Origin of the sequence: Ensifer sp. ENS11 (genome assembly GCF_014851895.1) — a bacterium.
GTDB lineage: Bacteria > Pseudomonadota > Alphaproteobacteria > Rhizobiales > Rhizobiaceae > Ensifer > Ensifer canadensis.
Genome location: NZ_JACVAN010000001.1, coordinates 337,011 through 449,516 on the forward strand (window position 1 = coordinate 337,011; position 112,506 = coordinate 449,516).

Genomic DNA, 112,506 nt, shown 5'->3' on the forward strand with positions numbered 1-112,506 from the left:
CCATTCGGCCATCGAAGAGGATCGCGACATCGCCATCCTGGTTCTGGCCGCAGGCTCGGCAAAGGAGGGCCCCGGTCCGCTGGTGTCGTCGATCGCCGGCAAGGCGGCCGCCTTCCCGATCCCGGTGACGGTCATCCCGGATCTGCTCACCGACGAGGAAATCGACGCGCTCAGCTGAGCTGCGTCTCTTTGCGCTCTTGCGAGGGCGGAACGAAGATCTTATATTCTTTTGAATTATTCTAAAGAGCCGGTTGAGGGAACCGATCCCGGCGAGACGGAGAGAGACATGTTCATCCAGACCGAAGCCACGCCGAACCCGGCCACGCTCAAGTTCCTGCCGGGCAAGGTCGTTCTGGAAAGCGGCACTGCCGAATTCCGCGACGAGGAAGAAGCACGCGCCGGTTCGCCGCTTGCTGCCCGCCTGTTCTCGATCCCTGGCGTCAGCGGTGTCTACTTCGGCTACGACTTCATCACCGTCAGCAAGGACGGGCAGGAGTGGCAGCACCTGAAGCCCGCCATCCTCGGCTCGATCATGGAGCACTTCATGTCCGGTGCGCCGATCATGGCCGGAGCGGGCCGCGCCGAGCAGCTGGACGAAGAAGACGAATTCTTCGAGCCCGGCGACGAGACCATTGTCGCAACCATCAAGGAACTGCTCGAAACCCGGGTTCGCCCGGCGGTGGCTCAGGACGGTGGCGACATCACCTTCCGCGGCTTCAAGGACGGTACCGTGTTCCTGAACATGAAGGGTGCCTGCTCTGGCTGCCCGTCGTCGACGGCGACCCTGAAGCATGGCGTGCAGAATCTGCTGCGGCATTTCGTTCCCGAGGTGGAAGCGGTCGAAGCCGTCTGATATCGCGATGGCGAACGGCTGCGCCTTTCGAGGCTGCAGCTGATCACTAGTGTGAGTAAGCGTAACCGCGATGCCGATCGGGCTTCGCGGCATGATGCGTCTGGAAATCGCTGCAACTGAAATGATCGTACTTGCCATCGACACATCAGGGTCCGGCTGTTCCGCTGCCATCTATGACAGTGGTTCGTCGGCAGTTCTCGGGCAATCCGGTGCCGACATCGGCCGTGGCCATGCCGAAAGGCTGATGGAGTTCGTCGACGAGGCGCTCGTCGCAGCCGATCGCCCGATCGGCGATATCGACCGCATCGCCGTCACCATCGGCCCGGGATCGTTCACCGGTATCCGTGTCGGGGTCGCGACGGCGCGCGGACTGGCGCTTGCGCTTGGCAAGCCCGCGGTCGGCATTTCCTCCCTTCACGTTATCGCAGAAGAAGCCCGTTCCGCGGCGCCGGGCAAATCGGTGCTGGTCGCGATCGACGCCAAGCGCGACGAGGTCTATGTCCAGGCCTACGATGCCGCAGGCCATGCCGTCACGGAGCCGGAAGCGCTGTCGGTCACGGTTGCCCGCGACCGCTTTGCCGGTTTCGAGGGATGCGTGGCCGGTTCGGGCGCCGAACTGCTCGCCTCTCTGACGCCGGTCAAGACCCCGGATCTCGTCGATATCGCAGTCGTTGCGCGGCTCGGTGTTATTGCTGATCCAGCCTCGGCCAAGCCGAAGCCGCTATATCTTCGTGGGCCCGACGCCAAGCCGCAAGCGGGCTTTGCCGTTGCCCGAGCCTAGACACAGATGAACTTCACCGATTACTTCACGCGCCGTGCCGAATTCGACATCTTCCCGCTGGAAGAGCCGGATCTCATCGCCGCCGCCGGCCTGCATCGCCAGCGCTTCGCGGCGCCTTGGAGCGATGGCGAAATCCACGCCTTGCTGGTCCAGGACACGGTGTTCGGCTTTGTCGCTCGCCAGACCAACGGCTCGCTCCGGCCTGCCTTCGGCGGCTTCGTTCTGTCGCGTGCGGTGGCCGGCGAGGCCGAAATCCTGACCATCGGCGTCGATCCGCGCTATGCCCGTTCCGGCCTCGGCTGGCGGCTGATGCAGGCGGCGATGCGCGAAGCTTCGGTCAAGGGATCGGACACGCTGTTCCTCGAAGTGGACGAGACCAATCAGGCCGCGATCGGGCTTTACCGTAAGCTCGGCTTCCTCAAGGTCGGCGAACGCCGCGCCTATTACCAGGACAAGACAGGACAGCGCACCGCTGCGCTTGTCATGCGGCTCGATCTTCGCTAGTGCGAACCGGATTGGTTCGGCACGCCCCGGATGAACCGGGGCTTCGCGCAACCATGCGGAGTGGCGCGTGAACGGCGCAGGAAATCCTTTTCGATGATCAATTGGCTGCGGATCATTTTGTTCGCGCTGGTGCTGGCGTTGGCCTCGCTCGTGCTGATGCCGATCCAGATCGTCTGCCTTTGGCTCGATCTGAAGCCGCGCCGCCTGTTGCCGCGCTACTGGCACCGCATGGCCTGTTATCTGCTCGGCATCAAGGTGCGCGTCCATGGCATGCCCGAACGCCGCCGGCCGCTGCTTCTGTGCGCCAACCACGCCTCGTGGAAAGATATCCTGGTGTTGTCTTCGGTTGCCGACGTCGTCTTCGTCGCCAAGTCCGAGGTCAAGCAATGGCCGGTCTTCGGCATTCTCGCGCGGTTGCAGGCATCGATCTTCGTCGTGCGCGAGCAAAAGCGGTCGACCGGAAAGCAGGTCAGCGAGATCGGCCAGCGGCTCGCTTGCGGCGAGATCGTCGTGCTTTTCCCGGAAGGCACGACCTCCGACGGCAACCGCCTGCTCGAAATCAAGACGTCGCTGTTCGGCGCAGCCGCTTCTGCTGTGCCGCATTCACCGACCGGCATGGTCCACGTTCAGCCGGTCGCCATATCCTATACGGGCATTCACGGAATGCCGATGGGGCGCTTCAACAGGCCGATCGCCGCCTGGCCCGGTGATACCGGCTTGGTGCCGCATCTGCTCGGTATCCTGCGCGAAGGGGCGATCGAGGTGGATGTCGATTTCGGCGAGGCCGTCGACTACGACCACCACACCAACCGCAAGGAAGTCAGCCGCGTGATCGAGCAGCGCATCCGCTCGATGCTGTCGGACCGCCTGCGCGGACGGGCCTGACGCTGGTGGCCACGTGAATGCCGGCAGGCAAAAATACTTCAATTCTGACCCGCTTTGCACTAAAGAACCGGCATGACCCAGGAAACAGCTCTTCTGACGACGCCCGCAACGGGCGACGAACGCACGCCGGCCCGCAAGGTTTTCGTCAAGACCTACGGCTGTCAGATGAATGTCTACGATTCCGACCGCATGTCGGATGCGTTGACGCGTGACGGCTATGTCTCGACGGATGTGCTTGAGGATGCCGACTTCGTCCTGCTCAACACCTGTCACATCCGCGAGAAGGCGGCAGAGAAGGTCTATTCCGAACTCGGTCGCCTGCGCGATCTGAAGAAGGCGAAGGCGCTCGAGGGCCGGGAGATGGTGATCGGCGTTGCTGGCTGCGTTGCCCAGGCCGAAGGCAACGAGATCCTGCGCCGCGCGCCGGCGGTCGACCTCGTCATCGGGCCGACCACCTATCACCGTCTGCCGGAAGCGCTGAAGCGTGCGCGCAACGGCGAGCGCGTCGTCCAGACCGACTACGCCGTCGAGGACAAGTTCGAGCATCTGCCGGCACCCGACAAGGCCAGGACCCGCGCGCGCGGCGTCACAGCGTTCCTGACGGTGCAGGAAGGCTGCGACAAGTTCTGCACTTTCTGCGTCGTTCCCTATACCCGCGGATCGGAGGTCTCCCGTCCCGTCGCCCAGATCGTCTCGGAAGCGGAAAAGCTGGTCGAAGCCGGTGTGCGCGAGATCACCTTGCTCGGCCAGAACGTCAACGCCTGGCATGGGCTCGGCCCCGACGGCCGCGAATGGGGCCTCGGCGATCTGCTGCAATGTCTTGGCGACATCGAGGGGCTGGCGCGGCTGCGTTACACCACCAGCCACCCCCGCGACATGGACGACAGCCTGATCGAGGCGCATCGATCGATGCCGAAGCTGATGCCCTATCTGCACCTGCCGGTCCAGGCAGGCTCCGACCGCATCCTCAAGGCGATGAACAGGCGGCATACGGCGGCCGAGTATCTGGCGCTGATCGCGCGCATCCGCGCGGTGCAGCCGGACCTCGCCTTGTCGGGTGATTTCATCGTCGGCTTCCCCGGCGAGACCGACGAAGACTTCGAAGCGACCATAAGGCTGGTCGAGGCCGTGGGTTATGCACAGGCATTTTCGTTCAAATATTCGACCCGTCCCGGCACGCCCGGCGCCGACCTCGAGGATCAGGTTCCGGAGGACGTAAAAGCCAAGCGTCTGGAAAGATTGCAGGCTTTGCTGATTTCGCAGCAGCGCGCCTTTGCCGAATCCTGTGTCGGACGCGAAATCGACCTGCTTTTGGAGAAGCCGGGCCGCATGCCCGGGCAACTCGTCGGCCGGTCCCCCTGGCTGCAGCCCGTGAATGTTGATGCAAAAGCATCGCAAATCGGTGACATTATCAAGGTGCGAATCATCAAGGCGGGACCGAACAGTCTGTTTGCCGAGATGATCGGGTAAGGACCAAACACAGGAGCCTGAACCGCTTGAACGGACACGAACTGATCTCTTCATCATCGCGCCAGTCGAAAACAACTGCGACAGACGCCAATCACTTCGTGCTCACATTCGAGAACAACCGGTTCGCCAGCGAACTCTTCGGGCAGTTCGATCAGAATCTGAAGCTCCTCGAGGAGCGCCTCCGGATCGAAGCGCACCCGCGCGGCAATTCCGTTGCGATCTCAGGTGATGTCGTTGCCACCAATCAGGCGCGCCGCGCACTCGATTTTCTCTATGGACGGTTGCAGAGTGGCGGATCGATCGATACGTCGGATGTGGAAGGCGCGATCCGCATGGCGGTCGCTGCCGACGACCAGCTGCAATTGCCGACCATGGAGAAAAAAGCCAAATTGACGATGGCGCAGATTTCAACGCGCAAGAAGACGATCGTCGCCCGCACGCCGACGCAGGATGCCTATATCCGCGCGCTGGAGCGTTCCGAGCTCGTCTTCGGCGTCGGTCCGGCCGGTACCGGCAAGACCTACCTCGCGGTTGCCCATGCGGCGCAGCTTCTTGAGCGTGGTGCCGTCGACCGCATCGTGCTTTCCCGTCCGGCCGTCGAAGCCGGCGAACGCCTCGGCTTTCTGCCGGGCGACATGAAGGAGAAGGTCGACCCCTATCTCAGGCCGCTCTACGATGCGCTCTATGACATGATGCCGGGCGACAAGGTGGAGCGTGCCATCACGGCAGGCGTCATCGAAATCGCACCCCTGGCCTTCATGCGCGGTCGCACGCTTGCCAATGCCGCCGTCATTCTCGACGAGGCCCAGAACACCACATCGATGCAGATGAAGATGTTCCTGACCCGTCTCGGCGAAAACGGCCGGATGATCGTGACCGGTGACCCGAGCCAGGTCGACCTGCCGCGCGGCGTCAAATCGGGTCTGGTCGAGGCCTTGCAGATCCTGCGCGGCGTCGAGGGTGTCTCGGTCGTCCGGTTCAAGGACGTCGACGTCGTGCGCCATCCGATGGTGGCACGCATCGTCCGGGCCTACGAGGCCCAGACCGCCGTGCACGATGAAAGCGAGCAGAGCGACCGCTGATCGGCGGTCGTTGCGATCATGACTGCATTGGATATCCAGATCAGCGTCGAGGAGGGCAATTGGCCCGACGAAGAGACGCTTCTCGCCTTTTCGTCGCCGGTGCTCGAGGCGGCCGCAGCCTTCCTGACTGCGGAAGAGGGCCAGCCGTTCCCGAAGATGCAGCCCGAGCTGTCGCTGGTTTTCACCGACGACGCTTCCATTCGCATGATCAATGCCGAATGGCGCAGCCAGGACAAGCCGACCAACGTGCTTTCCTTCCCGGCGTTTCCGCTGACGCCCGGCAAGATGCCGGGGCCGATGCTCGGCGACATCATCGTTGCGCGCGAAACCCTCGAGCGCGAAGCTGAGGGTCTGGAGAAGACGTTCGATGCGCATCTGACGCATCTTCTCGTGCATGGATTCCTGCATCTTTTCGGTTATGATCATATGGTAGATGATGAAGCCGAAAGAATGGAAAGCCTGGAGACTCGCATTTTGGCGCGTCTTGGCTTATCTGATCCTTACGGGGACCGATCCCCGGATTAACAGTTTGGACCAATGAGCGACTTTAAAACACAGCCCGTCGCAATGGCGACCGAGGAGGCCGATGCCTCCGGAGAGGCGGAGGCGGGCAGTAGTAGCACCGCCACTCGACAAGAGGGCACCAAATCCACATCGTCCTTCTGGAGCCGGGCCGCGCGCATTTTGCGTGGTGCCAATCCTTCGAGCCTCCGCGAGGACCTTGCCGACGCACTGCTGACGGACGCCGACAGCAACACGGCATTTTCGCCCGAAGAGCGGGCGATGCTCAACAACATCCTGCGCTTCCGCGAAGTCCGCGTCGAAGACGTGATGGTCCCGCGCGCCGATATCGAAGCCGTCGACCAGAGCATCACCATTGGCGAATTGATGGTGATCTTCGAGGAATCGGGGCGCTCGCGCATGCCGGTCTACAACGAAGGTCTGGATGATCCGCGCGGCATGATCCACATTCGCGACCTGCTCGCCTATGTGACCAAGCAGGCCCGCAACCGCCGTCGCAACGGCAAGGCTCAGACTACCGCCGCGTCGTCGTCTTCGGCTGAAAAGACACCAAGATCGCCGAAAGCGACCTTCGATCTGTCGCGTGTCGATCTCGGCAAGTCGCTGGAGGAGGTGGGCATAATCCGCCAGCTCCTGTTCGTGCCGCCGTCGATGCTTGCTTCGGACCTGATGCAGCGCATGCAGGCCGCTCGTATCCAGATGGCGCTCGTCATCGACGAATATGGCGGCACCGATGGTCTCGTTTCGCTGGAAGACATCGTCGAGATGGTCGTCGGCGACATCGAGGATGAGCATGACGACGACGAGGTCATGTTCGCCAAGACCTCGGAGGACGTCTTCGTCGCCGATGCCCGCGTCGAGCTGGAGGAGATCGCCGAAGCGATCGGTTCCGATTTCGACGTTCGCGAACAGCTTGAGGATGTCGATACGCTCGGTGGCCTGATCTTCGCGTCGCTGGGGCGGATTCCGGTGCGGGGCGAGGTGGTGCAGGCACTGCCAGGCTTTGAGTTCCAAATCCTCGACGCCGATCCTCGCCGCGTCAAGCGGGTGCGGATCATGCGCAAGCGTCCGCCGGCCCGTCGTCGCATCGTGCGATCCGAAGGCGAGTTGGCACAGGAACAGGCGCCCGCCAATCGCGGCAACGGTACCGAGCCGCAACAGGCCGCCGCCGGAGAGCAATAGGCTTTTCCCCACATTGTTTTCTCAGCGAAGCTCGGTCTCGACCTTCGCTGAGAACGGCCACCGATCCTCGATCGGTGGCGTCCCTTTTGCGCGTCAAATTCGACGCGTGGTGCTGCAAAGGGGACAAGCAGCCACTTTTTTGGAACACTGCCGGCAACTGATTCGGTTGTTCTTCCCGCGCAGCGTCGTGTTTCGCGGCCTGCGCCAACAGGAGGCTGCATGGAAAGACTGGCTGGCAGGATCATGCTTCTGTCGGGCGCCCCCCGGCTATTGCTCGCGTTTGCCGCGGGCCTCCTGGCTGTTCTGACACAGCCGCCGTTCGGCATCTTTGCGGCTGCCTTCCTCTCCTTTCCTGTTCTCGTTTGGCTGCTCGACGGCGCGACCGGCCATCCGGACGGCGGCGTAATCCGGCGGCTCTGGCCGGCAGTCTGCATCGGCTGGGCGTTCGGTTTCGGCTATTTCCTCGGCGGGCTCTGGTGGCTTGGTAACGCACTGTTGGTGGAGGCGGACAGCTTCGCCTGGGCATTGCCGCTGGCAGTCGTAGGGCTTCCGGCGTGCCTTGCCCTGTTCTACGCGCTCGCGGCCCTGATTGCCCGCATCCTCTGGTCGGATGGCGTGGGCCGGATCGCAGCACTGGCGCTGGGTTTTGGCTTGGCTGAATGGTTGCGCTCGTTCATCTTTACCGGCTTTCCCTGGAATGCGATCGGCTATGCGGCGATGCCGATGCCGTTGATGATGCAGTCGGCAAGTGTCCTGAACCTCGCAACCATCAACATGCTGGCGGTTTTCGTCTTTGCGGCGCCGGCCCTTATCGCGACCGGCAAGGGCAGCCGTATTGGTCTCAGCCTTGCTGTGGCGCTTTTCGCGGCCCATACCGGCTTCGGCTTTTATCGGCTTGCGCTGCCGGCGCCCGGCGGACCGGATCAGCCGCTTGCCGTTCGCCTCGTTCAGCCGGTGATCGATCAGGCAAAGAAACTCGATGATAGCGAGCGCGGCGCCATCTTCGAGGAGCATTTGGCTTTGACCACGGCACCAGCCGAAGGTGAAACCAAGAAGCCCGATATCGTCGTCTGGCCGGAAACCTCGATCCCGTTCATCCTCACCGACAGTCCCGATGCGCTTGCGCGCATTGCCGAAGTGCTCGATGACGGGCAGATCCTCATTGCCGGCGCGGTGCGAGCGGAAGATGCCGGCGCCGGCCTGCCGCCGCGCTATTACAACTCGATCTACGTCATCGACGAACGCGGGCAGATCATGAGTGCTGCCGACAAGGTGCACCTCGTTCCCTTTGGTGAATATCTGCCGTTCGAGGACATGCTCTCGTCCTGGGGCCTAAGCTCGGTCGCGGCCGCCCTGCCGGGTGGTTTCTCGGCCGCCAAGACCCGGTCGCTACTGACCTTGCCCGGCGGGCGCACGTTCTACCCGCTCATCTGTTATGAGGCGATTTTCCCCGACGAGATCGGCACTGATGCGCGCGGCGCCGACGCGCTGCTCAACATCACCAATGATGCCTGGTTCGGCGACACGCCGGGCCCCCGTCAGCACTTCCATCAGGCGCAGTTGCGTGCAGTGGAAACGGGATTACCCCTTATCCGTGCAGCCAATAATGGTATATCAGCGATTGTTGATGCACGTGGGGTTTTAGTGGTAGGATTGGCCTACAATTATAGGGGAGTGATCGACACAATTCTGCCGGGAAGGCTTCCTACGCCCACGAATGAGGTCATTCGTAGCCGCATTTTCGGGTTGTGCGCAATCTTCCTCCTGCTGGTTGCAGCCTTCTCGCGTGTTAGTTTTAATATTAGGAAGAATTGACCTAAAACCCCTAAAATTGCATAGTGGACCGGACCATCGGTATCTGCTGTGGCGACTCGTTTGTCTTCACCGTTGCGGTTGCAGCGGTGTGCGGTGTCCCCACGCCAGTCCGTGGATGATCGAAACAGCGTGTTTAGGAACGCAGATATGATGGAAAATAAAAAGAAGCCGAACCCGATCGACATTCACGTCGGTAGCCGGATTCGCCTTCGCCGCACGATGCTTGGCATGAGCCAGGAAAAACTGGGCGAAAGCCTGGGGATCACCTTTCAGCAGATCCAGAAGTACGAAAAAGGCACGAACCGCGTTGGTGCCAGCCGGTTGCAGAACATTTCCAGCATCCTGAACGTCCCCGTTTCCTTCTTCTTCGAAGACGCTCCCGGTGAAAACACCAGCGCTTCCGGCTTGGCCGAAGCCTCCAGCTCGAACTACGTTGTCGACTTCCTCTCTTCCTCGGAAGGCCTTCAGCTCAATCGCGCGTTCGTCAAGATCAACGATCCCAAGGTGCGTCGCAAGCTTGTCGACCTCGTCAAGGCTCTGGCTGCGGAAGCAGAAAGCGAATAGTCCCGAAACCCATCGGGATTGGAAAACAAAGCGGCCATTTGTGCCGCTTTTTTCTTGTCCGCCGTTTCCCTCTGATATCGGAAGTGATTGGCTCCGATGTCGATATAAAGATATATTTATGTCGTTGTTCGCTTGTTTTTCGGTCGCAAAACCACTAACACGATGCCAGCGCTTATCTTCTTGAGGGGAATTCCCGCATGCGTGCAAACTACCTGTTCACGAGTGAATCCGTAGCCGAAGGCCACCCGGACAAAGTATGTGACCGTATCTCCGACGAGATCGTCGATCTGGTCTACCGCGAAGCTGCCAAGACCGGTGTCGATCCCTGGGGCGTACGCATTGCCTGCGAAACGCTGGCAACGACGAACCGCGTTGTGATCGCCGGCGAAGTCCGCCTGCCGCCGAGCCTTCTGAAGAAGGACAAGAACGGCAACGACGTCATCAACCCCTCGAAGTTCAAGTCTGCCGCACGTAAGGCGATCCGCGACATCGGCTACGAGCAGGACGGCTTCCACTGGAAAACGGCCAAGATCGACGTGCTCCTGCACTTCCAGTCCGCACACATTGCCCAGGGCGTCGACAGCGCGTCCGACAAGCAGGGTGAAGAGGGTGCTGGCGACCAGGGCATCATGTTCGGTTACGCCTGCCGCGAGACCTCGGAACTGATGCCGGCGCCGCTCTATTATTCGCACCGCATCCTGCATCTGCTCGCAGCCGCCCGCAAGAAGGGCGACGGCGAAGTCGCCAAGCTCGGCCCGGATGCCAAGAGCCAGGTCACCGTTCGCTACATCGACGGCAAGCCGGCGGAAGTCGTCTCGATCGTTCTGTCCACCCAGCATCTCGATGAGAGCTGGGATTCGACCAAGGTTCGTGCGGTCGTCGAACCCTATATCCGCGAAGCGCTTGACGATCTGAAGATCGCCAGCGATTGCACCTGGTACATCAACCCGACCGGAAAGTTCGTCATCGGCGGCCCGGATGGGGATGCCGGCCTGACGGGTCGCAAAATCATCGTCGATACCTATGGCGGCGCAGCTCCGCATGGCGGCGGCGCCTTCTCGGGCAAGGACACGACCAAGGTCGACCGTTCGGCTGCCTATGCAGCCCGCTACCTCGCCAAGAACGTCGTTGCTGCCGGCCTCTCCGATCGTTGCACGATCCAACTTTCCTACGCCATCGGCGTTGCCCAGCCGCTCTCGGTCTATGTCGACCTGCACGGCACTGGCAAGGTCTCCGAGGACCAGGTGGAAAGCGCGATCCGCAAGACGATGGACTTGTCGCCGACCGGCATTCGCCGTCATCTCGACCTCAACAAGCCGATCTACGCCAAGACCGCTGCCTATGGCCACTTTGGTCGCAAGGCCGGCCGTGACGGCTCGTTCTCCTGGGAGAAGCTTGATCTGGTCAAGCCGCTCAAGGAAGCCATCGGGGCTTGACGCTTCGACATTTGCCGGACACAGAACGTCCGGCCGCTAAAGATAAAGGCGGATGCCCCCGAAAGGGGTGTCCGCCTTGCTCGTTGAAGGAAGATTGTCATGACTGAACCGCGCCGCAGCCGCGCCACGGAAGCCTTCTTCGGACGCCGCAAGGGCAAGCCCTTGCGCGAGCGCCAGGCGGCACACCTCGAAACCATTCTACCGAAGCTGAAGCTCGATCTCGGCACTGCCGCGCCGCAGGACATGAAGTCGCTCTTTCCCGAGCCGGTCGATCGCGTCCGTATGGAAATTGGTTTTGGCGGCGGCGAGCATCTGATCCACCGCGCGGCCGAGACCCCCTCGACCGGTTTCATCGGCGTCGAACCCTTCGTCAATTCGATGGCGAAGCTGATCGGGCAGATCGAGGAGAAGGGTGTCTCCAACATTCGTCTCTACAATGACGACGCCACGCAGGTGCTCGATTGGATGCCGGACGCCTGCGTCGACCAGGTTGACCTGCTCTATCCTGACCCCTGGCCGAAGCGCAAGCATTGGAAGCGTCGTTTCGTCTCCAGCGTCAATCTCGACCGCTTCGCACGGGTGCTGAAGCCCGGCGGCCTCTTCTGCTTCGCATCCGATATCGACACCTACGTCAACTGGACGCTGCTGCATTGCCGCGACCATGCCGCCTTCGAATGGACGGCCGAACAGGCATCGGATTGGTTGACGCCGTTTGAGGGCTGGCCGAGCACGCGCTACGAGGCCAAGGCGCGCAGGGAAGGGCGGAGTTCCGCCTATCTTACCTTCCGTCGCGTTTAAGCGGCGGTCTACGCACAGCATATTAAGGACACTCGAAGCGTTGCAGCAGCTTCTGTTGCGCGCCAGATTTGACGCGCAGCGCCTTGACGTTCCAGCGGCGAGCTTCGCCGCAGCTGACGATCAATGCAGGCTGACGGTCTTCAGATCGTCTTCTGCAGCCTTGTAGAAGGTGCTGGAGCGGTTGTCGGTCAAAAGGATCGGCGTGCCGTCCGCACCGAACAGGGCCCACAGATCGATGCCCGGTCCCATTTCAGGCGCTTCCGGGAAGCAGCGGGAAACCTCTTCCGAACGCATCTTTCTGATATAGCCGACTTCGCCCTCTCCCAGATGTGCGAGGTCGTTTTTTGACAATGACGAGGTGATGGCTTTCAGTCCCATGGTGGTACTCCGTGGTCGCCGGCCAGGGGAAAATCCCGCCGGTTATCCTACTCTGGGACTGAAATGTTAATTTTCTTTACCATACGCACCGGTTCCGGACGAACGAGATCGACCGAGAGCAGGCCGTTGCGCAATTCCGCGCCAAGCACCTTCATGCCGTCGGCAAGCACGAATGTGCGTTGGAACTGCCGGGCGGCAATGCCGCGGTGCAGGTAATCGCGATCGCCGGTGTCGATCTGACGGCCGCGAATGACGAGCTGGTTTTCCTCGGTCGTGACGTCGAGATCTTCTTCGGAAAAGCCGGCGACGGCGAGCGTGATGCGCAATCGCTCTGGCGCATCGACCGAATCGTCGCCGCGGATGCGCTCGATATTGTAGGGCGGGTAGCCGTCATTTCCCTTGGCGATACGCTCAAGGGTCTTTTCCATTGTGTCGAAACCCAGCAGGAGTGGGCTCGTGAAAGGCGTAATTCTGCTCATTCCCAAGTCCTTGTAAGATCAAGCGACCATTCTGCGGACCTGCCAAGCAGCATCCCCTTCCAATATGGTAGCTGTGCGCAATGAGCGCAAGCCGCTTGCCTCCGGCGTGCACGCAAATCATAGTCCGCAGCGCGAGAATCCGAAGGAGGAACACAAGCGTGCCTGTGCCGAGAAAAATAATCATAGACACTGATCCCGGGCAGGACGATGCCGCCGCCATCATGCTCGCTTTCGGCAGTCCGGAAGAAATCGATATCCTGGGGATCACGACGGTCGCCGGCAACGTTCCTCTGGCCATGACCGCGCGCAATGCCCGCATCATCTGCGAACTGTGCGACAGGACCAAAGTCAAGGTCTTCGCCGGCGCCGACCGGCCGATCGCCCGTCCGCTCGTCACTGCCGAGCATGTGCACGGCAAGACCGGTCTCGACGGACCTGTTCTCGACGAGCCGAAGATGGCGCTTCAGGCCCAGCATGGCGTCGACTTCATCATCGACACGTTGCGCGCTGAAGCACCTGGCACGGTCACGCTCTGCACGCTCGGTCCGCTGACCAACGTCGCGCTTGCCCTTCAGAAGGCGCCGGACATTGCACCGCGGGTGCGCGAACTGGTGATGATGGGCGGCGGCTTCTTTGAGGGTGGCAACATCACGCCGGCGGCCGAATTCAACATCTATGTCGATCCGGAAGCGGCCGACATCGTCTTCCGTTCGGGTATTCCGATCGTGATGATGCCGCTCGACGTCACCCACCGGGTGCTGACGCACAAGGCGCGCGTGGCGAAGATCCGTGAGATCGGCAGCGCACCGGCGATCGCCATGGCGGAAATGCTGGAATTCTTCGAGCGGTTCGACATCGAAAAGTACGGCACCGACGGCGGCCCGCTGCATGATCCGACCGTCATCGCCTACCTCCTGCGGCCGGAGCTTTTCACCGGTCGTGACTGCAATGTCGAGATCGAAGTTCAGTCGCCGCTGACATCAGGCATGACCGTGGTCGACTGGTGGCAGGTCACGGGCCGCACGCACAATGCCAAGGTCATGCGTCATATCGACGATCAGGGTTTCTTCGACCTGTTGACAGAGCGGCTGGCGCGCATCTGATCGCCGCGAGCCAAAACCACAAAAGAAAACGCCGCCCCGAGAGGCGCCGTTTTTTTGCTTTATCGATTACTGGATCAGAACTCTTCCCAATTGTCCTGTGCCAACGCGTTGGCGCCGGACGTCTGTGTCAGGACGCGTTGGGTCGATGGCGTATAGCCGGCGCGCGCGGCACTCGGTGCCGGACGGGTGTCGCGGGCATAGGTAGGAGCCGGTGCGGGTGCCGGGCGTTCGGCCGAGCGCATGCGCTCGGCCGTACCGCGCAACATCTCCGTCGAGTTCGGCTGGGCTGCCGTCGTTCCCGAGCGCTGAGCGACGCGGAAGCGGGCGACCAGCGTGCTCAGCGAGCGTGCTTCCTCGTTGAGCGCCATGCCGGCGGCAGTGGTTTCTTCGACCATCGCGGCGTTCTGCTGGGTCACCTGGTCCATCTGGTTGACGGCCGAGTTGATCTCCTTGAGGCCGACGGCCTGTTCGGAAGCCGAACTCGAGATCTGGCGGATGAGGCCGTTGATCTGCACCACCTGTTCGGCGATCTTTTCGAGCGCGCCGCCGGCGCGACCGACGAGGTCGACGCCTTCGCGCACCTGGCCCGCCGAGGTGTTGATCAGCGTCTTGATCTCCTTGGCAGCGTTTGCCGAGCGTTGGGCAAGCTCGCGGACTTCCTGGGCGACGACGGCGAAGCCCTTGCCGGCGTCACCGGCGCGCGCGGCTTCGACGCCGGCGTTGAGCGCCAGCAGGTTGGTCTGGAAGGCGATCTCGTCGATGACGCCGATGATGCGGCTGACCTCGTGCGACGACTGCTCGATGCCCTTCATCGCGGCAATCGCCTTCTGCACCACTTCGCCGGACTGTCCGGCATCGCTGCTGGCCACGTCCACCGACTTGGCGGCGACCTTGGCGTTCTCGGCGCTGGCGTTGACCTGCGAGGTCAGCTCGTCGAGAGCTGCCGCCGTCTCTTCCAGGCTTGCCGCCTGCTGTTCGGTGCGGTGCGACAGATCGTTGGCGGCGCTGCTGATCTCGCTGGTGCCGTTGCCGATGTTGACGATGGAGTGGTTGACGGTGCGGATCGTCTCTTCGAGGCTGTCCATTGTCGCGTTGAAGTCGCGCTTCAGCTGGGCATATTCACCGGGGAATTCGTCGGTGATGCGGAAGGCGAGATCGCCGGAGGAGAGGTGCGAAAGACCCTTGCCGAGGCGGGCGACGATGTCGCGCTGGAGGGCGCTGGATTCGGCCCGCTCGGTCTCGGAACGGCTACGCTCGTGTTCCGCCTGCTCGCGCTCGTGGCGGGCTTCGCCTTCGAGCCGCTTGGTGTCGGCCAGCTGGTGGCGGAAGCCTTCGAGCGCCTTTGCCACCTGGCCCGTCTCGTCGGAGCGGTCCTGGCCGGTGATCGAATTGCCGTAGTCGCCGTTGCTGAGGTTGCGGACGTCCCTGACGAGGCCTGCAAGCGGCTGCTGGACAAAACCACGGACTGCGAAGTAAAGGCCGAGCAGCACCGCGCCGAGAACGACCAGGCCCCCGATGATCATCATGTAGGTCTGGTCGCGGACCGGCGCGTTGATCGCCGTGCGCGGCACGTCGACGAGCACGATCCAGCTGGTGTTCACACCCGAAACGGCGAAGGGGTAGACAACGCGGTCGAAGGGCTCGTTGCCGTCGTAGGACAGGTTCTTGACGACGCCCGAAGTTCCCGAAGCCAGTGCCTTCTTGACGACCTCGTTGCCTTCGCCGTCATAATCCTTGAGCAAAAGCTCCGGGATCGGCGCGACCAGCCACTTGCCGGTCTGGGACAGCAGGTAGACGCGGCCGGTTTCGAACGGCTTCAGCTTGGAGAGGCCGTCCGCCAGCGAAGCGAGCGAGATGTCGACGCCAGAAACGCCGATCAGCTTGCCGTTGGACGTGACCGGATAGGCGATCGAGCTCATCGCAGTCGGGACATCGGTGTCCTGCGCGGTATAGGGCGGGGTGATTGCGCCCTTGCCGCTCTTTGCCGCAAGGCTGTACCATTCCGCCGCGTAGTCCGCGCGGAAGGTCGAGAACTGGATCTCGTTTTCGCGGTTTTTCGACCAGTAGGGCGCAAAGATGCCTTCCTCGTTGGCACCCAGCTCCTTGTTGTTGGCCACGTCCTCCTTGCGGCCGTCAAAGGCCTTGGGCTCTTCGGCAAACCAGCTGCCGAAGGCGAATGGGTTCTGTTCGAGATTGGCCCTGAGGATGTTGATTACACCGGCGCGTTCCATCGATTTTTCCGCGTGGCTGCGGCCAAGGATGCCGGCCATCGAGCGCGAAGCGCTTGCCAGTTCGCCGATGCCGCCGGCGATATCAGAAGCGATGGCTTTCGCTTCGCCGGTTGCCTGGTCGAGCACCAGCGTTTCGACGCGCTCCTGTGTCTGGGAGATGAGAACGAAGTTCGAGGCGAGCAACACGAGCGCGATCGTGCCGCCTGTCACCGCGATCAGCTTGGTCGCCAGCGATTTGGCTTGGAACTTGAACATGAAATCCTCACGTGCTGGGAGGTCCGCAGGAGACAACCTGCGGCGAACGCATTTCACAATGTGGGTGAAACTCCATCATGGAGCGCCAGATGCCGACCGGCATTAAGGAGGCTGCCCATTCCTTGGGGAACCGGCTTTCTCATGGTCTTGAATAGCCGAGCAAATCTTAAGATTGGGCCAACGCAACGGCCAATTCATGCGCCGCTCATGGAGAATTTCCGCGCAAAGTTTTACCTCCGCGACAAAGACTGTCCGGATTGCGCAAAGGCTGTCGAAGAGTGATTTTCAGGGTCGTTGCCCGCTGAAAGGGCGCTTTCGGCACAGCAGGAACGGAAAGCCTCGCCGTTCAAACCAGGTCGCGCGACGGGCGTCAAAGTCTGCCCGGAAAAGTGTGCAGCTATTTGCGATAACGACATCGGCAAAAGCGAGAGCTTTGAAGTGCGGCAATCGAACGATCGCAACGCACTTCAAGATCGGATCAGGCCCTTAGATGCGCGGCTCGACTTCCGAGGCAAGCGGGATCGAGGGCTGGGCGCCGCGCTTCAGGCAGGCGAGTGAACCCGCCACCGCGGCGCGTCGGAGCGCGTCGGGAAATGCGAGCTTCTCGTCGAGGCTTGCAGCCAGGTAACCGCAGAACGTATCGCCGGCACCGACGGTATCGACCGGGTCGATCTTTAGGCCGCGGGCGCGATGGACCTCGCCTTCGTGCACGGCGATGACGCCTTCCGCGCCCAGCGTGACGATGACTGTGTGGCCGGTTTCGGCGTGCAGCTTTCTCATTGCCTCTTCGCGTTCGTGACCTTCGATCCCGGTCTTGCCGGCCAAAAGTTCGAACTCCGTCTCGTTGGCGATGACGATATCGGCCAGCCGGCCGAGGCGGGCCGCTTCCGGGGTCAGGGGCGCGATATTGATGACGGAGCGAATGCCCTTGCGCCGGGCTTCCGAGAGCGCCTTTTCCACCGACGCTGCCGGTATCTCCAGCTGCAGCATCAGGGTGTCGCCGGCGTTCAGGCCACCAACGGCGGCAACTGCATCGGCTTCGTTGACCGTTGCGTTGGCGCTGGCAACGACGACAATGACATTCTCGCCTTCACCGCCGACGAGGATATGGGCCGTGCCCGTCGGCTCCTCGACGGTTTTGGTCAAGGACAGGTCGGCGCCGGCCTCCCGCAGCAATTCGAGCGCGCCGTCGGCAAAGCTGTCCGAGCCGACGGCGCCGGCCATGTGAACGATGGCGCCGGCACGCCGTGCGGCCAGCGCCTGATTGGCGCCCTTGCCACCGGCGGCAGTCGAAAAGCCCGAGCCGGCAACGGTTTCGCCCGGCTTCGGCAGACGCGCGGTCGTGGCGATCAGGTCCATATTGATGGACCCAAAAACAGTGATCATGTGAAGATGTCCCGTCGAATTGCTGATTTTGGCCGGAGAGTGCCCGAGACCGTCAGTCCTCGTCAACCACCCTGAGGCGCAATTGCCCGACGCGATTGTCGACGGCATGGCGCGGTTCTTCCGGTCGTGCCGCACCTTCCGCCTCAAGTTCCAGCGCTTCGATCTTGGCGCCGCGGCGGGAAAGCTTGCCCGAGGAGATGAGGATCTCTTCGACATCCTTCTGGCTCATGGCGAAGTGACCCTGCAGCTTGCGGACCCGTTCGTCGAGGCGCGTCAAGTCCTCCATCAGCCGCCCCACTTCCCCCTGGATGAGATGCGCCTGCTCGCGCATGCGGGCGTCACGGAGGATCGACTGGATCACCTGGATCGACAGGAGCAGCAGCGACGGCGAGACGATGACGATCCGCTGGCGATGCGCCTTCTGGACGATCGCTTCGAAATGCTCGTGGATTTCAGCGAAGATCGATTCCGAGGGAACGAAGAGGAAAGCCGTCTCCTGCGTCTCGCCGGGGATCAGGTACTTGCTGGCGATATCGCGGACATGCACCTCCATGTCGCGGCGGAACAGTTGCACCATCTGTTGCCGGCGCTCAGGCGTTGCAGCGTCCCGCATGCCGTTCCAGGCCTCCAGCGGAAACTTCGCGTCAATCACCAGCGGCGGTTGGTCGTTCGGCATGCGGATGGTGCAGTCCGGCCGGGCGCCGTTGGAAAGCGTCGTCTGGAAGGCAAAGGCGCCCATCGGCAGGCCGTCGGCGACGATCGTTTCCATACGCGACTGGCCGAAGGCGCCGCGTGTCTGCTTGTTCGAAAGGATGGCCTGCAGCCCGGCCATGTCCTTGGCCAGCGACTGGATGTTGTTCTGGGCGGTGTCGATCACTGCCAGGCGCTCCTGCAATCGCCGCAGGTTTTCGTGCGTCGCCTTGGTCTGCTCGCTGATCGAGGCGCCGATCCGGTGCGTCATGCCATCGATCCGCTGGCTCAGCGTCTGGTTCAGTTCCGCCTGGCGGCTGCCGAACACGTCGGCCATTGCCGCGATGCGGCCCTGCATTTCCGTCTGCGCTGCCAGCAGCATGGCCATCTGCTCGTGACGCTCGTCGTCGCCCGCCCGCCGCCGCCGCGAAACGGTCATCAGCACGAAGCCAATCGCCAGCACGGCCAGAACCATGCAGAGATGGGCGACAGTGACCGGCACGGTGCCGATGAGAAAAACAGGCTGGTCAAACGAAATTGGCGCAGGTTCCATGCGGCAAGCCTAACAGATTCTTTTTTGAAGACCAGATCAAAACGAGAACATTTACCCGGCGCGGTTAACGGGAGACGACATTGCCGCGATGCCCGTAGCGTGCGCGCCAATTTTCTTGCACCCGGATGGAAAGATCGGTTATGGGAGCGATATGACGATCAAGCCGCTTATCATCCTTCCCGATCCTGTTCTGCGTCAGGTCTCGACCCCGATCGAAACCATCGATGCCGACATCCGTCGCCTGGCCGACGATATGCTCGAGACGATGTATGACGCCCCGGGTATCGGGCTCGCCGCCATCCAGATCGGCGTGGCGAAACGCATGCTGGTTCTCGACGTCTCCAAGGAAGGCGACGAGAAGACCCCGCACGTTTTCATCAATCCCGAAATCGTCGCTTCGTCCGACGCGTTCTCGGTCTATGAAGAAGGCTGCCTCTCCATTCCGGATTATTATGCCGAGGTGGAGCGTCCGGCGGAGGTCACCGTCAAGCACCTCGACCGTGACGGCAAGGAACAGATCGTCAAGGCCGACGGCCTGCTGGCGACCTGCCTGCAGCATGAGATCGATCACTTGAACGGCGTGCTGTTCATTGACCACATCTCCAAGCTCAAGCGGGACATGGTGATCCGCAGGTTCACCAAGGCTGCAAAGACCCGCGGCGCCAAGGCGATCTGATCCCGAGGAAAGCGCCCGCAGGGCGCTTTGTCGTTGAGGGGCTTGATTTGAGGCGCGTAAACCCGTTTGAAGGGGCCTGATTTCAAACGGTCGGAGTATCCGCCTTGTCGCTTCGCATCATCTTCATGGGAACGCCGGAATTTTCCGTACCGACGCTTGCCGCACTCGCAGGGGCAGGTCACGAGATCGTTGCCGTCTATACCCAGCCGCCGCGGCCCGGCGGACGGCGCGGGCTCGACCTGCAGAAGTCGCCGGTGCACCAGGCGGCCGAGCTGCTCGGCGTTCCCGTGCTCACGCCCGTCAACTTCAAGGACGAAGCCGATCGCCAGACCTTCCGTGATTTCAATGCTGACGTTGCCGTTGTCGTCGCCTATGGCCTGCTGTTGCCGGAAGCGATCCTGACCGGAACGCGGCTCGGCTGCTATAATGGCCATGCCTCGCTCTTGCCGCGCTGGCGTGGTGCGGCTCCCATCCAGCGTGCCATCATGGCCGGCGACCATGAGACCGGCATGATGGTGATGAAGATGGACAAGGGGTTGGACACAGGCCCGGTCGCGCTCACCAAGGCGGTGCAGATCGGCGAGACGATGACGGCGGGCGAGCTGCATGACCGGCTGATGCAGGTCGGCGCTAACCTGATGAAGGAAGCGATCGGCAAGCTTGAGGCCGATGACCTGCCACTGACCGAGCAGGCGGGCGAGGGCGTCGTCTACGCCGCCAAGATCAGCAAGGCCGAGACTCGCATCGATTTTGCGAGGACCGCGCGCGAAGTGCACGACCATATTCGCGGCCTGTCGCCTTTTCCCGGCGCCTGGTTTGAGCTCGAGATCGCCGGCAAGCCGGAGCGCATCAAGGTTTTGAACTCCGAGCGCGTGACGGCGGCAGGAACCGCCGGAACGGTGCTCGACGACACTCTCACCATTGCCTGCAGCGACGGTGCCGTGCGGCCGACGCGGCTGCAGCGGGCAGGCGGCAAGGCTCTCAGTGTTGCCGATTTCCTGCGCGGTACGCCCATCGCCGCCGGCACGAGGGTCGGCTGATGCCGCGCTTTCGACTGATCGTCGAATATGACGGCTCCAACTATGTCGGCTGGCAGCGCCAGGACAACGGCGCTTCCGTCCAGGGCGCGATCGAAAAAGCGATCCTGTCCTTGACCGGCGAAACCGTCTCGATCCGCGGTGCCGGGCGGACCGATTCCGGCGTTCATGCCGTCGGGCAGGTGGCGCATGCGGACCTGACGCGCGAGTGGAAACCTCACACGCTGCGCAATGCGCTGAACGCGCATCTGGGCATGGCCGGCGAGGGCGTCTCGATCCTCGACGCCCAGGAAGTCACAGACGCCTTCGACGCACGGTTTTCGGCGCTGCGCCGGCATTATCTCTACCGCATCATCTGCCGTCCGTCGCGGCTGGCGCTGGAGGCGAAGCGTGCCTGGTGGGTGACGAAGCCGCTCGATCACGAGGCGATGCATGAAGGCGCGCAACGGCTCGTCGGCCACCACGACTTCACCACCTTCCGCTCCGTCCATTGCCAGGCGACAAGCCCGATGCGCACGCTCGACCGGCTGGATGTCTCTCGCACCGGCAATCTGATCGAAATTCGCGCCACGGCGCAGAGCTTCCTGCACAATCAGATCCGTTCCTTCGCCGGCTCGCTGAAGCTGGTTGGCGAAGGCAAATGGACGCCGGACGAGCTGCAGGCGGCACTCGAAGCGCGCGACCGCAAGGCCTGCGGTCCGGTGGCGCCGCCCGACGGGCTTTATTTCATGCAGGTCGATTACTGAGGAAGGTAACGTCGCGCGCAGATGGCGCGTGACGTCTGTCAGGTCGGGATAAGGCCGAAGAACTGCTGCAGCAATTCGCCCATCATCATCGACGGCAGCAGGAAAAGCGCCGTCAGCGCCGTGGCCAGCAAGGTCTGGTTTCCGGTAATGATGCGCAGCAGCCGGAAGAGTATGCCGATGCTGACGAAGAGCAGCACCAGCCAGATCAGGCTCGTCAGCCCTTCGCTGCCGGGAATGACGAGGCGGATCGCCGCCGGCACCGCCATCGCATAGGACAGCGGCACGGAAAGCCAGTTGGTGGTGACGACGATCGGCACCACGGCGGCGGCAAAGCCGAGTGGGCGCGCCAGGACGAAGACCAGCACCAGCGGCAGCAGCCAGCTGGCGAGATCGACAACCAGAAGCTTGAAGACGAAGCCGAAGCCGACAGTGGTTCCTGTTGGCATTGCAGAGAGATAATAAAGCCGCCAGGATGCCCAGGTGACGGCAATGGCCGGCAGGCACCAGAGCATCGCTGTAAACGAACGCCACAATCCGCTCTCGCTGAAATCGAGCCAGCGGAAGCCTTCGCCATTGCCCTGGATCAGCAGCCAGAGGCCCTTGATATAGGAAAGAACCTCCTCAAGCAGCGGCATGGCCGAACCAGCTGAAGATGAAGGTTTCGTAGATTTCCGTCAGCGTTTCGAGATCGGCGACGGCGACACGCTCGTCCACCATATGCATGGTCTGGCCGACAAGCCCGAATTCGACGACGGGGCAATAGTCCTTGATGAACCGCGCATCCGAGGTGCCGCCGGTGGTCGAAAGTTTCGGCTGCTGGCCGGTGACCGCTTCGATAGCGCCTGACAGCGAATCGATCAGCGCATTGTTGCGCGTCAGGAAAACGTGGCTCGGCCGTTCGTTCCAGGTGATCTCGTAACGGACCGGGTCGCGGCCTGCCCGCAGAGCGCCGTCCGTTGCCGCGCGGTCGAGGCGGGCGATGATCTCCGCCATCAGGCTCTCGGCGGTCCAGGTGTCGTTGAAGCGGATATTGAAGGCAGCAGCCGCCTTCGCAGGGATGACGTTGACGGCGCCATTGCCGACGTCGATGGTCGTCACTTCCAGGTTCGACGGCTGGAAGTTTTCCGTGCCGTTGTCGAAGGGCGGGTCCATCAGTGCCTGGGTCAGTTGCAGGATGCCGCGCACCGGATTGTCCGCCAGGTGCGGATAGGCCGCGTGGCCCTGGACGCCGTTGACGGTGATCCGGCCGGAAAGCGAGCCACGGCGGCCGATCTTGATCATGTCGCCGAGACGGTCTGGATTGGTCGGTTCGCCGACAAGGCAGGCGTCCCAACGCTCGCCCTTGGCGGCAGCCCAGCCGAGAAGTTTCGTCGTGCCGTTGATCGCAGGGCCTTCCTCGTCGCCGGTGATGAGGAACGAAACCGAGCCCTTGGGGACCCCATGCTTTTCGATGTGGCGGGCGACGGCTGCGACGAAGCAGGCAATGCCGCCCTTCATGTCGACCGCGCCGCGGCCATACATTTCGCCGCCGGCGATATCGGCGGAAAACGGACCGTGGGTCCACGCGCCGTCGTCGCCGACCGGCACCACGTCGGTATGGCCGGCAAACATCAGATGCGGGCCGTCGCTGCCGAGCCGGGCATAGAGGTTCTCGATATCGGGCGTACCCGCGTCTTTGGCCGTGACCCGGTCGACGGCAAAGCCGAGCGGCTTGAGCATGGCTTCAAGCGCTGAGTGCGCGCCGCCTTCGGCAGGGGTAACGGAGGGGCAACGGATGAGGGTGGCGAGATTGGCGATCGGATCGGTCGAGGTCATGTAGCGATATGCCGTCTGCGTGGCGCTGGGGCCAATGGGATTGAGGATGCTGGTTTATCCGATCGTTGCGCGGCTGTCACGCAGGATGGGTGTGCAGCCGACGGCTGAGGCTATCCGTCTGTCTTCAACGTAAACGGGCCGGATCAGATCCGGCCCGCTCAAAGCGCATATGCGGCAAGATTACCTCATTCTCCGGGCGCGAGATGAGGTGCTTCGATATGCGCTCCGGCGTGCTTCAGAGGCCGCTCGCCCGAGAGCTTGCGGATCAGCACGTAGAACACCGGCGTCATGAAGATGCCGAAGGCGGTGACGCCGATCATGCCGGAAAAGACCGCGACCCCCATGGCCGAGCGCATTTCGGCGCCGGCGCCGGTGGAGATCACCAGGGGCACGACACCCATGATGAAGGCCATCGAGGTCATCAGGATCGGCCGCAGGCGCAGCCGGCTCGCTTCGATCGCCGCCTGGACGGCGGTGCTGCCTGATAGTTCCAGTTCGCGGGCGAACTCGACGATCAGGATCGCGTTCTTGGCGGAAAGCCCGACAAGCACGATCAGGCCGATCTGCGTGAAGACGTTGTTGTCGCCTCCGGTCAGCCAGACGCCGGCAAGGGCGGCCATGATGCCCATCGGCACGATCAGGATAATCGCGATCGGCAGGGTCAGGCTTTCATACTGGGCGGCCAGCACGAGATAGACCAAGAGCAGCGCCAGCGGGAAGACGAGCATGCCCGAATTGCCGGCAAGAATCTGCTGATAGGTCAAATCCGTCCACTCGAATGCGATACCGGGCGGCAGCGTTTCCGCGGCGATCTTCTCGATCGCGGCCTGAGCCTGGCCCGAGGAGAAGCCCGGCGCCGGGCCGCCGTTGATGTCGGCCGACAGGAAGCCGTTGTAGCGGATCGCCCGCTCGGCGCCGACCGTCTGCTCGACCTTCAACAGTGCCGACAGCGGGATCATCTCGCCCGATTGCGAACGCACCTTCAGCTTGCCGATGTCGTCGGCGTGGCTGCGGTAGTTTGCATCGGCCTGGACGCGCACGCTGTAGGTGCGGCCGAAGGCGTTGAAGTCGTTGACGTAGAGCGAGCCCAGATAGATCTGCAGCGTCTCGAACACATCGGTCACTTCGACGCCGAGCTGGCGCGCCTTGACGCGGTCGAGGTCGGCGTAGAGCTGCGGCACGTTGATCTGGAAGCTCGAGTAGATGCCAGCCAGCTCCGGCGTCTGGTAGGCCTTGGCAATGAAGGCCTTGGTCGCCTCGTCGAGTGCCTGGTAGCCGAGGCCGTTCTTGTCCTCGATCTGCAGCTTGAAGCCGCCGGTGGTGCCCAGCCCCTGGACGGGCGGCGGCGGGAACATGGCGATGAAGGCATCCTGGATCGCGCCGAATTCCTGGTTCAGCTGCATGGCGATCGCCCCGCCCGAAAGCTCGGGCGTCGTGCGCTCCTCGAACGGCTTCAGCGCCACGAAGACGATGCCGGAGTTCGACGAGTTGGTGAAGCCGTTGATCGACAGGCCGGGGAAGGCGATGGCATTTTCGACGCCGGGATGCTTGAGCGCGATATCACTCATGCGGCGGATGACGTCTTCCGAGCGGTCGAGCGTCGCTGCGTCAGGCAACTGTGCAAAGCCGATCAGATACTGCTTGTCCTGGGCGGGCACGAAGCCGCCGGGAACGGCGCGGAACAGCACGAAGGTGACGCCGAGCAGCAGGACATAGACGCCCATGATCAGCGACTTGCGCGACAGGATCCTGCCGACGCCGCGGCCATAGGCTTCCGAGCTGCGACCGAAGAAGCGGTTGAAGCCGCGGAAGAACCAGCCGAACACCTTGTCCATGGCACGGGTCAGCCAATCCTTCGGCGCATGGTGATTGCGCAGGAGGAGGGCGGCGAGCGCCGGGGAAAGCGTCAGCGAGTTGATGGCGGAGATCACCGTCGAGATGGCGATCGTCAGTGCGAACTGGCGGTAGAACTGCCCGGTCAGGCCGGTGATGAACGCAAGCGGCACGAACACGGCGACGAGCACCAGCGCAATGGCGATGATCGGTCCGGAAACCTCCTGCATCGCACGGTAGGTCGCCTGTACCGGCGACAGACCCTGCTCTATGTTACGTTCGACGTTTTCGACCACGACGATGGCGTCGTCGACGACGATGCCGATCGCCAGCACCAGGCCGAACAGGCTGAGCGCGTTGATCGAGAAGCCGAAGACGTACATCACCGCGAAGGTGCCGACGATCGAGACGGGCACCGCCACGAGCGGGATGATCGAGGCGCGCCAGGTCTGCAGGAAGACGATGACGACGATGACGACCAGCGCGATCGCTTCAAGCAGGGTGTGGATGACCGACTCGATCGAGGCACGCACGAACTGGGTGGTGTCGTAGACGATCTCGTAGTCGACGCCGTCGGGCATGGTCAGCTTCAGCTCGGCCATGGCCTTGTGAACGTTTTCCGAGATCTGGATCGCGTTTGAGCCCGGCGCCTGGAAGACGCCCATGCCGACGGCGGCCTTGTTGTCGAGCAGCGAGCGCAGCGAATAGTCGGCAGCGCCCATTTCGACGCGTGCGACGTCGCCAAGCCGCGTGACCTCGCCGCCGGCGCCCGACTTGACGACGATGTCGGCAAAGTCCTCAGGCGTCTGCAGGCGGCCTTGCGCGTTGACGGAAAGCTGCAGGTCGAGGCCGGGAACCGACGGCGAGGCGCCGATGACGCCGGCGGCGGCCTGAACGTTCTGCGCGCGGATGGCGTTGGCCACGTCGCTTGCCGCAAGACCGCGTTCGGCAGCCTTCTGCGGGTCGATCCAGATGCGCATCGAATAGTCGCCGCCGCCGAAGATCTGTACCTGGCCGACGCCGTCGATGCGGGCGAGCCGATCCTTGACGTTGAGCACGCCGTAATTGCGCAGATAGTTGATGTCGTACTGGCCGTTGGGCGACAACAGGTGCACGACGAGCGTCAGGTCCGGCGAGCTCTTGACGGTCGTGACGCCGAGACGGCGCACTTCCTCGGGCAGGCGCGGCTCGGCCTGCGCGACGCGGTTCTGTATCAGCTGCTGGGCCTGGTCCGGGTCGGTGCCGAGTTCGAAGGTGACGGTCAGCGTCATCAGACCGTCCGCCGTCGCCTGGCTCTGCATGTAGAGCATGCCCTCGACGCCGTTGATCTGTTCTTCGAGCGGCGTTGCCACCGTCTCGGCGATAACAGCCGGGTTGGCGCCGGGATACTGCGCCCGCACGACGATCTGCGGCGGCACGACTTCGGGATATTCGGAGATCGGCAGGCCGGTCATGCCGAGCAGGCCGCCCACGAAGATCAGGACCGAAAGAACGCCCGCGAAGACCGGGCGGTCGACGAAGAAGCGTGAGAAGTTCATTGACGTATCCCCCTTGGGACGAGTTCAGGCAAATCTCCGGCTGTCGCGGCAAGAACACTCGCCACGCGCCGGGATCTGCTAAGTGATGTCTGGGCGGCCAATCCCGCCTCGGCGACAGCCGAAGTGGGTGCCGTCATGTCCTACTTGGTTGCGATCGACGCCGTCGTTTCTTCGACCTGCTGCGGTGCCACGAGCACACCCGGGCGTACCCGCTGCAGGCCGTTGACGACGATGTTCTCGCCGGTCTTCAGGCCGCTTTCGACGATGCGCAGCCCGTCGGAACTCGGGCCAAGCTTCACCTGGCGGTACTCGACCTTGTTGTCGGAGCCGACGACGAACACGAATTTCTTGTCCTGGTCGGAGCCGATGGCGCGATCGCTGATCACGAGCTTTTCTTCGGGCTCCGGTTCGCCGATGCGGATGCGCACGAACTGGCCGGGGATCAGCCGCCCGTCGGCATTTTCAAGCGCGGCGCGGACGCGGATCGTGCCGGTCGCCGCATCCACCTCGTTGTTGATGAGCTGGATATGGCCGGAGATCGGCGTGCCTTCGTCGGCAGCGGTGCCGATCTGCACCGGGATGCGCTCGATGGCGTTGCCGCCGGCCGAGGCCTGGAGCCGGGCGAGTGCAGTGGTGACCACTTCTTCGCTGGCGCTGAAGCTTGCGTAGATCGGGTCGACCGAGACCAGCGTCGTCAGCACCGGCGAAGCGGAGCCGGCGGCGACGAGGTTGCCGGCGGTCACTTCCAGCCGGCCGACGCGGCCGGAGATCGGTGCCTTGACTTCGGTGTATTCCAGGTCGAGTTCGGCCGTGCGCAACGCGGCCTTGGCGGAGCGCACGCTCGCCTGCGCCTCGTCGAAGGCGCTGAGGCGCTGGTCGACGCCGCTCTGTGGGATGGCGCTCGTGGTCACGAGCTTGCGTCCGCGGTCGAGTTCCGTCCTGGCGAGCGCCACCCGCGCCTCGGCTGCTGCGACCTCGGCTGCAGCCCGGTCGACGGCTGCCGCATAGGGCTCGGGATCGATGGTGAGCAAAAGGTCGCCCTTTTTCACCAGTGCACCCTCGCGGAAGTGGGCTTGGAGAATGGCGCCGCCGACACGGGGGCGAATCTCGACGCGTTCGATCGCTTCCAGCCGCCCGGAAAAATCTTCCCAGGTGGTGATGCGGCGCGACTGCGCCTTGGCCACCGAAACCGGCACGGCCGGTGGAAGCGCGGCTGCCGTTTCGGTTGCGGCATCCGCCTCGAAGTGCTGCGGCAGGCCAAGAAGAACCGCGGCACCGCCGGCGGCGGACAATAGGATGCTCAGGCCGGCGCCCCAGAGGGCCCGGCGGGTCACTGTCGATTTCATTTTTCTCTCCTTGCCGGTTGGGAGCCGGCGTTTTTGCTGCTGTCGTCAGCGAAAGGGAAAGGCCGGCGGCCCTGTCGTCCTTGGCTAACGCATCGTCATTTCAGCCGGCTTCGCCCCCGCCTGCTGGAAGAAGCGGGAAAAGATGCCGGTAATCGTTTCTTCCTGGGATGCCCAGGTTTCAGCGTTCACGGTATTTTCCGGTATCCACCCGGCGCGGCCGGGAAGAATATGGGACTGAACGCTCACGCCCGCCTGGCGAAGACGGTCTGCATAGGCAGCAGTCTCGTCGCGCATCGGGCATTCCTCGCTGGTCAGGATGAGCGAGGGAACAAGGCCGGCGAGCCGCGTACAGTGCGCCGGAGCGGCATAGGGATGCGTGAATCCACCGCATTCGCCCAGATACCGTTGCCAGCCTTCGGCGATCGATTGCACCGAACCCTCGGGACAGTATTTGCGAAACGATGCGGTCGCCAGGCACGGATCCAGCATCGGCGACAGGAGGATCTGCCCCTTGAGGTCGGTGAGGAACTGGTCGCGAGCCATCAGCGCCACGCCGGCTGCCACGTTGCCGCCCGCCTCCTCGCCGGCGATGAACAGCAACGATTTTTTATGCGCGAACTGCGGGCAACGCGCACGCATCGAAGAAAGCATGGAATAGGTGACGTCGAGTGCGGCCGGGAACGGATTGAGGCAGGCCGACGCATATTCCGGCGAGATGACGATGGCACCGGCCGCCGCAAGCGCCTTGGCGACGCGTTCGCCGGCTGCGATCGAGCTGCCGACGAAGGAGCCGCCATGCAGGTGCAGCACCACGGGCGGCGGGTTGAGCAGCGTTTCGCCACTATAGACACGTGCCGGGCACGAACCTTTGCCCGTCTGCATCGTCTCTACCGTAAAGCGTTCACCCATCTCTCTTGCCTTTGCCACGGGGTCATCCCACATGAGGCGACAACCCGCCATGATGGGAGAATAACATTGTCTTCTGTCTGGAATAGTCCGTCTAATCCGACTACACTATTCAGTATCTCGAACAATAATGGCTATTGAAAATGGACCAGCTCACGGCCATGCGCGCGTTTCTCCGCGTTGTCGAAACCGGCAATTTCACACGTGCTTCCGCTTCGCTCAATATGCCCAAGGCGACCGTCACCAATCTCATCCAGGGATTGGAAGCGCATCTGCGCACCAAGCTGCTCAATCGCACGACGCGGCGGGTTCTGGTGACCCCGGATGGCGCGCTCTATTACGAGCGGGCCGCGCGCCTCGTGACCGACCTCGATGAGCTCGACGGCAGCCTGTCGAGCGCCCAGACGCTGCCGAAGGGGCGGCTGCGCGTGGAGATGGCAAGCGCCATGGCCAATCTCATCGTTATCCCGGCTCTGTCCGAATTCCACAAGCGCTACCCTGACATCCAGATCGATCTCGGCGTCTCGGACCGCACCGTCGACTATGTTGCCGAGAATGTCGACTGCGCCATTCGTGTCGGCACCCTGACCGACCAGTCGCTGATTGCCCGGCGCATCACCGACATGAGCTTCGTCGCCTGCGCGGCACCCGACTATCTCGACCGTTGCTCGACGCCGCAACATCCCTCCGATCTTTCGAAGAATTGTTATGTCGTCGGCTATTTCCGCCCGCAGACCGGCCAGCAGATGCCGTTCTATTTCAAGCGCGGCGCGGAAGAGATCGAGGTTCATGGTCGTTATGCGGTGGCCGCCAACGAATCGACCACCTATCTCGCCGCCGCCCGTGCCGGCCTCGGTGTCATCCAGGCGCCCCGCTTCATGGTGCGGGAGGATCTTGAGACCGGCGCGATGCGGAGGGTGCTGCAGGACTGGCAAATCGAATCGATGCCGATCTATCTCGTCTATCCGCCGAACCGACACCTGAGCAGCCGTCTGCGCGTCTTTGCCGACTGGGTGGTGAAAGTGATCGCCCAGTCGCAACTCGACGGCGAATAGGCCTATTTGCCCCGCTCGGCGTCGTAGCGCGCGCGCGCCGCGTCGAGAGTGCCGAAATGCGTCTCGGCCCAACGGTCGAGCACCAGCAGGGTTTCGCTGAGCGAACGGCCGACAGCGCTGAGGCTGTATTCCACATGCGGCGGCACGGTCTTCTTGTCCTCGCGAATGACAAGGCCGTTCCGCTCCAGTTCCTTCAGCGTCTGCGTCAGCATCTTCTGCGAGACGTCGCCAAGCCGGCGCATCAGCGCGGCGTTGCGCATCGGCCCTTCTTCGAGCGCCGAGATGATCAGCATCGCCCATTTGCTGGCGATCAGCTCCAGCGCATGCCGCGAGGAGCAGGTCGGGTCGAAGACATCCGGAATGGAGGTGATGGGTGCTTCGAGCGGGTCTGTCGAGATTTTCATAGTTACCAAAAGGTGCGTAATTGCTATCCAGTGCCTACCCTACCAGATTGTTCTCCAGATGGAAATTTCGATGGAGACGGTAATGGCATGGATCATCCTGATAGCGGCGAGCCTGATTGAAATCATCATGGGCCTGGCGCTCAAATATGCCGAAGGCTGGACGAAACTGGTGCCGAGCGCGATCGGCATCGCAGCGGCGCTCGGCAGCGTCTACCTCCTGACGATCGCCATGCGCGACCTGCCGGCCGGCACTGCCTACGCCGCCTGGACCGGCATCGGCTCAGTCGGCATCACGGTGCTCGGCATCGTGCTTTTCGGGGATCCCGTCTCCTGGATGCGGATCACCTGCATCGCGATGATCATCGTCGCCGTCGCCGGCCTGCGCTTCCTCGAAGCCTGATACGGCCAGCCGCCGCAACTGCAGACAAAAAAAAGCGCCGCGATTTGATCGCGGCGCTTTTTGATTTGGGCTGACGCCGTTGCTGCGGCAAGCTTAGCTCTGGCGGTTCTTGGCGTTGTTGCCCTTGGGCTTCGGCTTGAAGCCGCCGTCCTTGCCGGCGTTCGGCTTGGCCTTCTTTTTAGTCCAGGCGTCGCGGTTTTCCGGCGGCTTGTCGTCGGTGTGGGCCGGGGCGGCGGCGTAAGCCGGCTTCTTGTCGAACTTGCGCTTCGGCTTGAAGTCGCCGTCACTGCGTGCCGCATCGTCCGAATAGGGGCGCTTCTTGGCAAAGGCCGGTTTGTCCTTGGAGAAACCTGGCTTGTCCTTGGAGAAGTTCGGCTTGTCCTTGGAAAAACTCGGCTTCTCCTGGCGCTGCTGCGACAGATCGGGAGCGCCCGGCAGCGTCTTCACCCGGATGCCCTTCTCCAGCATGCCCTCCTTGCCGATCGACGACAGGAAGCGCTCGGCTCCATCGGAGGTCATTTCGACGAAGGTCTCTTCCTGCTGCATGCGGATCGCGCCGATGTCGCGCTTGGTCAGCTTGCCGTGGCGGCAGAGCATCGGGATCAGCCAGCGCGGCTCGGCATTCTGCTTGCGGCCGACCGAGAGCGAGAACCAGCTGCCATCGCTGAAATCGGCGCGCGGCGCGTCATAGTCTTCGCGCGGTGCAGACTTCTCATCGCGGCGCGGCTTTGCGCGGCTGTCGCCGACGGCAACCTCGATCAGGTCTTCCGGGGCCGAGCGGCCAGAGCGGAACTGGCGCACGAAGGCGGCAGCCATCTGCTCGGCACCATGAAGCTCGATGAGCGCGCGCACGATCGCCTCTTCGTCTTCGCGGATCGGTTCGGCAAAGCTCGTGTCGGCAAGCAGGCGCTCGTCGTCGCGGCGGCTGACCTCGTCGGCCGACGGCGGGCGGGCCCAGTTGGCGGTGATCCGGGCGTTTTCGAGCAGGCGCTCCGCCTTGCGGCGCTGGCTCACCGGCACGATCAGGGCGCTGACGCCCTTCTGGCCGGCGCGTCCGGTGCGGCCGCTGCGGTGCAGCAGTGTATCCGGGTTGGTCGGCAGGTCGGCGTGGATGACCAGTTCGAGGCCCGGCAAGTCGATGCCGCGGGCGGCAACGTCGGTGGCGATGCAGACGCGGGCGCGTCCGTCGCGCATGGCCTGCAGCGCGTGGGTGCGTTCGTTCTGGCTGAGTTCGCCCGACAGAGCCACCACCGAGAAGCCGCGGTTGTTGAAGCGGGCAGTCAGATGGTTGACGGCTGCACGGGTCGAGCAGAAGACGATCGCATTCTTCGCTTCGTAGAAGCGCAGGACGTTGATGATCGCGTTTTCGCGATCGTTCGACGCAACGGTCAGGGCGCGGTATTCGATGTCGACGTGCTGCTTCTGCTCGGACGCGGTGCTGATGCGCACGGCGTCGCGCTGGTAGTTCTTGGCAAGCGTCGCGATCGAGCGCGGTACGGTCGCCGAAAACATCAGCGTGCGGCGGTCGTCGGGAGACTCCTCGAGGATGAATTCGAGGTCCTCGCGGAAACCGAGATCGAGCATCTCGTCGGCCTCGTCGAGCACGACGGCACGCAACGAAGAAATATCGAGCGAGTTGCGGCGGATATGGTCGCATAGGCGTCCGGGCGTGCCGACGACGATGTGGGCGCCGCGCTCCAGCGCGCGCTTCTCGGTGCGCATGTCCATGCCGCCGACGCAGGACGCGATCGTCGCGCCAGTCTGCTCATAGAGCCATTCGAGCTCGCGCTTGACCTGCAGCGCCAGTTCGCGCGTTGGTGCGATCACAAGCGCCAGCGGCGCGCCGGGCGCGCTGAAGCGGCGCTGGTCGCCAAGCAGGGTCGGTGCCAGCGCCAGGCCGAAGGCGACGGTCTTGCCGGAGCCGGTCTGGGCCGATACCAGCGCATCCTTGCCCGCCAGATCAGGATCGCGCATCGCCTGTTGAACCGGCGTCAACTCGTTGTAACCGCGTTTTGCCAACGCCTCGGCGATCGCAGGCGCGATCCCTTCGAATTCTGTCATCTCTCGTCTTTCGGATTTCGGTTTTCGCGCCGGTAAACGAACAAGACCTTGGATCAGGTCGTCATCAGGCGCCGATTGCCGCGGCCAGCATCTTATCGCCGGCCTGTTCATGGCGCGCTACATACGCGTTCGGGCCCGAAATGTACAGTGCGCCGCTCAAGCGCCGGGTTCATCGCTGGTTTGGCCGAATTCGTTCGGCCCCTCGGTGCCCGGCCAGAGACAGAGCGCGATGAAGACGATGGGGCTCAGGACAGGGATGAACAGGCAGATCGCCAGCGGTCCGGGATAGCCGATATCGTGCAGCCGCTTGATCGCCAGCATGGCGATCGAGAGCGTGGAAACGATGCCGGACACGATCAGCGCCAGCGTCCAGAGCGCCAGCGCGGTCCTGTGGTTCTCGTTGGCGAGCATCTGCGCGACGACGAAACCGCCTATCAGCAGCCAGAAAAGCCAGGACAGGAAAAAGGGCAGGCGGGTGATGCGGCCGGAGGGGCTGAAGAACAGCCAGATCATGCTCGGCCGTCGCCCCTCCGGTGTCATCGGATCAGTCTCGAAGCAGTTCGTTGATGCCGGTCTTGGAGCGGGTCTTCTCGTCGACGCGCTTGACGATGACGGCGCAGTAGAGGTTCGGTGCCGGCTGGCCGTTGCCCATGGTCGAGCCCGACGGCATCGAGCCGGCGACGACGACGGAGTAGGGCGGGACTTCACCATAGGTCACTTCGCCGGTGGCGCGGTCGACGATCTTGGTCGACTTGCCGATGAACACGCCCATGCCGAGAACCGAGCCCTCGCGCACGATGCAGCCTTCAACGACCTCGGAGCGGGCGCCGATGAAGCAATTGTCCTCAATGATCGTCGGGCCGGCCTGCATCGGCTCCAGCACGCCGCCGATGCCGACGCCGCCGGAGAGATGCACGTTCTTGCCGATCTGGGCGCAGGAGCCGACCGTGGCCCAGGTGTCGACCATCGTGCCTTCGCCGACATAGGCGCCGAGGTTGACGAAGGACGGCATCAGGATGGCGTTCGGCGCGATATAGGCCGAGCGGCGCACGACGCAGTTCGGCACGGCGCGGAAGCCGGCCTTCTCGAACTCGTTGACGCTCCAGCCGTCGAACTTGGAGGCGACCTTGTCCCACCAGACGGATTCCCCCGGGCCGCCCCGGACGATTTCCATCGGGTTGAGGCGGAAGGAGAGCAGAACGGCCTTCTTCAGCCATTGATTGACGGTCCAGTTGCCGTCGGCGCCACGCTCTGCCACCCGCACCTTGCCGCTGTCGAGCAGGTTCAGTGCCGTTTCCACGGCGTCGCGCACCGCGCCGCGCGTTCCGGTGTTTACGGAATCGCGGTCATCAAAGGCGGCGTCGATCGTCTGCGACAGGGAGGCGAGGTTGTGGTTCGTCATCGGAATTCCTTAAAGTTCGGCGGTTATCCTGCGAAAGCTCTACTGCATAATTCCGAAAATCGGAATCGATTTAAGGACAAAATTAGGCAGCGACGCGATGTGCGCCCGTGGGTGTTCTGTATCGGCTGGAATGCGCGGCGCCCGAGGCCCGTTCCGGAAAAGTTGGACCGCTTTTCGGCTCGACGCTGCCGGCAGGGCTTGGCAAGCGCGGTCGACTGCGGCATCAGGGGCATTCATGACCGATGAAACAGGATAGGACGCGTCCGCCCGAGATGCCGATTGTCCGGAACGCGACGGGAAAGACGATAGCATGGCACGCATGAAGAAGCGCAATCTGCGCCGTAAGGATGGGGTTTGGGATCCGCTGGCCGATAGCTCGCAGAGCCGGCAACGGGCGCAGACGGTGCCGGTGACGCCGCAGTCGGCCTCTCCTTCCTATCGCCTTGCCTATATCGACGACGATTTTCTCTGCCGCGAGGAACTGCGCCCGGTGCGGCTGCAGCTCGAACTCTTGAAGACCGAAATGATGCTGGAGGAGTACGGCATCAACTCGACCGTGGTGATGTTCGGTGGCGCGCGCATTCCCGAGCCGGGCGGCGACGCCTGGGCCGCCAGGAACGATATCCAGCGCAAGAACCTGGAAGCAGCCTCGGTCTATTACGACGAAGCGCGCAAGTTCGCGCAGATCGTCTCGGAACATTCCGCCAAGCTGCACTACAAGGAATATGTCGTCGTCACCGGCGGCGGGCCGGGTGTGATGGAGGCGGGCAACCGTGGCGCTGACGATGTCGGCGCGCCGTCGATCGGCCTCAACATCGTGTTGCCGCACGAGCAGGCGCCGAACCGCTTCGTGACGCCGGAGCTGTCGTTCAACTTCCACTATTTCGCCATCCGCAAGATGCATTTCCTGCTGCGCGCCAAGGCCGTCACGGTGTTTCCAGGCGGCTTCGGCACGTTGGACGAGCTGTTCGAAACGATGACGCTGATGCAGACCGGTCGCCTGGCGCTGGTCCCGCTCATTCTCTTCGGGGAAAAGTTCTGGCGCTCGATCATCAATTTCGAGGCGCTTGCCGAGTTCGGCACGATCGCGCCGAACGATATCGATCTGGTGCAGTTCGTCGAAACCGCCGATGAGGCCTGGGATATCATCTCCCGCTTCTACGAGACCGTCGATCCGCGGTCGGTGCCGATGGCGAACGGCAGGCGATAGCGCCTCTCCGGTAAACTTGCGAAGCGGTTTCGCTCAGGGGAGGCCATCTTCATTTCCTCCGGTTCTCGTGTATTTTGTGCCCATGCAGAACGACAATCGATCATCAGTCAGAAAAACAATCTCCCTCGCCCTGGGTGCCGCGATGACGCTTGCCGGAGCGATCGGGTTCCTGATCGAGAGCCTTCTTCGTCATTCGGTTTGATGCCGCCCTAAGCCCTGCATCCAAAACCGGAACCAGCGCCAGCAATCAATGCCGGCGAGCCAGTCGTTGAGCCAGCAGCCGCGCCTAGTGCTTCGGTAACGGCAATGCGTCAAAACAAGGATTGTGCATTTCCGCCGCCCTGTTTGACACGGAGCTTTCGACACCGCCGCGTGCCAATCCAGGCGCGCGGCGGTGTCGTCGGATACTCCTTTCACCGGGCGGCGGGAAAGGGCACCGATGGATCAAATTTTCTTGGTGAAGTCGGCGGCGTCGATGACACCGTCGCCGTTCTTGTCACGACGCTTGAACATTTTTTCTGAAGCACTTGCGACCTCGGCAGCGCTCAAAGAGCCGTTGCCGTCGGCGTCGACGCGCTTGAAGGCCTTTGGCCGCATGCCGGGCACCATGGCCGGCCGCGCGTCCTTCAGTTGGGCAAGGGCTGCGTCGCGCTCCTTGCCGTCCTTGCTCTTGGCTTCCTGCCAGGCCTTGCGGGCGTCGCGGAACGCCTGGCGCTTCGCCTGCATCTCGTCGGCACTGATCTGGCCGTCGCCATTGGTGTCGAATGCCTTGAAGTTCGCGGTCATGTGCGCCTGTAACTCGTCGAGTGACACCTTGGAATCGCTGTTGGTGTCCAGTCGCTTGATCATCCGTTCGGCCCGCTGTTCGGGCGTCATCTTGTCTCTGGCGGCAAATGATGGCGCAGCCAATCCGGTAACGGCGACGGCAAGGGCGGTTACGCCAAGGATCAGGGTTCTGTTCCGCATCATGCTTCCTTTCGATCGGGTTATGCCCGAACGAATGATAGGCAGCGGGACGGCGAGCACCAGTTAAACTTTGGTAATTTAAGTCTTTGGCGGGAAAGGGGTTTTTCCCGGGCCAAAATGTGTCGGGGTCAGAGGTCGGCGACCACGCGCCTGAGGAAGCTGGCGAGATCCTCGGTGACGTAATCGATCTGCTCGTCCTCGTCTCCGGACTGCTCCCAGGATTCGGCGAACTCGTATTCGAAGTTGCGCGGCACCAGTAGAACCGTCTTCATCCCGAGCGTTTTCGGAACCAGAAGGTTGCGCGGCAGGTCCTCGAACATGACCGCATTGCGGGTATCGACCCGGTGCAGGCTCATGAACTTGTCATAGGTTTCGCCGGCCGGCTTCGGCACGAAATCGGCAGCGACGATATCGAAGATGTCGTTGAAGTGATCGAGGATGCCGAGTGCGCGAGCGGTCATTTCCGCATGTGCAACGCTGCCGTTGGTGAAGATGAACTTGCGCCCCGGTAGCGCCTTGATCGCTTCGCCCAGCGTCGGATCCGGCGGCACGATGCTGTAGTCGATCGCATGCGCCTTTTCGAGGAAGTCGCTCGGGTCGATGCCGTGATGGATCATCAGGCCTTTGAGCGTCGTGCCGTGATCGCGGTAGTAGTCTTTCTGCAGCTTCTTCGCGTCCGCCGGCTCGAGCGACAGCAGCGCCGAAACGTAAGCCGTCATGTTACGGTCGATCTGCGAGAACAGATTGACGTGGTGCGGGTAGAGCGTGTTGTCCAGATCGAAGACCCAGTCGGTGACATGGGCGAATTCGTCGTGGGTCGGCAGGCGATCGAGCTTTTTCATGACCGCCTTATGACACGGGTATGGGCGGCCACCAAACGAGAAAATTCACCCCGCCGCACGGGCTACCCTACCGGCGCAGACGTTTCCACTTTGAATTGCCAAAACAACATGGCATCGTTCGGCCGGCGCGGCTTTGACGTAGGGGTTCCGGATGCCGATGTCGGACGAACTGTTTTACCTGCTGTTTCTGTTCGGATTCTACGCGACGACAGTCGTTACCTATTTCGCCCTGGGTTATGGCCTGACCTGGGTCAACGACCGCAATCCCGAGCGAAAGATTCAGAAGGGACGCGGTTCCGACAAGCGCCGCAGGGCGGAAGTCCGCCAGAGCCTGGTGTCGATGTTCAGCGCCTGCCTGCCGCTGACGATCGGCCTCTATGTCCAGCAAAAGGGCTGGGCGCCCGGGCCCTGGACCTTCAATTGGTGGGCGGCGGTGCCGCTCTTTGTCCTGTGCATGTTCCTCTACGATACCTGGTTCTATTTCATGCACCGGCTGCTGCACACCAAGTGGCTGTTTCCACTGCACGCCCTTCATCACAGAAGCGTCGCACCAACGATCTGGAGCACCTATTCTGAGGATTTCTTCGACAACTTCCTCTTGCAGAGTTTTTCAGCCGTCGTCGTTTTCGCCGTCCCGTTTCCGCCGGCGATCCTGATCGGGCACCGGTTGTTCGAACATTTCAACGGCATGTTCGGGCACTGCGGGTTCGAGTATTTCGCCTCATCGACGGCGCGATATCCGTCCCCTCTCTTGTGCACGACGTTCCACGACCAGCATCATTCCGGCTTCAAGTACAACTACGGCAACTACTTTTCGTTCTGGGATCGCGTGCTCGGCACGATCTCGCCGAACTACGATCAGCGCGTGAAGGCCTTCGAAGACGAAGGTCAGCCGCTCACGTTCAGTCGGGCGGTCGACCTGGCGGAAGTTCAGGAAAAGCCGGACTGATATCAGCGCAGGTTGGTATATATCGGCGAGACTGTACGGAGTTCTTGGCAATATCAGGACCCGCGTGCTAGCTCGCAGCCATGGAAACCTGGGTAATCATCACCGTCGCTGCGGCCTTCCTTCAGAATGTCCGCTCCGCCATGCAGAAACACCTGAAGGGCGTCATGGGCACGACCGGCGCGACCTTCGTGCGTTTCGGTTTCGGCCTGCCTTTTGCGTTGCTCTATCTCATCGTGCTCTGGCGCGTGGCGGGCCATCCGCTGCCGGTGCCGAACGGCACATTCTTCCTGTGGGCGGTCATCGGCGGGCTGGCGCAGATCGCGGCGACCTTCCTGCTGGTGCACCTCTTCTCCTTCCGCAACTTTGCGGTTGGCACCGCCTATTCGCGCACCGAGCCGGCCCAGGCAGCGCTCTTCGGCCTCATCTTCCTGGGCGAGCGGGCGAGCGAGGGCACGCTGGTGGCGATCGCCATCTCCGTCGTCGGCGTCATGCTGATTTCGGTTGCGCGTACGACGCTGAGCCCGCGCTCGCTGGTCACTTCGGTTTTCAGCCGCACGGCCGGGATAGGCCTTCTCTCGGGCACGTTCTTCGGGCTTTCGGCCGTGGCCTATCGTTCGGCCTCGCTGGTGCTCGCGCCCAGCCTGCCGGCACCGGATTACATGATGCAGGCGAGCTTCACGCTCGGCTTCGTCATCCTGCTGCAGACGGTGGTGATGCTGATCTGGATCGTGCTGCGCGAGCCGGCCGAGCTGAAGCGCATTGCCGCTGCGTGGAAGCCTGCCTTCGTCGTCGGCTTCGTCGGCGCCTCCGCTTCCTTCGGCTGGTTCATGGCAATGACGCTGCAGCAGGCGGCGATCGTGAAAGTAGTGGCGCAGGTCGAGATGCTCTTCACATTCGCCTCGTCCTTCTTCATCTTCCGCGAGTGGATCAATCGTCTCGAACTCCTCGGCTGCCTCCTGATCGTGCTCGGCGTGGTGACGCTCGTGCTTATCTGAACTGTCGCCAAACCATCGCCGGAAAAATAGACGCCCGAAAACCGGCGCCCGTCCCTTCGCACACATGGTAGAAGGGCCGCATGTTGTTCGATCTTCCTTCCGACGAAACGCTTTACGATGCCCTGATTGCGCGCAGCACCGAATACGAGGGCGCTGCCTATGTCTGCGTCAAGACGACGGGCATTTTCTGCCGCCTCTCCTGTCCCGCTCGCAAGCCGAAGCGCGAGAACACCATCTTCGTCGGCTCGATCGGCACCTGCCTCGAAGCCGGCTTTCGCCCGTGCCAGCGCTGCAAGCCGCTTGCAACCGTCGGTGCCAAGGATCCGCTGGTCGATGACCTGCTGCAGGCACTGGAGGCAGCACCCGAACGGCGCTGGACCGAGGACGACCTGGTTCGCCGCGGCCATGATCCGTCGACCGTTCGCCGCGCCTTCAAGCGCAATCTCGGCATCACCTTTCTCGATCTTGCCCGACATCGGCGACTGGGCCTTGCCGCCCGCCAACTCGCCGAGGGCGGCCGGGTCATTGATGCGCAGATCGACGCCGGATACGAATCGCCGAGCGGCTTTCGCGCCGCCTTTGCCAAATTGCTCGGCGAAGCGCCGGCTATGTCGCAGGGCCGTGTGCTGCTGTTTGCCGACCGCATCGACACGCCGCTTGGCCCGATGGTGGCGGTCGCCGACAAGACCCATCTGCACATTCTCGAGTTTCACGATCGCAAGGCGTTGCCGACCGAGCTCGAAAACCTGAAGCGCAAGACCCGCTCGGCGATCGTCCCAGGCCGCACGGCGCCGATCGACCAGATGGAGGCGGAGCTGAAAGCCTATTTCTCGGGCGATATCGCAGAGTTTCGCACGCCCCTGGCGCCTGGCGGCACTGCCTTCGAGCGTGAGGTCTGGGCAAGGCTCGTGAAAATTCCGCTCGGAGAGACACGTTCCTATGGTGACATCGCGCGCGAGGTCGATACGATCCAGGCCGTGCGTGCCGTGGCGAAGGCCAACGGGTCCAACCAGATCGCCATCGTCATTCCCTGCCACCGCTGCATCGGCTCCGATGGTTCGCTGACGGGATATGGCGGCGGGTTGTGGCGCAAGCAATGGCTGCTGCGGCACGAAGGCAAAATGAAACCTGTGGGATTGTTTGCGGAGGAAATGCAATGAACCAGACTGAAAAGGCCACCGAATTCGCCGCTCTGCATCGCAAGGGCGATCCGGTGGTGCTCTACAATATCTGGGATGCGGGCAGCGCCAAGGCCGTGGCCGAGGCTGGAGCCAAGGCGCTTGCGACCGGCAGCTGGTCGATTGCCGCCGCGCATGGGTTTGGCGATGGCGAGAAGGTTCCGCTGGCGCTGCTTACCGATATCGCCCGGCTGATCGTCGCCTCGACCGAACTGCCGGTCACGGTCGATTTCGAGGGCGCCTATTCCGACGACCCGGCAACGGGGGCTGCCAATGTCTCGCGTCTGATCGACGTCGGCGCCATCGGCATCAACTTCGAAGATCAGGTTGTCGGCAAATCCGGCGTGCATGCGGTCGAAAAGCAGGCCGCCCGCATCCGCGCGATCCGCGAAATGGCGGACCGCCGCAGTGTGCCGTTCTTCATCAATGCCCGCACCGACCTGTTCCTGCAGGAAAGCGATGCTGGCCGCCATGCCGGTCTTGTCGATGAGGCGATTGCGCGCGGAAAGGCCTTTGCCGAAGCCGGCGCCAGCGGCTTCTTCGTGCCGTGGCTGGTCGATGCCGCGCTGATTGCCAAGGTCTGCGCCGCTTCGAGCCTGCCGGTCAACGTGATGATGCGGCCGGGTGCGCCGGACCTGCAGACGCTCGCCGGCGCCGGCGTCGCACGTGTCAGTTACGGACCTTTCCCCTACCGGGCGATGATGGAAAAGCTGAAGCAGGAGGCCCAGGCCGTTTATCAGGCCTGATCAATCAGCCCAAAACAAAAGCGGGATGCGGCCTGAAAACCGCATCCCGCTTTTTCGTGTTTTCGGTTTGCTGTCGATCAGGGAACGATCAGCGTGCCGGCACCGCGCTCGGTGAAGATTTCGAGCAGCACGGAATGCGCCGTCTTGCCGTTGAGGATGACGACGCCCTGGACGCCGGCCTTGATCGCATCAATGCAGGTTTCGACCTTCGGGATCATGCCGCCGGAAATCGTGCCGTCGGCGATCAGCGCCCGTGCCTGCGCTACGGACAGTTCCTTGATCAGCTTGCCTTCCTTGTCGAGCACGCCGGGAACGTCGGTGAGGAACAGGAGCCGCGTGGCGTTCAGCGCACCGGCAATTGCACCGGCAAAGGTGTCGGCGTTGATGTTGTAGGTGTGCCCGTCGCGGCCAGGTGCCACCGGCGCGATCACCGGGATCATCTCCGAGCGGGCGAGCAGGTCAATCAGGGTACGGTCGACCTCGACGACCTCACCGACGAAACCGAGATCGAGCACGCGTTCGATGTTGGAATCCGGATCCTTGATGGTCTTGCGTGCCTTTTCGGCAAAGACCATGTTGCCGTCCTTGCCGCAAAGGCCGATCGCCCATTCGCCGGTCTGGTTGATGAGGGCGACGATTTCCTTGTTGATCGAGCCGGCCAGAACCATCTCGACGATCTCGACGGTCTTTTCGTCGGTGACGCGCAGGCCGCCTTCGAACTTCGATTCGATGCCCATCTTCGTCAGCATCGCGCCGATTTGCGGGCCACCGCCGTGCACGACGATCGGGTTGACGCCTGACTGCTTCAACAGAGCGATGTCGCTTGCAAAGGCTCGGCCCAATTCGGCGTTGCCCATGGCGTGGCCGCCATATTTGACGACGATCGTCTTGTTCTCGTAGCGCTGCATGTAGGGCAGGGCCTGGGTGAGCAGGCGTGCCTGGATTTCACTTTCATTAGCGGACATGGCGGACCCTCGAAAAATACCGGCTGCTGTTTAACGCAAGTTTCCCGTCGATGGAATGATCGGCGAGCAACATAAAACAGCAATGACGATGCGCGCTGGCGGATAGCGATTTGTGCTCTATGTCCTATCTCAAGAATGCATCGGGTCGGGTTGGCAATGATCGACGAGGAAATTTCCGGACTGCTCGGCCGTGTTGCGCTCAGGGATCGTGCGGCCTTTGCCGAACTTTACCGGCTGACCAGCCCGAAACTTTTCGCCATTTGCCTGCGTATCCTGAGAGACCGAAGTGAAGCGGAAGAAACGCTCCAGGAAATCTACGTCAGAATCTGGCAGCACGCCGACCGTTTTTCGCCCGGCCAGTCAACGCCGATGTCCTGGTTGGCGGCGATTGCGCGCAACCGTGCCATCGATCTGATCCGGGCGCGAAAACCCGTAGCCAACGCGATTGACGAAGCCTACGATTTGGCTGATCCTGCTGCCGATCCGGAAAAATCGGCAGTGGTCAGAGCAGAGGGCAGGCGGATCGATGCGTGCATGGAGGAGCTCGAAACCGATCGGGCGGACGCCGTGCGGCGTGCCTATGTCGAAGGTCTGAGCTACCAGGAACTGGCTGAAATGTACGCTGTGCCGCTGAACACGATGAGGACTTGGTTGAGGCGCAGCCTGTTGAAGTTGAGAGAGTGCATGGAGCGATGACAGCGTCCACCCCAGACAAAGGAGATTTCCGCCGCGACGAGGTGATCGCCGGGGAATATGTGCTGGGTGTGCTATCCGCCGACGACCGCCGCAAAGTCGAGGCCCGCCTTGCATCCGACCGCAATTTCGCCGCCATGGTGACGCGCTGGCAAAACAATCTCTCCTCCTTCGACGAAGCCTATGATCCCGTCGTGCCGCCGGCGCGGATTTTCGCGGCGATCGAGCGCCGGCTCTTCGAAACGGCCCCGCCTGCCGCGGCCCCGGTGCGGGCAGGCATATGGCAATCGCTTGCGCTCTGGCGTGGTCTCGCACTCGCCTCGCTTGCTGCCGTCGCCGTCATGGGCGCGTCCATGGCAGGGCTGTTTGCACCGCCGTCCGGCGGCCGGCCGCTTGTCGCCGAAATGACCGGCAAGGGCATTTCGGTCGATCTCGTCGCCCGTTTCGATCGCGAGACCGGCCATCTCCGGGTGACGCCGGTTGCCGCACAGCAGGCCGAGCAAAAATCGCTGGAGCTGTGGCTCATCAACGGCGACAACCCGGCCGTTTCCCTCGGCGTGCTGCCCCAGACCGGCGAAGGCGAGATCATCATCGCCCCGGCCATGCGCGGGAAATTCTCGCGCGGTTCGGTTCTGGCCGTCAGTATCGAGCCGCTTGGCGGTTCGCCGACCGGATCGGCCACCGGCCCGATCATCGCGCTCGGCAAGGCCCGCGATCTCTAACTCAGCGCACGCGGGCCTTCCCGGTCCTGCAGCGTCGGTCGCTTCTCACGTCGTTTTTCGCCCAACCGACCGGCAATCCGAAAATTCCTGAAACTCTTTTTCCAAGGCTTCCGTTGCTTGTCATGTTCCCGGGGAGGGAACGGCAATTTCAACGAGGCGGCTGGGTGTCGCCTCCCTGACAGGTTCAACAGGAAGGAAGACCAAGATGTTCACCTATGGAATCCGTTCGTTCGCTGCCATCACCATACTGACCGCAAGTGCGGCAATCGCCCATGCCGAGAACCCGATGGTCGGTGGCGCGGCGATGTATGCGGACAAGAATATCGTCGAAAACGCCGTCAACTCGAAGGATCACACCACGCTGGTGGCGGCGGTCAAGGCGGCCGGGCTGGTCGAGACCCTCCAGGGCAAGGGGCCGTTCACCGTCTTCGCGCCGACGAACGAGGCTTTCGAGGCCTTGCCGACCGGCACGGTCGACACGCTCCTGAAGCCGGAAAACAAGGACAAGCTGACCAAGGTTCTGACCTGCCATGTCGTCTCCGCCGACGCGATGTCCTCGGCGATCGCCAAGATGGTCAAAGGCGATGGTGGCGAACACGACGTCAAGACGGTTGGCGGCTGCGTTCTCCAGGCCAAGGATGACGGCGGCAAGATCACACTCACGGACGAGACCGGCGGCACGGCCACGGTCACCATCGCCGACGTCAAGCAGTCAAACGGCGTGATCCACGTTATCGACAAGGTGCTGCTGCCGAAGGGCTGAGCTCTCGCTTCCTCCGGATCGCCGCGGCAGACATTCGCAGGCGATCCGCCGCCGGGGTCTCATCCGTGGCGCGCCGGCGCTTCTGCCACCGATCGCTTGCGATCGGTGGCCTTTCAACCCGGCTTCTTCACGGCGCTTTGATCGGTCTTGTTTTGCCGCGTGACAGGCCGGCCGCTATCTTCGACCTCGGCAGCGTCAAGGGGCATGACAAGGAGGGTTCGATCGTGAACCGGCGGAATTTTCTGATTTTTGGCGGGACACTAAGCGTGATCGCGATCGCGGCGGCAAAGGGGTTTCCGCTGGCGGCGCGCCCAGCCTCGGCCGAAACGTTCGAGGTCACGAAGACCGATGCCGAATGGCGGGCGATCCTGACCGACGAACAGTATCGGATACTGCGCCAGGAGGACACCGAGCGTCCGTTTACCAGCGCGCTCAACAATGAAAAGCGCAAGGGCACGTTTCAATGCGCCGGTTGCGCGCTCCCTGTCTATTCCTCCGAAGCCAAATATGACAGCGGCACCGGTTGGCCGAGTTTCTGGCAGTCCCTGCCGGGCGGCGTGGCAACGCGCGAGGACAACGCACTGTTCATGACGCGAACGGAATGCCACTGCCATCGCTGCGGCGGACATCTCGGCCACGTCTTCGACGATGGCCCGCCGCCAACCGGCAAACGCCATTGCATCAATGGTTTCGCGCTGACATTCGTTGCGGCGAGCGCCTAGGAGCACTTCCAGGAGAAGTGCGAAGCGGTTTTCCGGCAGGAAATGCGCGAAAACAAAAAGATGGTAGTTCTGCGACTCCGTTTAAGCCGAACGCACTAGCGCCCGTTCCTGCGGTCGACGATGCGCCCGCAGGAAGATCGCGCTGATGCGGCTCAGAACGTTCCGGCTTGCGGCGAAGGCGTCTGGGCGTCGGAGAGCGCCGCCTGGAGCTTCTGCTCCTGCTCGGGCGACAGCGATGTTTTCAGCACGCGGCCGCGCAGGCCTGAGAATTCGGCCAGGACCTTTTCCGGCTGCACCTTGCGCACCAGGACGAACAGCGCCGACGAGTTGTTCGGGATGGTGTTGCCGAGCGACTTGATGAATTCGTCGTCGATGCCGTAGTCGGTCAGCGAGCCGGAGAGCGCACCGGCGCCGGCGCCGAGCGCGCCGCCGATGGCAAAGCCAGCGAGTGGATTGAGGAACAGCAACCCGACGAGCCCGCCCCAGATGGAGCCGGACAAGAGACCGGAGGTCGCCCCGATCGCGGTCAGGTTGAGGCTCTGCTTGAGGTGGACCTTGCCTTCTGCGTCGCGCACGACGACGACGGCGTCCTCGAGATCGATCAAATATTCCTTCTTGAGGCCGGCGAGCTTGACGAGAACCTTGTCGGCCTCTTCAGGCGTGTCGAATCCCACAACGATCAAATCGGACATGTGTCTCTCCTATCCTTGACGCTATCGCGCAAGGAAACGCGCGACCGCACGGCAGAGATAGAGCGGTTTGCATGTCAGAGTAGTGACGGAGATCAAAGACTTTCGGGCGATCGTCGCTCTCAGCGCGAAAGCGCAAGCTCGATCGTCGCGCGAAGCTCATCGATGCCCTCTCCCTTTTCCGAGGAGGTGGAGAGGATTTCGGGAAATGCGGCGGGGTGCTTCTTGATCTTCTCGAGCGTCTCGGCGATCAGCCGCGGCACGCCGGCGGCCTTGATCTTGTCCGTCTTGGTCAGGATGATCTGGTAAGAGACGGCCGCCTTGTCGAGCAGCGACAGCACGTCCTCGTCGTTCTTCTTGATGCCGTGGCGGGAGTCGATCAGCACGTAGACGCGCTTCAGCGTCGCGCGGCCGCGCAGATAGTCGAACACCAGTTTGGTCCAGGCATCCACCTGTTCCTTCGGCGCCTGGGCATAGCCGTAGCCGGGCATGTCGACCAGCGCCATCGGCGGCAGATCGCCCGCTTCACCGGAATAGCCGTCGGGCACGAAGTAGTTGAGTTCCTGGGTGCGTCCGGGCGTGTTGGATGTGCGCGCCAAGCCCTTCTGGCCGACCAGCGCATTGATCAGCGACGACTTGCCGACATTCGATCTGCCGGCAAAGGCAATTTCGGTCGGTCCTTCCGGCGGCAGGAACTTCATCGCCGGGACGCCGCGAATGAAAATCCACGGCCGGCCGAACAGCGGCTTGTCGTCTTTTGTCTTTGTGTCGGCCATCGATGTTCATTCCTTCGTCAAGATTGGCTTTGGCTTCACGGTTTTGGCCGGCGATGTCAAGCTTTCGGCTCGGCGCAGCTATCGAACCGGCGGGATTTGCTGGCGCAGCCCCTCGACGGTGAGCTTAGAGCGGCCGAACGAAAAAGCCCCGGACCGAGGTCCGGGGCCTTGTGAAGGCTCTGTCTGCCGGCGTCACTCCGCCGGCTTGGGTTTCTTCGAGAACAGGTTCTTCAGATTGTCGAACAGCTCGATCTTCACGCCCTGGCGCTTCATGATGATCGACTGCTGCAGCACCGAAAGCGTGTTGTTCCAGGCCCAATAGATCACCAGACCGGCCGGGAACGAGGCCAGCATGAAGGTGAAGACAACGGGCATCCAGGTGAACAGCATCGCCTGGGTCGGATCGGGCGGCGTCGGGTTCATGCGCATCTGCACGAACATGGTGATGCCCATGATGATCGGCCAGACGCCGAGGTGCAGGAAGGACGGCGCGTCGAACGGCAAGAGGCCGAAGAGGTTGAAGATCGTCGTCGGATCCGGCGCGGACAGGTCGTGGATCCAGCCGAAGAACGGTGCGTGGCGCATCTCGATGGTGATGTAGATCACCTTGTAGAGCGCGAAGAACACCGGGATCTGGATGAGGATCGGCCAGCAGCCCGCGAGCGGATTGATCTTCTCGTCCTTGTAGAGCTGCATCATTGCCTGCTGCAGGCCCATGCGGTCGTCGCCGAACTTCTTCTTCAGCTCTTCCATCTTCGGCTGAACCTTCTTCATGTTCGCCATCGAAGAGTACTGCTTGTTGGCAAGCGGGAAGAACAGCAGCTTGACGACGATTGTCGTCGTCAGGATGGCGATGCCGAAGTTGCCGAACAGACGGAAGAAGAAATCCATCATTTTGAACATCGGCTTGGTGATGAAGTAGAACCATCCCCAATCGATCAGCTTGTCGAAGTTAGGGATAGAATAGGCGGCCTCATAGTTGTCGACGACGGGCACTTCCTTGGCGCCGGCAAATACGAGGTTCTTGAGTTCCGAGGACTGACCGGCGGCAATGGTGATTGCGTCGCTCTTGTAGTCGCTCTGATAGCGGGCGCGGCCATCTGTGAAGTGCGAGAAGCGGGTCTCGTAAGGCGTCGCCTGCGGCGGAACGATCGTTGCGGCCCAATACTTGTCGGTGATGCCGAGCCAGCCGCCCGTCGCCTTGCCGGGTTCGATCGCCTTGTCGTCCTCGATCTTCGAATAGCCGACTTCCTGCAGGCCATGATCGCCGATGACCCCGATGAAGCCTTCATGCAGAACATAGACGCTCGGTGTCGTCGGCTTGTTGAAGCGCGTCACACGACCGTAGGAGGAGAGCGACACCGGTTCTGCGGCACCGTTCTTGATGCTGTCGACCACCTGGAACATGTAGCGTTCGTCGATCGAGATCGTCCGGTTGAAGGTGATGCCCTTCTCGTTGGTGAAGCTCAGCGTCACCGGCGTTGCGGGCGTCAGCTTGTCGCCGCCCGAAAGCGTCCACACGGTCTGCGGGCCGGGCACGCTGCCGCTTGCCGCATCGCCGACATAACCGATTTCGGTGAAGTAACCGTCGGTGGTCTCAGCCGGGCTGAACAGGGTGATGATCGGGCTCTGCTTGCTGACGGTCTCGTGATAGGCCTTGAGCTTGAGATCGTCGAAGCGCGCGCCGGTCAGGTTGATGGAGCCGGAAACCGCAGGCGTGTCGATGGCAACGCGCGCCGACTTGGCAAGCGCCTTGTCGCGGTTTTCGCCCGTCCCGGGAACTGTGCCGCCAGGCAGGGCCTGACCGGTCGCCGGCTGTTGAGCCGTGGTGCCCGGCTGCGATTGGGTCTGCTGAGCCTGCTGGGCCTGCAGCGCTTCCGCAGCGATGCGTTCCTTTTCCATCTTCGGATTGACGTAAAGGAACTGCCAGGCGACGAGGATCAGCACGGACAGGCCAATCGCCACGAAATAGTTGCGGTTTTTTTCCATCATTGTTTCCTGGAACCGGCCGGCGGCCGCTTCTGTTTCGGCTTGTTTTCGATGCGCTCGCCAAGCCCCCGGGTCAAGGCGTCGAAGGGGGCATTCAGGAGATCGCGTCGGGCGACAATCACATAGTCGTGTCCGGGTTTCATTGCAAACCCGGCGGAAAGCCGCACCGCCTCTTTCAGGCGTCGGCGCATCCGGTTTCGCTCGACGGCATTGCCGTGTTTCTTGGTAACGGTGAAGCCGACGCGGGCCTCTCCCTCCGGATCGTTGCGGTCGAGCACTTCGAGGAGAAACAGCGGGCCTCTACGGCTTTCTCCTGCCCGAACGGCCAAAAACTGCGGACGGCTTTTCAGCCGCCCGACAGTCGTTTTGTCTTTATCTGACGTCATGTGCCCGGACACTGGTTTCGGGCAACTTCGGCTTAAGCCGAAAGACGCTTGCGGCCACGAGCCCGGCGGGCTGCGAGGACCTTCTGGCCACCCGAGGTGGACATGCGTGCACGGAAGCCGTGACGGCGCTTGCGAACAAGCTTGGACGGTTGGTAAGTACGCTTCATTTATTTTAATACCGCGGTGTGCGGCCCTTCTTGGGTTTGCATGTAGCAAGGAGCGTTTACGTTCCGGACATAGCTCCGCCTGTCGGGCAGGCAGGCTTGGCCGGACGTGGGCGGCTTATAAAGGCAAATTTCCCGGAAAGTCAATCACGCGAGGCCTTCGATGGGCAAAAGTGATCGCATCCCGATATCCGGGCGACCTCGATTTCGCAGGCACAAGCCGCGTCGCACTATCTCAGACTGGTAAACAGGGAGCTAACCGGCACTCCCCAGAATGCCGGCCGGCCACCGCGATCTTTATTAACCATGAATGTTTTAGCGTGACTGCGGTGCAATGAGGCCGCGACCCTTCCGATAACCGGGCAAGTCTTGCGGTGTCGTGGAGGCAGGGATGAAAATACGTGGTAAGATCAATCTGATCGTCGGGGTAATGAGCCTCCTGGCGATCGCGGTGACCGGCATGTCGCTGCTGGTGGTTTCTCAATACAACAGCCGGTTCCATCAGTACCAGAACGCTTCTGAGCGTGCCTTCAACGGCGAGCATCTCAATCGACTGGTGACCGGCGTCGTCATGGAAGCGCGCGGAATCTACGCAGCGCCCACCATCGAAAAGGCAAAGCCCTTCGCCGAAGGCATTCTGAAGAACCTCGAAAAAATCGATGCGCTGTTTGCCGAGTGGCGACCCCTGGTGCCGGCCGACAAGCTCGGCTCGTTCGATGCGCTGGTCAAGCGCGCTGAGGAGTTCAAGACGTTCCGCGTCGAAACCGCGCGTCTTGGCCAGGAGGTATCGCCGCAGGCGGCCAACGAGCAGGGCAACACCGACGCCAACCGCGCCAACCGCAAGGCCTTCCAGGGCGAGATCGACGCCGTCGTCGAAGCCAACCTGGCAACGCTCGAGACCGTCAAGGCTGACATCGCTTCGTTCGAACGTTCGGTCATCGTCATCATTCTCGGCATCGCCGGGCTCGGGCTCGCCGTCGGTATCGGCACCGCCTTCTATATCGGCACCAATCATCTGAGCCGTCCGATCCTCGATCTCACCGGCAAGATGAAGCTGCTCGCCGGCGGCGATCTTTCCGCCAACGTACCCTTTGCCGACCGCAAGGACGAAATCGGCGAGATGGCTGCGGCCGTGCAGATCTTCAAGCAGAATGGCCTTGCCGTTCGCGATCTCAACGCCCAGGAAGCGGCGCTGCGCGAAAAGAGCGCCGATCTGCAGATGAGCATCGGCGTCGTCGTCTCGGCTGCGGCCGCCGGCGATTTCACCAAGCGCATCGGCAAGGACTACGAGAACGACGATCTCAATCGTTTTGCGTCGAGCGTCAACGAACTCGTCGGCAGCGTCGATGCCGGCATTGCCGAAACGCGCCGCGTCGTCGCCAGCCTTGCCGCCGGCGACCTGACCCAGAGCATGAACGGCCAGTTCCATGGCGCCTTCGCCGAATTGCAGAAGAACGTCAACGAGACGCTGTCGACGCTGCAGAAGACGCTGCGCGAAGTGCGTGTCACCACGGACTCGATCAACGGCAATTCGTCCGAGCTTCGCTCCGCCGCCGACGATCTGTCGAAGCGCACCGAGCAGCAGGCCGCAGCACTCGAAGAGACGTCTGCGGCACTCGACGAGATCACCGTCGCCGTCAGGAGTTCGACCGAGCGGGCGCAGGAAGCGACCGTAATGGTCAACGAAGCCAAGGAAAGCGCTGCCGAATCGGCCGCAGTCGTGCGCAACGCGGTCGAGGCCATGGGCCGGATCGAGCAGGCATCGAGCGAGATCGGCCAGATCACCAATGTCATCGACGAGATCGCCTTCCAGACCAACCTGCTGGCGCTGAATGCCGGCGTCGAGGCTGCCCGTGCTGGTGATGCCGGTAAAGGCTTTGCCGTTGTCGCTCAGGAAGTTCGCGAGCTTGCTCAGCGTGCGGCCAGTGCTGCCAAGGACATCAAGGCCCTGATCTCGAAGTCGGGCTCGGAAGTCGCAACCGGCGTCCGGCTCGTGCAGGAAACCGGCGCGGCGCTTGGCGAGATCGAGGAGCGCGTGCTCAAGATCAACGATCATATCCACTCGATCGCAACGGCCGCACGCGAACAGTCGACCGGCCTCGGCGAAGTCAGCACCGCCGTCAACCAGATGGACCAGGTCACCCAGCAGAACGCCGCCATGGTGGAAGAGGCGAATGCCGCGACCCACAAGCTGTCGGCGGAAGCCAACAACCTTGCGAGCCTGATCGCCTACTTCAAGCTCGACGGCACTTCGGCGGCACGCACGATCGCACCGGCGCGGGAAACCAGCCGTCCGGTGGATTCGCCCGCCCGCCGGATGATGGGCAACGTCGCCCGCGCCTTCAGCGGCGGATCTTCGGCGGCCGTCGCCAGGGACAACTGGGAAGAGTTCTGATCCGACCAGTTTGACGGATCGCACCAATCGACGCCCGCGGACGACTGACGTCTCCGCGGGCGTTTTCCGTGGATAATCTGCAATCATCGCCCCGTCGTTGCCGCCACGCTCTCGTGTAACGGCAACGTGAGTTGTCTTGTCGGCCCGTTCACGCTGTCGTTTTGCAACGCGACCATTCGTTATTGGTCTCCGGTATGGATTGCCGATACTGCAAGGAAAGACTTTTCCAAGAAACGAAATCACATGAACCGAAGCGCCATCAACAGAGCCGGGGATGCCCGTCCAACGCCGTCGGAGGCACCGGACGAGGGCTCGCCCGAAGACCGCGGCAAGGTCGCGTGGCGTCTGGTGCTGTTGGCCCTTCTTGTCGCCGGCGGGTTTGCCTCCTATGCCTTCGGACTTCAGCGTTATCTGTCTCTGAGCGCACTCGTCCATCACCGTGAGGCGTTGCGCCTCTATGTCGAAGCCTATCCGCTTCAGGCCGCCGGTCTGTTTTTCCTGGTCTACGTAGCAGTGGTGGTCTTCTCGATCCCGGCTGCTTCGGTTCTGACGATCTTTGCCGGCTTTCTCTTCGGCTGCGCCGGTGGCGGCCTTCTCGTCGTTGCAGCCGCGACGCTCGGCTCGTGCCTGTTGTTTCTGGCGGCCCGCAGCATGTTCGGCGATCTCCTGCGGCGGCGTGCCGGGCCATTCCTCGCGCGTTTTGCCGATGGTTTCTGCCGCAATGCGTTTCTCTATCTTCTCGTCCTGCGGCTCACGCCGATCTTCCCGTTCTTCGTCGTCAACATCGCGCCCGCCTTCTTCGAGGTGAGATTGAGAACGTTTGCGATGGCAACTCTGATCGGTATCGTTCCCGCCACCTTCGCCTATGCCTGGCTCGGCGGTGGGCTCGACGAGGTGATCGCCAGTTCGGCTGCCGTTGGCCGCGAGCTGTCGGTGTCGGATTTCGCAACGCCGAAATTGACCTTGGCGCTTGTGGTATTAGCGTTGTTTGCGGCATTGCCACTCGCTTTCAAGCGGGTATGGTCGCGCCGCAAGGCTGTTTGACGGGTACGGGGCAGGCGTGGCGAAAGTCATCAATCCGGATATCTGCGTGATCGGTGGCGGTGCCGCCGGGCTTTCCGTGGCGGCGGGTGCCGCCGCCTTCGGTGTTCCCGTGGTCCTGATCGAACGCGGCACCATGGGTGGGGATTGCCTCAACCACGGATGCGTGCCGTCGAAGACGCTGATTGCCGTCGCCAGGCACGCGCAGGCGATCCGTATGGCGGGTCGCTTCGGTCTGGCCGCTGGCCAACCCGTCGTCGACTATCAACGCCTTCATGCCCGCATCCACGAGGTCATTGCCGGTATCGCTCCGCACGATAGCGTCGAGCGCTTTACCGGCCTCGGCGTCGAGGTGCTGCAATCCTCGGCCCGGTTCGTCGATGAAAATACCGTTGCCGCCGGAGACCATCTCGTCCGCGCCCGCCGTTTCGTCGTCGCCACCGGCTCGTCGCCGGCGATCCCTGATATTCCGGGCCTCGACAAAGTGTCGTTCCTGACCAACGAGACGCTGTTCGATCTGACCCGGCTTCCGGCCCATTTGATCATTGTCGGTGCGGGTCCTGTTGGCATCGAGATGGCGCAGGCCTATCGCCGGCTTGGCGCCGGCGTCACCGTCATCGAGAGCCGGCGCGCGCTTTCGGATGCCGATCCCGAGCTTTCATCGATCGCGATTGCCGCACTTCGGCACGGGGGCGTGGTCCTGCACGAGGCAACGACGATCCTTGGCGCCGAGCAGGATGGCGGGCGGGTCGTTCTGCGATGCGAGAATGGAGGCGGCGTTTTCCAGGTCGAAGGCAGCGATCTCCTGATTGCCGCCGGTCGTCGGCCGAACCACGCATCGCTCGGCCTTGCCGCCGCCGGCATCGACCACAATGCGAAAGGCATAGAGGTCGGGCCCAACCTTCGCACCAGCAATCGCCGCGTCTATGCGATCGGCGATGTCGCAGGCGGGCTGCAGTTCACCCATGTGGCGAGCTATCATGCACGGCTGGTGCTGCAGCAGATGCTGTTTCGATTGCCGGCGCGGGAAGATCGGACGATTGTGCCGAAGGTCACCTACTCCGATCCGGAAATCGCCGAGGTTGGATTGAGCGAGACGGAGGCGCGGGAAAAATTCGGCGCCGTCGACGTCATCAGGACCGATCTTGCCGCAGGCGACCGTGCCCGCACGGACGGGGTCGAGGCTGGCGTGATCAAGATCGTCGCCGGCCGCCGCGGACGCATCCTCGGTGTCGGCATTGCCGCCCCAGGTGCAGGGGAGCTGATCAACATGTGGTCGCTTGCGGTCGCCAACGGCATGACGCTGAAACAGGTCCGCGGCTATGTCGCACCCTATCCGACCCTTTCCGAGATTGGAAAACAGGCGGTCATCTCCTATTATGCGCCCTTGGCGAGGAAGGCGGTCGTGCGGTCCGCCATCAGGGCCTTGCGGTATTTCGGCTGACGGACAGGGATTTTTCGGGACGATGAGCGAAGAGGCGCAGCCGACGACGGTGAGTGAAGCGCCGCGAACCGCAGCGGGCTTCCTCCGCGGGCTCTCGGGCAAGCTGCTGTTGCTGACGATCGTTTTCGTCATGCTGGCCGAGGTGCTGATCTTCGTGCCGTCGGTCGCAAACATGCGCATCCGCTGGCTGCAGGATCGGCTGAACACCGTCGCTGCCGCCGCCGTCGTCGTCGACGGCCTGCAGAATGTCGAGCTGCCCCGAAACGTGCAGGACGACACGCTGATGGCAACGGGCACCAAGGCGATCGTCATTCGCCGCAAGGATGCCTCGCGGATGATCGCTGCCGCCGACATGCCATCAGAGATCGACGGCGAATACGACACCGCCAATTTCACCGCCTTGGCGGCGATCCGCGATGCCTTCGATACGCTGCTGTTCGGTGGCAACCGGGTGGTGCGCGTCTACGGGCCGCTCGGTGAAAGCGACGCGGTGATCGAGCTGGTCATGGCTGATGCCAGCCTGCACAAGGCGATGCTCGTCTATTCCCGCAACGTGTTCTTCCTGTCGATCATCATCTCGCTGATTACCGCGACGTTGATCTTCCTTGCGATCAACCGGATGCTGATCGTGCCGATCCGGCGAATGACGGCGAGCATGCAGGAATTCTCCAACGATCCGTCCAATCCGGCGCGCGTGCTCGTTCCGCCGGAGGGGCGCGACGAACTCGCGGTCGCCGGCCAGCATCTGGCGAGCATGCAGCGCGAGCTGCAGAAGACGCTGAAGCAGCAGAAGAGCCTTGCCGAGCTTGGCCTGGCGGTGTCGAAGATCAACCACGACATGCGCAATATCCTGTCGTCGGCGCAGCTGATCTCCGACCGTCTCGCCGATGTCGATGATCCCGTCGTCAAGCGCTTCGCACCGACGCTGCTGCGGGCGATCGACCGGGCCGTCGGCTATACCCGCGAGGTTCTTTCCTATGGCCGTACCACCGAGGCCGAACCGCACCGCCGGTTCGTCGCCCTCAAGCCGCTGGTCTCCGATGTCGCCGAGCTGCTTTCGATCGATCCGCAATCCGGCATCGAATTCCAGATCCAGGTGCAGGACGACCTTGAGGTCGACGCCGACAGCGAGCAACTGTTCCGGGTGGTGCACAATATCTGCCGCAACGCCGTCCAGGCGCTGACGAATCACGAGGCCGAGGACGGGCGGCCACGCGTCGTCAGCGTTTCGGCGATGCGCATGGGCAGTGTCGTCACCATTTCCGTCGACGATACCGGCCCAGGCATGCCGGCAAAGGCCCGCGAAAATCTTTTTGCAGCCTTCCGCGGCTCGGCGCGCTCGGGCGGCACCGGTCTTGGCCTGGCGATTGCACGCGAATTGGTGCTCGCCCATGGGGGAACGATTGCCCTTGTGGAAAAGCCGACGCCCGGAACGCTTTTTCGCATCGAATTACCGGACCGCCCGGTGCCGCTCGATGCATTTCGCTCCAAAGCCCGGCATTGAAGGGGTTCGCGGGTGAGATTGCGCGCTGATTTCGCCGTGAAAATCCACAGCTTGAAACCGCGTCGTCGTAAAAATGAAATTTTTTGCCGAGCGGCGCTTGCAATCCCCGAAAGGACCCTTTAGAGAACCGCTCACGCAAGCGGTTCGACCGCTTCAGGCAAGCACCCGTAGCTCAGCTGGATAGAGCACCAGACTACGAATCTGGGGGTCAGGAGTTCGAATCTCTTCGGGTGCGCCAACAATTTCAAAGCCTTAACTGAAGGCGCTTCTCCAGCATTCCCTACAGCGTCGCGCGTCTTATTGGACGCGCAAAGGACGCTGTAGCACTTTGACTTGCCCCCGCAGGCACCAACTCCACGTCGTCCTCTGCGAGGTGTACGATGCAGGATTGCGGCGTCTACGGCAGGTGGCTGAAGCGGGCGACCTGCGCATCCTTCATCAGGCTGCGAAAGTTAGGTCCGGTGACGTGCACCAGTGTCTTGTGGTCGCCGCCTTCGAAATAGACGTCGCTGGCGTCTTCGAGGCTTTCGTCGAGGATCACCGGTACATCGTAGGCCGATCCGATCGGCGGCACCGCGCCAATGTCGCAATCGGCGAAAAGCGAACAGACCTCCTCCTCCGAGGCGAGGCCAAGGCGTCTGTTCATAACACTCTGCAATGTGGAGAGCTCGATCCGGTGCGTACTCGGAACAACGGCGAGGACGTACCCCATTTCGTGGTGTACGACCACGGACTTGGCCAGTCTGCTGCCCGGAACATGCGCGGCGCGCGCCGACTGGCTGGTCGTTGCCGTACGATGGTGCGCGACGGTGTCGTAGGCGACACCCTCGCCGTCGATATAGTCCTGAAGTTTCCTTGCGATAGTCATCGTTGGGCGCCCCTTGTGTTACGTTGTGACGCATAAGAAGACATTTTCCTCTCATCGCCTGCGAAGTCAACGACGAGCCTATGGTCGCAAGCGTGCGCGCGCTTCGGTTGATTGAGCATCCGGCTACGTTTGCGAGGCGTTTTCGTCGGCGCTTCACTAGCGCCGCGATCAAAAAAAACCGCGCTGGTTCTCCGTTCCATCCGATCGTGATGCGCCTCGGCGGAGCCGTAAGAACAGTTGTAATAAATCTATATATTAGTATAATGTAACTTACAGGCTGCGCGCTTGCGTTGCGCCTGATGGGGGCGGAAGAGAGCGATCCGGAGGCGTCTGCGGCGGCCGGAAAAAGGGGGCATCCTCACGATCTTTTGAAGCCTGCGACTGAAAAATGGCCGGTCCGATTCCCATATAAAAGGGAGCCGTACGGCTGATGGAAGGAGGTGCCCGATGTATCGTTATATGATGAAAGAGCTGCTGGTGATCGTAGCCGGGCTTTCCGTCTGCGCTTTCGTGATCCTGTTCTTCCTCGCGAGCGCCGCGCACGGCGTCTAACGCGATCCGCGGGCTGAATGCCCCTGGCGCTTGTGCGCCGTCATGGCGAAGGCGGGCCGAGCAGGTCGAGCGTTCGTCGATCCTCTTCCCCGGCAAAATAGAAACTGAGGGCCTGCCCGAAGACGCTGCCTGTGTTTGCGGCCTTCGAAAACAGCGTCATCGACGAGCGGAATTTCATGTCATCAGGGCTTGCGAAGATTTCGTGTGCCGAACACCCGATCAGCCCGTTGACGGTCTCGGTGCATTCGACAAGCCTGGGCCCGAGGATTGGATGGGCGAGATAGGCCCTGGCCTCCGCGAGCCCGGAGATGGCGAAGCGCTGGGCCATCGGCGAATGCCCGAGGCCCGCAAGCTGGGGAAAGACGAACCACATCCAGTGGGTCTCTTTGCGGCCACGCCGCAATTCGTCGAGCGCTGCGGCATGGACGCGGCCCTGAGCGTCGACAAAGCGCTGCAGCACGAAAGGGTCTGCCATGATCGCTTCTCCCGCCCTGGCGCGCCTGTGTGCCCGCTACAGCGCCGCGCGTCTTATTAGACGTGCAAAGGTCGCTGTAGCACTTTGAATGGCTGCATGTTTTTATCCTTAAATCGAATAGGACTTAAGGAAACATGCAGTCGGGTGGTGTCCGCTGCCGCCGGTCGCGCCCATTGGCGGCGGCCCCATTGGCAGCTACGATACATCCTACCAGCGATGATGAACATGAACCTTGACCAGCCGCTCGTAAAGCGCGGCGATGGCGGCCTTGGCTTTTTCGTCGATGGCAGGCAGCGCGCTGGCAGCCGCATTGGATTGCGCCTGCGTCTCATTGCGGGCGCCAGGGATGACGACGGACACGGCATCCTGCTCCAGTATCCAGCGCAGGGCGAACTGCGCCATCGGCACGCCTGCGGGCACCAGCGGGCGAAGCTGCTCGACGGCTTCCAGTGCCGTCTCGAAGGGCACGCCTGCAAAAGTCTCGCCGACATCGAAGGCTTCACCGAAGCGGTTGAAGTTGCGATGGTCGTCGGCGGCAAACGCCGTGTCGCGGGTAATCTTGCCCGACAGCAGCCCGGAGGCGAGCGGCACGCGCACGATCACGCCGACATTCTTCTTCCTGGCTTCCGCGAAGAACAGATCCTGCGGCCGCTGGCGGAAGATGTTGTAGATGATCTGGACGGTGGCAACACCCGGATACTCGATCGCCTTCAGCGCTTCCTCGACCTTCTCGACCGAGACGCCGTAATTGCGGATCTTGCCCTTGGTGATGAGCTGGTCGAGCGCACCGAAAAACTCCGGACGGTAATAGACGTCGGTCGGCGGGCAGTGGAGCTGGACGAGATCCAGCGTTTCGATACCGAGATTGCTAAGACTGCGATCGATGAAGGCTTCGATATTGGCGCCGGTGTAGCCTTCGGTGACATGCGGGTTCAGCCTGCGTCCGGCTTTGGTGGCGACGAACGGCTTTTCGCCGCCGCGCTCCTTCAGGACGGCGGCAATGATCTTTTCAGACCGTCCGTCACCATAGACGTCGGCCGTGTCGACGAGGGTGACGCCGCTGTCGAGTGCGGCATTCAACGCGCGCTTGCCGTCCGTTTCGCTGACGTCGCCCCAGGAGCCGCCGATCTGCCAGGCGCCGAAGCCGATCTCCGAAATCGTCGCACCTGTCTTGCCCAGAACTCTCGTTTTCATGCAGATCATCTCCCTGGCGTCGAAATCGTTTTCGGATTGAATATTATTCGGTTTGCGGGTCGCTTTTATGATGGTTCGATCGGCAAGGGGAAGGCGATCAATCGTCGGTCGAAATGACCGCGCGGCCGCGGCTGAGATCGGTGACCATGGCAAGAATGCCGTCTGCTTCGTCCTTGCGCATGTCGACCGTCATTACCGGCCCCTTGTCGGTGAAGGTTTCGCCTGAGATCGTGACGTCACGGGCAAGAAGGCGGGCCTTGATCAGCGCCAGATCGGCAAAGTCGCAGGCGATGGTGGTGCGTATCGTCTCGATCATTTCGATCTTCTCGGCCGCCCGCAGGCAGAGCGCGGCGGTGCCGCCATAGGCGCGGATCAGGCCGCCGCTGCCAAGCAGGATGCCGCCGAACCAGCGGGTGACCACCACGACGACGCGGTCGAGCGACTGGCCATCGATCGCAGCGAGGATCGGCTTGCCCGCGGTCCCGCTCGGCTCGCCGTCGTCGTTGAAGCGATAGGCCTGGCCGATGCGCCACGCCCAGCAATTGTGGTTGGCGGTGGGATCGGAATGCTCAGCAAGGAAAGCCTTTGCCGCCTGCTCGTCGGGCACGGGCGCGCAGATTGCCAGAAACCGGCTCTTCTTGATTTCCTGCGTCGAGGTTTCTGTGTGCTTGAGGGTGAACATCCGCTGCTTCCGTTTGTTCAACGCTGATAGCGGATTGCTGCCAAATGCGCCATCCGGCGCACGCAGGTAGCGCGGTCGTCAAAGTCCGAAGCGGCGGACCGGAGCAATGAGAACTGATTTATCCCTCTCCCCCGTGGGGGAGAGGGCCGTACTTGTTGATGCAGGCCGGCTCAGCCGATCGCCATCAGGCTGGCATTGCCGCCGGCAGCGGCGGTGTTGATCGAGGTAGACACCTCTTCCAAGAGCCAGTTGAGGCAATAGGCGTCGGGGTTGCGGCCGATCTCGTCAGTCGAGGCGGCCTGGACCAGAACCAGCGGACCCGGCAGGCCGGCGATCACCTTGTTCACCTCACGCACACGCTCGCCGTCGCCTTCGACCAGTGCACCGGCGAAGGGGCCGTCCGCCGACCAATCCTTCGACCAGGACAGGCGGGTGGAAACACTTGCCGGCAAGGTCTTCAGCGAGGACTGCAGGCCCGACGCCGCGTCGATGACGACGGTGTTGCCGGTCGCCAGTGCCGCGCCGAGCTGGCGATAGAGGCCGGTCTCGGTGGCTGGCACCAGGAGCACGCGGCCGCGAGGATGCAGCGCATAGAGGTTACGCTCGCCAACCGGGCCTGGAAGCTCGGAGATGAGGCCGAGGGCCGAGTTGCTGCCGGCTGTGCGGGCGGCTTCGGCTTCCGCCTTGACACCCTTGCCGTCGAGCCATTTGGCGAAGTCGAGCAGCGCCGGATCGGTGTGGACGGAGCTGTGCTGCGGCGGCACCGGGGCGGTGGCGACGAGGCGGCCGAGATAGAGCGGACCGCCTGCTTTCGGGCCGGTGCCCGAGAGGCCACGACCGCCGAAGGGCTGTACGCCGACGACAGCGCCGATGACGTTGCGGTTGACGTAGAGGTTGCCGGCCTTCACGCGAGACGTGACGTGGGCAATCGTCTCGTCGAGGCGGGTGTGCAGGCCGAAGGTCAGGCCGTAGCCCGTCGCGTTGATATCGTCGATCAACCGGTCGAGATCGTCACGGCGGTAGCGGATGACGTGGAGAACGGGACCGAAGACCTCGCGCTTGAGGTCGGAGAGCTTTTCGAGCTCGACAATCGTCGGCGGCACGAAGGTACCGAGTTCGGTACCGGACGCGAGGCCGATCTGCTCGACCTTGCGACCCATGCCGCGCATGGTTTCGATGTGCTTCTCGATGATCCCCTGCGCTTCCGCGGTGATGACAGGGCCGACGTCGACGGAAAGCTTGTCCGTGCGGCCGATCTTCAGTTCGTGCAGCGCGCCCTTCAGCATCGCGAGGATGCGGTCGGCGACATCTTCCTGCAGGCACAAGACGCGCAGCGCCGAGCAGCGCTGGCCGGCGCTGTCGAAGGCCGAGGCGATCACGTCGCCGACGACCTGTTCGGCGAGCGCCGAACTGTCGACGATCATGGCGTTCTGGCCGCCGGTTTCGGCGATCAGCGGGATCGGCCGGCCCGACGGCGACAGCCGGTCGGCCAGCTGCGCCTGGATGAGGCGTGCGACTTCGGTCGAGCCGGTGAACATCACGCCGGCGATTTCAGGCGCGGCAACCAGTGCCGCACCGATGCGACCGTCACCGGGCAGGAGCTGCAGCGCGTCGGCCGGAATGCCGGCTTCGTGCAGGATGCGCACGCCCTCGGCGGCGATCAGTGGCGTTTCTTCCGCCGGCTTTGCCAGCACCGGGTTACCTGCGACGAGTGCTGCGGCAATCTGGCCGGCAAAGATCGCCAGCGGGAAGTTCCACGGGCTGATGCAGACGATTGGTCCGAGCGCCTTATGAGCAGGACCGAGTGTGCGGCGGGTCTGTTCGGCATAGTAGCGCAGGAAGTCGATCGCTTCGCGCACTTCGGCGATGGCGTTCGGCAGCGACTTGCCGGCTTCGCGCACGATCAGGCCGAGCAAAGTCGGCATGCGGGCTTGCATGATGTCGGCTGCACGCACGAGGCAGGCTGCACGCTCTGCCGGTGAAACCGCCGACCAGCTCGAGGCGGCCTTCGCGGCAAGGCTTGCGGCCTGGCGGGCGTCCGCTTCCGATGTCTCGGTGACGGCGCCGACGATATCGCGGTGGTCGCCGGGGTTGACGACCGGGCGGGTCTCGCCCGATGCAGGACCGGTTGCCAGTTGCGGCACCGCGCGCCAGTCGATGGCAGCACTGGCCTTGAGCGCTTCGGTTAGCGATGCGAGCGAGGTTTCGTTGGAAAGGTCGAGACCACCGGAGTTCGGGCGTGCATCGCCGAACAAACCGACCGGCAGGGCGATCTGCGCGTGCGTCGCGCCGACGACAGGCATGGCGCGCACGATGTCGACCGGATCGGCAACCAGTTCGTCGATTGAGACCTTCGGGTCGGCGATGCGGTTGACGAAGGAAGAGTTGGCGCCGTTTTCAAGCAGGCGGCGCACCAGGTAGGCCAGCAGCGTCTCGTGCGTGCCCACGGGCGCATAGATGCGGCACGGCCGGTCGAGATTGCCCTTGCCGACGACTTCGTCGTAGAGCGGTTCGCCCATGCCGTGCAGGCACTGGAACTCGTACTTGCCGACCTGGAAGTCCTTGCCGGCCAGTTCGTAGATGGTGGCGAGCGACTGAGCGTTGTGGGTGGCAAACTGCGGGAAGATCACGTCGGTTGCTGCCAGCAGCTTGCGGGCGCAGGCGATGTAGGAAACGTCGGTGTAGATCTTGCGGGTGTAGACGGGGAAGTCTTCCAGGCCGTCGAGCTGCGCGCGCTTGATCTCGGCGTCCCAATAGGCGCCCTTGACCAGCCGGACCATGATGCGGCGGCTCGCGCGGCGGGCGAGGTCGATGATGAAGTCGAGCACGAAGGGGCAACGCTTGCCATAGGCCTGGACCACGAAGCCCATGCCGTCCCAGCCGGCGAGATCCTTGTCGAGGCACAGTTCTTCGAGCAGGTCGAGCGAAAGCTCCAGCCGGTCGGCTTCCTCGGCGTCGATGTTGAGGCCGATGTCGTACTTCTTGGCAATGACCGCGAGTGCCTTCACCTTCGGCAGAAGCTCTTCCATGACGCGGGCCGACTGCGCGCGCACGTAGCGCGGATGCAGCGCCGAAAGCTTGATGGAGATGCCGGGGCCTTCGTAGATGCCGCGTCCGGCCGATGCCTTGCCGATGGCATGGATCGCCGTTTCGTAGTCCTTGTAATAGCGCTCGGCGTCTTCAGCCGTGGTCGCGGCTTCGCCCAGCATGTCGTAGGAGTAGCGGAAACCCTTCTGCTCGAGCGCGCGCGAGCGGCGCAGCGCCTCGTCGATGGTTTCGCCGGTGACGAATTGTTCGCCCATCATCCGCATCGCCATGTCGACGCCGCGGCGGATCACCGGTTCGCCGCAGCGGGCGATCAGGCGCGTCAGCGCGGCCGAAAGGCTGCGGTCGTTGACCGTCGACGTCAGCTTGCCGGTCACGACCAGACCCCAGGTCGCGGCGTTGACGAACAGCGAGCGGCCACCGCCCAGATGCGACTTCCAGTCACCGTCGGAAATCTTGTCGCGGATCAGCGCGTCGCGCGTTGCCGTGTCGGGAATGCGCAGCAGCGCCTCGGCCAGGCACATCAGCGCCACACCTTCCTGGCTCGACAGCGAGTATTCGTGCACCAGTCCTTCGACGCCGGAACCTTTATGTTTTGCGCGCAGGGCCTCGATCAGCTTGCGGGCGGTTCTGGCGGCTGCCTTCTGTGTCTCGGCCGGAAGCGTTGCTGCTTCGACGAGCGGCGGCAGCGCTTCGGTTTCCGGCCGGCGGTACGCGGCGGTGATCGCCTGGCGCAGCGTGCCTTGCGCGCGGATCGGCGGTGCGAAGTCGGCAAAGGGGGCCGGGGCCGCATCGGCCTTTGGGCTGGATTTTTGAAGCTGGGTCTGGCTCATCGAACGCGGTCCTCCGGAAGGCGGTGACAAGGCGCAATGCGCCTTGGATTTCGTGGGCAGAAAATACGCGTCGTCCCGCCGAACATCCATCCGGCAAATTTCGTCATTCTCGGAATGTTTCACTATCGCAGTGCCGGCAAACCGATGGGGATACGGAATGTAGGCTTGAGTGCCGGATGATCCGAAGTTCTACGCGGCCTGCCCGAAGTGCCGTTCGCGCGCCATCAGACACTCGTCGTCACCGGGCATGCAGGTGCGACAGACGATCGGCCTCACAGCGTAGATCTTGCAGGCGACATGCACCCCGAGCTTGCCGCCGAGTGCCGTGCAACGGTTGTCTTCGCAGCGCATGCCGCCGAGGTCGGCGGCGACGTACTCTTCCGGTATCAGGTCGAGTTCCTCGTCCGTCTCCATCGAGAATCGCGGCCAGTCGGAGGAGTAGGCGCAGCAGGCGCCGCAGCTCTGACAGTCGAGGATTTCATCGGTGGCGGTGGTTTGGGTCATGGGCCAACCTAGCATGAAGGCCCGGCGGCCGGAATGCCCCTCATACCAACCTGCACGGATATTGGCCCACTGCGTGGGACCGTCTGCGGTCGTCCGGGAAGGAGCGGACCTTAGAGCGATGCCTGGACATCGGTCGAGGATTGCGAGGCTGCCGGTGGCCGACAGGCGGCCCATCCGAAGGGCCGGGCGCTTTTGGCCTCCTGATAGCGTCGACAATCCTCACCGGACCGCGTGGTCCGGCTCCGGTTTTCTCCTTACAGGAAACCAAAATCGCGCCGGCTCAATGGGTCAATATCCGTGCAGGTTGGTATCAGGCGAAGGCAGCGTCCCGGCGGGCGATTTCGTAATCCTCGGTATGAACGAGAACGCCATCCTTCGTCACCACGGCAATGCCGTAGGCTGCTGGTTCATCGACTGAGAGCGAGGCATCCGGCGCATCGAACGGCATCGGCTGCTGGTGCACCGGGCTCTTGAAGACAGAGAAGGGTATGCCGCGGCTGGAACCGCTGATCGTGCGGTGCACATGGCCGGCGAAGATGTGGCGCACATTGCCGTGGTTCTTCACGAGCGCATAAAATTCCACTTCGTTGACGAGGCGGATCATGTCCATGCCGGTGAAGCCGGTGGCGTGCGGGGGATGATGCATGAAGATGAGCACCGGCCTGTCGCCGGCTTCTGCCAATTGGCGATCGAGCCAGGTAAGGCGTTTCTGGCACAGGAGCCCGGCATGGCTGTTGGGGTAGTCGTAGGGCGGCGCAAACAGCGTGTCGAGCAGGATCGCCCGGCAATCGCCAAAGTCGACCACTTGCTGCACGAAGCCATCGTCGTCCGTTACGGCGTCTGCAAAGACGTCGAGAAACACGTCGCGCCGGTCGTGGTTGCCGATCATGATGGCGGCCGGAGGCAGCAATTGATCGGTCAGCGTTTTCAGCCGCTCGTAGGAGGCGCGGTCGGCATGATGCGCGAGGTCGCCGGTGAAGATCACCCGGTCGGCATCCGCGTGGTAGCGGTTCACATGTGCGATACCGTTGGCCAGGCGCTGGTAGGGATCGAGGCCGATGATCGTCGTGCCCTCGGGCACCATGTGCAGGTCGGTAAAGATAATCAGTTTCGTCATTACATTTCCAGGCGAGGGGTGTCTTCCCGCCACGCTGTAGTGCGCCCGGCTGCACGTCAAGCTGCATCTTTGGGGGGAACCTGTCGGGACATAACGCGGACCGACCGGTTGAGGTCGGCTCGCAATGCGTCACTTGATGCGGCTGGTCTTGTCGAGCATGGCCGTCTCGAAATTGCTGCCGCCGCTGAGTTCGGCGAACTTGCGCTCAGCAAAGGCGTCGCCCTCGGCCGCGGCTTTGCGGAAGATGGCGCGCGCGGCCGATGAATCCTTGGTTACGCCTTCGCCGGTCTCCAGCATCAGGCCGAGATTGACCATCGCGTCGACATTGCCGCGCTCGACGGCGAGGCGATAGAAGCGCGCGGCCCTGGCGTTGTCTTCCGGCACCAGCTTGCCTTCATCCAGGATGACCGCGAGGTTGAATGCGGCGATGTCATCGCCGGCGAGCGTCGCCCGCTCGAACCATTCGATGGCGAGCTTGCCGTTGGCGGCGGTGCCCATGCCGTCGCGGTAGGCGACGCCGAGATTATAGGCAGCGAGGATATTGCCGGCTGCGGCGGCTTTCTGGTTGAGCGCGAATTCGGTCTTGATGTCGCCCTGTTCGCCGACAAGCACCGCATAGTTGGTCATCGCCAGCGCATGGCCGTGTTCGGCCGCTTCGCTGAGGATGCGCAGCGACTGGATCTTCTGGCCGGCCTTGTCGAGCACGCGGGCCAACTGGAACTCGATGCGGGCGCCGGCATGCTGGTTATAGGCCTCGCGGCAGGCCGAAAGGGCGATACCGATCTTCATGTCCTCGGTCGCAACTGCCGGGAAGGCCTGGTTGCGCTGCAGGTCGAAGATGCTGCCCGCCTCGCGGTCGCAGATGTCGACGGCCGAAAGTTCTGCCGCACGGGCGGGAGGAAGCGCGATTGCCGCAAGCGCCAGGAAGCTGACGATGGCGAGAAGCAATGCGTTGAAGATGCGAATGCCTGTTTTGCGCTGATTTTCCATGATGCTCTCCCCGTCTCTTGACGCGAACTTAGCCCGGTGGGTTCGCACTGCCTGTTCCGGCGGTAACAGCCGGATTGCTGGGGCTCTGGCGAAGTGGAGAGGTGGCAAGGAACGCACCATTGCGCGTTCGGCTTGTTTCCGCTGATATCGGGGATATCCTTTGGGAAAGCCGGACGCTCGAGGGCTCGAACGCGTCGAACAGGGAGAAGGACCATGATGGACCGGGAGCTGGTGCGGCAGATGCTGGTGAGCAGGCGCGTCGTCGTTGGTGGCCTGTTGTTGGCGGCCATGGGCGGCGGCGTGGCAACGACCATGGCGAGCCCGGTGATCGGCAAGGCAACGGAAATCCGCGGCGACGTTCGTCGTCGACAGACTGAGCAGGAAGAGGCTCTGGCTGTCGGTGCGCAGATCTTCGACAACGATCATGTGCGCACCGAGGCCGAAAGTTTCGCAACCCTGGCGCTTGGTGCCGACACCCGCGTCCTCTTGGGTGCTGAGACCGATCTGCTGGTCGACAGCTTCATTGCCGGCCAGGGCGGTACGCTCGAACTCGGCATCGGCCGAATGGTATTCGACCGCCCCGAGGGGCTGCCCAAGGTCGATGTTGCCGTCAGGACCGCTTTCGGCATGATCGGCGTGCGCGGCACCAAGTTCTTTTGCGGCCCGAGCCGTGTCGCCTTCGCCGTCTTCGTCGAGCATGGCAGCGTTGCGGTCGCCGCGGGCGGCGTAACGCAGATTGTCGCTGCGGGGCAGGGCGTCGAGTTCCGACAGCGAGGCGACGCGCCGAGCGACCCCGTCAACTGGGGACAGGCGCGGATCCGGGAAGCCTATGCCAGTGTTGGCCAACAGTAGCGTCGGCAGCACCACGAGGAGCAATTCTCTGCCTCAATCGATGCCGACCATGGAATTCTGCAGTGGCGCTACACCTGTTCAGGGTCGGCGACTGTGAAGAGTTCCATCGTGGCAAAGCCGCGGATTTCATGGCTGCCGAGCGAGCGAAGCCGTTGCTTGCTTTCAGCTGCTGCAGCCGGGCCGACGCAGATGGCCGTGCCCAGAAATTTGTTTGCCTCCTGCAGTCGCGCTGCAAGGTTGATGGCGTCGCCATGGGCGGTGTAGTCGAGCTTGCCGCCGGCGCCGACTTCGCCAAGCACCGCCTGACCCGTCTCGACCCCGATGCGCGTGCGCCCGAAATCCCGTGCGGCAAACTGCGGTCGCCTGCGCATTTCTTCGGTCAACGCATGGATTGCCTTGGCGCATTCGATTGCCTTGTCGACATGATCGGCCAGATCCTCCGGCGCGTTGAAGAAGGCGTGCACGGCGTCGCCGACCACCTTGTCGACCATGCCGCCATATTGCGCTACCAGCCCGTTGACCTCGGTAAAATAGATATCGAGCAGGGCGATGAGGTCGCGCGGCCCGAGTTTTTGCGAAAGCGTCGAAAAGCTCTCGATGTCGGTGAACAGCGCCGTCACCGCCCGTTCCTCGCCCGCAACCCGGGCAGCACCTGGATTGTCGATGTAGCGCGCGACGACGGATTGCGGCAGGTATTGCGAGAATTTTTCCCGCGCCGTCGCTTCCGCCCGCCTGACATGGGCGAACTGCAGCGTGCTGGTCACTGCCAGCACGGCAGCAAGTGCGACTGAAATGCTCACTGCATCGACGAGCCAGCCGCTGGTGCGGTAGATCGCGGCAGTCGCCGCGACGACGACGGCAACCGCGACGATGCCGAGCACGGCCGATGTCATCGGCCGGAGCCTTGCCGCGCCATAGGCGGCGGCAATGCCCGCTGCCAGCGAGAACAGGGCCTCGATGACGGGAAGCCGCGCGTCACGCCGTGGAATGAAACCGGTGGCGATCGCATTGGCGATATCGGCATGGATCTGAACCGAGGGCTCGAGCGGCATTGAGGCGCTCGGCCGGAGGCCGCCGAGATTGGGCAGGCTGCTGCCGATGAAGACGAGTTTGCCCGCAAACCTGTCGCTGCCTGCTTTCCCTGAGAGAACGTCGGCTGCCGAAATGGTCCGGGCGGCGATCAAGTCAGGGGTGCTCGCGACGAAGCGCAGGCTGCCGGTATCGTCGAGTGTGATCACCTGCCTGTCGAGCCGCAGCCAGGCTGGGTCGCCGCCGAGTATCGGCGTTCCTGCACCCATCATCAGCCGCGTCGCCTCGATCGCAAGCGTCGGATAGGCCTCTTCGCCGAGAACAGCGAAAGCCTGCACCCGTCGGATACGGGCATCCTCGTCGCCGACAAGAAATGATGCGGCCGCCGCCTTGGCGTGATCCATGAAGGAAGGGCAGGAGGTTTCCGCGCCGTCGAGGAACCAGAGTTCCGGTGCTGCGAAGGGGCGGCTCAACGCCAGTGGCGGAGCCGGGCGAGGGCGCTCCTGCAGCGTATCGGCAATGAGAAAGCCGAGAACGACGGGGGTCTTCGAAAGCGCTTGCGAAAGCGATGTATTGCCTGGCAGCTCTGCCGCACAATCGGAACTGAAGACGAAGTCGACGGCGATGACCTTGGCGCCGGCCACGGTCAGTCCGGATAGGAGTTCGGCGGTTGCCGCCCTGTCCCAGTCTCCATCAGGCCGGGATTGGTAGGCCGCCCGGTCGATATCGACGACGACGATGTCGGGCGATTGCGGTGACGGCACCCATTGCATCAGGCGGTCGAAGAACAGCTCCCGCTGCGTTTCGAATACCGGTTCCGCATAGAAATAGAGTGCCAATGCGACGATCAGGCTCGTCAGGATCCCGCCGGCGAGCGGAGTGAAGCGAAATTGCCGGCGAGGTTGCACGGTCATGCCGCCTAATCCTCTTCAGGATCGGCGATGCTCAGCAGCCGGCCGACCTTGCAGGCGATGATCCCTTCTCCCCGCTTGATGGCGCCGCTCTCCTCTAGCCACAGAATGGCCCGGTTGACCTTGGGGCGACTGGCGCCGAGAACGCCGGCGATATCCGTCTGGCTCATCGTCAGCCGCAGATTGGCGCTTTCGGGAAGCTCGTTGCCGTGGATCTGCCGGAGTGTGGCCAGGAAGAACCGCGCAACGCGGGCGTTGAGGTCATAGAGCGCGATGGTTTCCAGCCGCTCGGTGGTGTCGCGCAGCTGGGCGCAGAGAAAGCGGATGACGGACTCAGCTGCCGCCGGCCGGGTAGTGACCATATCGAGAAACGCCTTCTTGCCGATCACGTAGCCTTCGGACGCCGTCTGCGCCGTGGCGTCTGCCGACCGCGTCTGGCCGTCGAGCACCGCCATCTCGCCGAAGATCGCGCCGGCTTCATGCTGGCGCAGCATCAGTTCGCGGCCCTGCGGTGTGATCAGAGAAAGCTTGATGCGGCCCGATATGACCACGATCATATAGTTGCCTTCGTCGCCACGCTGGAAGATCACCGTGCCGGCCGGCCACTTTCGATAGGTGGCGATATCGGCGAGATCCTCGATCGTTTTCTTGTCGAACCCTTCGAAGATCGCGAATGAGTGCCAGAAGGCCGGGCTCCTGTTGATTTCGTTCATGAGATGCCCCCGCGCGGCGTCCCCTGCCGCGCCTGAATTTCACCCAGCAGCCCCGTCCTTGCAACAGAAAAGAACACTTGTGGCCGAACCAGCGCTCGCTAGGACGAAAAGCACTGCACAGACTGGGCCGCGGCTCAAATGTCGGTTGACGATAAATCCCGGTTGTCTCTACGTTGTGAACGATCTGTCGCCGGGCGTGCGGCTAGATGAATTTGAAAATGCTGATACTTCTGCTGCCAACACTCGTTTCTCACAGGAGCCTCGCATGTCTCAGAATGTCGTCGTCCTCATCGGGCGCATTCTCCTTTCGATCATGTTCATCACCGCTGGCTTCGGCAAGCTGACTGATCCCGCCGGCACCGCCGGAATGATTGCTAATGCCGGCTGGCCGGCAGCAACCGCGCTTGCCTATCTCGCCGGCGCTTTCGAGCTGATCGGCGGTCTTGCCGTTCTGGTCGGCTTCCAGACGAAGATTGCAGCCTACCTGCTGGCTCTGTTCTGCCTGGTCACCGCCTTCGTCTTCCACAGCGGCGCAATCAACATTCCGACGTTCCCGCCGGAAGCCAACGGCCTGCTGAGCGTCTTCAACGGCCTGATGATGATGAAGAACATCTCGGTTGCCGGCGGCTTCCTGGTGCTTGCCGCCTTCGGCCCGGGCGCACTGTCGATCGACGCACGTCGCGCCTAAGACATTCCAGACATGAAACGAAAAAACCCGCCGGTTCCGCCGGCGGGTTTTTCGTTTTGTCGCCCGATCCGTCAGGGATAGATCACGCCCTTGCGCAGGATGACGTTGCCGTAAAGCCGCGGTTCGCTGGTCTGCACCACCGTGTGCGCCGCTTGCACCCGCGGATAGAATTCCGGGCCGAGCAGGGGCACGACCGTTCGTGCCGGCTCATGCCTGCCGCAGCAATCAATGATCTCCCGGTGGACGGGATCTAGCGCGTCCCGGTCCTGCTTGACTGTAGCGCGGAAGATCGCCGCCGGCACGAAATCGTCGATCGGCATCACGCTGAGAATGGCGTCCAGCACCGGGATCAGCCCGTGGCCGTCGAGCCGAACCAGCCGGCGAGCATGTTCCTGGCCGGGATAGTTGCCGTCGACCAGCGCAATCTCGTCGCCATGGCCCATTGCCCTAAGCGTCGCCAGCAATTCGGGGCTGAGGATCGGGTCTATGCCTTTCAGCATCAGCTGAGCTCCTTGAAGAGGACGTTGGTGTCGAGCAGGTAGCGGGAGAACAACGGCAGGCTCGCGCCGCCGATGGCGCGGGCATGGCTGCCGACCAAACCTTCGACCAGTTCCGGGATCGTCACGCCCTGCAGGTCGAGGTCGTAGAGCGCCTTGCGCGTTGCCGTCAAAAGCCGGGCGCGGACCCAGGGCGGGAAGCCGCCGTCGATGACAACGGCGGAGAAGTCGATGATCGAGGCGGCGGAGACGACCGCCTGGGCAAGGGCTGCCGCACTGTCGTCGATCCAGATCGTGAGTGGCTCACCGAAATCGATCCAGTCGTCGGCCGAATACCACAGCGGCTTCGGATCGATGCCGCGTTCGCGCAGCAGGTTTTCGAGCACGAAGACCGAGGCGATCTTCAGGAGCTGGATGGTCTTGCCGTCCTTGCCGGAAACCGGCAGCGGGCCGACGGCGCCGGCGGTGCCGGTGCGGCCGGAAAAGAGCGCGGAATTGATGACGATGCCGCCGCCGATGAACGAGCCGATGTAGAAATAGACGAAGTCGGGATAGCTGGCGCCGACGCCGAAGGCGAGTTCGGCGCCGCAGGCGCTGGTGCCGTCATTCTGCAGGAACACCGGGTGGCGGGTGCGTTGGGCCACGATCGCCTGCAGGTCCACCTCGCGCCACCGGTTCATTTCTTCCCGCGGGGCGCCGACTTCTTCCGCCCAGTTCCACAGTTCGAAGGGCGTGGCGATACCGACCCCAGCGATGCGCTTGCGCTCCTCTGGGCTCAGTTGCGCCTCGAGTTTCTCGATGCCGCCGACGATGAAGTCGACCAGTTCGCCGGGCAGCGGATAGGCATGGATCTGGTGCAGGTGCAGGCGGATATTGCCGACGAAATCCATCAGCACCAGGTCGGCACTTCGACGCCCGATCTTCACCCCAAAGGAAAACACCGCATCCGGGTTGAGCCGCATCGGCGTCGACGGCTGGCCGACACGGCCGCGCACCGGCGCGCCGCGCACCAAGAGGCCATCGCTTTCGAGCGCCCGCATGATGACGGAAACGGTCTGCGCCGAAAGGCCGGAGCGTCTGGCGATATCCGCCTTCGACAGCTCGCCGTGACGCCGCACCAGCGACATCACCAGCCTCTCGTTGTAGGCGCGCACGCGCGTCTGGTTCGCCCCGCCGCTCGGGTCGATGACCTCAGGTTGTATCGGTCCCCTGTCGGGGCCGTCTGTCAATGACATGCCACCGTCTCCTCCCGTTGGCATTGGTGCCCGCTTGGCGCGGGTCTGTTGTTTCCGCTCTGGGCGGACCTGTCAATTTGCGCGACGGCCCGGATGGCCTCGGATCGCTGTTATCCAGAGAATGCCACATCGAAATAATAATTCAATTTGATTTATTTATTGACACCCCCGAAATTTAATGTTTGTTTTTGATCCGGAAGCGCCTGCTGCAGCAGAGGAGAATGCTGTGGCGGCGAGGCCTGGGCCGGTCCACCGGCACGTTTTTCATCCTTGGGAGGATTACATGAAGAAGACTGTTCTCTCCGCCGCGTTCGGCGTGCTGTCGCTCGGCGTCGTTTTTGCCGCTCCGGCACAGGCCGCCGATATCGGCGCCTGCCTGATTACAAAGACCGATACCAACCCCTTCTTCGTCAAGATGAAGGAAGGCGCTACCGCCAAGGCCCAGGAACTCGGCGTCACGCTGAAGTCCTATGCCGGCAAGATCGACGGCGACCATGACAGCCAGGTGGCTGCGATCGAATCCTGCATCGCCGATGGCGCCAAGGGCATCCTGATCGCCGCTTCCGACACGAAGGCAATCGTCGACCAGGTGAAGAAGGCGCAGGAGGCCGGTCTTCTGGTGATCGCGCTCGATACGCCGCTTGATCCGGCCACCGCCGCCGACGCGACGTTCGCTACAGACAACCTGCTCGCCGGCAAGCTGATCGGCCAATGGGCCGCCGCCACGATGGGCGAGGGCGCCAAGACCGCCAAGGTCGGCTTCCTCGATCTGATACCGTCGCAGCCGACCGTTGACGTCCTGCGCGACCAGGGCTTCATGATCGGCTTCGGCATCGACCCGAAAGATCCTAACAAGATCGGCGACGAGGATGATGCCCGCATCGTCGGCCACGACGTCACCAACGGCAACGAAGAAGGTGGCCGCAAGGCGATGGAAAACCTTCTGCAGAAGGATCCTGATATCAACGTGATCCACACCATCAATGAGCCGGCCGCCGTCGGCGCCTACCAGGCGCTGAAAGCCGTTGGCAAGGAAAAGGACGTGCTGATCGTATCGGTTGACGGCGGTTGCCCCGGCGTCAAGTCGGTGGCCGAAGGCGTCATCGGCGCGACCTCGCAGCAGTATCCGCTGATGATGGCGGCGCTCGGCATCGAGGCGATCAAGAAGTTCGCCGACAGCGGCGAAAAGCCGAAGCCGACCGAAGGCAAGGACTTCTTCGACACCGGCGTTTCGCTCGTCACCGACAAGCCGGCTGCCGGCGTCGAATCGATCGACGTCAAGGTCGGCACGGAGAAGTGCTGGGGCTGATCGCTCCCGTTCTTCGAACGCATGAGCAGCAACGGAAGGGCGGCCCGGGCCGCCCTTCGCGTAAGCGTCGATGTCTTTGACAAGGCGACGAAAACCGCGCAGCTTCTTGAATGAGTGCTGATGCCCGCCACATGGTGGGCGGGCTGTGCACCAGATTGCATCGCAACCCCTTGGGAGTGGGGTTCACCGGAGGAAGGTCCATGGGCGAGCCCAACGCAGCCGCACAGCCATCCCAGGAATTCGAAAAGGTCCTGGTCAACAGTTCGACGCAGGTCGCGTCGTTCGACACACATGACAAGACGCTGATCCAGAAGATCCAGCATTTCCTGCATTCGACGCCGGCGGCTGTGCCGTTCATCGTGCTCGTTGCAGCGATCCTGATCTTCGGTCTGACGATCGGTGGAAAGTTCTTCTCGTCCTATACGCTGACGCTGATCCTGCAGCAGATCGCCATCGTCGGCATCCTGGGGGCCGCGCAGACCCTGGTCATCCTGACGGCCGGCATCGACCTTTCGATCGGTGTGATCATGGTGCTTTCGGCTGTCATCATGGGCAATTGCGCCGTGACTTACGGCCTTCCGGCGCCGATCGCGATCTTCATCGGCTTCGTCGTCGGCGGTGCCTGCGGCTTCCTCAACGGCTTCCTCGTCTCCAGGGTCAAGCTTCCGCCGTTCATCGTCACGCTCGGCACCTGGTACGTCATCATGTCGACGAACTTCATCTACTCGGCAAATGCGACGATCCGCGAGGCCGATGTAGCGGCCGTCACCAAGATGCTTCACCTCTTTGGCGTCAGCTTCAAGGTGGGATCCGCCGTCTTCACGCTCGGTGTGGTGATGATGGTCGTGCTGGTCCTTGGCCTCTGGTACGCGCTCAACCATACGGCCTGGGGACGCCACCTTTATGCCGTCGGCGACGATCCTGAGGCAGCGAAGCTTTCCGGTATCCGCACCAGCCGCGTGCTGCTCAGCGCCTATACGCTCGCCGGCCTGATTGCGGCACTCGCCGCCTGGGTCTCGATCGGCCGCAACGGCTCGATCTCGCCTTCGGCAGCGGTCACCGACTACAATCTTCAGGCCATCACCGCGGCCGTAATCGGCGGCATCTCACTCTTCGGCGGGCGTGGATCGATCCTTGGAACGCTGATCGGCGCGATGATCGTCGGCGTGGTCTCCATGGGGCTCAACATGTTGGGCGCCGATCCGCAATGGAAAGTCTTCCTCACCGGCGTGCTGATCATCACCGCCGTCGCAATCGACCAATGGATCAGAAAGGTAGCAGGCTGATGGCTCAGGAACCCATTCTCACCGCGCGCGGCCTGGTCAAGCGTTATGGCCGAGTTACGGCTCTCGACTATGCCGATTTCGACCTCTACCCGGGCGAGATCCTGGCCGTCATCGGCGACAACGGCGCCGGAAAGTCCTCGATGATCAAGGCGATCTCCGGCGCCATCACGCCGGATGAGGGGGAAATCCGGCTCGAGGGCCAGCAGATCAACTTCCGCTCGCCGATGGAGGCGCGCACGGCCGGCATCGAGACCGTCTATCAGAACCTGGCGCTGTCACCGGCGCTCTCGATCGCCGACAACATGTTTCTCGGCCGCGAAATCCGTAAACCCGGCATCATGGGCAAGCTTTTCCGCACGCTCGACCGTGCGGAGATGGAGAAGCGGGCGCGGGCAAAGCTGTCCGAGCTCGGCCTGATGACCATCCAGAACATCAACCAGGCGGTGGAAACGCTTTCGGGCGGCCAGCGCCAGGGCGTGGCGGTGGCGCGAGCCGCAGCCTTCGGTTCCAAGGTGGTGATCATGGACGAGCCGACGGCAGCCCTCGGCGTCAAGGAAAGCCGGCGGGTGCTGGAGTTGATCCTCGACGTGCGTTCGCGCGGCCTGCCGATCGTGCTCATCTCGCACAACATGCCGCATGTGTTCGAGGTGGCCGATCGCATCCACATCCACAGGCTTGGCAAACGCCTCTGCGTCATCAATCCGAAGGAACACACGATGTCTGATGCCGTCGCCTTCATGACCGGCGCGAAGGAGCCGCCGCGCGAGGCGCTCGCCGCATGAATGTCGGGCCGGTGGTTGATCAGATCCTCGAACGGGCGGCTGGAGCCGCCCGTTTCGTCGTGGCGATTGCCGGCCCGCCGGGTGCCGGAAAATCCACCCTGTCCGACGCGCTTGCCGAAGCGCTGGTAGCTGCAGGAGAAATGGCGGCGGTGCTGCCGATGGACGGCTTTCACATGGACAATGCCGTGCTCGAAGAGAAGGGCCTGCTTGCCCGCAAAGGTGCGCCGGAAACCTTTGATGTCAGGTCGTTCCTGGCGACGATCGCTGCGGTCAGGGCCAATGACGGCGAGGTGCTGGTGCCGGTCTTCGATCGCTCGCGCGAACTGGCGATCGCCTCGGCGCGTGTTGTAGCGGCCGATACCCGCATTATTCTCGCCGAGGGCAACTATCTGCTGCTCGACGAGGCGCCCTGGAACAAGCTTGCCGGTGCCTTCGATTTCTCCATCTTCATCAATCCCGGCATCGAGGAACTGGAGCGGCGGCTTTTGAAGCGCTGGTTCGACCACGGCTACGACGAGGAGGCGGCGAAGCGAAAAGCCCATGGCAACGACATCCCCAACGCGCATCGTGTGGTCGAGCATCAGCGACGCGCAGATGTCGTGCTTGCGGATTTCTGAGCGATGGTCGGATTGCGGATTGTGTTTGCGGGCGCATTGGTGATATCGAGACGCGGTTTCACCACATGAGTAACCGCCCAACACCCGCACCTGCCGGCTGCAAAGCTGCGCGCGCGGATCGGGCGCGAGCACCGGGAGGGGGATCAGGAAAAGTGTACGCGGTTTTCCGCCTGCATCCCGCCCTGACTTAGGAGAACGCTGACCATGCAAGACCTCGTTATCCGCCGGCCGGATGATTGGCACCTTCACCTGCGCGACGGCGACATGCTGAAGGGCGTCATCGCCGACACCAGCCGCCATTTCGCCCGCGCGATCATCATGCCCAACCTCGTGCCGCCGGTCGTCACCGCGGCCGACGCTGCTGCCTATCGCGAGCGCATCCTCGCGGCCATCCCGGCAGGCGACCGGTTCGAGCCGCTGATGACGCTTTATCTCACCGAGGGCACGAACCCCGACGACGTCGAGGCCGGCCACAGGAGCGGCCTCGTCAAGGCAGTCAAGCTCTATCCGGCTGGCGCGACGACGAATTCGCACAGCGGCGTGCGCAACATCGATGAGGCGATGCCGGTGCTCGAGCGCATGGCGAAGATCGGCCTGCCGCTCTGCGTGCATGGCGAGGTCACGACATCGGACGTCGACATCTTCGACCGCGAGGCCGTGTTCATCGACACCGTGCTTGATCCCTTGCGCCAGCGCCTGCCGGAACTGAAGGTCACGATGGAGCACGTCACCACCAAGGACGGCATCGACTACATCAAGGCGTCGAAGGCCAATCTTGCCGGCTCGATCACCACCCATCACCTGATCATCAACCGCAACGCCATTCTCGTCGGCGGCATCAAGCCGCACTACTACTGCCTGCCGGTTGCCAAGCGCGAAAACCACCGTCTGGCGCTGCGCGCTGCCGCCGTCTCGGGCGACAAGCGCTTCTTCCTCGGCACCGACTCAGCACCGCATGTCGATCCGCTGAAGGAATGCGCCTGCGGCTGCGCCGGCATCTACACCTCGATCAACACCATGAGTTGCCTGGCGCATGTGTTCGAAGAGGAGGGCGCGCTCGACAAGCTCGAAGCCTTCGCCTCGCTGAACGGTCCCACCTGGTATGGCCTGCCGGTCAACGAGGAGACGATCACGCTCAGGAAGCAGGCAGAAGCCGTGACCTATCCCAAGAAGATCGAGACCGGTGCCGGTCCGGTCACCGTTTTCGATCCGATGTTCCCGCTGCACTGGGCCGTCGCCTGATCGTTTGGAATTTTGAAGGAGAGTTTGATGTTTTCCAATGCGTTCACCGACAAGGCCGTGATGGCCGAGCTGGTCGCCAAGATGCTCTGGGAGATCAAGGCGGTGCATTTCAGCGCCGACAAGCCCTATAAGCTCTCGTCCGGAATGGCGAGCCCGGTTTATATCGACTGCCGCAAGCTGATCTCCTATCCGCGCATCCGTTCGGCCGTTATGGATTTTGCCGCGGCATCAATCCTGCGCGAGGCGGGCTTCGAGCAGTTCGACGTCGTCGCCGGTGGCGAGACGGCGGGTATTCCCTTCGCGGCGATGCTGGCCGAGCGCCTGGGCCTGCCGATGATCTACGTGCGCAAGGCGCCGAAGGGTCATGGCCGCAACGCCCAGATCGAGGGCCACATGCCGGAGGGCGCCCGTGTTCTTGTTATCGAGGACCTGACGACCGCCGGCGGCTCGATGTTCAAGTTCATCGATGCGATCCGCGCAGCCGGCGGCATCGTCGACCACGGCATCGCGCTCTTCTATTACGATATCTTCCCGGAGGCCGTCGGCGAGATGAAGGGCAAGGGTGTCGACCTGCACTGGATCGCCACATGGCGCAACGTGCTTGCCGTTGCCCGCGAGCAGGCGCTGTTCGACGACGAGACGCTTGGCGAAGTCGAGGCCTTCCTCAACGACCCGCTGGCCTGGTCTGGCCGCAATGGCGGCGTCAGCGCGCTTGCCGCCCAATAGTCGGCGACACTCTGGGATTTCGTCGAAAGTCATTGAAATCAGTTGAAATGTCTTCAGGGGAGAAATGCCGATGATCGTATGTTGTGGTGAAGCGCTGATCGACATGCTGCCGCGGGACACGACCGCGGGCGAAAGTGCATTTGCGCCCTATGCCGGCGGGGCGATCTTCAATACGGCGATCGCGCTCGGTCGGCTCGGCATTCCCACCGGCTTCTTCACCGGCCTTTCCGATGACATGTTCGGCGATGTCCTCCGCGAAACGCTGAAGGCGGCGAATGTCGACTTCGCTCCCTGCGCGACCCTGTCGCTGCATACAACGCTTGCCTTCGTCAAGCTCGTCAACGGCCATGCCACCTACGCCTTCTTCGACGAGAACACGGCGGGGCGGATGATTACGAAAGATCATCTGCCGGCGCTCGGCGACTTCTGCGAGGCGCTGCATTTCGGCGCGATCAGCCTCATCCCCGAGCCCTGCGGCTCGACATATGAGGCGCTGATGACCCGCGAACACGAAAAGCGGATCATCTCCTTCGACCCGAACATCCGGCCCGGCTTCATCAAGGATCGGGAAGCCCATCTCGCCCGGATGAACCGCATGGCGGCGATGTCTGACATCATCAAGTTCTCGGATGAAGATCTCGACTGGTTCGGCATGACCGGCAGCCACGACGATCTGGCGGCCGAATGGCTGAAGCGCGGTCCGAAGCTGGTTCTGATCACCAAGGGCGCCGATGGGGCCGTCGGCTACACCGGGCGTCACAAGGTCGACGTTGCCGGTGAGCGCGTCACGGTCGTCGACACGGTCGGTGCCGGCGATACCTTCGATGCCGGCGTGCTCGCATCGCTGAAGCTGAGCGGTCTCCTGACCAAGGACGCCGTCGCAAACCTCTCGGAAAGCGCTGTTCGCGACGCCCTGGCCCTCGGCGCCAGGGCCGCCGCCGTCACCGTTTCGCGTGCCGGCGCCAACCCGCCCTGGAAGCATGAAATCGGGCTCTGAGAAGAGCCCGCACGAAACTCAATCCTTTTCCTCCGGGCGATATTCGAGAATGTCACCCGGCTGGCAATCGAGAACGGCGCAGATCTTCTCCAACGTGTCGAAGCGCACGCCTTTGACCTTGCCCGATTTTAACAGCGATATGTTCTGCTCGGTAATGCCGACCTGTTCCGCAAGATCGCGCGAGCGCACCTTGCGTTTCGCCAGCATGACGTCGAGGTTTACGACAATCGGCATCCGTTAAACGAAGCTCCTGTTCTCGGCTTCGATCCCCGATGCGATGACCATGACATGGCCGAGCACCAGAAGCAGCCCGGCCATCAGCATAACGATAATCGTTCCCCCATTGATGTCGATGAAGACGGAGTGCCCGGTCGTACTGGGATTGTCGTAGGTGACAGCCATGATGCCGATTGCGTTGCTGACAGTCATGCACAAGGAACCGACGATGGCGATGATGCCGATCCGCTTCAGCAGGACACCATTGCGGCTGGAAAGGATCTCACCGCGTTCGAAACCGTCGAAAAGTTGCCAGGCAAAGGCGAGGCCGGCAATAACAAGCGCATTGTTCATCGCAGTGAGAAACATGACGGTTATTATCGCGCGATAGGAGAGCGTGATGGCGGAGACCTTCGGGAAGACCACGTCGCGAATACCCTGCTCGAAGCCGGCCCGGTCGAAGAAAATCTGCCAGTGCCCGTAGACGACGGCCGAGCAGAACACTGCGCCGCACAATACGACCATCAGTTTCATGATGCGGCTCAGCTTGCGCAGCCGCTCGGGAGATCCGTTCATTAAAAAGTTCCTTATCGGCTCACTTGTTTTTTTATTGTAAAACGATAATTATTTCGCGTCAATTATGATTTTGGTGCGTTTCATGACTTTCCGTATTTTGATGAACCCATGCCTTTTCCTGTCCCTCAACGTGCTGGCCGCCTGTGCAGCGCTCAATGTCGGCTCGTTTGAAAAACTGTCTGGCGTCGATCCGCTCACGTCCGATCCGGCAGAACTGCGTGTTGCCCTTTTGGTGCCCGAAGCGCTGTCGCTCAGGCGCGGCGACGCAACACTCGGCATTTCGTGGAAGGCGGATGGTGCGCCCCTCGACACCCACCGTTTTGCCCTTCAGATCCAATCCGGAAATGTCGGGGCGCCGGGGCTGACCGAGGGGATGCGGGAGGGGCAGACGCTCTATGTCCTGACGCTGACGCCCGCCGATGCGGAGCGCCTGCGCGATATGCAGGAGAAGATCGCGGCGACCAAAGGCACGGAGGCCAAGGGTCGCGGAAGCCTTACGGTCGGTTTTTCCGGTGGCTGCTGGAGCGGTGCGTTTCCTGCTGACCAGAAAGTCACGGTCGATGCCTGGATCCGTACGCGTTCCGACGAAAACTACTTCCAGCTCCTTTCGGGACTGGATCTGATGGATATGCTCCGCCAGTCCGGCGTCAAGGCGCTGCCGGCCTGCGCGGCCTGAACGGCCAGGGCACGCCGGGCGCGCCCTGGCCTCGCATTCTTAGCGAGAAGCCTTGAGCAGCACGGCCACAAGGCCCGCCGTCGACGAATCGTGACCGGCAGCACTTTCCTTGCCTTCGACCACGGGCAGCAGGCCCGTTGCCAGCTCCTTGCCGAGCTCGACGCCCCACTGATCGAACGAATTGATGTTGAAGAGCGCGCCTTCGACGAAGACGCGGTGCTCGTAGAGCGCGATCAGCCGGCCGAAGGCGAAAGGATCGAGCTGGTCGTAGACCAGCGTCAGCGACGGGCGGTTGCCGGCAAAGACGCGGTGCGGCGCGATCTTGTCTGCCTTGGCATCCGCCATGCCCTTGGAGGTCAGCTGTGCCTTCGCCTCGGCAAGCGTGCGCCCCTTCATCAGGGCTTCAGACTGGGCGAGGCAATTGGCAATCAGCAGTTCGTGCTGGTGGCGCAGGTTCTTCTCGTGGCCGTTGGCGGCGATCATGAACTCGGCCGGGATGACGTCCGTGCCCTGGTGGATCAGCTGGTAGAAGGCGTGCTGGCCATTGGTGCCCGGCTCGCCCCAGACGACCGGACCCGTCGAATATTCGACCGGTTTGCTGTCGAGCGTGACCGCCTTGCCGTTCGATTCCATGTCGAGCTGCTGCAGGTAAGCCGGAAAGCGCGACAGGCGCTGGTCATAGGGCAGGATCGCCCGCGAGGGATAGCCGAGAACATTGCGGTGATAGAAGCCGAGGAGGCCCAGCAGCATCGGCAGGTTCTGGCGGATCGGCGCAGTGCGGAAGTGCTCGTCGATGGCATGGCCGCCATCGAGGAAGCGGCCGAAATTCTCCTTGCCGATGGCGATCATCAGCGGCAGGCCAATGGCCGACCAGATCGAATAGCGCCCACCGACCCAATCCCAGAAGCCGAACACGCGCGCCTGGTCGATGCCGAAAGCTGCGACCTTGTCGAGTGCCGTCGAGACGGCGGCAAAGTGGTGGCCGACTGCGGCTTCGCCGAGCTTGCCGGCGATGAAGGCGCGGGCAGTCGCCGCATTGGTCATCGTCTCGATGGTCGTGAAGGTCTTGGAGGCGACGATGAAGAGCGTCGTTTCCGGATCGACGGGCTTCAGCGTATCGGCGATATGCGCGCCATCGATGTTGGAGACGAAATGCAGGCGCGGGCCGTCATGGAACGGCGCGAGCGCCAGCGTCGCCATCACTGGGCCGAGATCCGAGCCGCCGATGCCGATATTGACCACATCGGTGATCTTCTTGCCGGTCGCACCTTTGAGCGCGCCCGAGCGGATGCCATCGGCAAAGGCGCCCATGGTTTCAAGCACGCCGTTGACGTCGGGCATCACGTCCTTGCCGTCGACCATGACAGGACGATTGCCGCGGTTGCGCAGCGCCGTGTGCAGCACGGCCCGTTCTTCGGTAATGTTGATGATGTCGCCGCGGAACATCGCGTCGCGCTTCTCTTCGACCTTGGCCGCTTTCGCCAGCGCCTCAAGACCGTCGAGCACCTGTTCGTTCACTGCGCATTTCGAATAATCGAGCAGCAGATCGTCGAGCGAGGTGCTGAAGCGCGAGAAGCGCTGGGCATCGCTCGCGAAGGCGGCGCGGATATCGGTCGCATTGGTCTGCGCGGCGGTTGCTTTGAGTTGATCGACAAGCGCTTTCATCGCGGGGCTCCTTGTGTCGGACATTCGCCTGCGTAGCTATTCGCTTTGCATTGTCCAAATCAAGCCCGCAAAACCGCCGGGATGGCGGTTTTCAGGATTTTTTAAATCGTTTTAAGTCGAGGCTGGCCCTAGCCCCGGAGGTCCTTGCGCAGGATCTTGCCGACATTGGTTTTCGGCAACTCGGTGCGGAACTCGACGAAGCGCGGCCGCTTGTAGTTGGTGAGATTGGCCGCGCAATGCCGCTTGACGTCCTCTTCGGTCAGGTCAGGATCCTTGCGCACGACGAACAGCTTGACGGCTTCGCCCGAATGTTCGTCCGGAACGCCGATCGCCGCGCATTCGAGAATGCCGGGATGGGTCATCGCCACTTCCTCGATCTCGTTAGGGAAGACGTTGAAGCCCGAAACCAGGATCATGTCCTTCTTGCGGTCGACGATCTTGACGAGGCCGGCGGGGTTTATGAAGCCGATATCGCCGGAGCGGAAGAAACCGTCGGGCGAAATCGCCTTGGCGGTTTCGTCCGGACGCTGCCAGTAACCGGCCATGACCTGCGGCCCGCGAATGCAGATTTCGCCGACGTCGCCGATCGCCAGGGTGTTGCCCTGGTCGTCGCGGATCTCAACCTCGGTCGAAGGGATCGGAAAGCCGATCGTGCCGGTGAACTCGGTCGAGTCGAGAAGGTTGGCGGTGGCGACCGGCGACGTCTCGGAAAGCCCGTAGCCTTCGGCGATCGGGCACCCCGTCATCTTCTGCCAGCGCTCTGCCACCGGTCTTTGGATGGCCATGCCGCCGCCGAAGGTGAGCATCAGCGACGAGAAGTCGAGCTTCTGGAATTCGGGGTTGTTCATCAGCGCATTGAACAGCGTGTTGAGACCCGGGAAGATGTTGGTCTTGTACTTGCCGAGCTCCTTGACGAAGCCGGGAATGTCGCGTGGGTTGGGGATCAGGATGTTGTTGCCGCCGGTGGCAAGGCCCATCAGCGAGTTCACCGTCAGCGCGAAGATATGGTAGAGCGGCAGAGCGCACATGAAGACGAGACTGTCCGGCCGCGGACGCGAGCGGAACGCCGTGTCGAACCAGATTTCCATCTGCGCCATGTTCGACAAAAGGTTGGAATGGGTGAGCGTCGCCCCTTTGGAAATACCCGTGGTGCCGCCGGTATATTGCAGGAAAGCGACATCGCTCGGCGCCACATTGGGTTTGGTCAGCTTCAGGCGGCCACCTTCGGCGAGCACGGACTTGAAGGAATGATGGCCGGGGATCGACCAGGCGGGCACGAGCTTCTTCACCCGGCGCACGATCAGATTGACGATCGTGCCCTTGAAGCCGAGCATGTCGCCCATCGTGGCGACCACCACATGCTTGATGCTGGTCTTGGCCGCAACCTGCTGGACCGTATGAGCGAAGTTCTCAAGCACGAAGATCGCCTTGGCGCCGGAATCGACGAGCTGATGTTCCAGTTCGCGCGGCGTGTAGAGCGGGTTGACGTTCACGACCGTGAATCCTGCCCTCAGAATGCCGAAAACGATAACAGGGTTCTGCAGGATGTTCGGCATCATCACCGCGACGCGGTCGCCCTTCGACAGCCCGCGCGCCTGCAGCCAGGCGCCGATCTTGGCGGATTCGGCATTGAGCTCGGAGAAGGTCAGCGATTTGCCCATGCAGGTAAAGGCGAAGCGGCGCGAGTAGCGCGCGACGGCATGGTCGAAGAAGTCGCCGATCGATTTGTAGGGCAGAGGGCCGATTTCGGCGGCAATGCCCGGCGGATAGGACTTCAGCCAGATCTTCTCCGGGCTGATGCCTGTTGGTTGCGTGTTGAGTTCCGCCATGACCTCTCTCCCTCTGGTCGCCACAGGCTAGCCTTGCTTGCGGCCAAAGAAGTAACCCTCCCGGTCTTCTCTTGCCGATGAAGATGATGCTTTTACGACACCTCTTCAAGCCGAGATTCGGGATTATATAACTTTGACGTAAACGTCAACTCAGCGAACAGTTAGCCGGTCTGCTTCACCAGCGTGTGAAAAAGTATGATGAGTGCCGCAAAGCCTTTGCCAGCCGGGTTTAAAGCCTGTATTGCATTGCAGCATATCCCCGTCGGAAACCGTCCGATACCACGCCGCCAGCACCCCACAGATTTGTTCCGCTGTTCGAGGCCGAACGACACAGGTCATTGCTCATGTGTGACGAAGCCTATTCTTCTGCCGTCGATTCGCGCCGAAGCCGCATCTCTGTTGCCGAGGTTGCGCTCGCCGTTGGCGGGTTCGGCATCGGTACGGGCGAATTCGCCATCATGGGCCTGCTGCCGCAAGTGGCCGATGACGTCGGCGTTTCGGTGCCGCGCGCCGGCGCCGTCATCAGCGCCTATGCACTCGGCGTCGTCGTCGGCGCACCGTTGATCGCGGTGCTTGCGGCGCGGTTTTCCCGCTTTCGGGTGCTCTTGGTGCTGATGCTGCTGTTTGCGATCGGCAATTTCGCAAGCGCCATCGCACCGGATTTCTACACGCTGGTTGCCGCGCGCTTCTTTGCCGGTCTTCCGCACGGTGCCTATTTCGGTGTGGCGGCGCTCGTGGCTGCAGGGCTGGCTGCACCCAACCAGCGGGCGCGTGCCGTCGGGCGCGTGATGATGGGCCTGACGATCGCGACCCTGTTCGGAACGCCGCTCGTTGCCTGGTTCGGTCAGGCGCTCGGATGGCGGTCGGCCTTCGCCATTGTCGGCGGCATCAGCCTTCTGACCATTGCGCTCACCTGGTCCTACGTGCCGCGCGACAAGGGCAATCCGCAGGCGACGCCGCTGCGCGAGCTTGGCGCCCTGGGCAAGCTGCAGGTGTGGCTGATGCTCGGCATCTGCGCCATCGGCTGCGGCGGCATGTTCGCCGTCTTCAGCTACATCGCTCCGGCATTGACCGACGTCGCAGGCGTTTCCGTGGCGAACGTGCCGATCATGCTGTCGGTGTTTGGCGCCGGGATGATCCTCGGCAACATCGTCGGCTCCAGGCTCGCCGATTGGGCGCTGCTGCCGGCGATCGGCATCGCGCTTGCCTTCAATATCTTCGCTTATGTGCTGTTCTATTTCACCATGGGCAATCCGTGGATCGCCATCGTCAACGTCTTGTTCATCGGCGGCGGCTTTGCCGTCGTACCGGGTGTGCAGACCCGACTTATGGACGTGTCGGGCGAGGCGCAGACACTTGCCGCAGCACTCAGCCATTCCGCCTTCAACCTCGCCAATGCGCTCGGCGCCTGGCTTGGCGGCTGGTCCATTGCCGCTGGCTATGGTTGGACTTCGACTGGTCTGGTCGGTGCCGTCATGGGGGTTGCCGGTTTCGGTATCTTCCTCGCATCGGTTTTCGTCGATCGCGCCGAGACGACCAAGCGGGCGGCGATACGTGCGGCAGAATGACTTCTGCCATCAAATGAAGCCTGAGAGCTTGCGCGCCGCTAAATTTTTCTGTCATGTCCCGCCGCTAGCGTCGGCTGTGGCCCCGAAACTACCGTAAACCGGGGGCATGGGGGCGGCACTGCATAATTTTGCGCTTAAATCGGATCGATTTAAGCGCAAAATTATGCATCAGATCCTGGTACAGCGACCTTTGCACGTCTTTGTGGGAGACGCGCGGCACTGTACAGGCTGGCAAGGCCTCGGGTTTGTTGTAAGGTCGTCTGGAGACGGAGGAATGTTGGTGCAGTTGGGCAATCGCGAACGAGAAAACCTTCCCGTAGAGCCGCGACTCTTCGGGCATGCGGCGGCGTCGCGCTCGGCTCTGGTTGGTCCGATCACCGCTGCGCGCTGGATGCTCGTCTTCGTGCTTCTGGCCGGCGTCTATTTCTTCCACGGCTTCCTCGTCCCGGTTCTGGCTGCTGTCGTCATCGGTTTTGCCAGCTGGCCGATTTATCGCCGCCTGCTGGCGGCCGTCGGCGGCAACCGCACACTGGCGGCGACCATTGCCATTATCTGCGTCGTCGCCTTCATCGTCGTGCCGATCTCGGTCGCTGCCGTCTACGCGGTCGACGAAGTGCGCGACTGGCTGGTCTGGGCGGTTGAAACCAATGCCAACGGCGCCGGCGTGCCCGTCTGGCTGACCTCGATCCCCGTCGCCGGTGCCTGGCTCGGCGAGCAATGGGTCAAATATGTCGGCCATCCCGGAGCGCTCGGCGAACTGGTGCAGCTCGTCAGCGGCTCCAACATCGGCAATATCTATCGCGGCGTGCTGGTCATCGGCGCGTCGGCGTTTCACGCCTTCCTGACGCTGCTCTTCATGCTGATCACGCTGTTCTTCGTCTATCGCGACGGACACTCCTTCTCCAAGCAGCTCGATCATCTCGGCGAACGCATCTTCCCGATGCGCTGGGAACGGCTGTCGCGCGTGGTGCCGCTGACGATCAGCTCGACGGTGACGGGCATGGGCATCATCGCCATCGGCGAGGGCATCGTGCTCGGCGTCGCCTATTGGCTGGCCGGCGTTCCCTCGCCGGTCACGCTCGGCATCATCACCGGCCTGATGGCGCTGATCCCCGGCGGTGCGCCGCTCTGCTTCACGCTGGTTTCCGTCTATCTCGTCGCCAGCGGCTCGCCGGTCCAGGGCATTGCGCTGTTTGCCTGGGGCACGACCGAACTCTTCATCGTCGACAAGACGTTGCGTCCGCGCCTTGTCGGCGGCCCGATCAAGCTGCCGTTCCTGCCGACCTTCTTCGGCCTCGTCGGCGGCGTGAAGACCATGGGCTTTCTCGGTCTGTTCGTCGGTCCGGTGCTGATGGCACTGCTCGTCGCCATCTGGCGCGAGTGGATGCGCGAAGTGACCACCGAAGCGGCACCCACCGTAAGCCCGATCATCAAGGGCTAGGGTTTTTCCAGCAAAGATGCGAAGCGGTTTTTCGCCAGGAAATGCGTAAAAACAAAGAGCTAAAGCGTTTCTGTTACTCAGTTTAAGTTGGAAACGCTCTGACGCCACCAATCCGCCAGCCGCCTTCGGACGGTGGCAGTATCCTTATCTTTTCCTTATGCGCGCGCGAAACCATCGCAATCGATAATTGACCCGCTGAGGGTGCATCATCCGGCCATAAACAGTTCCGGAGAATGCACATGTCCGATTTCCTTTTTCTTGCCGCCGGTCTCGGCGGCCTTGTCGTGTTTGCGCTCTACGCGCGCACGCTCAGCCGGCTCTAGGAGGCGTCGATGTTCGAAGCCTTCATTGGCCTCGCCGTCGCCTTTGCGCTCGCGGCCTATCTCATCGTGACCCTCGTTCGACCGGAACGGTTCTGATCGTTCAGCCGTATTTTGCGGAGAATTCCTCATGTCTATTATCGGGTGGCTGCAGATCGGCCTCCTCTTTCTCGCCGTCTTCCTCGCGATCAAGCCATTGGGCCTTTACATGGCCCGGGTTTTCGCTGGCGAGCGCAACTTCCTCTCTCCGGTTCTCGGACCCGTCGAGCGTGGGCTCTATCTCGCGGCTGGCGTCGATGCTAGGAAGGAGCAGGGCTGGCTCGCCTATACACTGTCGATGCTCGCCTTCAGCGCGGCCGGCTTCGCGCTTCTCTACGTCATCCTGCGCTTCCAGGGGTCGATGCCGCTGAACCCGCAGGGGTTTGCCAACGTCCCGCCAGACCTCGCCTTCAACACGGCGGTCAGCTTCCTCACCAACACCAACTGGCAGTCCTATGGCGGCGAGACCACCATGAGCCATTTCAGCCAGATGGCCGGCCTGACGGTGCAGAACTTCGTGTCGGCTGCAACGGGCATCGCCATCGCGCTTGCCGTCACCCGCGCCTTTGCCCGCTCCGGCGCCGCGACACTCGGCAATTTCTGGGTCGATCTGACCCACTCGACCCTCTATGTGCTGCTGCCGCTGGCAGTTCTCGTTGCACTCGCTTTCGTCGCGATGGGTATGCCGCAGACGTTCCACGCTTCCGTCAGCGCCACCACGCTCGAGGGCGTGCAGCAGACGATCGCGCTTGGTCCGGTCGCAAGCCAGGAGGCGATCAAGCAGCTCGGCACCAATGGCGGCGGCTTCTTCAACGCCAATGCGGCGCACCCGTTCGAAAACCCGAGCGCGCTCAGCAACTACCTGTCGATCTTCGCGATGCTGTCGATCACCTCGGCGCTGGTCTACACCTTCGGCCAGATAGTCGGTGACCGCCGCCAGGGCTGGGCCTTCATCGCTGCCATGGCAACGTTGCTGATCGCCGGTATCGGCGTCATCTACTGGGCCGAAAGCTACGGCAACCCGATCCTGCACAGCCTCGGCCTCGAGGCGTCTCTCGGCAATATGGAAGGCAAGGAAGTCCGCTTCGGCCAAGCGATGTCGGCGGCTTATGCCGGCGTGACCACAGGCATTTCGACCGGTGCGGTCAACGGCATGCACGGCTCCTTCACCGGCATTGGCGGCCTTGTCCCCATGCTGCTGATCCAGCTTGGCGAAGTGCTGCCGGGCGGCGTCGGCTCCGGCCTTTACGGTATGGTCGTCTTCGCGATCCTCGCCGTCTTCGTCGCCGGCCTGATGGTCGGGCGCACGCCCGAACTGCTCGGTAAGAAGATCGAAGGCCGCGAGATGAAATACGCGATGCTGGCGATCCTCATCCTGCCCGCCTCGATCCTCGGCTTCACCGCGATTTCTGCCGTCATGCCCTCGGCTGTCGCCAGCATCGGCACGTCAGGTCCGCATGGCCTGTCGGAAATCCTCTACGCCTATACCTCTGCTACCGGCAACAACGGCTCCGCGTTTGGCGGCCTCTCGGCCAACACGCCCTGGTACAACACGACGCTCGGCTTCGCGATGCTGCTCGGCCGTTTCGCCTACGCGATACCGGTGCTGGCGATAGCCGGCTCAATCGCCGCCAAGACCCGCGTTCCGGCTTCCCAGGGAACCTTCCCGACGCACACGCCGCTCTTCGTCGGCCTGCTCATCGGCGTCATCCTCATCCTCGGCGGGCTGCAATATTTCCCGGCCCTCGCGCTTGGTCCCATCGTCGAGCAGTTCGCCATGCTCTCGGGCCAGACCTTCTGAAGGAACAGACAATGTCTTCGAAACCCGTCGCCCCAAGCCTTCTCGACCCGGCGATCCTGCTACCGGCCTTCAAGGCCGCATTCACCAAGCTCGACCCGCGCCAGCTTGTCCGCAACCCGGTGATCTTCGTCACCGAGGTGGTGGCAGCCATGGTCACGGTCTTCTTCATTCGCGATCTTGCGACTGGAACCGGCACGCCGCTGTTTTCGGGCCAGATTGCCGCCTGGCTGTGGTTCACGGTGCTGTTTGCCACCTTCGCCGAAGCGGTCGCCGAAGGACGCGGCAAGGCGCAGGCCGACAGCCTGCGCCGCACCAAGTCCGAACTGACGGCCCGCAAGCTTGTCTCGGCCGAAGGCAGGGAAACGCAGACCATTCCGGCGACATCGCTGAAGGTCGGCGATCTCGTGCTGGTCGAAGCCGGGGAACTGATCCCCGGCGACGGCGACGTCGTCGAGGGTGTCGCCTCGGTCAACGAAAGCGCCATCACCGGCGAATCCGCACCCGTCATCCGTGAGTCCGGCGGCGACCGCTCCGCCGTCACCGGCGGCACGCAGGTGCTGTCCGACTGGATCAAGATGCGCATCGGCACGGCGCCCGGCGACACCTTCGTCGACCGCATGATCGCGCTCATCGAAGGCGCGCAGCGCCAGAAGACCCCGAACGAGATCGCGCTCTCTATCCTGCTCTCGGGCCTGACGCTGGTCTTCCTGGTCGCCGTCGTGACACTCTGGGGTCTTGCCGGCTACTCCGGCACGGTTCTGTCGGTCACGGTTCTTGCAGCCCTGCTCGTCACGCTGATCCCGACCACCATCGGCGGCCTGCTGTCGGCCATCGGCATCGCCGGTATGGACCGGCTGGTGCGGTTCAACGTCATCGCCACATCCGGCCGCGCCGTCGAGGCGGCTGGCGACGTCGATACGCTGCTGCTCGACAAGACAGGCACGATCACCTTCGGCAACCGCATGGCCGCCAACTTCATGCCGGTCCCCGGCGTGACGGATGCCGAGCTTGCCGATGCCGCGCTGCTGGCAAGCCTTGCCGATGAGACCCCCGAGGGCCGCTCGATTGCCGCCCTTGCGACCGGCGAATTCGGTCGTCAGACGCCAGCCGTATCGCTGCCAGCTTCCGACAAGCAGACGAGCCGCGAGGTTGTGGCTCTGGCTGTCGGTGGCGGCTCGGTTCAAACAGGTGCCTTGGCAATTGATGCCGTCGTGCCCTTTGCCGCCGAAACGAGACTGTCGGGCGTCGATTTCGGCGGACGCCGGCTGCGCAAGGGCGCCGTGGATTCGATCCTGAAGTTTGCAGGCGTTCGCGACGAGAACGTGCCGGCCGAATTCCGCCGTGCCGTCGACCAGGTCGCGCGCACCGGCGGCACGCCGCTTGCCGTTGCGGACGGCAATCGCCTGCTCGGCGTCATCCACCTCAAGGACGTGGTCAAGCCTGGCATCAAGGAGCGCTTCGCGGCACTGCGTGCCATGGGGATACGCACCGTGATGGTGACCGGCGATAACCCGGTAACGGCAGCGGCAATCGCCTCGGAAGCCGGCGTCGACGATTTCCTCGCCGAAGCGACACCGGAAGACAAGCTCGGCTATATCCGCAAGGAACAGCAGGGCGGCCGATTGATTGCCATGTGCGGCGACGGCACCAACGACGCGCCGGCGCTGGCCCAGGCCGATGTCGGCGTGGCGATGCAGACCGGCACGCAGGCGGCGCGCGAGGCGGCCAACATGGTCGATCTCGATTCCAGCCCGACAAAGCTCATCGAGATCGTCGAGATCGGCAAGCAACTGTTGATGACGCGCGGCTCGCTGACGACCTTCTCGGTCGCCAACGACGTGGCAAAATACTTCGCCATCATCCCGGCGCTGTTCATCACCACCTATCCGGCGCTGGCCGCGCTCAACATCATGGGGCTGTCGTCACCGCAATCGGCAATCCTGTCAGCGGTCATCTTCAATGCCTTGATCATCGTCGCGCTCATCCCGCTGGCGCTGAAGGGCGTCAAGTATCGCCCGGTCGGCGCCGCAGCACTCCTGCGCCGCAACCTGCTGGTCTATGGCCTCGGCGGCCTCCTGCTGCCCTTTGCCGGCATCAAGCTCGTCGACGTCGTCGTCTCTGCTCTCAATCTGGTGTAATCATGTTGAACCAACTTCGTCCCGCAATCGTCATGGCCTTGTTGCTGACTGCGATCACCGGCCTTGCATATCCCTTCGCGATCACCGGCGTTGCCCAGGCATTGATGCCGGCGCAGGCCAATGGCAGCCTGATCCGCATCGATGGCGCGATCGTCGGCTCCGATCTGATCGGGCAGAACTTCACCGCCGACAAATATTTCTGGCCGCGCCCCTCCGCGACCGGGCCCGAAGCCTACAACGCCGGCGGCTCGACCGGATCCAACCTCGGCCCGACCTCGGTCAAACTGAAGGACCGGGTTGCCGCCGACGTCGAGAAGCTGCGCGCCAGCGGTATAACAGGCGAGATCGCCGCCGATGGCGGCACCGCGTCCGGCTCCGGCCTCGATCCGCATATTTCGCCGGCTTTCGCCCGCGAGCAGGTGTCCCGTGTTGCCAAGGCCCGCGGGTTTGCGGAAGCCGACGTGGCGAGCCTGGTCGAACAGGCGACGGAAGGTCGTCTGCTCGGGATCATAGGCGAGCCGCGCGTCAATGTGCTAGAACTCAACCTCGCTCTGGATGCCCGGAGAAGCTGAGTGTGAAGCCTGAGATGCGGCCAGAGACGCTGCCAGAGACCCTGAATGCCTGAAACCGACCGCGAATCGAAAAGCCGTCCGGACCCGGACGCACTGCTGGCGCTGGCCGGGCAGGGGCGAAAGGGGAAGCTCACGGTTTTTCTCGGCGCAGCCCCCGGCGTCGGCAAGACCTACACGATGCTGACGCGGGCGCGTCGGTTGAAGGCCGATGGCGTCGACATCGTCATCGGTCTGGTGGAAACCCACGGGCGCGGCGAGACCGCCGCGCTCGTCGAAGGGCTGGAGATACTGCCGCGCCGCGATGTCAACCATCGCGGCCGTGTGCTTTCCGAATTCGATCTCGACGCGGCGCTCGCCCGCCGTCCGCGGATCATCGTCGTCGACGAACTGGCGCACAGCAACCCCGAGGACAGCCGCCATCCGAAGCGCTACCAGGATGTCGAAGAGTTGATTGCCGCCGGCATCGACGTCTGGACGGCACTCAACATCCAGCATCTGGAAAGCCTGTCCGATGTCGTTGCCCAGATCACCGGCGTTCCGGTGCGCGAGCGGGTGCCCGACACGGTTCTCAGCCGTGCCGATGACGTGCTGCTCGTCGACCTGCCGCCGGCCGAACTGATCGAGCGGCTGAACCAAGGCAAGGTCTATCTGCCTGACAGCGCCAAGCGCGCGATCGAGCGCTTCTTCCGCCTCGGCAATCTGACGGCGCTACGCGAGCTGGCGCTGCGGCGGACGGCCGACCGCGTCGACGACCAGATGGTCGACTATCTCAAGCAGAACGCCATCGAAGGCCCCTGGGCGAGCGGCGAACGTCTGCTGGTGTGCATCGGGCCCGACCCGCTGTCGGAAAAGGTCGTGCGCACCGCCAGCCGCCTGGCCTCGGGGCTGAATGCGCCATGGATCGTCGTCTTCATCGAGCGGGCCGACCGCGAAAGCGGCGATGGCGAAGCGGCGCGACGGCTTGACGAGACTTTTCGCCTGGCCGAACAGCTCGGCGCCGAAACCCGCCGCATCGTCGGCAACGATTTCGTCGAGGAGATCCTCAAGCTCGCCCGTCGCGAGCATGCGACGCAGATAGTCATCGGCATCAGGCGCCAGCGGTTCCCGCTACGGCTGTTCCGGCAATCGCTTCCCGACGCGCTGGCCGAACGCATCACCGGCGTCGGCATTCATCTGGTTACCGACAAGGAGCAGCCGCGTCCGAAAAGTCGCCTGAGCGTCAAGCGGCAAATGCCGGAGGGCTTCGGGCGGGCGCTCGCGATCGCGGCCGTCACCGTGGCGGCGGCGACTGCACTTGGCGTCCTGATCGAGCGCTTCATCATCCTGCCGAATATATCGCTGCTGTTCCTGCTGGCGGTGCTGGCGTCGGCGACCTATGCCGGCCACGTCGCGGCGATCGCGGCTGCCCTGTTTTCGGTTCTTGCCTACAACTTCTTCTTCATCGATCCGGTCGGCACCTTCACGGTCGCCGAACCGCACGAAGTCTTCGCGCTGTTCATTTTCCTGGTCGCGGCTGCGCTTGCCGGTAGTCTGGCCTCCCGGGTGCGCGAACAGGCGAAATCAGCGCGACGCCGTGCCGCGGCGACGCAGGCGCTCTACGATTTCTCCCGCAAGCTCTCGGGTACCGCCAATGTCGACGATGTGCTCTGGGCGGCGGTGACCCAGATGCAGACGACGCTGAAGCGCAATGTCGCGCTGCTGTTGCCGGAGGAGGGCGATCTGCAGCTCAAGGCCGCGTGGCCTCCGGACACCGAGCTCGATGTCACCGATACCATGGCAGCGCGCTGGGCGATGGACAAGCAGGAGGCGGCCGGCAACGGCACCGGTACGCTGCCGAACAGCCCCTTCCATTTCCGACCGTTGACCAGCCCGCATGGCGTCGTCGGCGTCTGCGGTTTCGCCCAGGCCGGCAAGCCGCTGGAGATCAACGAAGAGCGGGCGCTCGCCGCCATCCTCGACCAGACGGCGATCGCCATCGACCGGGCGCGCCTTTCGCGCGAGAGCCTCGATCACGCCGCCAAGCTGGAGGGCGAGCGGTTTCGCGCTGCCTTGCTGTCATCGATCTCGCACGATCTGCGCACGCCGCTTGCCACCATCACCGGCGCCGTCACCAGCCTGCGCCAGCTGGGCGACCGCATGCCGCCGGAAAGCCGCGACGACCTGCTGCAATCGATCGAGGAGGAGGGCGCACGGTTGACGCGTTTCGTCGCCAACCTCTTGGACATGACCCGCATCGAAGCGGGGACAGTCAATGCCAAGCGCGACTGGGTGGATGTCGCCGACGCCGTGCGGGCAGCCGTCGATCGGGCGCGTAAGTATTTTCCGGACCGTGAGATCGAAACCAGCATCGCGCCCGAACTACCGTTGATGCGCGGCGACAGCGTGCTTCTCGGCCAGGTGCTCTTCAACCTGCTCGACAACGCCAACAAATACGGCGGCGAGGAGCCGGTCAGCATCTATGCCAGGCGGGACGGCAACGAGATTGTGCTGTCGGTCACCGATCTCGGCAAGGGGATTGCTCACGGTGATCTCGAACACGTATTCGAAAAATTCTTCCGGCGGGGCAAGGTGGATGGCCGCACGCCGGGCACCGGCCTCGGACTGTCGATCGCCAAAGGCTTCGTCGAGGCCATGGGCGGCCGCATCAAGGCTGAGAGCCCGGCTTTGAGGCGTCGCGGAACGCGCATTTCCATGCGTTTTCCCGCCGCCGAAGCAGAAATTTCTGAAAAGGACCGTGCATGAGCGTGGAGCGCATCCTCGTTGTCGACGACGAACCCCAGATCCAGCGTTTTCTGCGACCGGCGTTGAGTGCCGCTGGCTATGACGTGCTTGAGGCGCTGACGGGCACCGAGGCGCTGAAGGCGGCGGCGACCACCGCGCCCGATGTGGTGATTCTCGATCTCGGCCTGCCCGACATGGACGGCAAGGATGTGATCGCCAACATCCGCGCCTGGTCGCAGGTGCCGATCATCATCCTGTCGGCTCGCGACCGCGAGAGCGAAAAGATCGCTGCCCTCGATCTCGGCGCCGACGACTATATCGAAAAACCTTTCGGCATCGGCGAGCTGACGGCGCGCATCCGGGCAGCGCTTCGCCACCGCATCCAGATGGAGGGCGGCCACACCCAGCTCTCGGCCGATGGCGTGGCGATCGATACGATCAAGCGGCTGGTGACGCGCGACGGCGAGCCGGTGCGTCTGACGCCGAAGGAGTATGATCTGCTCGTCATGCTGGCGCACCATGCCGGACGCGTCGTCACCCACAAGACGCTGCTGACCTCGGTCTGGGGCGCGGCGCATGGAGAGGACCTGCATTATCTGCGCGTCTTCATCGGCCAGTTGCGCGGCAAGATCGAGCGCGATCCGGCCGACCCGAAGATTATCCGCACCGAGCCTGGTGTCGGTTACCGCTTCGTCGGCGACGACGACTGAGGCCGACCGGTTTTTCCGGTCGGCCCTCGAAACGTCCACTCAGTTGATCACCAGCGGCTTCGGTTGGTCTTCGGACAGCGTGTCGCCGACCACCTGCCGCTTTTTCGTCGGGCGTGGATTCTCGATGATGCTGACCGGCGCGGACAGCGTTGTCGCAGCGACGTTGCCGACGCCTCTGGCTGTGCCGGCGACGACGGCCGCAATGCCCGTGCCGACCGAAATGTTGGAATCGGTCAGAGTCTGGCCCTTGATCAGCCGCTGGCCGATCAATTGCACGATCTCCGGGCTTTCGGCGAACTTGCCGTGATGCAGCCCGTCATCGGTCTCAACCTTGGTCAGGTCGATGGCGGTGATGCCGGATTTCTCCAGGTCCGTGCGATAGGGTTCCTTCGATGGGTCGATGGCGCCGAGCCTAGAAACGTCACCGGAAATGAAACTCGAAAGCGCGAGCGCACGGTCGTCCTGCGAGACGAAGATCGTGAACTTCGGTTTCTTCTTGCCCATCTCCACCCATTGCTTGGCAAAGACGTCGAGGTCGATATCGGGAGAGGCTAGGATCACGTTCTGGATCTTCGAGGGGACGTTGCCGTCGCGAATACCCATCTGCCTGAGCGATTCCATCGTCAGCCAGGTGCCCACGGAATGGGCCAGGATGGTGATGTCCTTGACATCAGGCGCGTCGGCGAGGATGCGCAGCGTATCCTCGAGTGCGGTGCGCGAGTAGTTCGTGCTTTCCTTGTCGTAATTGTATTCGAACACATTGGCGCGCGACGGCCAGGTGAACAGGATCGGCGTTGTCTGGGCGCCGGAATCATGGATGATCTGCGCAAGCCGGAAGACGGAATCCTCGTAGCGGTTGTTGAAGCCGTGAACGAAAACGAAGGTGTGGCCGCCGACACTGTGCTGCCTGAACCAGGCCTTGCCGTCGGCAAGTGTGTCGAGTTCCCGCACCCGCGTTACCGCAAAGTCGGTCGCCGGATTGGGCGGCAGCTTGCGCGGCCATTGCACGGTGCCGGGCTTGCGCACCGAATCCGGAGGGATCGATACCGAAACATCGGTCATGAAGGTGTTGACGTCTCTTTCGCCTGAAAACAGAGTCGCAGGATCGCCGGAAGGCTGCCGGGTCGTTGCGACCAGCATGTCCACCTGTGAGGTTTTCGGTGTTTGTGCCGTCAGGGCGACCGGCGTCATCACGCCCTTGGGCTTGCCACCGCACCCGGCAAGCCCCAGCGAGAGGACAACGGGGAGGATGATCGTCATCATTGCCGGCATCCGCGCCGTCGAGATCTTAATACGCGCATTCTCAATCATCGGCGCCCCACGCAGAAACAAAACGAGCCGCATCAGACTGTGCTTTCGCGACGGCGCGATGACAGCATTCCGGGCCGGCGGATGCAAGCGGGTACTTCCCGGGTTCTCGCGTTATGGTGGCGCTGTGCAGATAGCGGCTGCTTAGGCGGCGGCCCAGCCGGCGGACCTTGGCGCTTCTCGCAGGCGCCGATCCGTGCTAGGAGCGCGGTCAAAGGGATAACCGAAGCTCTGCCTCGAAACCCGGTGTGCAACCAGTCGCCACACCGGGAAGACCTTTTCCGATCGTGGCGTCCACCGATCGGGAAAGGCAACATGAACATCCCCCTTCTTCTCCTCGCATTGGCGACCTTCGCCACCGGCACGGCGGAAAATCTCGTCATCGGCATCCTGCCCGATGTGGCGTCAGGGCTCGGCGTCTCGATCGGCCTCGCCGGGCAGCTGACGTCGGTCTTCTCCGTGACATTCGCGTTGGCGGCGCCGGCAGCCCTCATGCTGACGGCGCGCCTGGAGCGCAGGACCCTGCTTTTAGTGACGCTGGGGCTCTTCATCACAAGCAACGTCGTGGCCGCTGCCAGCCCGAATTACGGCGTCCTGGTTGCCGCCCGCATCGGCATGGCGGCCGCGAGCGCAGCGTCTTTATCGGCCTTGAGCTGTTTGCGGCCTGCGTGATGTTGGCATGTGGCTGGTTCGTACCGGGGGGCGGTCGGTCGAAGCCGGCGCACGGTGGCTCCTATGCCGGCCATCTGCGCTCGCTACCCTGCGTCTGCGCGCAGCTCGTGTCGGTGCTGATGATCGGCGGTCACTTCATCCTGTTCGCCTATCTCGCACCCTATCTGGCCGAGATCGTCGGGATGCGGGGCGATGAGGTCGTCACAGCCTTTTTCGCCTTCGGCGTGGCCGGCGTCTGCGGTGGATATCTCGGCGGCCGGTTCAGCGATGCCGTTCCGCCGCGGCTGGCGATCCGGTTGACGCCGCTCGCCTACCTGCTTGCGCTGATCGCCGTACCCTTCATGTCCGAGATGCGCCTGCTGTTCCTAGTGGTGATGATGCTGTGGGGCTGCATCAGCTGGATGATTTCGCCCGTGGTGCAGAGCTTTCTGATCAGCCAGAGCCCCGAGACGGCGGAAGCCGGCATCGGTCTCAACCTGTCGGCGATGCATGTCGGCGTCGGGCTGGGCACGGGCATCGGCGGTCTGCTTGTCGAAGCGGCCTCGCCATCTGTGCTTCCGGCCGCAGCCGCGATTCTGGCGGGCCTTGCCGTGGTCGCGGCATTCGCGCGACATGGCGTGTGCCAGCGCCGGAAGGGGCCGATCGCCAGCCGGCGGCGTGAGCGAGCGGTCGACAGCGCCGCGCGTCTTATTAGACGCGCAAAGGTCGCTGTAGCACTTTGAATTGCTGCATGTCTTTTGTCCTTAAATCGAATAGGATTTAAGGAAACATGCAGTAGGCTGTCGTTTGACTGCAGATCAGGATGTGGCGCCGGGTAGCGGCAGGTTGAGCGCCGGGCCGGGGCTGACGCCGTGCTGTCGGCGGACCTGCCGCGATGCGCTGCCATCGAACAGCGACATTGGCAACGTCCCTGTCAGGATCCAGCGATAGGGCGAGCCGGCATCCGGTTCGCGCGATTGATGCGGTATCGACGCCAACGGCAGCACGTATTCCGGACGGCGCAGGCCCGCGTCCTTGTTTCCGAGCCAGGTGAGCACGACAAACACCTCGCCGCCGATCTCCAGCGCCGACAAGGAACAGGTCCGGCCGGAGACATTGGCCTGGACGGCATCCTCGTGAACTTGAAAACGGCTGACTTTAAGCGACATCGATCGGCTTCCTCGAAATGGACCTCTTGCCGGCCGCTCATGCGTGGCAAGACGAGCTGACCTTCGGCCAGCTTCAGACTTTCATCCCGCTACAGTGCTCATTTCTTTGAAGGAAAATGGTGCCGCTTAGCAGACTCGAACTGCTGACCCCATCATTACGAATGATGTGCTCTACCAACTGAGCTAAAGCGGCCCTGAGGCGGTTCCGCGAAAAGTCCGCGGAACGAAGTGTGAGGCGCTGATAAACGCAAAGCGCCAAGATTTCAAGCCATCAGTTTCGAGAACTTGAAAATTCCTTGTTGGCGGCGATCGTGGGGGCGGGGCGGAGCCCGAGGCGGGCGCGCGCGGCGTCGTATTCGCGCTCCCACCGATCGACCATATGCGCGACCGAAGTGACCTCGCGGACCGCGCCGATGCCCTGGCCGCAGCCCCAGATGTCCTTCCAGGCCTTGGCGCCCTCGGTGGCCTGGGCGAAGTCCATCTTCGACGGGTCGGCTTCCGGCAGGCTTTCCGGGTCCATGCCAGCCGCCAAGATCGATGGCTTCAGGTAGTTGCCGTGAATGCCGGTGAAGTAGTTGGAATAGACGATGTCGGCGGCATTGCTGTCGACGATCATCTGCTTGTAGGCGTCGCTGGCGCGCGCTTCTTGCGTGGCGATGAAGGGCGAGCCGATATAGGCCATGTCGGCGCCCATCGCCTGGGCTGCCAGGATGGCGCCGCCATTGGCGATCGCGCCGGAGAGAAGCAAGGGGCCGTCGAACCAGGAACGGATTTCCTGGACGAGGGCGAAAGGCGAGAGCGTGCCCGCATGGCCGCCCGCGCCCGCTGCAACGGCGATCAGGCCGTCGGCGCCCTTGCGGATCGCCGAATTGGCGTGGCGGTTGTTGATCACGTCGTGCAGCACGATGCCGCCGTAGGAATGAATGGCGGCGTTGACCTCGGGCACGGCACCGAGCGATGATATCACCACCGGCACCTTATACTTGATGCAGAGCATCAGGTCCTGTTCGAGGCGGGTGTTGGACTTGTGGACGATCTGGTTGACGGCAAAGGGGGCAGCCGGACGGCCGGGGTTCTTGGCGTCGTGGTCGGCCAGCGTTTCGGTGATTTCGGCAAGCCACTCGTCGAGCTGCGATTGCGGGCGGGCGTTCAATGCCGGGAAGGACCCGACCACTCCTGCCTTGCACTGCGCGATCGTCAGTTTGGGATGCGAGACGATGAACAAGGGTGCGCCGACAACAGGCAGTCTCGTCGTTCCGGAAAGAATTGGCGGCAGCGACATCGAGTTCTCCATCCCATGAAATTTTTGACGTTTGCGTAAACGTCAAAATAGATAGCAGCAAGTTGCGCGCTTGCAAAGATGCGGATTTTCGAAGCGAAGCGACGGTTCGGAAGCAGTTTTCCCCGCCGTTGCCGGGGCTGCCGGCGCGTCGGACTTGCGGATTTTGAAAGCAGCGGTTACGCAATTGTTAACAAAACCAACGGCGTGCATCCGGAATTAACCGATAAGAGCTTGCGGATGATGAAAAAGGCACCGATCGAATGCCGAGCGCCGGCGGGGGCTACTGCATAATCCTTTAAATCGGATCCGATTCAGGGATAGGATTATGCAGCAGATTTAAGGCGTTACAGCGTCCTTTACGCGTCATATTTGACGCGCGGCGCTGTAAGGCCCGGTGTGCACAGAAGGATTTGACGTGAGCGGACTCGAAACTGCAATCCGAAATGCGCTGGAGCGCTCCGACAGAACCAACGCCGAAACGCGGGCGCGCATCTATCAATCTGCGCGACAGGCGCTGGAAACCGGGCTGCAGAAGCAGGGAATCGAGGATCAGAACGTCGTCGCCCAGCAGCGCCATCGGCTGGAAGCGGTCATCCATGCGATCGAAACCGAGGAGCGCGCGGCGTTGAAGGCACGCCCGGCGCCGACCCCTTCGGTCAGCCTCGACGACGCGGTCACGCCACGCGATACAGCAACGAGCAGGCCCGAGCTGCAGCCGTCCGCGCCCGCTAGCGGCCGCCGCGAGCCGGCTTTCGCCGGCCAGGCACCGCGCGATGCGCCGAATGACGGTGGGCTTGGCAGCCTTCGCGCCGACCGCGATGGCCCCGTTGTCTCGACGGCAGCGGCCGGCGAGGTCGCGGCCAGGCAGTCGCATGAAGGCCGAGGCGCAGTTGCGCCGGAAGCGCGCGCGACGGACGGTCGCAAGCGTCGACGCAAGCGGGGGCGTCTGCTTTCGCTCGCCATGGTCGTTGCGACGCTTGCCGCCGCGGTCGTGGCTGCCGTCTGGTGGGTCGAGACCAACAATCTGCTGCAGTCGCCGGCCGCGCGCGATACCAATGTCGCCAACCCGCCGGCAACAGTGGCATCGCAGGATTTCGACGGTGCCGCCGGTCTGCAGACCCTCGGTGCCCAGGAAGGCTTCACCGGCGACTGGGTCGAGGTGTATGCGCCCGGCAAGACAGGCGCGATCACGCCCGGCCCGCAGGCGACCGCCGAACAGGTCAACGACGATGGCGGACCGCGCGCCCTGCTGACATCTGGGAATGCCGATGCCGACGGTGACGTGACCATCGAGATCCCGGCCGCGATCCTGGCCGAGCTTTCAGGCAAGACGTCGACACTGGCGTTGACCGTCCAGGCCGCACCTGGCAAGTCGACCGAGTTTGCGGTGGAGTGCAACTTCTCTTCGCTGGGCGAGTGCGGTCGCCACCGTTTCACCCTGCATGACGAACGGGTCGACATGCTGTTCAAGGTCACCTTCGATCGCAGCCTTGCGCCGAGTGCTGCCGGGCAGATCGTCATCAACAGCGACATCAGCGGCGGCGGCAAGGGCATGAACCTTTACGCCATCCGCGTCCTGCCGGGTCAATAATCCCAACGCAGGTGGGTATAGACCGACGGGCGGCCGGCTGACGCTAAAGCGCGTCCCGATCTCAAGTGTTCTCTTGTTGCGCTTTACAGCGCCGCGCGTCTTTTCTTGCGCATGTCGTTGTCGCAAAATCGCTGCGCACTTTTGCGCGACAGGCCGCGGGCCTATTTCAGGAAGCCGGGGCCCGAGCCGATGATCTTGTCATCGACCTCGCCGATGGCGTCCTTGTCCTTGCCCTCATAATCGAGCTTGGAAAGCATGTGCCGAATGAGGTTGAGACGGGCGCGCCGCTTGTCGTTGCCACGCACCACGGTCCATGGCGCCTGGTCCGTATGGGTCTCTTTCAGCATCTGGTTGCGCTTATCGGTATAATCGTCCCATTTGTTGAGTGCGGCGATATCCATCGGCGACAGCTTCCAGATTTTCAGAGGATCATGGCAGCGGTCGTGAAAGCGCTTGAGCTGCATCTCGCGGCCGATGTTGATCCAGAATTTGAAGAACTGAATGTCTTCGTGCACGATCATCTTTTCAAAGCGCGGCACCTGCTTCAGGAATTGCTCGTGCTGCTCGGGCGTGCAGAAGCCCATGACCGGCTCGACGCCGGCGCGGTTGTACCAAGAGCGGTCGTAGAGAACGAGTTCGCCTGATGTCGGCATCGTCGCGATGTAGCGCTGGAAGTACCATTGCCCACGCTCGGTTTCTGTCGGCTTCGTCAGCGCGACGACGCGCGCCCAGCGGGGGTTCAGGTTGCCGCTGGTCGCATGGATCGCGCCGCCCTTGCCGGCCGCGTCGCGGCCCTCGAACAGGGCGATGATGCGCTTGCCGGTTGCCTGCTGCCAGAGTTGCAGCTTGACCAGTTCGATCTGCAGCTTTTCCAGCGTCTTCAGGTATTCATCGTCGTCGAGCTTCTTCTTGTAGGGGTAGTCGTCGGAGGAGAACGCGGCCTCGTCGATCCACTTCGGCAATTCGGGATTGTCGATGTCGAAGAGCCGCTTCTTGCCGCCGATATCGAGTTCTACCGCCCGGCTTTCGGTCTTCGTTGCTGCCTGCGTTGACGCCATTTGGTCTTCCTCCAGCCCGAGCGATTTCCTGTGAGGAGGCCACAATTGCATTGCGGATTCAAGCGCGTCGTGAAAATCATGTCATGAACGGTCGCTATCTCTCGACCATTTAGGGTCGGGAGGAAGACAAAGTGATTCATGAGGATATCGTGCTGGACGGTTCCAAGGCGTTCTGGCGGATGCTCGTGCCGCGACTGAAGGCAGAACGTTGGCTCCTCGGCCTGACGGCGCTGCTCGCCGCGCTTGCGACCGTCGCCGGCATTCATTTCCTCGTCGTGCTGCCGTTCTGGATCGTGCTTGCCGCAGCCCTGCTCAACCGCAGCGCGCCTTCGGTGCTACCGAAGGCCGCAAAAGCGGCAAAGGTGGCCGCGGTTGCGGGCGCGGCCAGCGACGCCCTGATCCCAGCCCTGAACGCGCTCGATATGCCGGTGCTGGTGGTGGCTGTCGATGAAACGGTCGTCTTCCAGAACATCGCTGCCGAAAAGGCTTTCGGCACCATCCCGCCCAACAGCTATCTTGCCGCCCGCGTTCGCTCGCCCGGCATTCTCGATATGGTCCGCGAGACGATCGCGACCGGCAAGATCAACCAGATCGAGCACACCGAGCGGCTGCCGTCCGATGCCGTCTATGTGGTCCGGGTGGCGCCAGCCGAAATCGGTGGCGATGGCCCATGGCGCCGGATCTTTCTCTTGACCTACCGCGATATTTCGCAGGCCCGCCGCATCGATCGCATGCGCTCTGACTTCGTCGCCAACGCCAGCCACGAGTTGCGCACGCCGCTGGCGTCGCTGCGCGGCTTCATCGAAACCATGCAAGGCCCGGCGCGCAACGACGCGAAGGCGCAGGAGAAGTTCTTCGGCATCATGCACGAGCAGGCGACGCGCATGAGCCGCCTCGTCGACGACCTCCTGTCGCTGTCGCGGCTGGAGCTGAAATCGCACATCGCGCCAGACGATACGATCGATCTGCGGCCGCTGCTCGGCCATGTCCGCGACAGTCTTGCTCCGCTTGCGGGCGATCTTGACGTGACGATCACGCTGACAATGCCCGAGACGCCTGTGGTCGTTCAGGGGGATCGCGACGAACTGATCGAGGTTTTCGAGAACCTGATCGAGAATGCCTGCAAATACGGCCAGGAAGGCAAGAGGGTCGATGTCGAGCTTTCCGGCGACGACGGCGGGCAGGCGGAGGTCGTGGTCAGAGACTACGGCCCCGGCATTCCGGCCGAGCATGTGCCGCGCATCACCGAGCGGTTCTATCGCGTCAATGTGGAGGCCAGCCGCTCGAAAAAGGGCACCGGTCTCGGCCTTGCGATCGTCAAGCACATCCTGACCCGCCACCGCGCGCGGCTCCTGATCCACTCGGAGTTGGGCAAGGGCACGGTGTTTACCGTGCGCTTTTGACATATTGGCGCGGGATAATGCCGCTGTGTTCATTTTTCATTATTATTTTCAATGACATGAGCTGTCATAAATGTTTCGCGAAACTGACATAAAAGGTGTGGCTATCGGCGGCTAGTTAGGGGCAGCCGATCAAACGGCGAAGAGCGCTGCAACGCTTGGCGCACTCAACACCAGCCCATTCCGGGAGAACTTTTATGAAAGCTCTTAAACTCACCGTAGCGGCGCTTGTCGCATCCGCCGCATTCGCCGGCGTGGCTGCCGCGCGCGATCAGGTTCAGGTCGCCGGCTCCTCGACCGTTCTTCCCTACGCAAAGATCGTCGCCGAGACGTTCGGCGAAACGTTCCCGGACTTCAAGACCCCGGTTGTCGAATCCGGCGGCTCCTCGGCCGGCCTGAAGGAATTCTGCAAGGGCGTTGGCCCTGATACCATCGACATCGCCAACTCCTCCCGCAAGATCAAGGACAGCGAAGTCGAGGCCTGCAAGGCCGCCGGCGTCACCGAGATCCAGGAAATCCAGATCGGTTATGACGGCATCGTCTTCGCAACCGACGCCGGCAACGCCGACCTCGCCCTGAAGCCCGTTGATCTCTACAAGGGTCTGGCTGCCGAAATCGTCGTCGACGGCAAGCTCGTTGCCAACCCTTACAAGAAGTGGTCTGAAGTCAACTCCGCTCTGCCGGACGCCGACATCGCCGCCTTCATCCCGGGCGAAAAGCACGGCACGCGCGAAGTCTTCGAAGAGAAGATCCTGGCCGCAGGTTGCAAGGAAGCTGGCGCCATTGACGTCATCAAGGCCGCCGTTGCCGATGAGAAGCAGCAGCACAGCAAGTGCGTCGCAGTCCGCAAGGACGGCATGGCTGTCGACATCGACGGCGACTACACCGAAACGCTGGCCCGTATCGCTGCCAACAAGAACGGCATCGGCGTATTCGGCCTGTCCTTCTACGAAAACAACGCCGACAAGCTGAAGGTCGCCACCGTCAACGGCATCGTTCCGTCGACCGAAACGATCGCTTCCGGCGAATACCCGGTTTCCCGCCCGCTGTACTTCTACGTCAAGAAGGCACATCTCGGCGTTATCGCGGGCCTCAAGGAATATGTTGAGTTCTTCCTCGACGATCAGATGATCGGCCCGGAAAGCCCGCTTGCAGAATACGGCCTCGTCGCTGCTCCGGACGCCGAGCGCGAAGAAGTTCGCAAGGCTTTCGCAGCCGGCAACATGCTCTGATACTGACAAGCCCCGGCGCGATGGTCTCGCGCCGGGGCATGCCTCCATCCGAACTGCCGGCAGCGCATTGAGCGTCACGCCGCGGAGACGTGCCGATGAGTACTTCATTTCTTCTTTTGCTCATTGTTGTAATTGGTTTTATTTCTTATTTTGGGGGTCGTGCGCGCTCCTTCGCACAGGCTGGCGGCAAGCTCTCCAATCTGCATTCCTTACCCGGCTATCACGGCAGCTATGTCGCCATCTGGGCGATCCTTCCAGCGGCGCTCGTACTCGGCGCCTGGCTCGTCGCCGCGCCCATGTATATCGACTCCAGCACCCGGGCGACCTTGCCCGAGACGGTGCAGACGCAGGGCGGCGCCACGGTCGAGCTGGCGCTTGGCCAGGTCAAGTCGGTCGCCGGCGGCCTGAAGCGGTTGACGGCCGAAGAAGTTTCGGCGCTTGAAAGCGGTTCGGCCAATCTTCGCTCGACGCTTGCGGCCAAGGGCGTGGCTCTTGCCGGCGAGGGCGAACCCTACATGATCACCGCCGCCCAGCATTTCAACGCGATGAGCGCCACCAATCGCTGGCTGATGAGCGCCGTCGTCCTGCTGATCGCGATTGCCGGCGGCTTTTATGCCATCCGCAACATCGCCACCCGCTTCCGCGCCCGCAACCAGGTCGAGCGCGTCATGCTCGGCGCGCTGATCGTAGCGTCCTCGATCGCCATCCTGACGACGGTCGGCATCATCGCCTCTATGCTGTCGGAAGCCGGCCGCTTCTTCACGATGGTTTCACCCTTCGAGTTCTTCTTCGGCACGGTCTGGGACCCCCGGTTTGCTGCCGCCGGAAGCGGTGGCTCCTCCGGCCAGTTCGGCCTGATCCCGCTTCTCGCCGGTACGCTCTACATCGCCTTCGTCGCCATGCTGTTTGCGGTGCCGATCGGCCTGTTTGCCGCCATCTACATGGCGGAATATGCCAGCCCACGACTGCGTTCGACGGCAAAGCCCCTGCTCGAAGTGCTCGCCGGCATCCCGACCATCGTCTACGGTTTCTTCGCACTTGTGACCGTCGGCCCATTCCTGCGCGATATCTCTGCCCAACTGAACGGTCTCGTCACCGGCAATTATCAGAACTTCATCCAGGCACAGAGCGTCGTGACCGCCGGCATCGTCATGGGCATCATGCTGATCCCGTTCGTGTCCTCGCTTTCCGATGACATCATTACCCAGGTACCGCGGGCCCTGCGCGACGGTTCGCTCGGCCTTGGTGCCACCCGCTCCGAGACAGTCAAGAAGGTCATCCTTCCCGCAGCACTTCCGGGCATTGTCGGCGCTCTGCTTTTGACCGCCTCGCGTGCCGTCGGCGAGACGATGATCGTGGTGCTTGCCGCCGGTGTCGCGGCCCGCATGCAAATCAATCCTTTCGAGCCGATGACCACGGTGACGGTGAAGATCGTCAACCAGCTGACGGGTGACCTTGAGTTCACCTCGCCGCAGACGCTGGTTGCCTTCGCACTCGGCATCACGCTCTTCGTTATCACGCTCGGCCTCAACATTTACGCGCTCTACATCGTGCGCAAATATCGGGAACAGTACGAATGACCGACATCGCTTCCCCGGCCGTCCGGATCTCCGTCCGCCCCGCATCCGCCAAGCGTGATATCGGCATCAAGCGTCGCTACGCGGCCGAGCGTCGGTTCCGTGCCTATGGCATCAGCGCCATCAGTCTTGGCCTGTTCTTCCTCGCTCTGCTGCTGTGGACGGTGATCTCCAACGGCTACACCGCGTTCCAGCAGACGACGATCACGCTGCCGATCGAATTCACCGAAAAGGTCATCGATCCCAAGGGTGAGCGCGCGACCGACGGCAAGGTGCTGGTGGCGGCCAACTATCCGCTGCTGGTCCGCGATGCGCTGATCAAGCAGCTCGGCATCGATCCGAGCAATCGTCCGCTGGTCAAGCGGGCCACCGACATGGTGTCTGCAAGCTCCCGCACGCTGTTGCGCGACATCGTCGTCGCCGACCCGTCGGTTATCGGCAAGACCATACCGGTGACACTGCTCGCCGAAGCCAATGTCGACTCCGCCTTCAAGGGGCAGATCGACCTGAAGGTCGATGAGAGCAAGCGCAAGGTCAAGGACCAGCAGGTCACCTGGATGAACGAGCTTGCAAGCGCCGGCGTCCTGAAGAAGAGCTTCAACACCGGCATCTTCACCTTCGGTGCCTCGAGCCGTCCGGAAGCGGCAGGCGTCGGCGTTGCCGCCCTCGGTTCGCTGTTCATGATGCTGATCGTGCTCGTGCTGTCGCTGCCGATCGGCGTTGCCGCCTCGATCTATCTCGAAGAGTTTGCGCCGAAGAACCGGCTGACCGATCTCATCGAGGTCAACATCAACAATCTCGCCGCCGTTCCGTCGATCGTCTACGGTCTCTTGGGGTTGGCCGTATTCATCAACTTCGCCGGCATGCCGCGCTCGGCCGCCCTCGTCGGCGGCCTGGTGCTGACGCTGATGACCCTGCCGACGATCATCATCGCCACCCGTGCAGCGTTGAAGGCGGTCCCGCCGTCGATCCGCTCGGCAGCGCTCGGTCTCGGTGCGTCGAAGATGCAGACCATCTTCCACCACGTCCTGCCGCTGGCGATGCCGGGCATCCTGACCGGCACGATCATCGGTCTCGCCCATGCACTTGGCGAAACCGCGCCGCTGCTGTTGATCGGCATGGTCGCCTTCGTCGTCGATTATCCCGGCTCGCCGATGGAGCCGTCGACCGCGCTGCCGGTGCAGATCTACATGTGGGCCAACGAGGCGGAACGCGCCTTCGTCGAGCGCACATCCGGCGCGATCATCATTCTTCTCATCTTCCTCGTCGTCATGAACCTTGGCGCCATTCTGTTGCGACGTCGCTTTGAGCGCCGTTGGTAGTGAGGTAATTACTATGAACATCATGTCAGAAGCAGCAGTCGAAAAAGCCTTGGATCAGAAAATGAACACCGTGCCCTACAAGATGATCGGCAAGGATGTGTCGGTCTACTACGGCGAGAAGCGTGCGCTTTTCGACGTCAATCTCAATATCCGCGAGAACACGGTGACAGCGCTGATCGGCCCTTCGGGCTGCGGCAAGTCGACCTTCCTGCGCACGCTGAACCGCATGAACGACACCATCGAGAACTGCCGCGTCACCGGCAAGATCACGCTCGATGAAGACGACATCTACGACCCGACGATCGACGTCGTGGAACTGCGAGCCCGCGTCGGCATGGTGTTCCAGAAGCCGAACCCGTTCCCGAAGTCGATCTACGACAACGTCGCCTACGGCCCGCGCATCCACGGGCTTGCCCGCACCAAGTCTGAGTTCGACGAAGTCGTCGAGACCAGCCTGCAGAAGGCTGGTTTGTGGAACGAGGTGAAGGATCGCCTGCAGGAGCCGGGCACCGGTCTTTCGGGCGGCCAGCAGCAGCGTCTGTGCATCGCGCGCGCCGTTGCCGTCAGCCCTGAAGTGATCCTGATGGACGAGCCCTGTTCGGCGCTCGATCCGATCGCGACGGCCAAGGTCGAGGAACTGATCCACGAGCTGCGTACCAACTTCACGATCGTCATCGTCACCCACTCGATGCAGCAGGCGGCGCGTGTTTCGCAGCGCACTGCCATGTTCCACCTCGGCAATCTTGTCGAGGAGAACGACACCGACAAGATGTTCACCAATCCGGATGACCAGCGTACCCAGGACTACATCATGGGCCGGTTCGGTTGATGGCCGAAGCTCCTCTTCACCCCGTTTCCTGAACGCGCCCGCAAGGATCGAAGACTATGTCCATGCACATAATGTCCGCCTACGACGAAGAACTGAAATATCTCACGCGCCGCATCTCCGAGATGGGCGGGCTTGCCGAGCAGATGGTGGGCGAATCCGTTCGTGCGCTTGTCAATTCTGACCTCGCCTTGGCGCAGAAGGTGATCTCCGACGACACCATCCTCGATGAAGCCGAACGCCAGATCGGCGAAAAGGCAATCGTCACCATCGCCAAGCGCCAGCCCGTTGCTGCCGACCTGCGCGAGATCATGGGATCGATCCGCATCGCGTCCGATCTGGAGCGCGTCGGCGACCTCGGCAAGAACAACGCCAAGCGTGTCATCGCGGTTGCCGGCTCCGGCATCCCGCGCAAGCTGGCGCGCGGTCTCGAACACCTGGCAGAGCTTGCGCTGGTGCAGCTCAAGGAAGTCCTCGACGTCTACGCTTCCCGCTCGCCGGAGAAGGCCAACAGCATCCGCGAGCGCGACGAGGAGATCGACGCGATCTACACCTCGCTGTTCCGCGAGCTGCTCACCTACATGATGGAAGATCCGCGCAACATCACGCCCTGCACGCATCTTCTCTTCTGTGCCAAGAACATCGAGCGTATCGGCGACCACGCCACCAATATCGCCGAGACGATCTACTACATGGCGACGGGCGCGCAGCCGGAAGGCGAGCGTCCGAAGGACGACAATACGTCGACGCTGGGTGCCGTGAAGGACTAACGCATGTCGCGCAAAAGTGCGCAGCGGTTTTGCGATAACGACATGTGCAAAAACAAGAACTTAAAGCACAACAAGCGCATCTTAGAGATCGCGACGCGCTTTAAGACCCGGATACGTTCGAGTGCCTGCTTATGAACCTGCTCCGGTCGCAGCCCTGGTTGCGGCCCTGCTCTACTGCGTCTGAAGCTATACGTTTTCGCGCGTGCCTATGAAAACGCGCGGAGTGCTCCAGATTCTATATGTTCGAGCATCTCTTTGCGTTCGATCGAACGCGAGACGCTCTGGGTAAGGAGACGTTGCCTGATGTTGCCGAAAATCGCCGTTGTCGAAGACGAAGAGGCGCTGAGTGTCCTGCTGCGTTATAACCTCGAAGCCGAAGGGTTCGATGTTGATACGATCCTGCGCGGAGACGAGGCGGAGATCCGCCTACAGGAGCGCCTCCCGGATCTCCTGATCCTCGACTGGATGCTGCCGGGCGTTTCCGGCATCGAGCTTTGCCGCCGGCTGCGCCAACGTCCGGAAACCGAGCGCCTGCCGATCATCATGCTGACGGCGCGCGGCGAGGAGAGCGAGCGGGTTCGTGGCCTTGCCACCGGCGCCGACGATTATGTCGTCAAGCCGTTCTCGACCCCGGAGCTGATGGCCCGTGTCAAGGCGATGCTGCGGCGCGCCAAGCCCGAGGTCCTCTCGACGCTGCTTCGCTGCGGCGACATCGAGCTCGATCGCGAGACCCATCGCGTGCATCGCCGCACCCGCGAGGTCCGCCTTGGTCCGACGGAATTCCGCCTGCTCGAATTCCTGATGTCGTCGCCGGGCCGGGTGTTCTCGCGCTCGCAACTCCTTGATGGCGTCTGGGGCCACGATATCTATGTCGACGAGCGCACCGTCGACGTGCATGTCGGTCGCTTGCGCAAGGCACTGAATTTCTCGAGCATGCCTGATGTCATCCGCACCGTTCGCGGTGCCGGCTACTCGCTCGAAAGCTGAGCCAGCCGGCCACTGCAGCGCCGCGCATCTTAATGGACGCGCAAAGGTCGCTGTTGCATCTTGAATTGCGGCATGTTTCCTTGAAGCGAATACGAACCAGGGAAACATGCAGCAGCCAATAAAAAAGGGGCCGTGCGGCCCCTTTTCTGCATGTGGTTTTCGGTCGTCTCAGCGAGCGCGACGGCGCTCGGAGGTCGGCTGATAGGCAAGCCGCGCATGGAATGTGCAATAGGGCGAAGCTTCCGGGGAATCGTTGCCGCAGAAGTGGAATTCTTCCTTGAGCGGGTCGCCGATCGGCCATTTGCAGGTGCGCTCGGTCAACTGCGTCAGCTCCAGGCGGCGCGACATTGGCACGACCACATCCGTCTGGATGCGGAAATCCTGTTCGGCGACGAGATCGACTTCGACCTCTTCCTTGAGCACGGTCGCGCCGGCCGCACGGGTAACCGTCCGTGTCGTGACGCGCGAAGCGTAGTTCGGAGCGCGCGGCGCCGAAGTCGGGCGCTGCTTCGGCCGGGTCGCGGCGGTGGTTCCGCCAGCCTTGGCCCTGCCGGGCAGGCTCAGCCGGTGAACCTTGCCGATGACCGCATTGCGGCTGACGCCGCCGAGCTGTGCCGCGATCTGGCTCGCGCTCAGGCCCTCGGACCAAAGCTTCTTCAGTTTTTCCACCCGCTCGTCAGTCCAGTTCATTTCTGCACTCTCCGTTCTCAGCGTTGGCGATGACAGAATCTCTCACCACGCTCCGGACAGGCTCCGGAGCTGCAACGCGATAACACTTTTGGTGACTAGGCCCGCCGCATGCGTCTAGTAATTGAACATTAACCTACTGACCGGCGGACTCCGTGGCAAGAGTCCCGCGAATCGCGCCGAATCGATTTCTTGGTTTTCCCCAACTTGCTCGGTGGGCGTTGCATTTTTGCAAGCCCCGTCGCGTGATTTTTTCGTCGCATGGATCAGACCCGTCCGACCGCACTGCAAAGCTTGGTTTTGTTGACATTGCGCTGCGAAATAGGAATAGTGCCTGCGCCGCCGCAAGGCGGCATTTTTAATTTTTTGCCGCGCTCAACAGGGGCTCGGATCGATGCCGATAGCAATGAAGGAGAGGCTCGCCATGACTGCAACCACGCCGCTTTACGACACCTACATGCGTGCGCCGTTGCGTTTCGAGCGAGGAGAGGGCGTCTGGTTGATCGCCGAAGACGGCTCGCGCTATCTCGACTTCGCCGCCGGCGTCGCCGTCAACTCGCTTGGCCATGCGCATCCGCATCTGGTCGAGGCGTTGAAGGCGCAGGCCGAGAAGGTCTGGCACCTGTCCAACCTTTATGAGGTCCCCGGCCAGGAGAGCCTTGCACGCCGGCTGACGGCCGTCACCTTCGCCGATCGTGTCTTCTTCACCAACTCGGGTGCCGAGGCGCTCGAATGCGCGATCAAGACTGCGCGTCGCTACCACTATGCCAAGGGCAATCCGGAGAAGTTCCACATCATCACCTTCGAGGGTGCCTTCCACGGACGCACGATCGCGACCATCGCGGCGGGTGGTCAGCAGAAGTACATCGAGGGCTTTGGCCCGAAGGCCCCGGGTTTCTATCAGGTTCCCTTCGGCGATATCACGGCGCTCAAGGATGCGATCACCGACGAGACGGCGGCGATCCTGATCGAGCCGATCCAGGGCGAGGGCGGCATCCGCCCGGTCACCAAGGAATTCATGCAGGAGCTGCGCGCGCTTTGCGACGAGTTCGGTCTGCTGCTGATCCTCGACGAGGTCCAGTCCGGCGTCGGCCGCACCGGCAAGCTTTTCGCCTATGAATGGGCTGGCATCCGTCCGGATATCATGGCTGTCGCCAAGGGCATCGGCGGCGGCTTCCCGCTCGGTGCCTGCCTTGCGACCGAAGAGGCGGCTGCCGGCATGGTCGCCGGTACGCACGGTTCGACCTATGGCGGCAACCCGCTTGCCATGGCTGTCGGCAACGCCGTGCTCGACGTCATCCTGGCCGACGGTTTCCTGGAGCATGTCCGCGACGTGGCCCTGGTCTTCCGCCAGGGCCTCGCGTCGTTGAAGGACCGTTTCCCCGATGTGATCGAGGATATCCGCGGCGACGGCCTGATGCTCGGCATCAAGGCGAAAGGCCCTTCGGCCGATCTCCTGAAGGCGATCCGCGCGGAGAAGCTGCTGGCTGTTCCGGCCGGCGAAAACGTCCTGCGCCTGTTGCCGCCGCTGACGGTGACCGCCGCGGAAGCGCGCGAAGGCCTGGCGCGGATCGAGCGCGCGGCCGAAGCCGTGAGAAGCAGCAGCGGTACCGCCGCAGCCTAATTTGTGAACCCGGAGATCGGCAGCGATTTTCCCAAGGGTCCATGCGCGAGCCCAAGGTGTCGAGCGTTCTTTTGGCTCTTCGACACCGGTCGCGCTCCACGGGCCATTCTGAGACAGGAATTGACTACGATGGCAGGCACAAGACATTTCATCGATCTTTCGGCCATGACGGCAGCCGATCTGCGCACGATCATCGATGACGCACGCGTGCGAAAGACGGCGACGAAGGCCGGAACCGCCGAAAAGCCGCTCGCCGGCAAGATGTTGGCGATGATCTTCGA

General features: G+C 62.7%; 105 protein-coding genes and 2 tRNA genes (2 of these 107 running past the window's edge). 63 read left to right on the plus strand and 44 right to left on the minus strand.

Features of this window, described 5'->3' with window-relative positions:
• From IB264_RS01695 to trmB, 13 genes are all read left to right on the plus strand, one after another.
• On the plus strand, positions 1 to 178 hold the 3' portion of the coding sequence (locus tag IB264_RS01695; protein ID WP_025425702.1) for a universal stress protein. Its footprint begins 314 nt before the window's first position; the window shows 178 of its 492 coding nt (coding positions 315-492); its start codon lies off the left edge, out of view; the stop codon is at positions 176 to 178.
• 108 nt (positions 179 to 286) lie between these two features.
• The gene (locus IB264_RS01700) at positions 287 to 853 is read left to right on the plus strand and encodes a NifU family protein (protein ID WP_025425703.1); all 567 of its coding nucleotides are present in this window, start codon (positions 287 to 289) and stop codon (positions 851 to 853) included.
• Positions 854 to 974: 121 nt separating this feature from the next.
• Positions 975 to 1,634: a tRNA (adenosine(37)-N6)-threonylcarbamoyltransferase complex dimerization subunit type 1 TsaB gene (tsaB, locus tag IB264_RS01705; RefSeq protein WP_025425704.1), complete on the plus strand. Its 660-nt coding sequence runs from the start codon at positions 975 to 977 to the stop codon at positions 1,632 to 1,634.
• A 6-nt stretch (positions 1,635 to 1,640) separates the two neighbouring features.
• Positions 1,641 to 2,138 (plus strand): GNAT family N-acetyltransferase, encoded by a 498-nt coding sequence (locus IB264_RS01710; protein ID WP_025425705.1) that lies wholly within the window; start codon positions 1,641 to 1,643, stop codon positions 2,136 to 2,138.
• 93 nt (positions 2,139 to 2,231) lie between these two features.
• Positions 2,232 to 3,023, plus strand: a complete 792-nt coding sequence (locus IB264_RS01715; protein ID WP_025425706.1) for a 1-acyl-sn-glycerol-3-phosphate acyltransferase — start codon at positions 2,232 to 2,234, stop codon at positions 3,021 to 3,023.
• 72 nt (positions 3,024 to 3,095) lie between these two features.
• Positions 3,096 to 4,493: a tRNA (N6-isopentenyl adenosine(37)-C2)-methylthiotransferase MiaB gene (gene miaB / locus IB264_RS01720; RefSeq protein ID WP_025425707.1), complete on the plus strand. Its 1,398-nt coding sequence runs from the start codon at positions 3,096 to 3,098 to the stop codon at positions 4,491 to 4,493.
• 26 nt (positions 4,494 to 4,519) lie between these two features.
• Entirely contained in the window at positions 4,520 to 5,575 is a 1,056-nt protein-coding gene (locus IB264_RS01725) for a PhoH family protein (RefSeq protein WP_025425708.1), read from the plus strand.
• Between the two features lie 18 nt (positions 5,576 to 5,593).
• On the plus strand, positions 5,594 to 6,100 hold the full coding sequence (ybeY, locus tag IB264_RS01730; protein ID WP_025425709.1) for an rRNA maturation RNase YbeY: 507 nt from the start codon (positions 5,594 to 5,596) through the stop codon (positions 6,098 to 6,100).
• A 12-nt stretch (positions 6,101 to 6,112) separates the two neighbouring features.
• The gene (locus tag IB264_RS01735; RefSeq protein WP_025425710.1) at positions 6,113 to 7,279 is read left to right on the plus strand and encodes a hemolysin family protein; all 1,167 of its coding nucleotides are present in this window, start codon (positions 6,113 to 6,115) and stop codon (positions 7,277 to 7,279) included.
• Positions 7,280 to 7,498: 219 nt separating this feature from the next.
• Positions 7,499 to 9,094 (plus strand): apolipoprotein N-acyltransferase, encoded by a 1,596-nt coding sequence (lnt, locus tag IB264_RS01740; RefSeq protein ID WP_025425711.1) that lies wholly within the window; start codon positions 7,499 to 7,501, stop codon positions 9,092 to 9,094.
• 147 nt (positions 9,095 to 9,241) lie between these two features.
• A complete protein-coding gene (locus tag IB264_RS01745) occupies positions 9,242 to 9,658 on the plus strand; it encodes a helix-turn-helix domain-containing protein (protein ID WP_025425712.1) in 417 nt (138 codons plus the stop codon).
• A 197-nt stretch (positions 9,659 to 9,855) separates the two neighbouring features.
• Positions 9,856 to 11,094 (plus strand): methionine adenosyltransferase, encoded by a 1,239-nt coding sequence (metK, locus tag IB264_RS01750; protein WP_025425713.1) that lies wholly within the window; start codon positions 9,856 to 9,858, stop codon positions 11,092 to 11,094.
• Between the two features lie 99 nt (positions 11,095 to 11,193).
• Complete coding sequence (trmB, locus tag IB264_RS01755; RefSeq protein WP_025425714.1) at positions 11,194 to 11,892, plus strand: tRNA (guanosine(46)-N7)-methyltransferase TrmB; 699 nt, start codon at positions 11,194 to 11,196, stop codon at positions 11,890 to 11,892.
• Between the two features lie 120 nt (positions 11,893 to 12,012).
• On the opposite strand, the gene IB264_RS01760 is transcribed toward trmB, so the two are convergent.
• Positions 12,013 to 12,270: a DUF1150 family protein gene (locus IB264_RS01760; protein WP_025425715.1), complete on the minus strand. Its 258-nt coding sequence runs from the start codon at positions 12,268 to 12,270 to the stop codon at positions 12,013 to 12,015.
• A 47-nt stretch (positions 12,271 to 12,317) separates the two neighbouring features.
• Positions 12,318 to 12,749: an Hsp20 family protein gene (locus IB264_RS01765; RefSeq protein WP_025425716.1), complete on the minus strand. Its 432-nt coding sequence runs from the start codon at positions 12,747 to 12,749 to the stop codon at positions 12,318 to 12,320.
• Positions 12,750 to 12,907: 158 nt separating this feature from the next.
• On the opposite strand from IB264_RS01765, the gene IB264_RS01770 reads away from it, so the two are divergent.
• Entirely contained in the window at positions 12,908 to 13,852 is a 945-nt protein-coding gene (locus IB264_RS01770; RefSeq protein WP_051509148.1) for a nucleoside hydrolase, read from the plus strand.
• A gap of 74 nt (positions 13,853 to 13,926) precedes the next feature.
• Here the strand turns inward: IB264_RS01770 and IB264_RS01775 are convergent, their stop codons facing one another.
• From IB264_RS01775 to IB264_RS01785, 3 genes are all read right to left on the minus strand, one after another.
• Positions 13,927 to 16,338: a methyl-accepting chemotaxis protein gene (locus tag IB264_RS01775; RefSeq protein WP_025425718.1), complete on the minus strand. Its 2,412-nt coding sequence runs from the start codon at positions 16,336 to 16,338 to the stop codon at positions 13,927 to 13,929.
• Positions 16,339 to 16,824: 486 nt separating this feature from the next.
• Positions 16,825 to 17,724, minus strand: coding sequence for a ribokinase (locus tag IB264_RS01780; RefSeq protein WP_025425719.1), 900 nt, complete (start codon positions 17,722 to 17,724; stop codon positions 16,825 to 16,827).
• A 52-nt stretch (positions 17,725 to 17,776) separates the two neighbouring features.
• Positions 17,777 to 18,967 carry a DNA recombination protein RmuC gene (locus IB264_RS01785; RefSeq protein ID WP_025425720.1) on the minus strand — a complete coding sequence of 397 codons (1,191 nt, stop codon included), beginning with the start codon at positions 18,965 to 18,967 and terminating at the stop codon, positions 17,777 to 17,779.
• Between the two features lie 151 nt (positions 18,968 to 19,118).
• On the opposite strand from IB264_RS01785, the gene def reads away from it, so the two are divergent.
• From def to truA, 3 genes are all read left to right on the plus strand, one after another.
• Positions 19,119 to 19,643, plus strand: a complete 525-nt coding sequence (def, locus tag IB264_RS01790; RefSeq protein ID WP_025425721.1) for a peptide deformylase — start codon at positions 19,119 to 19,121, stop codon at positions 19,641 to 19,643.
• A gap of 104 nt (positions 19,644 to 19,747) precedes the next feature.
• Positions 19,748 to 20,683 (plus strand): methionyl-tRNA formyltransferase, encoded by a 936-nt coding sequence (gene fmt, locus IB264_RS01795; RefSeq protein ID WP_025425722.1) that lies wholly within the window; start codon positions 19,748 to 19,750, stop codon positions 20,681 to 20,683.
• A complete protein-coding gene (truA, locus tag IB264_RS01800; RefSeq protein WP_025425723.1) occupies positions 20,683 to 21,426 on the plus strand; it encodes a tRNA pseudouridine(38-40) synthase TruA in 744 nt (247 codons plus the stop codon). The genes fmt and truA overlap by 1 nt, the downstream gene beginning before the upstream one ends.
• A 38-nt stretch (positions 21,427 to 21,464) precedes the next feature.
• Here the strand turns inward: truA and IB264_RS01805 are convergent, their stop codons facing one another.
• The 5 genes from IB264_RS01805 to IB264_RS01825 form a co-directional block, all read right to left on the minus strand.
• The gene (locus tag IB264_RS01805) at positions 21,465 to 22,061 is read right to left on the minus strand and encodes a hypothetical protein (protein ID WP_025425724.1); all 597 of its coding nucleotides are present in this window, start codon (positions 22,059 to 22,061) and stop codon (positions 21,465 to 21,467) included.
• Positions 22,048 to 23,241, minus strand: a complete 1,194-nt coding sequence (dapE, locus tag IB264_RS01810) for a succinyl-diaminopimelate desuccinylase (protein ID WP_025425725.1) — start codon at positions 23,239 to 23,241, stop codon at positions 22,048 to 22,050. Before dapE ends, IB264_RS01805 begins: the two co-directional genes overlap by 14 nt.
• Before the next feature lie 185 nt (positions 23,242 to 23,426).
• Positions 23,427 to 26,612 carry an efflux RND transporter permease subunit gene (locus tag IB264_RS01815; protein ID WP_025425726.1) on the minus strand — a complete coding sequence of 1,062 codons (3,186 nt, stop codon included), beginning with the start codon at positions 26,610 to 26,612 and terminating at the stop codon, positions 23,427 to 23,429.
• Between the two features lie 140 nt (positions 26,613 to 26,752).
• Entirely contained in the window at positions 26,753 to 27,958 is a 1,206-nt protein-coding gene (locus IB264_RS01820; protein WP_025425727.1) for an efflux RND transporter periplasmic adaptor subunit, read from the minus strand.
• Between the two features lie 84 nt (positions 27,959 to 28,042).
• Positions 28,043 to 28,867, minus strand: coding sequence for an alpha/beta hydrolase (locus IB264_RS01825; RefSeq protein ID WP_025425728.1), 825 nt, complete (start codon positions 28,865 to 28,867; stop codon positions 28,043 to 28,045).
• A 140-nt stretch (positions 28,868 to 29,007) separates the two neighbouring features.
• On the opposite strand from IB264_RS01825, the gene IB264_RS01830 reads away from it, so the two are divergent.
• A complete protein-coding gene (locus tag IB264_RS01830; RefSeq protein ID WP_025425729.1) occupies positions 29,008 to 29,919 on the plus strand; it encodes a LysR family transcriptional regulator in 912 nt (303 codons plus the stop codon).
• Between the two features lie 2 nt (positions 29,920 to 29,921).
• On the opposite strand, the gene IB264_RS01835 is transcribed toward IB264_RS01830, so the two are convergent.
• Entirely contained in the window at positions 29,922 to 30,323 is a 402-nt protein-coding gene (locus IB264_RS01835; protein ID WP_051509149.1) for a helix-turn-helix domain-containing protein, read from the minus strand.
• An 82-nt stretch (positions 30,324 to 30,405) separates the two neighbouring features.
• Between IB264_RS01835 and IB264_RS01840 the strand changes: the two genes are divergently transcribed.
• The gene (locus tag IB264_RS01840) at positions 30,406 to 30,723 is read left to right on the plus strand and encodes a multidrug efflux SMR transporter (protein ID WP_025425731.1); all 318 of its coding nucleotides are present in this window, start codon (positions 30,406 to 30,408) and stop codon (positions 30,721 to 30,723) included.
• A 93-nt stretch (positions 30,724 to 30,816) separates the two neighbouring features.
• On the opposite strand, the gene IB264_RS01845 is transcribed toward IB264_RS01840, so the two are convergent.
• From IB264_RS01845 to dapD, 3 genes are all read right to left on the minus strand, one after another.
• Positions 30,817 to 32,784 (minus strand): DEAD/DEAH box helicase, encoded by a 1,968-nt coding sequence (locus IB264_RS01845; RefSeq protein ID WP_025425732.1) that lies wholly within the window; start codon positions 32,782 to 32,784, stop codon positions 30,817 to 30,819.
• A gap of 156 nt (positions 32,785 to 32,940) precedes the next feature.
• A complete protein-coding gene (locus tag IB264_RS01850; protein WP_025425733.1) occupies positions 32,941 to 33,324 on the minus strand; it encodes a DUF805 domain-containing protein in 384 nt (127 codons plus the stop codon).
• 4 nt (positions 33,325 to 33,328) lie between these two features.
• Positions 33,329 to 34,186: a 2,3,4,5-tetrahydropyridine-2,6-dicarboxylate N-succinyltransferase gene (dapD, locus tag IB264_RS01855; RefSeq protein ID WP_025425734.1), complete on the minus strand. Its 858-nt coding sequence runs from the start codon at positions 34,184 to 34,186 to the stop codon at positions 33,329 to 33,331.
• A gap of 310 nt (positions 34,187 to 34,496) precedes the next feature.
• On the opposite strand from dapD, the gene IB264_RS01860 reads away from it, so the two are divergent.
• Positions 34,497 to 35,396 (plus strand): LOG family protein, encoded by a 900-nt coding sequence (locus IB264_RS01860; protein WP_025425735.1) that lies wholly within the window; start codon positions 34,497 to 34,499, stop codon positions 35,394 to 35,396.
• Positions 35,397 to 35,840: 444 nt separating this feature from the next.
• On the opposite strand, the gene IB264_RS01865 is transcribed toward IB264_RS01860, so the two are convergent.
• Complete coding sequence (locus IB264_RS01865) at positions 35,841 to 36,362, minus strand: EF-hand domain-containing protein (protein ID WP_158071680.1); 522 nt, start codon at positions 36,360 to 36,362, stop codon at positions 35,841 to 35,843.
• A gap of 128 nt (positions 36,363 to 36,490) precedes the next feature.
• Complete coding sequence (locus tag IB264_RS01870) at positions 36,491 to 37,204, minus strand: pyrimidine 5'-nucleotidase (RefSeq protein WP_025425737.1); 714 nt, start codon at positions 37,202 to 37,204, stop codon at positions 36,491 to 36,493.
• A 151-nt stretch (positions 37,205 to 37,355) separates the two neighbouring features.
• Here IB264_RS01870 and IB264_RS01875 point away from each other — a divergent pair, with 151 nt between their 5' ends.
• The 4 genes from IB264_RS01875 to IB264_RS01890 all read left to right on the plus strand — a co-directional run bounded on the left by IB264_RS01875 (position 37,356) and on the right by IB264_RS01890 (position 41,072).
• Positions 37,356 to 38,153 carry a sterol desaturase family protein gene (locus tag IB264_RS01875; protein WP_225906198.1) on the plus strand — a complete coding sequence of 266 codons (798 nt, stop codon included), beginning with the start codon at positions 37,356 to 37,358 and terminating at the stop codon, positions 38,151 to 38,153.
• Between the two features lie 80 nt (positions 38,154 to 38,233).
• Complete coding sequence (locus IB264_RS01880; protein ID WP_025425739.1) at positions 38,234 to 39,148, plus strand: DMT family transporter; 915 nt, start codon at positions 38,234 to 38,236, stop codon at positions 39,146 to 39,148.
• Between the two features lie 80 nt (positions 39,149 to 39,228).
• Positions 39,229 to 40,308 (plus strand): bifunctional transcriptional activator/DNA repair enzyme AdaA, encoded by a 1,080-nt coding sequence (locus IB264_RS01885; RefSeq protein ID WP_025425740.1) that lies wholly within the window; start codon positions 39,229 to 39,231, stop codon positions 40,306 to 40,308.
• Positions 40,305 to 41,072: an isocitrate lyase/phosphoenolpyruvate mutase family protein gene (locus IB264_RS01890; RefSeq protein WP_025425741.1), complete on the plus strand. Its 768-nt coding sequence runs from the start codon at positions 40,305 to 40,307 to the stop codon at positions 41,070 to 41,072. The genes IB264_RS01885 and IB264_RS01890 overlap by 4 nt, the downstream gene beginning before the upstream one ends.
• A 77-nt stretch (positions 41,073 to 41,149) precedes the next feature.
• Here the strand turns inward: IB264_RS01890 and argB are convergent, their stop codons facing one another.
• On the minus strand, positions 41,150 to 42,037 hold the full coding sequence (gene argB, locus IB264_RS01895; RefSeq protein ID WP_025425742.1) for an acetylglutamate kinase: 888 nt from the start codon (positions 42,035 to 42,037) through the stop codon (positions 41,150 to 41,152).
• A 156-nt stretch (positions 42,038 to 42,193) separates the two neighbouring features.
• On the opposite strand from argB, the gene IB264_RS01900 reads away from it, so the two are divergent.
• The 4 genes from IB264_RS01900 to msrB all read left to right on the plus strand — a co-directional run bounded on the left by IB264_RS01900 (position 42,194) and on the right by msrB (position 44,937).
• Positions 42,194 to 42,733 carry a sigma-70 family RNA polymerase sigma factor gene (locus IB264_RS01900; RefSeq protein WP_025425743.1) on the plus strand — a complete coding sequence of 180 codons (540 nt, stop codon included), beginning with the start codon at positions 42,194 to 42,196 and terminating at the stop codon, positions 42,731 to 42,733.
• Positions 42,730 to 43,452 carry an anti-sigma factor domain-containing protein gene (locus tag IB264_RS01905; protein WP_025425744.1) on the plus strand — a complete coding sequence of 241 codons (723 nt, stop codon included), beginning with the start codon at positions 42,730 to 42,732 and terminating at the stop codon, positions 43,450 to 43,452. The genes IB264_RS01900 and IB264_RS01905 overlap by 4 nt, the downstream gene beginning before the upstream one ends.
• A 205-nt stretch (positions 43,453 to 43,657) precedes the next feature.
• On the plus strand, positions 43,658 to 44,215 hold the full coding sequence (locus IB264_RS01910) for a fasciclin domain-containing protein (protein ID WP_025425745.1): 558 nt from the start codon (positions 43,658 to 43,660) through the stop codon (positions 44,213 to 44,215).
• A gap of 266 nt (positions 44,216 to 44,481) precedes the next feature.
• Positions 44,482 to 44,937 (plus strand): peptide-methionine (R)-S-oxide reductase MsrB, encoded by a 456-nt coding sequence (gene msrB / locus IB264_RS01915; protein WP_371412231.1) that lies wholly within the window; start codon positions 44,482 to 44,484, stop codon positions 44,935 to 44,937.
• A gap of 152 nt (positions 44,938 to 45,089) precedes the next feature.
• Here msrB and IB264_RS01920 read toward each other — a convergent pair whose 3' ends face one another.
• From IB264_RS01920 to rpmH, 5 genes are all read right to left on the minus strand, one after another.
• On the minus strand, positions 45,090 to 45,629 hold the full coding sequence (locus IB264_RS01920; RefSeq protein ID WP_025425747.1) for a DUF1269 domain-containing protein: 540 nt from the start codon (positions 45,627 to 45,629) through the stop codon (positions 45,090 to 45,092).
• A 119-nt stretch (positions 45,630 to 45,748) separates the two neighbouring features.
• A complete protein-coding gene (gene yihA, locus IB264_RS01925) occupies positions 45,749 to 46,402 on the minus strand; it encodes a ribosome biogenesis GTP-binding protein YihA/YsxC (protein WP_025425748.1) in 654 nt (217 codons plus the stop codon).
• A gap of 192 nt (positions 46,403 to 46,594) precedes the next feature.
• Entirely contained in the window at positions 46,595 to 48,391 is a 1,797-nt protein-coding gene (gene yidC, locus IB264_RS01930; protein ID WP_025425749.1) for a membrane protein insertase YidC, read from the minus strand.
• On the minus strand, positions 48,391 to 48,789 hold the full coding sequence (gene rnpA, locus IB264_RS01935) for a ribonuclease P protein component (RefSeq protein ID WP_025425750.1): 399 nt from the start codon (positions 48,787 to 48,789) through the stop codon (positions 48,391 to 48,393). The genes yidC and rnpA overlap by 1 nt, the downstream gene beginning before the upstream one ends.
• Before the next feature lie 20 nt (positions 48,790 to 48,809).
• Positions 48,810 to 48,944, minus strand: a complete 135-nt coding sequence (gene rpmH / locus IB264_RS01940; protein WP_081788836.1) for a 50S ribosomal protein L34 — start codon at positions 48,942 to 48,944, stop codon at positions 48,810 to 48,812.
• 388 nt (positions 48,945 to 49,332) lie between these two features.
• Here rpmH and IB264_RS01945 point away from each other — a divergent pair, with 388 nt between their 5' ends.
• From IB264_RS01945 to IB264_RS01965, 5 genes are all read left to right on the plus strand, one after another.
• Positions 49,333 to 51,336: a methyl-accepting chemotaxis protein gene (locus IB264_RS01945; RefSeq protein ID WP_025425751.1), complete on the plus strand. Its 2,004-nt coding sequence runs from the start codon at positions 49,333 to 49,335 to the stop codon at positions 51,334 to 51,336.
• Between the two features lie 243 nt (positions 51,337 to 51,579).
• Complete coding sequence (locus tag IB264_RS01950; protein WP_025425752.1) at positions 51,580 to 52,380, plus strand: TVP38/TMEM64 family protein; 801 nt, start codon at positions 51,580 to 51,582, stop codon at positions 52,378 to 52,380.
• A gap of 16 nt (positions 52,381 to 52,396) precedes the next feature.
• Positions 52,397 to 53,821: an NAD(P)/FAD-dependent oxidoreductase gene (locus tag IB264_RS01955; protein WP_025425753.1), complete on the plus strand. Its 1,425-nt coding sequence runs from the start codon at positions 52,397 to 52,399 to the stop codon at positions 53,819 to 53,821.
• A 22-nt stretch (positions 53,822 to 53,843) separates the two neighbouring features.
• The gene (locus IB264_RS01960) at positions 53,844 to 55,325 is read left to right on the plus strand and encodes a HAMP domain-containing sensor histidine kinase (RefSeq protein WP_025425754.1); all 1,482 of its coding nucleotides are present in this window, start codon (positions 53,844 to 53,846) and stop codon (positions 55,323 to 55,325) included.
• A 161-nt stretch (positions 55,326 to 55,486) separates the two neighbouring features.
• A tRNA-Arg gene (locus IB264_RS01965) sits at positions 55,487 to 55,563 on the plus strand.
• Positions 55,564 to 55,722: 159 nt separating this feature from the next.
• Here the strand turns inward: IB264_RS01965 and IB264_RS01970 are convergent.
• The 8 genes from IB264_RS01970 to IB264_RS35535 form a co-directional block, all read right to left on the minus strand.
• On the minus strand, positions 55,723 to 56,193 hold the full coding sequence (locus IB264_RS01970; RefSeq protein ID WP_025425755.1) for an aminoacyl-tRNA deacylase: 471 nt from the start codon (positions 56,191 to 56,193) through the stop codon (positions 55,723 to 55,725).
• A gap of 592 nt (positions 56,194 to 56,785) precedes the next feature.
• Positions 56,786 to 57,223 (minus strand): DUF1810 domain-containing protein, encoded by a 438-nt coding sequence (locus IB264_RS01975; RefSeq protein ID WP_198956827.1) that lies wholly within the window; start codon positions 57,221 to 57,223, stop codon positions 56,786 to 56,788.
• 204 nt (positions 57,224 to 57,427) lie between these two features.
• The gene (locus IB264_RS01980) at positions 57,428 to 58,414 is read right to left on the minus strand and encodes an aldo/keto reductase (protein WP_025425758.1); all 987 of its coding nucleotides are present in this window, start codon (positions 58,412 to 58,414) and stop codon (positions 57,428 to 57,430) included.
• Between the two features lie 97 nt (positions 58,415 to 58,511).
• Entirely contained in the window at positions 58,512 to 59,096 is a 585-nt protein-coding gene (locus IB264_RS01985) for a YigZ family protein (RefSeq protein WP_025425759.1), read from the minus strand.
• Between the two features lie 170 nt (positions 59,097 to 59,266).
• The gene (gene putA, locus IB264_RS01990) at positions 59,267 to 62,974 is read right to left on the minus strand and encodes a trifunctional transcriptional regulator/proline dehydrogenase/L-glutamate gamma-semialdehyde dehydrogenase (protein ID WP_025425760.1); all 3,708 of its coding nucleotides are present in this window, start codon (positions 62,972 to 62,974) and stop codon (positions 59,267 to 59,269) included.
• A gap of 189 nt (positions 62,975 to 63,163) precedes the next feature.
• Positions 63,164 to 63,478, minus strand: coding sequence for a YkgJ family cysteine cluster protein (locus IB264_RS01995; protein WP_025425761.1), 315 nt, complete (start codon positions 63,476 to 63,478; stop codon positions 63,164 to 63,166).
• 310 nt (positions 63,479 to 63,788) lie between these two features.
• The gene (locus tag IB264_RS02000; protein WP_025425762.1) at positions 63,789 to 64,595 is read right to left on the minus strand and encodes a phosphodiesterase; all 807 of its coding nucleotides are present in this window, start codon (positions 64,593 to 64,595) and stop codon (positions 63,789 to 63,791) included.
• Positions 64,596 to 64,724: 129 nt separating this feature from the next.
• Complete coding sequence (locus IB264_RS35535; protein ID WP_025425763.1) at positions 64,725 to 65,585, minus strand: tetratricopeptide repeat protein; 861 nt, start codon at positions 65,583 to 65,585, stop codon at positions 64,725 to 64,727.
• A 231-nt stretch (positions 65,586 to 65,816) separates the two neighbouring features.
• On the opposite strand from IB264_RS35535, the gene IB264_RS02010 reads away from it, so the two are divergent.
• Positions 65,817 to 66,437, plus strand: a complete 621-nt coding sequence (locus tag IB264_RS02010; RefSeq protein WP_025425764.1) for a FecR domain-containing protein — start codon at positions 65,817 to 65,819, stop codon at positions 66,435 to 66,437.
• Positions 66,438 to 66,505: 68 nt separating this feature from the next.
• Here the strand turns inward: IB264_RS02010 and IB264_RS02015 are convergent, their stop codons facing one another.
• The gene (locus tag IB264_RS02015) at positions 66,506 to 68,380 is read right to left on the minus strand and encodes a CHASE2 domain-containing protein (RefSeq protein WP_025425765.1); all 1,875 of its coding nucleotides are present in this window, start codon (positions 68,378 to 68,380) and stop codon (positions 66,506 to 66,508) included.
• Between the two features lie 5 nt (positions 68,381 to 68,385).
• The gene (locus IB264_RS02020) at positions 68,386 to 69,090 is read right to left on the minus strand and encodes a Crp/Fnr family transcriptional regulator (RefSeq protein WP_025425766.1); all 705 of its coding nucleotides are present in this window, start codon (positions 69,088 to 69,090) and stop codon (positions 68,386 to 68,388) included.
• A 265-nt stretch (positions 69,091 to 69,355) separates the two neighbouring features.
• On the opposite strand from IB264_RS02020, the gene IB264_RS02025 reads away from it, so the two are divergent.
• Complete coding sequence (locus IB264_RS02025; RefSeq protein ID WP_025425767.1) at positions 69,356 to 69,778, plus strand: DoxX family protein; 423 nt, start codon at positions 69,356 to 69,358, stop codon at positions 69,776 to 69,778.
• Positions 69,779 to 69,849: 71 nt separating this feature from the next.
• Here IB264_RS02025 and IB264_RS02030 read toward each other — a convergent pair whose 3' ends face one another.
• Entirely contained in the window at positions 69,850 to 70,278 is a 429-nt protein-coding gene (locus tag IB264_RS02030; protein WP_025425768.1) for an RbsD/FucU family protein, read from the minus strand.
• Positions 70,278 to 71,510, minus strand: coding sequence for an ROK family transcriptional regulator (locus IB264_RS02035; protein WP_025425769.1), 1,233 nt, complete (start codon positions 71,508 to 71,510; stop codon positions 70,278 to 70,280). The genes IB264_RS02030 and IB264_RS02035 overlap by 1 nt, the downstream gene beginning before the upstream one ends.
• A 283-nt stretch (positions 71,511 to 71,793) precedes the next feature.
• On the opposite strand from IB264_RS02035, the gene IB264_RS02040 reads away from it, so the two are divergent.
• The 7 genes from IB264_RS02040 (at position 71,794) to IB264_RS02070 (ending at position 78,469) form a co-directional block, all read left to right on the plus strand.
• Entirely contained in the window at positions 71,794 to 72,819 is a 1,026-nt protein-coding gene (locus IB264_RS02040) for a sugar ABC transporter substrate-binding protein (RefSeq protein WP_025425770.1), read from the plus strand.
• 200 nt (positions 72,820 to 73,019) lie between these two features.
• Positions 73,020 to 74,105, plus strand: a complete 1,086-nt coding sequence (locus IB264_RS02045) for an ABC transporter permease (RefSeq protein ID WP_025425771.1) — start codon at positions 73,020 to 73,022, stop codon at positions 74,103 to 74,105.
• Positions 74,105 to 74,887 carry an ATP-binding cassette domain-containing protein gene (locus IB264_RS02050; protein ID WP_025425772.1) on the plus strand — a complete coding sequence of 261 codons (783 nt, stop codon included), beginning with the start codon at positions 74,105 to 74,107 and terminating at the stop codon, positions 74,885 to 74,887. The genes IB264_RS02045 and IB264_RS02050 overlap by 1 nt, the downstream gene beginning before the upstream one ends.
• Entirely contained in the window at positions 74,884 to 75,504 is a 621-nt protein-coding gene (locus IB264_RS02055) for a nucleoside triphosphate hydrolase (RefSeq protein WP_025425773.1), read from the plus strand. The genes IB264_RS02050 and IB264_RS02055 overlap by 4 nt, the downstream gene beginning before the upstream one ends.
• Before the next feature lie 204 nt (positions 75,505 to 75,708).
• Positions 75,709 to 76,746: a dihydroorotase gene (gene pyrC, locus IB264_RS02060; protein ID WP_025425774.1), complete on the plus strand. Its 1,038-nt coding sequence runs from the start codon at positions 75,709 to 75,711 to the stop codon at positions 76,744 to 76,746.
• 27 nt (positions 76,747 to 76,773) lie between these two features.
• Complete coding sequence (locus tag IB264_RS02065; protein ID WP_025425775.1) at positions 76,774 to 77,472, plus strand: orotate phosphoribosyltransferase; 699 nt, start codon at positions 76,774 to 76,776, stop codon at positions 77,470 to 77,472.
• A gap of 70 nt (positions 77,473 to 77,542) precedes the next feature.
• Positions 77,543 to 78,469, plus strand: coding sequence for a carbohydrate kinase (locus IB264_RS02070; RefSeq protein ID WP_025425776.1), 927 nt, complete (start codon positions 77,543 to 77,545; stop codon positions 78,467 to 78,469).
• Positions 78,470 to 78,487: 18 nt separating this feature from the next.
• Here IB264_RS02070 and IB264_RS02075 read toward each other — a convergent pair whose 3' ends face one another.
• Both IB264_RS02075 and IB264_RS02080 read right to left on the minus strand, forming a co-directional pair.
• Positions 78,488 to 78,703, minus strand: coding sequence for a helix-turn-helix transcriptional regulator (locus IB264_RS02075; RefSeq protein ID WP_025425777.1), 216 nt, complete (start codon positions 78,701 to 78,703; stop codon positions 78,488 to 78,490).
• Positions 78,704 to 78,706: 3 nt separating this feature from the next.
• Positions 78,707 to 79,261 carry a DUF2975 domain-containing protein gene (locus IB264_RS02080; protein ID WP_025425778.1) on the minus strand — a complete coding sequence of 185 codons (555 nt, stop codon included), beginning with the start codon at positions 79,259 to 79,261 and terminating at the stop codon, positions 78,707 to 78,709.
• An 82-nt stretch (positions 79,262 to 79,343) separates the two neighbouring features.
• On the opposite strand from IB264_RS02080, the gene IB264_RS02085 reads away from it, so the two are divergent.
• Positions 79,344 to 79,937, plus strand: a complete 594-nt coding sequence (locus tag IB264_RS02085) for a hypothetical protein (protein WP_128090391.1) — start codon at positions 79,344 to 79,346, stop codon at positions 79,935 to 79,937.
• A gap of 39 nt (positions 79,938 to 79,976) precedes the next feature.
• On the opposite strand, the gene pgi is transcribed toward IB264_RS02085, so the two are convergent.
• Positions 79,977 to 81,602: a glucose-6-phosphate isomerase gene (gene pgi / locus IB264_RS02090; RefSeq protein ID WP_057212500.1), complete on the minus strand. Its 1,626-nt coding sequence runs from the start codon at positions 81,600 to 81,602 to the stop codon at positions 79,977 to 79,979.
• A gap of 128 nt (positions 81,603 to 81,730) precedes the next feature.
• Positions 81,731 to 83,431, minus strand: a complete 1,701-nt coding sequence (locus IB264_RS02095; RefSeq protein WP_025425781.1) for a long-chain fatty acid--CoA ligase — start codon at positions 83,429 to 83,431, stop codon at positions 81,731 to 81,733.
• Positions 83,432 to 83,775: 344 nt separating this feature from the next.
• On the opposite strand from IB264_RS02095, the gene IB264_RS02100 reads away from it, so the two are divergent.
• The 8 genes from IB264_RS02100 (at position 83,776) to IB264_RS02140 (ending at position 94,741) form a co-directional block, all read left to right on the plus strand.
• The gene (locus IB264_RS02100; RefSeq protein ID WP_025425782.1) at positions 83,776 to 84,999 is read left to right on the plus strand and encodes an MFS transporter; all 1,224 of its coding nucleotides are present in this window, start codon (positions 83,776 to 83,778) and stop codon (positions 84,997 to 84,999) included.
• 280 nt (positions 85,000 to 85,279) lie between these two features.
• Complete coding sequence (locus IB264_RS02105; RefSeq protein ID WP_025425783.1) at positions 85,280 to 86,440, plus strand: AI-2E family transporter; 1,161 nt, start codon at positions 85,280 to 85,282, stop codon at positions 86,438 to 86,440.
• A gap of 332 nt (positions 86,441 to 86,772) precedes the next feature.
• The gene (kdpF, locus tag IB264_RS35540) at positions 86,773 to 86,859 is read left to right on the plus strand and encodes a K(+)-transporting ATPase subunit F (RefSeq protein ID WP_063963209.1); all 87 of its coding nucleotides are present in this window, start codon (positions 86,773 to 86,775) and stop codon (positions 86,857 to 86,859) included.
• Between the two features lie 31 nt (positions 86,860 to 86,890).
• Positions 86,891 to 88,600: a potassium-transporting ATPase subunit KdpA gene (gene kdpA, locus IB264_RS02120; protein ID WP_025425784.1), complete on the plus strand. Its 1,710-nt coding sequence runs from the start codon at positions 86,891 to 86,893 to the stop codon at positions 88,598 to 88,600.
• Positions 88,601 to 88,611: 11 nt separating this feature from the next.
• The gene (kdpB, locus tag IB264_RS02125; protein WP_025425785.1) at positions 88,612 to 90,738 is read left to right on the plus strand and encodes a potassium-transporting ATPase subunit KdpB; all 2,127 of its coding nucleotides are present in this window, start codon (positions 88,612 to 88,614) and stop codon (positions 90,736 to 90,738) included.
• 2 nt (positions 90,739 to 90,740) lie between these two features.
• Positions 90,741 to 91,310, plus strand: a complete 570-nt coding sequence (kdpC, locus tag IB264_RS02130) for a potassium-transporting ATPase subunit KdpC (RefSeq protein ID WP_025425786.1) — start codon at positions 90,741 to 90,743, stop codon at positions 91,308 to 91,310.
• Between the two features lie 45 nt (positions 91,311 to 91,355).
• Positions 91,356 to 94,052 (plus strand): sensor histidine kinase KdpD, encoded by a 2,697-nt coding sequence (locus IB264_RS02135; protein ID WP_025425787.1) that lies wholly within the window; start codon positions 91,356 to 91,358, stop codon positions 94,050 to 94,052.
• Positions 94,049 to 94,741 carry a response regulator gene (locus tag IB264_RS02140; RefSeq protein WP_025425788.1) on the plus strand — a complete coding sequence of 231 codons (693 nt, stop codon included), beginning with the start codon at positions 94,049 to 94,051 and terminating at the stop codon, positions 94,739 to 94,741. Before IB264_RS02135 ends, IB264_RS02140 begins: the two co-directional genes overlap by 4 nt.
• Positions 94,742 to 94,780: 39 nt before the next feature.
• Here IB264_RS02140 and IB264_RS02145 read toward each other — a convergent pair whose 3' ends face one another.
• Positions 94,781 to 96,004, minus strand: a complete 1,224-nt coding sequence (locus tag IB264_RS02145; RefSeq protein ID WP_225906200.1) for an alpha/beta hydrolase — start codon at positions 96,002 to 96,004, stop codon at positions 94,781 to 94,783.
• Between the two features lie 360 nt (positions 96,005 to 96,364).
• Here IB264_RS02145 and IB264_RS34535 point away from each other — a divergent pair, with 360 nt between their 5' ends.
• Together IB264_RS34535 and IB264_RS34540 are read left to right on the plus strand one after the other, a co-directional pair.
• On the plus strand, positions 96,365 to 96,721 hold the full coding sequence (locus IB264_RS34535) for an MFS transporter (RefSeq protein ID WP_051509151.1): 357 nt from the start codon (positions 96,365 to 96,367) through the stop codon (positions 96,719 to 96,721).
• Positions 96,721 to 97,443 (plus strand): MFS transporter, encoded by a 723-nt coding sequence (locus IB264_RS34540; protein ID WP_051509152.1) that lies wholly within the window; start codon positions 96,721 to 96,723, stop codon positions 97,441 to 97,443. Before IB264_RS34535 ends, IB264_RS34540 begins: the two co-directional genes overlap by 1 nt.
• Positions 97,444 to 97,518: 75 nt before the next feature.
• On the opposite strand, the gene IB264_RS02155 is transcribed toward IB264_RS34540, so the two are convergent.
• The 3 genes from IB264_RS02155 to IB264_RS02165 form a co-directional block, all read right to left on the minus strand.
• The gene (locus IB264_RS02155) at positions 97,519 to 97,869 is read right to left on the minus strand and encodes a hypothetical protein (RefSeq protein WP_025425790.1); all 351 of its coding nucleotides are present in this window, start codon (positions 97,867 to 97,869) and stop codon (positions 97,519 to 97,521) included.
• 117 nt (positions 97,870 to 97,986) lie between these two features.
• Positions 97,987 to 98,062: transfer RNA gene (locus IB264_RS02160), tRNA-Thr, on the minus strand.
• Positions 98,063 to 98,140: 78 nt separating this feature from the next.
• A complete protein-coding gene (locus tag IB264_RS02165; RefSeq protein WP_025425791.1) occupies positions 98,141 to 99,151 on the minus strand; it encodes a nitronate monooxygenase family protein in 1,011 nt (336 codons plus the stop codon).
• 415 nt (positions 99,152 to 99,566) lie between these two features.
• Between IB264_RS02165 and IB264_RS02170 the strand changes: the two genes are divergently transcribed.
• Positions 99,567 to 100,742, plus strand: a complete 1,176-nt coding sequence (locus IB264_RS02170) for a hypothetical protein (protein WP_025425792.1) — start codon at positions 99,567 to 99,569, stop codon at positions 100,740 to 100,742.
• 161 nt (positions 100,743 to 100,903) lie between these two features.
• Here the strand turns inward: IB264_RS02170 and ppk2 are convergent, their stop codons facing one another.
• Complete coding sequence (gene ppk2 / locus IB264_RS02175) at positions 100,904 to 101,800, minus strand: polyphosphate kinase 2 (protein ID WP_025425793.1); 897 nt, start codon at positions 101,798 to 101,800, stop codon at positions 100,904 to 100,906.
• Between the two features lie 131 nt (positions 101,801 to 101,931).
• On the opposite strand from ppk2, the gene phoR reads away from it, so the two are divergent.
• From phoR to phoB, 7 genes are all read left to right on the plus strand, one after another.
• On the plus strand, positions 101,932 to 103,203 hold the full coding sequence (gene phoR / locus IB264_RS02180) for a phosphate regulon sensor histidine kinase PhoR (RefSeq protein WP_025425794.1): 1,272 nt from the start codon (positions 101,932 to 101,934) through the stop codon (positions 103,201 to 103,203).
• A gap of 194 nt (positions 103,204 to 103,397) precedes the next feature.
• A complete protein-coding gene (locus IB264_RS02185; protein ID WP_025425795.1) occupies positions 103,398 to 104,432 on the plus strand; it encodes a substrate-binding domain-containing protein in 1,035 nt (344 codons plus the stop codon).
• Between the two features lie 95 nt (positions 104,433 to 104,527).
• Entirely contained in the window at positions 104,528 to 106,012 is a 1,485-nt protein-coding gene (pstC, locus tag IB264_RS02190) for a phosphate ABC transporter permease subunit PstC (protein ID WP_025425796.1), read from the plus strand.
• Positions 106,009 to 107,331 carry a phosphate ABC transporter permease PstA gene (gene pstA, locus IB264_RS02195; protein WP_025425797.1) on the plus strand — a complete coding sequence of 441 codons (1,323 nt, stop codon included), beginning with the start codon at positions 106,009 to 106,011 and terminating at the stop codon, positions 107,329 to 107,331. Before pstC ends, pstA begins: the two co-directional genes overlap by 4 nt.
• A 13-nt stretch (positions 107,332 to 107,344) precedes the next feature.
• Positions 107,345 to 108,160, plus strand: coding sequence for a phosphate ABC transporter ATP-binding protein PstB (gene pstB, locus IB264_RS02200; RefSeq protein WP_025425798.1), 816 nt, complete (start codon positions 107,345 to 107,347; stop codon positions 108,158 to 108,160).
• Between the two features lie 56 nt (positions 108,161 to 108,216).
• Entirely contained in the window at positions 108,217 to 108,927 is a 711-nt protein-coding gene (phoU, locus tag IB264_RS02205; RefSeq protein ID WP_025425799.1) for a phosphate signaling complex protein PhoU, read from the plus strand.
• A 303-nt stretch (positions 108,928 to 109,230) separates the two neighbouring features.
• The gene (gene phoB, locus IB264_RS02210) at positions 109,231 to 109,914 is read left to right on the plus strand and encodes a phosphate regulon transcriptional regulator PhoB (protein WP_025425800.1); all 684 of its coding nucleotides are present in this window, start codon (positions 109,231 to 109,233) and stop codon (positions 109,912 to 109,914) included.
• A 168-nt stretch (positions 109,915 to 110,082) separates the two neighbouring features.
• Here the strand turns inward: phoB and IB264_RS02215 are convergent, their stop codons facing one another.
• Positions 110,083 to 110,604, minus strand: a complete 522-nt coding sequence (locus IB264_RS02215) for a GcrA family cell cycle regulator (RefSeq protein ID WP_025425801.1) — start codon at positions 110,602 to 110,604, stop codon at positions 110,083 to 110,085.
• A gap of 421 nt (positions 110,605 to 111,025) precedes the next feature.
• On the opposite strand from IB264_RS02215, the gene IB264_RS02220 reads away from it, so the two are divergent.
• Positions 111,026 to 112,225 carry an aspartate aminotransferase family protein gene (locus tag IB264_RS02220; RefSeq protein WP_025425802.1) on the plus strand — a complete coding sequence of 400 codons (1,200 nt, stop codon included), beginning with the start codon at positions 111,026 to 111,028 and terminating at the stop codon, positions 112,223 to 112,225.
• A gap of 129 nt (positions 112,226 to 112,354) precedes the next feature.
• A protein-coding gene (argF, locus tag IB264_RS02225; protein ID WP_025425803.1) for an ornithine carbamoyltransferase crosses the window boundary here: on the plus strand, positions 112,355 to 112,506 show its 5' end (the start). It continues 766 nt past the right edge of the window; the window shows 152 of its 918 coding nt (coding positions 1-152); it begins with the start codon at positions 112,355 to 112,357; its stop codon lies beyond the right edge, outside the window.

Excerpts from the sequence above, each read along its gene's own strand:
- IB264_RS01700 (WP_025425703.1), top strand. The coding sequence starts at position 287 with ATGTTCATCCAGACCGAAGCCACGCCGAACCCGGCCACGCTCAAGTTC.
- tsaB (WP_025425704.1), top strand. The coding sequence starts at position 975 with ATGATCGTACTTGCCATCGACACATCAGGGTCCGGCTGTTCCGCTGCC.
- IB264_RS01710 (WP_025425705.1), top strand. The coding sequence starts at position 1,641 with ATGAACTTCACCGATTACTTCACGCGCCGTGCCGAATTCGACATCTTC.
- IB264_RS01715 (WP_025425706.1), top strand. The coding sequence starts at position 2,232 with ATGATCAATTGGCTGCGGATCATTTTGTTCGCGCTGGTGCTGGCGTTG.
- miaB (WP_025425707.1), top strand. The coding sequence starts at position 3,096 with ATGACCCAGGAAACAGCTCTTCTGACGACGCCCGCAACGGGCGACGAA.
- ybeY (WP_025425709.1), top strand. The coding sequence starts at position 5,594 with ATGACTGCATTGGATATCCAGATCAGCGTCGAGGAGGGCAATTGGCCC.
- IB264_RS01735 (WP_025425710.1), top strand. The coding sequence starts at position 6,113 with ATGAGCGACTTTAAAACACAGCCCGTCGCAATGGCGACCGAGGAGGCC.
- lnt (WP_025425711.1), top strand. The coding sequence starts at position 7,499 with ATGGAAAGACTGGCTGGCAGGATCATGCTTCTGTCGGGCGCCCCCCGG.
- IB264_RS01745 (WP_025425712.1), top strand. The coding sequence starts at position 9,242 with ATGATGGAAAATAAAAAGAAGCCGAACCCGATCGACATTCACGTCGGT.
- metK (WP_025425713.1), top strand. The coding sequence starts at position 9,856 with ATGCGTGCAAACTACCTGTTCACGAGTGAATCCGTAGCCGAAGGCCAC.
- trmB (WP_025425714.1), top strand. The coding sequence starts at position 11,194 with ATGACTGAACCGCGCCGCAGCCGCGCCACGGAAGCCTTCTTCGGACGC.
- IB264_RS01760 (WP_025425715.1), bottom strand. The coding sequence starts at position 12,270 with ATGGGACTGAAAGCCATCACCTCGTCATTGTCAAAAAACGACCTCGCA.
- IB264_RS01765 (WP_025425716.1), bottom strand. The coding sequence starts at position 12,749 with ATGAGCAGAATTACGCCTTTCACGAGCCCACTCCTGCTGGGTTTCGAC.
- IB264_RS01775 (WP_025425718.1), bottom strand. The coding sequence starts at position 16,338 with ATGTTCAAGTTCCAAGCCAAATCGCTGGCGACCAAGCTGATCGCGGTG.
- IB264_RS01780 (WP_025425719.1), bottom strand. The coding sequence starts at position 17,724 with ATGATCACTGTTTTTGGGTCCATCAATATGGACCTGATCGCCACGACC.
- IB264_RS01785 (WP_025425720.1), bottom strand. The coding sequence starts at position 18,967 with ATGGAACCTGCGCCAATTTCGTTTGACCAGCCTGTTTTTCTCATCGGC.
- def (WP_025425721.1), top strand. The coding sequence starts at position 19,119 with ATGACGATCAAGCCGCTTATCATCCTTCCCGATCCTGTTCTGCGTCAG.
- truA (WP_025425723.1), top strand. The coding sequence starts at position 20,683 with ATGCCGCGCTTTCGACTGATCGTCGAATATGACGGCTCCAACTATGTC.
- IB264_RS01805 (WP_025425724.1), bottom strand. The coding sequence starts at position 22,061 with ATGCCGCTGCTTGAGGAGGTTCTTTCCTATATCAAGGGCCTCTGGCTG.
- dapE (WP_025425725.1), bottom strand. The coding sequence starts at position 23,241 with ATGACCTCGACCGATCCGATCGCCAATCTCGCCACCCTCATCCGTTGC.
- IB264_RS01815 (WP_025425726.1), bottom strand. The coding sequence starts at position 26,612 with ATGAACTTCTCACGCTTCTTCGTCGACCGCCCGGTCTTCGCGGGCGTT.
- IB264_RS01820 (WP_025425727.1), bottom strand. The coding sequence starts at position 27,958 with ATGAAATCGACAGTGACCCGCCGGGCCCTCTGGGGCGCCGGCCTGAGC.
- IB264_RS01825 (WP_025425728.1), bottom strand. The coding sequence starts at position 28,867 with ATGGGTGAACGCTTTACGGTAGAGACGATGCAGACGGGCAAAGGTTCG.
- IB264_RS01830 (WP_025425729.1), top strand. The coding sequence starts at position 29,008 with ATGGACCAGCTCACGGCCATGCGCGCGTTTCTCCGCGTTGTCGAAACC.
- IB264_RS01835 (WP_051509149.1), bottom strand. The coding sequence starts at position 30,323 with ATGAAAATCTCGACAGACCCGCTCGAAGCACCCATCACCTCCATTCCG.
- IB264_RS01840 (WP_025425731.1), top strand. The coding sequence starts at position 30,406 with ATGGCATGGATCATCCTGATAGCGGCGAGCCTGATTGAAATCATCATG.
- IB264_RS01845 (WP_025425732.1), bottom strand. The coding sequence starts at position 32,784 with ATGACAGAATTCGAAGGGATCGCGCCTGCGATCGCCGAGGCGTTGGCA.
- IB264_RS01850 (WP_025425733.1), bottom strand. The coding sequence starts at position 33,324 with ATGACACCGGAGGGGCGACGGCCGAGCATGATCTGGCTGTTCTTCAGC.
- dapD (WP_025425734.1), bottom strand. The coding sequence starts at position 34,186 with ATGACGAACCACAACCTCGCCTCCCTGTCGCAGACGATCGACGCCGCC.
- IB264_RS01860 (WP_025425735.1), top strand. The coding sequence starts at position 34,497 with ATGGCACGCATGAAGAAGCGCAATCTGCGCCGTAAGGATGGGGTTTGG.
- IB264_RS01865 (WP_158071680.1), bottom strand. The coding sequence starts at position 36,362 with ATGCGGAACAGAACCCTGATCCTTGGCGTAACCGCCCTTGCCGTCGCC.
- IB264_RS01870 (WP_025425737.1), bottom strand. The coding sequence starts at position 37,204 with ATGAAAAAGCTCGATCGCCTGCCGACCCACGACGAATTCGCCCATGTC.
- IB264_RS01875 (WP_225906198.1), top strand. The coding sequence starts at position 37,356 with ATGCCGATGTCGGACGAACTGTTTTACCTGCTGTTTCTGTTCGGATTC.
- IB264_RS01880 (WP_025425739.1), top strand. The coding sequence starts at position 38,234 with ATGGAAACCTGGGTAATCATCACCGTCGCTGCGGCCTTCCTTCAGAAT.
- IB264_RS01885 (WP_025425740.1), top strand. The coding sequence starts at position 39,229 with ATGTTGTTCGATCTTCCTTCCGACGAAACGCTTTACGATGCCCTGATT.
- IB264_RS01890 (WP_025425741.1), top strand. The coding sequence starts at position 40,305 with ATGAACCAGACTGAAAAGGCCACCGAATTCGCCGCTCTGCATCGCAAG.
- argB (WP_025425742.1), bottom strand. The coding sequence starts at position 42,037 with ATGTCCGCTAATGAAAGTGAAATCCAGGCACGCCTGCTCACCCAGGCC.
- IB264_RS01900 (WP_025425743.1), top strand. The coding sequence starts at position 42,194 with ATGATCGACGAGGAAATTTCCGGACTGCTCGGCCGTGTTGCGCTCAGG.
- IB264_RS01905 (WP_025425744.1), top strand. The coding sequence starts at position 42,730 with ATGACAGCGTCCACCCCAGACAAAGGAGATTTCCGCCGCGACGAGGTG.
- IB264_RS01910 (WP_025425745.1), top strand. The coding sequence starts at position 43,658 with ATGTTCACCTATGGAATCCGTTCGTTCGCTGCCATCACCATACTGACC.
- IB264_RS01920 (WP_025425747.1), bottom strand. The coding sequence starts at position 45,629 with ATGTCCGATTTGATCGTTGTGGGATTCGACACGCCTGAAGAGGCCGAC.
- yihA (WP_025425748.1), bottom strand. The coding sequence starts at position 46,402 with ATGGCCGACACAAAGACAAAAGACGACAAGCCGCTGTTCGGCCGGCCG.
- yidC (WP_025425749.1), bottom strand. The coding sequence starts at position 48,391 with ATGGAAAAAAACCGCAACTATTTCGTGGCGATTGGCCTGTCCGTGCTG.
- rpmH (WP_081788836.1), bottom strand. The coding sequence starts at position 48,944 with ATGAAGCGTACTTACCAACCGTCCAAGCTTGTTCGCAAGCGCCGTCAC.
- IB264_RS01945 (WP_025425751.1), top strand. The coding sequence starts at position 49,333 with ATGAAAATACGTGGTAAGATCAATCTGATCGTCGGGGTAATGAGCCTC.
- IB264_RS01950 (WP_025425752.1), top strand. The coding sequence starts at position 51,580 with ATGAACCGAAGCGCCATCAACAGAGCCGGGGATGCCCGTCCAACGCCG.
- IB264_RS01960 (WP_025425754.1), top strand. The coding sequence starts at position 53,844 with ATGAGCGAAGAGGCGCAGCCGACGACGGTGAGTGAAGCGCCGCGAACC.
- IB264_RS01970 (WP_025425755.1), bottom strand. The coding sequence starts at position 56,193 with ATGACTATCGCAAGGAAACTTCAGGACTATATCGACGGCGAGGGTGTC.
- IB264_RS01980 (WP_025425758.1), bottom strand. The coding sequence starts at position 58,414 with ATGAAAACGAGAGTTCTGGGCAAGACAGGTGCGACGATTTCGGAGATC.
- IB264_RS01985 (WP_025425759.1), bottom strand. The coding sequence starts at position 59,096 with ATGTTCACCCTCAAGCACACAGAAACCTCGACGCAGGAAATCAAGAAG.
- putA (WP_025425760.1), bottom strand. The coding sequence starts at position 62,974 with ATGAGCCAGACCCAGCTTCAAAAATCCAGCCCAAAGGCCGATGCGGCC.
- IB264_RS01995 (WP_025425761.1), bottom strand. The coding sequence starts at position 63,478 with ATGACCCAAACCACCGCCACCGATGAAATCCTCGACTGTCAGAGCTGC.
- IB264_RS02000 (WP_025425762.1), bottom strand. The coding sequence starts at position 64,595 with ATGACGAAACTGATTATCTTTACCGACCTGCACATGGTGCCCGAGGGC.
- IB264_RS35535 (WP_025425763.1), bottom strand. The coding sequence starts at position 65,585 with ATGGAAAATCAGCGCAAAACAGGCATTCGCATCTTCAACGCATTGCTT.
- IB264_RS02015 (WP_025425765.1), bottom strand. The coding sequence starts at position 68,380 with ATGACCGTGCAACCTCGCCGGCAATTTCGCTTCACTCCGCTCGCCGGC.
- IB264_RS02020 (WP_025425766.1), bottom strand. The coding sequence starts at position 69,090 with ATGAACGAAATCAACAGGAGCCCGGCCTTCTGGCACTCATTCGCGATC.
- IB264_RS02025 (WP_025425767.1), top strand. The coding sequence starts at position 69,356 with ATGTCTCAGAATGTCGTCGTCCTCATCGGGCGCATTCTCCTTTCGATC.
- IB264_RS02030 (WP_025425768.1), bottom strand. The coding sequence starts at position 70,278 with ATGCTGAAAGGCATAGACCCGATCCTCAGCCCCGAATTGCTGGCGACG.
- IB264_RS02035 (WP_025425769.1), bottom strand. The coding sequence starts at position 71,510 with ATGTCATTGACAGACGGCCCCGACAGGGGACCGATACAACCTGAGGTC.
- IB264_RS02040 (WP_025425770.1), top strand. The coding sequence starts at position 71,794 with ATGAAGAAGACTGTTCTCTCCGCCGCGTTCGGCGTGCTGTCGCTCGGC.
- IB264_RS02045 (WP_025425771.1), top strand. The coding sequence starts at position 73,020 with ATGGGCGAGCCCAACGCAGCCGCACAGCCATCCCAGGAATTCGAAAAG.
- IB264_RS02050 (WP_025425772.1), top strand. The coding sequence starts at position 74,105 with ATGGCTCAGGAACCCATTCTCACCGCGCGCGGCCTGGTCAAGCGTTAT.
- IB264_RS02055 (WP_025425773.1), top strand. The coding sequence starts at position 74,884 with ATGAATGTCGGGCCGGTGGTTGATCAGATCCTCGAACGGGCGGCTGGA.
- pyrC (WP_025425774.1), top strand. The coding sequence starts at position 75,709 with ATGCAAGACCTCGTTATCCGCCGGCCGGATGATTGGCACCTTCACCTG.
- IB264_RS02065 (WP_025425775.1), top strand. The coding sequence starts at position 76,774 with ATGTTTTCCAATGCGTTCACCGACAAGGCCGTGATGGCCGAGCTGGTC.
- IB264_RS02070 (WP_025425776.1), top strand. The coding sequence starts at position 77,543 with ATGATCGTATGTTGTGGTGAAGCGCTGATCGACATGCTGCCGCGGGAC.
- IB264_RS02075 (WP_025425777.1), bottom strand. The coding sequence starts at position 78,703 with ATGCCGATTGTCGTAAACCTCGACGTCATGCTGGCGAAACGCAAGGTG.
- IB264_RS02080 (WP_025425778.1), bottom strand. The coding sequence starts at position 79,261 with ATGAACGGATCTCCCGAGCGGCTGCGCAAGCTGAGCCGCATCATGAAA.
- IB264_RS02085 (WP_128090391.1), top strand. The coding sequence starts at position 79,344 with ATGACTTTCCGTATTTTGATGAACCCATGCCTTTTCCTGTCCCTCAAC.
- pgi (WP_057212500.1), bottom strand. The coding sequence starts at position 81,602 with ATGAAAGCGCTTGTCGATCAACTCAAAGCAACCGCCGCGCAGACCAAT.
- IB264_RS02095 (WP_025425781.1), bottom strand. The coding sequence starts at position 83,431 with ATGGCGGAACTCAACACGCAACCAACAGGCATCAGCCCGGAGAAGATC.
- IB264_RS02100 (WP_025425782.1), top strand. The coding sequence starts at position 83,776 with ATGTGTGACGAAGCCTATTCTTCTGCCGTCGATTCGCGCCGAAGCCGC.
- kdpF (WP_063963209.1), top strand. The coding sequence starts at position 86,773 with ATGTTCGAAGCCTTCATTGGCCTCGCCGTCGCCTTTGCGCTCGCGGCC.
- kdpA (WP_025425784.1), top strand. The coding sequence starts at position 86,891 with ATGTCTATTATCGGGTGGCTGCAGATCGGCCTCCTCTTTCTCGCCGTC.
- kdpB (WP_025425785.1), top strand. The coding sequence starts at position 88,612 with ATGTCTTCGAAACCCGTCGCCCCAAGCCTTCTCGACCCGGCGATCCTG.
- kdpC (WP_025425786.1), top strand. The coding sequence starts at position 90,741 with ATGTTGAACCAACTTCGTCCCGCAATCGTCATGGCCTTGTTGCTGACT.
- IB264_RS02135 (WP_025425787.1), top strand. The coding sequence starts at position 91,356 with ATGCCTGAAACCGACCGCGAATCGAAAAGCCGTCCGGACCCGGACGCA.
- IB264_RS02140 (WP_025425788.1), top strand. The coding sequence starts at position 94,049 with ATGAGCGTGGAGCGCATCCTCGTTGTCGACGACGAACCCCAGATCCAG.
- IB264_RS02145 (WP_225906200.1), bottom strand. The coding sequence starts at position 96,004 with ATGATGACGATCATCCTCCCCGTTGTCCTCTCGCTGGGGCTTGCCGGG.
- IB264_RS34535 (WP_051509151.1), top strand. The coding sequence starts at position 96,365 with ATGAACATCCCCCTTCTTCTCCTCGCATTGGCGACCTTCGCCACCGGC.
- IB264_RS34540 (WP_051509152.1), top strand. The coding sequence starts at position 96,721 with ATGTTGGCATGTGGCTGGTTCGTACCGGGGGGCGGTCGGTCGAAGCCG.
- IB264_RS02155 (WP_025425790.1), bottom strand. The coding sequence starts at position 97,869 with ATGTCGCTTAAAGTCAGCCGTTTTCAAGTTCACGAGGATGCCGTCCAG.
- IB264_RS02165 (WP_025425791.1), bottom strand. The coding sequence starts at position 99,151 with ATGTCGCTGCCGCCAATTCTTTCCGGAACGACGAGACTGCCTGTTGTC.
- ppk2 (WP_025425793.1), bottom strand. The coding sequence starts at position 101,800 with ATGGCGTCAACGCAGGCAGCAACGAAGACCGAAAGCCGGGCGGTAGAA.
- IB264_RS02185 (WP_025425795.1), top strand. The coding sequence starts at position 103,398 with ATGAAAGCTCTTAAACTCACCGTAGCGGCGCTTGTCGCATCCGCCGCA.
- pstC (WP_025425796.1), top strand. The coding sequence starts at position 104,528 with ATGAGTACTTCATTTCTTCTTTTGCTCATTGTTGTAATTGGTTTTATT.
- pstA (WP_025425797.1), top strand. The coding sequence starts at position 106,009 with ATGACCGACATCGCTTCCCCGGCCGTCCGGATCTCCGTCCGCCCCGCA.
- pstB (WP_025425798.1), top strand. The coding sequence starts at position 107,345 with ATGAACATCATGTCAGAAGCAGCAGTCGAAAAAGCCTTGGATCAGAAA.
- phoU (WP_025425799.1), top strand. The coding sequence starts at position 108,217 with ATGTCCATGCACATAATGTCCGCCTACGACGAAGAACTGAAATATCTC.
- phoB (WP_025425800.1), top strand. The coding sequence starts at position 109,231 with ATGTTGCCGAAAATCGCCGTTGTCGAAGACGAAGAGGCGCTGAGTGTC.
- IB264_RS02215 (WP_025425801.1), bottom strand. The coding sequence starts at position 110,604 with ATGAACTGGACTGACGAGCGGGTGGAAAAACTGAAGAAGCTTTGGTCC.
- IB264_RS02220 (WP_025425802.1), top strand. The coding sequence starts at position 111,026 with ATGACTGCAACCACGCCGCTTTACGACACCTACATGCGTGCGCCGTTG.